The following is a 114,503-nucleotide window of genomic DNA, read 5'->3' on the forward strand; positions in this document are numbered from 1 at the left end:
AGGCTGAACCAGAAGGTGCGCAGCAGCGGCCAGCCCGCCACCGCGGCCAGCACCACCAGCATGGGCGCGAGAAACAGCCACGCCGCGCGGATACGCTGGCGCCTGACCCGGGTACCCCGCTCGCGATGGCCTTTTTCAGCCAGGGCGTCCTGCGACGCTTGTGTGGTCATGGTGCGCCTCTCCGAATGGATTACCAGCGGCGACGCTTGATGCGCTCGAGCTCACTCTCGAGGCGCTCGAGCCCCTGCTCGGCGGCCACATTGCCGGAGAGCACCTCATGCACGGTATTGAAAAAGGCGTTGGAGACTCGGGGATAGTTGTCACCGGTGACCGCGGCCGGACGCGGCACCGCCGAGGTGAAGGTGTCATAAAGGGTGCCGAAAAAGGGCACCGCGGCCAGCACTTCGTCATCCTGATAGAGCGCCGGCAGCGTCGGATTGTAGGACCCCTCGATGGCGCGGCGCTTTTGCTCCTCGGGTGAGGTCAGAAAGGCGACCAGATCGGCGGCCATGTCGGGGTTGTCGCTATAGCGCGATACCGCCAGATTCCAGCCGCCCAGCACGCCGGCACTGCGGCCGTTTTCGCCACCGGCCGGCAGCGGCGCCACCTCGACCCGATCGCGAATGCCGCTCTGCTCGGACTGCACCAGCTCCCAGGCATAGGGCCAGTTGCGCATGAACAGCGCATTGCCGGACTGGAAGACGCCGCGCGCCTCCTCCTCGGTATAGTTGAGCACGCCCTGTGGCGAGATCTCGTTGATCCAGCCGGCCGCCAGCGACAGCGCCTCGGCCGCCTGCGCGTTGTTGACGGTGATCTCGCCGTCATCGTCGACGATGGTGCCGCCGCCGGGGTGGCTGGCAATCCATTCGAGTGCGTTGACGGTCAGGCCCTCATAGGCGCGCCCCTGAAATACGTAGCCCCAGAAATCCTTGTGGCCCGCCTCACGCTCGCCGGCCTGCACGGTGTGCGCCGCCTCGGTCAGCTCGGACCAGGTGGTGGGCACCTCCAGATCGTACTTATCGAGCAGATCCTGGCGGTAATACAGCACGCCGGCATCGGTAAACCAGGGCATCGCCACCAGCCGACCGTCGACGGTGTTGTTGTCGACGATGGCCTCGAAAAAATCATCGGTTGCCCCGTCGGGCAGATGGTCATTCAGGTCGATCAGGTGCGGGGCCAGCATGCCGGGCCAGACCACGTCGATCTGAAACACGTCGATGTCGCTGGAGCGAGCGTTGAGGATCTGCTGATAGAGCGACAGCCGCTCGGTGGCCGAATTGGGCGTGGAGACCACCTCAACGCTGTTGCCCGTCTGCGCTTCCCAGCGCTCGACGCCGGCCTTGCACAGCTGAAGCTCGGCGCCCACGGCGCCGCAGGAGAGAGTGAGATCGGCCGCCGAGGCCTGCGATACCGCACCAGCAAGGGCCAGCAGACAGCCGGCAGGAATCAATCCGGATCTCATGGCAACGCCTCCAGGGGGCAACATACCAGATGACTGGCTTAATCGTTTAAGTCAGCCGGGGAAGGTACTTTTACCGGCGCGATCGCGACATTGGACCATGGACTGATAACCCTTTGTCATAGAGACGAATGTATGAGTGAAACCGGATTCATGACTCGGTAAGTTCTTTTTACGATCCAGCGCCCACCGCGCACACAACAAGACTGCCGAATTTTTCGAGCATCCGGATCGGAACACAATCACGAACAAGGGACTCTGCCATGCCTTCGCCTTCCCGCTTCGCACGCCGCCCGATGGCCGTTGCCATCTCGCTGGCGCTGGCGCTGCCCACCGCTGCCATTGCCGCCGACAAATCCATCGAGGAGCGCCTCGCCGAGCTGGAAGCCCGGGTCGCCGCCTCCGAGCAGCGCGCCAGCCAGGCCGAACAGCGCGCCGACCGGGCAGAAGCGGCCCTGGAGCGACAGCAGAGCTCGCCGCAGCTGGTGCAGGGCGATAACACGTCGCAGACCGTCGGCGCAGAGGAAGACCTCTCGGCCCCCGGCATACCGTCACAGGTCCGCGACGAAACGGGCGATGATGAGGAACAAGGGCTGTCGATGAGCGTCTATGCCCGGTCGGGACTTCTGATCGGCAGCGACCGCAAGAGCGCGCCTGCCGGCCCCTACCTGACGCCGGCCGGTCGCTCGGGTGGCGCCGTGGGTCGACTGGGCAACGAGCCGGACACCTACGTCGAAACGGTCTTTGACTACAACCAGCGCTACGACAACGGCTCGCATGCACTCTATCGGGTCATGCTGGCCGACAGCACCACCACCAGTAACGACTGGACCCCTGACGAATCCCAGCTCAATCTGCGCCAGGCCTTTGTGGAGTTCAGCGATCTGCCGACCTTCACCGGCGCGTTCGAAAACGCCTCGATCTGGGCGGGCAAGCGCTTTGACCGCGACAACTTCAACGTTGAGTGGATCGACAGCGATGTGGTCTTTCTGGCTGGTACCGGCGCGGGGATCTACGACATCGCCGTCACCGACGGCTGGGACACCAGCGTCTCGCTCTATGGCCGCAGCTTCAGTGATTATCCTGTCGTCACCCGTGAGCAGCCGCAGCTGGACGGCGATACCGACAACCTGATCCTGACCGCCAACAACCGCTTCGGCCCGTGGCAGTGGATGGTCAACGGCATGTCGGCCAACGATAACGACGAGCGCGACAATGATCCGCGTAACGGCATTCTAGGAGACAACGTCGCCGAAAACGGCTTTCAGACCATGCTGGCCTATCACGGCGACAGCTTCTTCGGCCTGGGTGAAGGCACCTTCAAGGCGGCGCTGCTGTACGGTCACGGCCTGGGCGCCGAGGTCAAGGACATTGGTGCGGACGGCAACCTGAACGACGACGCCCACACGGCCCGACTGGCGGTCTTTGGCACCACCTATCTGACGCCGAACTGGCGCATCGCGCCGGCGCTGCTGGCCCAGACCAGCCGCGACCGCTACGCCGACGGCGACAGCTACGACTGGGTAACTCTCAGCGCGCGGCTGGCCAACGAGCTGAGCGACAACTTCGAGATGCAGTACGAGGCCAGCTACCAGTGGATGGATCTCGATCCTGCCGGGTATGGATATACAGTTCTTGATGCGAATGACAATCAGGTCCCCCAAACTTTCGAGAGTATCAACGGGGGCTACACGCGCCTGACCATCGCGCCTACCTTCAAGCCACAGGTCGGCGGCTTCTGGCAGCGTCCGGAGATTCGCGTCTTCGCCACCTGGAGCGACTGGGACAAGGATCTCAATAGCTTCTCGAATGACGACGCCCTGGGCAGCGACAACTTTACCGGCAGCGAGTGGACCTTCGGCACCCAGATGGAGGTGTGGTTCTAGAAAACGCCGGGTAGCCCAAAAAAGAAAGCGGGACGTGGCCGGGCCGCGTCCCGCTTCCTTGGTTGATGCGTGCCCCTTCTGCCTTACTCGCCCCGCAGCTTGCCGCCCATCTCCTGGGCCAGATCGACGGCGAAGTTGTCGGTCATGCCGCCGATGAAATCGAGCATGCGGCGGTAGCTGTCATACAGCGGCCACCGGGTCTGCGGGGTGTTCTCGCCGATCAGCGCCAGCACGCGCTGATGCTTGAAGCTGGACTGGCCGGTGAAGTGCAGCTCGTGGGCCGCGCCGATAAAGGCTTCGAGCAGAATGCCTAGGGTGGTGTAGGCGCCGATCTCGAGCTTGGCCTTGCGGGCATTGCGGAAGATGCGATCGCGGGCGATCTGTTTCGCCTCGCTCACGCCCCAGCCCAGATCCGGATGACACAGATCGAGCAGGTCATCCTCCAGGCTGCCATCGAGCAGCGCCTGCTCATGGGTGACAAAGGTCGACGCCACCTCATTGACCGCCCGCTCCATGGCCGCCCCGCGCAGGGCCGCCACGCGCCGGCGCTGGGAGACGTTGTCCCGCGCCATGCGGGCATACTCCTCGGGCTCGCCGCCGGCGATATGGATCAGCACGCCGGCGACTTCCTCGAAACGCAGAATGCCCATCTCGAGGCCATCCTCGAGATCGAGCAGGGCATAGCAGATGTCATCGGCGGCCTCGACCAGCCAGGCAAACGGATGGCGACACCAGGCGTGATCACTCAGCCGCTTGAGGCCGAGCAGGCCGGCGACACGCTCGAGCTGGTCGCTCTCCGACTGATAGGCGCCGAACTTGCCGGCAATGCCGGCACGCTCCACGGTCCAGGGGTACTTGAGCATCGCCCCCAGCGTCGGGGCGGTCAGGCGCATGCCGCCGCGGAACTGGTTGTACTCGATCTGGGTGACGATCCGGAACCCCTGGGCGTTGCCTTCATAGGTGAGCAGATCGTCCCGCTGGGTCGGGGTCAGCGCCTCGAGAAAGCCGGTGCCGTCGGCCTCGGCACGCTTGAACCAGTCGCGGATGGCGTACTCGCCGGCATGGCCGAAGGGCGGGTTGCCGATATCGTGGCTCAGACACGCCGCCTGCACGATCACCCCCATGTCGGCCGGCGTAATCCAGCCCGGCAGACGATCGCTCAGTCGCTCGCCAACGATCATCCCCAGACTGCGCCCCACGCAGCCCACTTCCAGCGAGTGGGTCAACCGGGTGTGGATATGATCGTTTTCGGTCAGCGGGTGAACCTGCGTCTTGCGCCCCAGACGGCGAAAGGAGCCGGAAAAGACGATGCGGTCAAAGTCCTTGTGGAAAGGACTGCGGCCGATTTCGCGCTCGCGCTCGGTGGTCTTGTCATCCAGACGCACCGGAGCCAGCAACTGCTCCCACTGCATTTGACTCATCTCGCCTCGTCCCTTCCGGCCTGCTTATTCGTTGACGTCCATGTAGCGTCGCGCCCACTCGCGGTTCTCTTCCAGCGTCGAGTAGCGGGTAGAGAGCTCGGAGGCGTTGAGGTTGCCCTCGGCGATCTCGCGCTGTTCGCGCAGGCAGTCGTAGGTGGCCTTGATGGCGGCAAAGTAGGCGCCGTGGCCGTTGACCACCACGCGTACGCCGGCGCGGGCCAGCCGCTCGCGATCGCGCAGTTCGGGGTTGTCGTAGGTGACCAGCATCAGCGGGATGGTCAGATGCTCGGCGATGCTTTCGAGATGCTCAAAGTCACGGATGCCGACCATGCAGATGCCGTCGGCGCCGGCGCGCTCGTAGGCCATGGCGCGCGTGGTGGCGTCCTCGGTACTCAGCACACCGGCATTGGTGCGGGCAAAAATGGCCATGGCGGGATCGATGCGAGCCTCGAGCGCGGCGCGAATCTTGCCCACACCTTCTTCCAGCGGCACCAGATCGGTGGACTTGCGGCCGTACTTGGCCGGCAGCAGCGTGTCCTCGATGGTCAGTGCGGCCACCCCGGCGCGCTCGAGCTCGGTGATGGTGCGCATGACGTTGAGCGCGTTGCCGTAGCCGTGGTCGGCATCGGCAATGATCGGCAGACGCGCCACGCGGCCGATGCGGGTGGCCTGCTCGACGAACTCGCTGAGGGTGATCAAAGCAAAATCGGGCGCTGCCAGCACCTGCAGCGAGGCGACCGAACCGCCCAGAATGCCGACCTCGAATCCCAGATCAGCGGCAATGCGGGCAGACATGGGATCAAAGGTCGAGGCGGTATAAAAGCACTCCTCGCGGGCAAGCAGGTCGCGGAACTGGTAGCGCAGATCGTGCTGGGAAGGGGTAGCCATGACAACTCCTGGACATCAGAAAGCGGCGATGGGCCCGAAGACCCATCCTTGATGGCGCTCTACTTTATACGTTTGTCCCATAACGCACCAATCCGGTGCCCCCGGATCTCCCTCGAGACACTGGATCAGTCGGCGCTGTCGGCCAGCGCCGGCAAAAGCACCTTGAGCTTGCGGGTCAGGGTATTGCGACCCCAGCCCAGCAGCTCGGCGGCCTCGCCCTTGCGCCCGCCGGTGTGCTTGAGCGCGGTCTCGATCAGGATGCGCTCGAAATCCGGCACCGCCTCTTCCAGCAGGTGGGTATGGCCGGCCGCCAAGGCCCGGTCGGCCCACTCGCGAAAGGCGCTGCGCCAGTCATTGCTCCCCTCGCCGGGGCGCTCGAGATCGCGCAGCTCCGGCGGCAGGTCATCGACGAGCACCTCGCGGCTGGACGCCATGACGGTCAGCCAGCGACAGGTGTTCTCCAGCTGGCGCACGTTGCCCGGCCAAGGCAGATGGGCCAGATGCTGCTCGGCGGCTTCGGTGAGCACCTTGGGCTCGGCAGAGAGTTCCTTTGCCGCCTCGGCCAGAAAGTGCCGGGCCAGCCGCGGGATGTCCTCGCGGCGCTCGGAGAGCCTGGGCAGGTGCACGCGGATCACGTTGAGCCGGTGGAACAGGTCCTCGCGAAAGCGCCCCTCCTCGACCAGCTGCTCCAGGTGCTGGTGGGTGGCGGCGATAATGCGCACGTCCACCCGTACCGGGACGTGGCCGCCGACCCGGTAGAACTCGCCATCGGCCAGCACGCGCAGCAGCCGCGTCTGGGTTTCGGCCGGCATGTCACCGATCTCGTCGAGAAAGAGCGTGCCGCCGTCGGCCTGCTCGAAGCGGCCGCGGCGCTGGGCAGTGGCGCCGGTAAAGGCGCCCTTTTCATGACCGAACAGCTCCGATTCCATCAGATCGCGTGGAATGGCGGCCATGTTGAGCGCGATAAAGGGCTGATGGCCACGCGGGCTGTGCTGGTGCAGGGCGCGGGCGACCCGCTCCTTGCCGGTCCCCGACTCGCCGTTGATCATCACGGTGATGTGGGAGTGGGAGAGCCGACCGATGGCGCGAAACACCTCCTGCATGGCCGGCGCCTCGCCGATGATCTCGGCCTGGATGCCCTCCGGCGCTCGGGCTGGAATCTGGCGCTCGCGGGCATGAGCCACGGCGCGGCGGACCAGCGACAGCGCATCATCGACGTCAAAGGGCTTGGGCAGGTATTCGAACGCGCCGCCCTGATAGGAGGCCACGGCGCTGTCGAGATCGGAGTGTGCGGTCATGATGATCACCGGCATGTCGGCATGACGCTCGCGCACTCGCGCCATCAGATCCAGGCCATCGACGCCCGGCATGCGAATGTCGGTAAGCAGGACATCGGGAGGCTGGCGATTGATCGCCTCCTCGGCCTGGTCGGCCCGTTCGAAGCTCGAAACCTCGATATCAGGCTGGGCCAGCGTACGCTCGAGTACCCAGCGGATGGCGCGATCATCATCCACGATATAGACGCGGGCCGTATCACTCATGGGTGCCTCCGTTGGCAGGTCGGTCGTGCTCGGTATCGCTGAAGCCTTCCAGCGGAATCAAAAGACGAAATTCGGTATGACCGGGGCGGCTGTCACACTCGATCAGCCCCTGGTGCTGGTGCAGGATCGACTGGGCGATCGACAGCCCCAGCCCGCTGCCCTCGGCGCGCCCGGAGATCATCGGATAAAACAGCGACTCCGCCAGCGTCTCGGGGACGCCGGGGCCGTTGTCGATCACGCAGACCTCGCAGACCAGCCGGTGGCGCTCGGCGCCCAGCGTGAACTGCCGCCGTGCCCGGGTGCGCAGGGTGACCGTAGGCTGCTCGGTGGCGTTTTCCTTGAGCGCCTGGACGGCGTTGCGGGTGACGTTCAATACCGCCTGAATGAGCTGGTCGGCATCGCCCATGATGGCGGGCAGACTGGGGTCATAGTCCCGCACCAGCGCGATGGTGTCGGTCTCGGCCTGTAAAAGCGCTCGCACCCGCTCGACCACTTCATGCACGTTGATGGGCTGCTGCTCGACCGGCCGGTTGGGCCCCAGCATGCGATCGACCAGATCGCGCAGGCGATCGGCCTCCTCGATGATGATGCGGGTAAATTCGGTGAGGCTGTCGTCGGGCAGGTCGCGCTCGAGCAGCTGCGCCGCCCCGCGGATGCCGCCCAGCGGATTCTTGACCTCGTGCGCCAGCCCACGGGTGAGCACCTTGACCATCTCCTGGCGCGCAATCAGCGACTCCTCGCGAGAGATGCGCATCAGGCGGTCGCGCGGTTCAAACTCCAGCAACAGCTCGGTTTTCGACAGGGGCGTGGCGGTGTAGTCCACCGTGATGCGCTCGCCGCTGGTCAGCGCCAGCGGCGTTTCGCGCTGGGTATAAGGATGTTGCAGGCGCAGGGCATCGGCCAGCATGGTGGCAATCCGCCCTTCCTCGCCGTCCAGACACTCAAGCCGCGTGCCCTCGACCCGCGACAGGCTCAGGCCCATCAGGGCTTCTGCCGCCGGGTTGAGCCAGCGAACGCGTAACTGCTCATCCAGCAGCACCACGGCCGTGGTGAGATGTTCCAGCAGGCGTTGATGCATGAGCACCTCGTTAACGTCATTTCCCCTGAATAGTGCAAAAAGCGCGCCACATGTGACAGGTAGCGCACCACATGGGGAAGCAATGCCATCAGGCGAGCGCGACAGTGGTCCATCGACGACGTTGCGCGATCCATGATGCACCTTTTTAGTGCACAAGGACCAGCATCTTGCCGATTACGGTGGCGACGCCGGTGCAGGGTCAGGTGACGACACGACCTCAAGCGTCATGACCGGTGAACGCTGGCGCACGGTGCCGCTGCGATCGAGCACCTCGGCGATCAGCTCATGGCGACCGGCCTCGAGCCCAATGGCCATCAGCACACGACTGGCCAGCGGTGACTGGTGCCGCTTGCCATCGACGCGCAGCTGCACCCGATCGCCCTCGCGCAGCCGCGGCACGATCTCGAGGCGCAGAGGAATGCCGCGACGCGCCCGCTCGACACTCACGGGTGCTGACCGGGGCTTGAGGCGCACGTATTGATAGGGCGTAAAGGCCGCCGGCGCGGACGGTGTGATCGGGCGCTCGCTGGAGGCGCCGGCCGGTGACAGCACACGCGGCGCGCGCACCTCGGCACGGGTGCCGCCGGGGCGATCGCTCCAGACGACATGGCCGTGCGCGTCCGTGTGGCGATAGACCGCCGCCCGGACATCCGGCATCACTGCCGCCGGCAGCAGCCAGACAACGACGGTCCATAGCATCAGGTAACAGGGGCGACCCGGCACGGCAGCAGTTCCACGGGGACAGGGGAGCCCCATTATGGCGCGCCTGACCCGGCCCCCGGACGATAAAAAGCCCCGCCGAAGCGGGGCTTTTCCCTGGACAGGCCCGCGGACAGGCGCCTGGCGTCAGGTTTAGAGGCTGTAGTACAGATCGTACTCGACGGGGCTCGGCGCCATGCGAACGGCCGTGACGTCTTCCATCTTGAGCTCGATGTAGGCCTCGATCATCGATTCGGTGAACACGCCACCCTCGGTCAAAAAGGCATGGTCTTCCTTCAGCGCATTGAGGGCTTCCTCGAGGCTCGAGGCGACCGTGGGCACGTTGAGCGCTTCCTCGGCCGGCAGATCGTACAGGTTCTTGTCCAGTGCCTCACCCGGATGGATCTTGTTGCGGATGCCATCGATACCGGCCATCAAAAGCGCTGCGAAGGCCAGGTACGGGTTGGCCATCGGGTCGGGGAAACGGGTCTCGACACGCTTGGCCTTGGGGCTGGAGGTATAGGGAATGCGGATCGAGGCGCTGCGGTTGCGGGCGCTGTAGGCCAGCATGACCGGCGCTTCAAAGCCCGGGACCAGACGCTTGTAGGAGTTGGTCGACGGGTTGGTGAAGGCGTTCAGGGCACGCGCATGCTTGATGACACCGCCAATGTAGTACAGCGCGGTTTCGGACAGCCCGGCGTACTCGTCGCCGGCAAACATGTTTTCGCCGTCCTTCCAGAAGGACTGGTGAATGTGCATGCCGCTGCCGTTATCACCGGCCATCGGCTTGGGCATGAAGGTTGCGGTCTTGCCATAGGCATGTGCCACGTTGTGGATCACATACTTCATGGTCTGCACTTCGTCGCACTTCTGCACCAGGGTGTTGAACTTCACGCCGATTTCGTTCTGACCGGCGTTGGCCACCTCGTGGTGATGCACCTCGACGCTCTGGCCCACGGCTTCCAGCGTGGCGCACATGGCGCTGCGGATGTCGTGGAAGGAGTCGACCGGCGGGACCGGGAAGTAGCCGCCCTTGACGCGCGGACGGTGGCCCATGTTGCCGCCTTCGAACTGGCCGTCGGTCGCCCAGGCGCCCTCTTCCGAGGAGATACGGAAGAACGAATGGTTCATGTCGTTCTTGAAGTGCACCTCATCAAAGATGAAGAACTCGGGCTCGGGACCGAAAAAGGCCGTGTCACCCAGGCCGGTGCTGCCCAGATAGGCTTCGGCGCGCTTGGCGATCGAGCGCGGATCACGCTCGTAGCCCTGCATGGTGGCCGGCTCGATGATGTCACAGCGCAGGACGATGGTGGGGTCTTCGGTGAACGGGTCGAGATAGCCGGTGCCGTCCTGCGGCAGCAGGATCATGTCGGACTCGTTGATACCCTTCCAGCCGCCAATCGAGGAGCCATCAAACATCTGACCGTTTTCAAAGAACTCGTCATCCACGGCGCGTGCCGGAATGGTGACGTGCTGTTCCTTGCCCTTGGTATCGGTAAAGCGCAGATCGGCCCACTTGATATCGTTTTCTTCGATCAGGGCAAGCGTTTTCTCTGACATGTGACTCCTCCAATAAAAAGGATACTGCTTTAAAACCGTTAACAGGACGCCATCACTTCGCAACCGTTGTATCACGCGCAAGCACAGTGCATGCAAGTCCCGCCGTGTACCCAAATAATGCATACAGCGTGCCAAAATGGCGCAAGCCCGCTGCCCGGAATTGAAAAGTAGCGCCGATACAGCAGGTTAAATGCACGAGCGATCACACCGCCAGCCGTTCACGACACGGCGCCTCCCGCGGGAAAGGGGTGTCGGGGGGTGACACTGCACCACAAGCGTTCAAAAATCGTCTTTTATGCACCAAAAATGCGCATTACCCGACCACGCTCTGTCGTCACAGTGTCACGCGCTCTCCGTTTCATGATCTTCAGGCGGCTGCGCCACGATTTCCAGCTATTCGACCGCCGACTTAGCCTATACAATGCGGGGCCAAATTTATTGCACGCTGCTGGCGTGACCGCTCCCACAACGCACGGTCACGCTCCTACCCAGAACAGGCGCGTGTACACAAAGGTGAAAACGCGTTATGTCCGATACGCTTACTTCCGGCAATATCGAGAAGCTGAGAAATATTGCCATCATTGCCCACGTTGACCACGGCAAGACCACGCTGGTCGACAAGCTGCTGCAACAGTCCGGCACCCTGGACCGCAAGGCGGAGAACCAGGAGCGCATCATGGACTCCAACGACCAGGAAAAGGAACGCGGCATCACCATCCTGGCCAAGAACACCGCCATCAGCTGGCACGACTACCACATCAACATCGTCGACACCCCCGGGCACGCCGACTTCGGGGGTGAGGTCGAGCGTGTCATGTCGATGGTCGACTCCGTGCTGCTGATGGTTGATGCCGTTGACGGTCCGATGCCGCAGACCCGCTTTGTGACCCAGAAAGCGTTTGCCCAGGGCCTCAAGCCGATCGTGGTGGTCAACAAGATCGACCGGCCGGGCGCGCGCCCCGACTGGGTCATCGATCAGATCTTCGATCTCTTCGACAACCTGGGCGCCACCGACGAGCAGCTCGACTTCCCGATCATCTACTGCTCGGCGCTCAACGGCATTGCCGGCATGGACCCGGACGATCTCGCCGAGAACATGGACCCGATGTTCCAGTCGATCGTCGACATTGTCGAACCGCCCACCGTCGAGCTCGACGGCCCCTTCCAGATGCAGATTTCGGCGCTGGACTACAACAGCTACGTCGGTGTCATCGGTCTGGGCCGCGTCAAGCGCGGCCGCGTGCGCCCCAACCAGCAGGTCAGCATCATCTCCCGTCACGGGGACACCCGTCGGGGCAAGATCGGGCAGGTCATGACGCACCTGGGGCTGGAGCGCGTTCAGGCCGATGAGGTCAGCGCCGGCGACATCGTCTGTATTACCGGCATCGACGATCTGGCCATTTCCGATACGCTGTGTGATCCCGCCAACGTCGAGGCACTGCCGGCGCTGACGGTCGATGAGCCGACCGTATCGATGACCTTCCAGGTCAACGATTCGCCCTTCGCCGGCCGTGAAGGCAAGTACGTCACCAGCCGCAACATCAAGGACCGCCTGGATCAGGAGCTGATTCACAACGTGGCCCTGCGCGTCGAGCAGGAAGAGTCCGCCGAGAAGTTCAAGGTCTCCGGTCGTGGCGAGCTGCACCTGTCGGTACTGATCGAATCCATGCGCCGTGAGGGCTACGAGCTGGCGGTAGGTCGCCCCGAGGTCATCATCCGCGAGATTGATGGCGTGAAGCAGGAGCCCTACGAAGAGGTCATCATCGACTGTGAAGAGCACCACCAGGGTGCCGTCATGGAAGAGCTGGGCTATCGCAAGGGCGAGATGACCAACATGAACCCGGATGGCAAGGGTCGTGTACGTCTGGACTTCATCATCCCCTCGCGCGGTCTGATCGGCTTCCGGTCGCAGTTTCTGACCCTGACCTCGGGTACCGGCATCCTGACCAGCCGCTTTGACCATTACGGCCCGCTCAAGGAAGGCGCCAGCGTCGAGCGCCGCAATGGCGTGCTGGTCTCCATGGTTGACGGCAAGGCGCTGGCCTACGCCCTTTATGCCCTGCAGGACCGTGGCAAGCTGATCATCGAGCACGGCACCGAGGTTTATGAAGGCATGCTGATCGGCATCAACAATCGTGCCGACGACATGGTGGTCAACCCCACCAAGGGCAAGAAGCTCGACAACATGCGCGCCTCGGGCAACGATGAAAACATCGTGCTGACGCCGCCGGTTCGCTTCACCCTGGAGCAGGCCATCGAGTTTCTGGACAGCGACGAGCTGGTGGAGGTCACGCCAAGCCACATTCGCATCCGCAAGAAGCACCTCAAGGAAAACGACCGCAAGCGCGCCAAAAAGTAACGACGCGCTGAGCGCTCCCCTTGAGTACCGGAACGGCCTGCAGTGATGCAGGCCGTTTTTTCATGCGCGTCGCGTTGACGTAATACCGGGCGCAAGACATTGCCTGCCGGACGATAGACACAAAAGGGCCGCTGCCCTTACAGGCAGCGGCCCTTTCTCGCCTCGAGTGCTCCGTCGGGTCAGGCAGCGTCGCGCCCGGCCATGGAAGAGAACCCTGGTGCCGCTTCGCTCTCGCGCGCCGCGGGTTTGACAGTGCTGGCCTGTACCGGCTGCAGCCGACGTGTTTCGCGATCCGAGGCGCGTCCGGAAAGCATCATCGCCCCCAGCATGAACATGATCAGCAGGGCATAACTCATACCGCCAATGATTAACAGTGCCATGGTCCTATCTCCTCTCAACGCGGCTTGTTGCGGCGCGCTTTTACAATGGAAGCCACTTTGCACAGCCATGTCCTGATGGTGGTCGCCTGCTCTGGGGCGCTGTGCTCCAACAACTGCTGATTCCGCCTGCCGACCGGTATCCCTGTTGTCCGTGATGCGGGACTTACATCGGTTTGACCGCTGAACCAGTAACTCCTTGGTACTCAATGTATCAGAAGGTAACGCAAAGTATACTGCGCAATTAGTCTCATGGAAATTGAAAAGAACTATTACGCTACTACTTTTCAACAATCCGGACGGTGAAAAACCCCATCCTCACAAGGTTTCGGCATCATCCTGCTGTGCCGGAGTCTCCTGTCCTGCCGCCCACTCATCCACCAGCGCCTGCATTGTTGCGTTCTGCCAGAAAGCGGCCAGCGTGGCGGCATCCGCCCTGCTCAAACCTGTTACATTCTGCCAGTCGGTATTTTTCAATGAGCGCCTCAGCACAATGTGATTCAAACTATCGGCTGACCGAAAGACGACTTTAGGCTGAGAGGCATAAAAACGGCCATGGGCCGGCTCAAGGGCGACAAGAAAGCGCTTCAGCGGCTGTCGTCCGGCTGCATCGAACGCCTTGAGCCACTGCCCGGCGCGGGCCTCGCCGACGCCGCTCAACGAACGCAATGCCTCGCGCTTCAGATCACGCCAGTCGAGCAGGGACGTCACCATGCCGGCGTCCATCAACCGCTGCCACGTCCCCTCACCGATACCGCGCATATCGAGGCCGTCACGGCTGCTCAGATACGTCAGGCGTGCCAGAAACTGCGAGCGACACCCGGGCGTCAGCTCGAGACAGCTCAGGGCGTCGAACGCCGCCGGATCCGGGACGTCCAGTGCCACGCGCTGTTCATTGCGGATCACGACCTCATCAAGGCGCGGAATGGTCAGCCCGGCCAGCGAGATCATGACCTGATCGCCCGGACGGATGTCCGCCTTTTGCCAGCGCGCCAGCGAACCGGCGCTGACGCGGCGGATCGTGCGGTCATCCAGCGTGACCGGCGAGAGCTCAAGCACCGGCGTAATGCGCCCGGTCCGGCCGATGCTGAAATCGACATCGCGCACCTCGGCAAGCGTGGCCGCTGCAGGATATTTCCACGCCACGCTGTCCGCAGGCGGCGTATCACGCCAGGCATGGCCCGGCGGCTGATCATCGCGCTTGAGCACCACGCCATCGCTGGCGAAGGGCAGTTCGTGGCGATGCCAGTGCTGGCGCCAGTGCGCCACGTCCTCGATGCCGCTGACCTTTCGGGTCCAGCGCTGCGGGGCCATGAAGCCCCAGTCGGCCAGCTGCCGGTGGCGCTCGGGCAGCGTCGCGGGGCCATCGGGCAGTGCCCAGGCAAAAAAGCCGATCTGCGCGCGCGTCTCCGGGCCCGGGTCATGGCGCTGCATCAGCCCGGCGATCGCCGCACGCGCCCCGGCGCTACCGTCGCGCCGCTGCACGTGGCCGGAACGCTTGAGATAAAGCTCGCCCTGGACCACCACGCGCCCGGGCGCCTCGCCGGCCAGACGGTCGGGGATGGCGTCGATGCCGGCGACGCGAGCCAGCCAGTCCTGACCGGTCAGGCCATCGCCGCGGCTGGTGGCCGCCACCAGCCGATTCGCGTCATACACCAGGGTCAGCGCCACGCCATCCACCTTGGGCTGAACCCACAGCGGGCCCGGCGACAGGGTCTCCAGCCAGCGCTTGACCGCCGCGCGATCCGACAATTTGTTCAGCCCTCGCTGGGCCACGGCGTGGGCCTGCTCACCGCCGCGCAGAACAGTCCCGGGCGCCGGTCGCCCCAGACAGCGGCGCCAGAGCGACAGCCGGGCCTGCGCCCGGTCATGCACGCCGTCCGGCACCAGCCGCTCGCCGCGCTGGTAATAGGCCTCATCCCAGCGCGCCACCTGCTCGGCCAGGCGCTCAACGCGGCCCTCGATGTCGTCAGGCGCCGGACACTCGCCGGCCTGCGTCGTCCCCGGCAGGGCCAGCGACACCAGTATTGCGGTCGCCACGACCCCGCCATATCGTCTCAACCGCCACCCCATGCGATCCCTCAAGCCTCAATATTCGATGTCCCTTATATGTCATCGACAAGCGCATCGGATTCTGAAGGCGAGGGGGTGCGGCGAGACAGGCGCAAACTGCTAGACTTTGATGAGTCAACAAGGAGAGAGAGCATGAGTAACGCACGCGCCGTCACATGGGATCAGGAAGGCGTCGACCATGTCGCCGAGCACGACGAGCTGACCCAGTTTCTGCACAAAACGCCCAAAGCCGGCGACATCATCACGGCCCGCTATATGCAGGCCAATGTGCGCATGAAGGTACTGGAGCGCGAGGGTGAGGACACCTCGATTGCCGAGGTGCTGGGCATCAGCCTCGAAGACGAAAAGCGTGTCGAAGAACACGAAGGCCTGCACAAGGGCGAGACGGTGCGTGTTCCCGACAGCGACCGGGCCTTTATCCGTTATAGCGATTGATGCTTTGAAGTCTGCTTTTTATACTATTAAGGCATTTATTCAGGACAATTTGTTGTTTGGTTTTGCGGCCTGAAACCGTCATTATCTGACAAGGATTCATGGCGGACGGCCCTCGATCACGGGCGCCGCTGCCGACACCCGCTTCCATTGATGGCCAAAGGAGTGACAAATGGCGCTGCAACTTGGCGATACCGCACCGGATTTTTCTCAGGAAAGCACTGAAGGCACCATCAATTTCCACGAGTGGCTGGGCGACAGCTGGGCGATTCTCTTTTCTCACCCCAAGGACTTTACCCCGGTGTGCACCACCGAGCTGGGTGAAGTGGCCCGCCTCAAGCCGGAATTCGACAAGCGCAACACGAAGGCCATCGGCCTGTCCGTTGATCCGCTGGACGACCACCACGCCTGGAAGGGTGACATCGAGGAAACCCAGGGCTGCGGTCTCAACTTCCCGCTGCTGGCCGACGCCGATCGCAGCGTCAGCGAGAAGTACGGCATGATTCATCCCAATGCCAACGACACCCTGACGGTGCGCTCGGTCTTTGTCATCGACCCCAACAAGAAGGTCCGACTGACCCTGACCTATCCGGCCAGCGCCGGGCGCAACTTCCAGGAGATCCTGCGCGCCCTGGACAGCCTGCAGCTGACCGACAACGAAAAGGTCGCCACACCGGTCAACTGGCGCCACGGCGATGACGTCATCATCGTGCCGTCGCTGAGCAACGAGGAAGCGGCCAAACTCTTCCCGCAGGGCTGGGACGAGAAAAAGCCCTACCTGCGCATGACGAAGCTCAACAAGTAAGGCGCCGATGACGCGGGCACAAGACGACCCGCATCACGCCATGAAAACGCCCGGCTGGATGGCCGGGCGTTTTTTTTGATGGCCGGTCGGGCCGGGTGCAGTGGCGCGCTACAGCTGCGGCGCGGTCAGCTTTTTGGCAAAGCCTGCCACGTACTCGCCCTGGAAGCGGGCGATCTTCAGCTCCCGCTCGGTGGGCTGGCGCGAGCCATCGCCGCCGGCCAGTGTCGAGGCGCCGTAGGGGGTGCCGCCGCTGACTTCGGAGATATCAAACTGCTCCTCGACCCCGTAGCCGATCGGCACGATCACCATCCCGTGGTGGGCCAGCGTCGTCCAGCTCGAGGTAATGGTCATCTCTTCGCCGCCGCCGGTGCCGGTGGAGGTAAAGACGCTGGCCAGCTTGCCGCGCAGCTTGCCATTGGCCCATAGCCCACCGGTCTGATCGAGAAAGGTGCGCATCTGCCCGGCCATGTTGCCGTAACGGGTCGGCGTGCCCAGGATGATCGCGTCATAATCGGCAAGCTCGCCGGGCTCGGCGATCGGTGCCGACTGATCCACCTTGCCGCCGGCCTGCTTGAAGGCCTCTTCATCCATGGTTTCCGGCACGCGCTTGATGGTGACCTCGGCGCCGGAGACCGAGCGGGCGCCCTCGGCCACGGCTTGCGCCATCGTTTCGATATGGCCATACATCGAGTAATACAGCACCAGTATCCGCGACATCGTCTCTATCTCCCTGGTCCATTGTCCGCAATTAACACGGGGTAGTATGTAACACGCTGTCAGCCTGGTGCATCCATGCGGTTGTTGCCCGTTTTTCCCGTCACCGATTCGATGACCCGCCCCGGACGCCCCTGTCTTAAGCACGCTTGAACGAATGACATTGCGGCGCGCCCGTAACCTCGTATGCTGTCACAAGGCGGTGCCCGCCTGCTGTCCTGAACGCTTCCTGTCCGCGGAAACCTGCCCATGCCTGATGTTCACGATGCCCGCCGTCCACTGACCTGGCTGGCAGCCCTGATCCTCGTGGCGCTGGCCCTTGTCTTCTGGTGGTGGCTGTCGCTCGAGCGTGAACCGACGACGTCCGGACCTGCCTCGCCCGTGGCCGTGGGCCTTGCCGAGGTGATCGAACGGGATCTGGCGCCCGGGCTCGATGCCGTGGGGGATGTCGAGGCCACCGACTCGGTCGGGATCGCCTCGCTGGTCACCGAGCGCATCACCGAACTGCATTTCGACAGCGGCGAGCGGGTCCAGCAGGGCGACCTGCTGATCCAGCTCGATGATCGCGCCGAACAGCAGGGTCTGCGCGCCGCCCGGGTCATCGTCGAGCAGGAGCAGCGCGAATATGACCGCCTGCAGCCGCTGGTGCGCCAGGGCTCGATCGCCACCCAGCAGGTAGATGAGCAGCGCAACCGGCTGGAGAGCGCCCGGATCGAGGTCGCCCGACTCACCGCCGCGCTGGAGGATCGCACCATCACGGCCCCGGTGACCGGCATCATGGGGCTGAACGATTTAAGCGTCGGGGAGCAGATCAGCGCCGATACGCCGCTGGTGACGCTGGACAGCATCGACCGGGTGCAGGTCGACTTCGCCCTGCCCGAACGCGATCTGCGTCGCGTCACCGAAGGCATGGCGGTCACGGCGCACTCGGTGGCCTGGCCCGATCGCACCTTTCACGGCGAGGTCACCAGCATCGACCCGCGCCTGGACCGGGACACCCGCACCGTCATGGTCCGCGCCCGATTCGACAATGAGGATCTGGCCCTGCGCCCGGGCATGCTGCTCGACATCACCCTCGAGCTGCCGGCGCAGCGTCGCCTGATCGTGCCGGAAAGCGCCATTCTGGGCGAGCGCGACCGCCAGTGGGTCTATGTCGTGACCCCGGCGCAGGATCACCATCAGGCCCGCCGTATCGATATCCGCGTGGTCGAGCGCGCCCCCGGCTGGGCCGCCATCGAGGCGGCAAACGACGATACCACGCTCTCCCCCGGCGCCTCGGTGGCCGTCAGCGGCCTGCGCGATATCGGTGAGGATCGCGATCTCGTGATCGACGAGCACGCCGCCCGTGATACCGCCGCCCTGTTCGACACATCGAGCGATGAGCGCCTCATGACCCGGGAGACCGTCACCCCATGACCCTGACCGATCTGGCCGTAACGCGCCCGGTCGGCACCCTGGTGGCCGCCATGCTGCTGGTGCTGTTCGGGGTGCTGGGCTTTCTGGATCTGCCCATCCGGGAGTATCCCTCCATCGAGGAGCCGGAAGTCTCGGTCGAGATCGCCTGGCCCGGCGCCTCGGCGGCGGTGGTGGAGTCGCGCGTGACCCAGACGATCGAAAACGTCATCGCCGGCATCGAGGGCGTGGTCAGCGTTGAATCGGAAAGCAACGACGGTGAGTCCGAGGTCACGCTGACCTTTTCCAGCGAAACCGACCTGGACACCGCCGCCAACGACGTGCGCGACCAGGTCTCGCGTGTGGTTGATGCCCTGCCGGTGGGCGCCGAAGCCCCCGAGATCAGCAAGGACCAGGGCGGCAGCGACACCCTGATGATCCTGTCGGTCAAGACCGATCGCCTGAGCGCCATGGCGCTGTCGGACTACGCCGACCGGCAACTGCTGGACCGCTTCTCGACCATCAACGGCGTCTCGCGGGTGCGGCTGTGGGGCTCGCAGCTGCCCGCCATGCGCGTGGATCTCGACCGCCACGCCATGACCGCCCATGACATCACCGTCGAGGACATCACCGGCGCGCTGGCCAGCGAAAACGTGGAGTACCCCGGCGGGCGGATCGAATCCACCACCCGGGAGTTCACCGTGCGCCTGCTGCCGGGCTATGAAACGCCCGAGTCCTTCCGGCGCCTGCCGCTGCGCCAGGGCAAGGGCACGCGTACTGTCACCCTGGGCGATGTGGCCGGCGTCACGCTGGGCCCCGAGACGCGTCGCGAGGCGTTTCAGGTCGACGGCGAACCCACCGTCTCGATCGCCATCAGTCGCCAGAGCACGGCCAATACGCTGTCCATCTCCCGCGATGTGCGCGCCACGCTCGAGGACCTGCGCGATGAGCTGCCCGAAGGCATGCGCATCGACATCGTCTCCGACGACACCCGCTACATCTCGGCGGCACTCAAGGAGGTGCTGATCACGCTGGCCATTGCGGTGGCCATGGTGGTCGCCGTGATCATCGTGTTTCTGGGGTCCTGGCGGGCGGCGCTGGTGGCGGCCACGGTCATTCCCGTCTCGCTTTTGGCCTGCGGCATGCTTTTGCTGGGGCTGGGCTTCAGCCTCAACATGCTGACCCTGCTGGCGCTGGTGCTGTCGGTGGGGCTGGTGGTGGATGATGCCATCGTCATGATCGAGAACATCCAGCGCCACCTGGAAAACGGCGACACGGCGCTGCTGGCCGCCTTTCGCGGCGCCCGTCAGGTCGCCTTTGCCATCCTGGCCACCAGCCTGGTGCTGATGGCGGTGTTTCTGCCCATCACGCTGATGAGCGGCCAGACCGGGCGACTCTTCACCGAATTTGCCGTCACCATCGCTGCCACCATTGCCTTCTCCACCCTGATCTCCCTGACGCTGACCCCGGTGATGGCCTCGTGGCTACTGGCCGCCGGCCACGGCCGCCAACACTCACCGGTCGGCCGGCTCATGGCAGGGCTGGCGTCGCGCTATCAGCGTCATCTGGCGCAGATGCTGCACCGTCCGGTGCTGGTCGGCGGCGGCTTCGTGGCGATGGTGATCGTCACCGCCACGATCATCACCACGCTGCCCACCGAATACGAGCCCTATGACGACCGCGGCGCCCTGCGCATCGGGGTACAGGCCGAGGAAGGGGTCAATTTCGAGGAGATGTACCGGCGCATGAAGGCCATGGAACAGCGCCTGGCGCCGATTCTTGATGACGACGCCCTGATCGATAACGCCTCGCTGCGCGTGCCCTCCCCCGGCAACAGCGACGGGCCGGTCAACAACGGCCGCTGGATTCTCAGCTTCACGCCGTGGCAGACCCGCGATGAGAGCACCCGCGAGGTGGCCGCGCGCATCAACGAGACGCTCGAGGGCTTCTCCGAACTCAGCGCCACCACCATGCTGCCGCGCGGGCTGAGTTCGGGCAACGAAACCCCGGTACAGTTCGTGGTCGGCGGGCCGGACTACGCCACCCTGGGCGCCTGGCGCGATCAACTGATGGCCGCCTGGCAGGACTACCCGGGGCTCGAGGCGCTCGACAGCGATCTGATCGAGACCACGCCGCAGCTGCAGGTGCGCCTGGACCGCGAACGCGCCGCCCAGCTCGGCGTCAGTGCCGAGACGGTGGGCCGCACGCTGGAGTCCTTTTTCGGCGAGCGCAGCCTGACCACCTTCGAGCGCGACGGCCAGTCCTACGACGTGATCCTGCAGGGACTGCGCGAGCAGCGCCTGACGCCCGAGGCGCTCGAAGAGATTCGGGTGCGCAGCGACAGCGGCGCACTGGTGAGCCTGGCCAATCTCGTCCATCTCGAGGAGGTCGCGGTGTCGCCGACGCTCAACCGCTATAACCGGATTCGCGCCGTCACCTTTTCGGCCAACGTCGCCGACGGCTACAGCCTGTCGCAGGTGCTCGATCACATGAATGCCACGGTCGATGAGACCCTGCCCGAGCAGGCGCGCATCGACTACAAGGGCGCCACCCAGGACTTCCTGGAGGCCGGGCGCGACCTGCTGCTGGTGTTTACCGTGGCGATTGCGGTGACCTGGCTGGTGCTGGCCGCGCAGTTCGAAAACGTTATCAGCCCGTTGGTGGTGATGCTGACCGTACCGCTGGGAATGCTGGGCGCCGGCATGGCGCTGTGGCTGCTGGGCGAGAGCCTCAACCTGTACGCCCAGATCGGGCTGTTGATGCTGATCGGGTTGTCGGCCAAAAACGGCATCCTGATCGTGGAGTTCGCCAACCAGCGCCGCAATGAGGGCGTGGCGCTGCGCGATGCCATTCTGCAGGCGGCGCAGACCCGCCTGCGCCCGATTCTGATGACGTCACTGTCGACCATGGCCGGCGCCCTGCCGCTGGTCATGGCCACCGGCGCGGGTGCGGCCAGCCGCTTCGGGCTGGGGGTGACGCTGCTGGCCGGCTGCGCCAGCGCCACCCTGCTGACTCTGGGCGTGGTGCCGATCGCCTATTACTGGCTTGCCGGTTACCAGCGGCCGCCGGGCCATCGCCGCCAGCAGCTCAAGGCCTCGCTGGAACGTCACACGCCGGACGTGCCGCCGGAGACGTGATCCGGTGTCTGGCGCTTGAAGGTCAGCACCAGCAGATCGCGATGTCCGGGGCGGCCGGCATCCTCGGCCACAATCGGCGTGACGCCGTGCAACACCCGGGTGTCATCGACCAGCGCCATGTCCAGACCCTCGGCCAGCGTGAAGGAAGCAAGCTCGCGGCGGTCCGCATCCTGAATGTGTGAAACGCCCTCGCAGACGTTGTCGCGCTGGATCATCACCATCGCCACGAAATCCACGCCGTCACGGTGGACGCCCTCCGGCGTGGGCAGACCGGTGGCGATGTCGTCGCCCACCTCGATGCGAAACTGATGCATCTCGACGTGCCAGTCGGCCTCACCGGCGCAGCGACCAAAGACGCCCAGGGAGAGCTCGCAGAGAAAGGCGAAGGCACCTGTGGCCAGCGCGCCCTCGTCGACCGGCTCGAAATGGCGCGCCACGCCGCCGTTGAGCCGATTGAACTCGGTGGTCTGAAAGTGCGGCTGATGCGGCTGTCGCACCAGCGCGCGCGCACCGGGCGCGGCACTGAACACCGCATGGCGCCGGCGCCGGTAACGCCCGCCATCGTTCATGAAGCGATCCGGGGCAAGATCGTCCCAGTAGCGTGCGAATGCCGCGCGATCATCCGGGCAGTGCGCGTATGCGGCGCACCAGGCGTGAAAGGCCGGCACGACGTCATCGGCCGGGGCGAACAGATAGCCGTCACGCACCAGGCGCTCGGACAGCGACGTTAACAAGGGGCCAAGGGGGGCAACATCATCAGTCATCAGGATCACCGCCGCGGGAGAAGCAACAACAGGGCGCGGCGTCACGGGCAGGCCTGACGCGGCGCAGGGCAGAGCGCTATTATGGCACCAACGATGATCACCGCCCATGCCCGCGTGCCCGGGCACCTACCAGCCGAAGAGGCCCGTCATGTCTGTATCCTCCCGCGCGCCCATCGCCCTCACCATGGGCGACCCGGCCGGCGTCGGCCCGGAAATCATTGTCCGCCTGGCCTGTCTGCCGCGCCCCGGCGACACGCCACTGCTGGTCATCGGCGATATCGACCGTCTGCGCGCCACGGCGGATCAGCTGGGGCTGGCCCTGACGCTGTTTCCGATCGCGCACCCGGACGAGATTCGCGGTCACGCGGCCACGTCGGGTCGGCTGGCCGTGCTGCCGGCCGGTGAGCCACTGCCACCGGAGCTGCCCTGGGGCCTTGTCGATGCCCGCGCCGGGGCCGCCGCCTGCGCCTATGTGAACCGCGCCATCGATTTCGCGCTCGAGGGCTCGATCAGCGCCATCGTCACCGCCCCGCTCAACAAGGCCGCCATGGCGGCCGCCGGCATTACCTATCCGGGCCATACCGAGATTCTGGCCGACCGCGCCGGCACACAGGATTTCGGCATGATGCTGGCCAACGACGAGCTGCGCGTGATGCTGGTGTCGATCCATCTGTCGCTGCGTCAGGCGATCGACGCCGTCACCCCCGAGCGCGAACTGCGCGCCATTCGCCTCGCCGCCCGCGCCTGCCACGCCTACGGCATCGAGTCTCCCCGCATCGCGGTGGCCGGGCTCAACCCCCACGCCGGCGAAGGCGGCCTGTTCGGGGACGAGGATGACGCCATCATCGCTCCGACGATCGCCCGCGCCCGGGAGGAAGGCATCGACGCCTCCGGCCCCTGGCCGGGCGATACGGTCTTCATGAACGCCCGCCGCGGCCACTTTGATGCGGTGGTGGCGCAGTATCACGATCAGGGCCTGATCCCGGTGAAGTATCTGGGCGTCGAGAACGGCGTGAACATCACGGTGGGCCTGCCGTTTGTGCGCACCAGCGTCGATCACGGCACCGCCTTTGATATCGCCGGCCAGGGCCGCGCCGACCCCTCGAGTCTTGTGTATGCGCTCAAGCAGGCCGAGGCGATGGTGCGCGCCGGCACATGAGACCGACCTGCCGGGTGCAACCCTGTTGACGAGTAGTACACTGAAGGAATGACCATGCCGCCACGGGGCCTCCCATCGCGGCGCGCCATTTCCTCGATACGCGGAGCAGGGCGATGCAACTCAGACAGAGCAACATCGAAAGACTCGCCGACGGCGAGGTGTACGACACGCTGATTATCGGCGGCGGCATCAACGGCGCCGTCTCGGCGGCGGCGCTGGCCGGGCGCGGTGTGAAGGTGGGCCTGGTGGAACAGGGCGATTTTGCCGGCATGACCAGCATGTGGTCGTCCAACCTCATCTGGGGCGGCATCAAGTACATGGAGTCGCGGGACTTCAAGCTGGTGCGTGAACTCTGCGTCTCGCGCAATCACCTGATCAGGCACTACCCCTCGACCGTGCAGGAGATCCGCTTTCTCACCACCATTACCAAGGGCTTTCGCTGGCATCCGCTGGCCCTGTGGGCGGGCACCTGGATCTACTGGCTGTTCGGCAACGGCTTTACCCGCGTGCCGCGCCTGCCGAGCCTTTCGACCATCAACCGCGAGGAGCCGGTGATCAACACCGACCCGGCCATCGGCTGTTTCGAATACTCCGACGCCTTTTTGCACGACAACGACGCCCGCTTTGTGTGGAACTTCGTGCGCACCGCCATCAACAGCGGCTGCGTGGCGGCCAACTACGTCGAGGCCACCGGCTTTGAGCGCCAGGGGGATCTCTGGCATGTGGGGCTCAGGGATGTCATGAGCGGCCGCGAATGGACGCTCAAAACGAAGACCCTGGTCAACGCCTGCGGCCCGCTGGCCGACCGCACCAACGCGCTGGCCCACAAACAGACCGAGCACAGTCACGTGCTCTCCAAGGGCATCCACCTGATCGTCGACCAGGTGACGCCCAACAAGCGCGTGCTGGCGTTTTTCGATGAGGACGGGCGGCTTTTCTTCGCCATCCCCATGGGGACGCGCACCTGCATTGGCACCACCGACACCCGCACCGAAGACCCGCACGCGGCCATCACCGACGACGACATCAAGTTCGTGCTCGACAACATCAACGCACGGCTGTCGCTCGACAAGCCGCTGGATCGTGACGACATCATCGCCACCCGCTGCGGTGTGCGGCCGCTGGCGGTGCAGAACACCAGCGGCGGCGACCGCGACTTCCTGCAGCTCTCGCGCAAGCACGAGATCGACTCCGACATCGATCAGGGCTTTATCAGCATCTTCGGCGGCAAGCTTACCGACTGCATCAATGTCGGCGAGGAGATCGTGGAGCTGGTCAAAAAAATGGGCATCGACATCCGCTTCCCGGACTATCGCTGGTATGGCGAGCCGGTGGACGCGGTGCGCGACGAGTTCTTCCACCAGGCGCGTCTGATGAAGCTCGACGACTACACCGACGCCAGCGCCTCCGAGCCGCTGTCGACCCGGCTGTGGCGGCGCTACGCGGGCCATGCCATCGGCATTCTGGAATACATTCGCGAGGACCCGCGCCAGGCGGAGATTCTCATCGAGGGCACCGAATACATCCGCGCCGAGGTACGTCAGGCCGCGCGGCGCGAGATGATCACCAGACTCGAGGACTTTCTGCGCCGGCGTTCCAAGATCAGCCTCGTCTCGCGCCAGGAGACCATCCGCCAGTCGGCCGGCTTGATGGAGGCCTGCGAAATCCTGTTCGGCGACGAGGCGCAGATGCGCTTTGATGAGTACTTCCGCGACCATCCCGTCACCAACGGCATCGCCCGCGACCCCGGCGCCGGCCCGCTGCCGGCCGATGGCGCCACCAATGACCCCGCCACCGAGCAGTCGGCGACGCCGGAGCATCGCAGGGAGGGGGATTTCGAAACGCTGAACTGGTGATCCGCATCATTGGTGGGTCGGCGGTATGCGGCTCGCGGCCAGCGACAGCGCCATCGTGAGCCGGCGCTACCGACAACTGACCGCATTGCACCCGCCATTTCACGTCATGAGCGAGCGCGCCGCCGTGGTATAAGCCATCGGTGTCGCGCCGCTGCCGGGGAACACAATCTCTCCTGCAGAGTCGATGAACAGTGCGCAGCCCCACCGGGGCTGTCCCGATGTTCCTTTCGAAGGCAGGATCGCCATCGTGTTACGGTCATTTTTTCCCAACCCGCCCCTTTTTTTCACAAGCGTTGTGGTCTGGGCGCTGATCTGCATCACGCTCTGGCAGATGGGCGTCAGCGACTGGGGCGCCGCTGTCGGGTTGCCGCCGCTGGCCGAGGGCGACGACCTGCCCGTTAACGTGTCGCGCTTCTGGGCGCCTTCAATGCTGTGGTTCTATCTCTACTACGCGCTGTGCGTGGCGGTGTTTGCCGCGGCGTGGGCCCTGATCAGACCCCACCGCTGGCAGCGCTGGTCGATTCTCGGCAGTGCGCTGATCATTTTCATGACCTGGTTTTCAGTGCAGACCAGTGTGGCGATCAACGCCTGGTACGGGCCGTTCTGGGACATGATCCAGCAGGCACTGGGCGGCGACAGCGATGTGACGGTGAGTGATATCTACACCGGCATGCTCAGCTTTGCCGGCATCGCGTTCGTGGCCGTGACGGTGGGCGTGCTCAACTACTTCGTGGTCAGCCACTACATCTTTCGCTGGCGCTGGGCGATGAACAACTTCTACATGCGTCACTGGTCGCAGCTGCGCCACATCGAGGGCGCCGCCCAGCGCGTGCAGGAAGACACCATGCGCTTTTCCACCACGCTCGAGGGGCTGGGCGTCAATCTGCTCAAGGCAGTGATGACCCTGATCGCCTTCATGCCGCTTCTGGTGACGATGTCGCAGAACATCACCGAGCTGCCGCTCGTGGGCCATATTCCCAATGCGCTGGTGTGGTCGGCGATCGCCTGGTCGCTGTTTGGCACCGTGCTGCTGGCGGTGGTGGGTATTCGCCTGCCGGGGCTCGAGTTTCGCAATCAGCGCGTCGAGGCGGCCTACCGCAAGGAGCTGGTCTACGGTGAGGATGACCCGATACGCGCGGACCCGGTCACCGTCGCCACGCTGTTCAACCGGGTGCGGCGCAACTACTTTCGCCTCTACTGGCACTACGCCTATTTCAACATTGCCCGCATTCTCTACCTGCAGGCCGACGTGGTCTTTGGCCTGATCGTGCTGGCCCCCTCGATCGTCGCCGGCCAGCTGACGCTGGGCCTTCTGCAGCAGATCCTCAACGTCTTCGGGCAGGTGCGCGAATCCTTTCAGTATCTGGTCAACTCCTGGTCGACCATCATCGAGCTGCTCTCGATCATCAAGCGCCTGCGTGCCTTTGAATCCGTGATCGATGACCCATCAAATGACGACACGGCGCCATCGAGCGACGCCGTGTCGTGATACTGACAGGTTCCGGGCTTACCGCCGAACGGGATCAGAGAGCGGCGGCCTCATCCAGACCGGGGTCGGGCACGTGCAGGGTGATCACCGTACAGTGGGCGACATGGGAGACCTTGTGCGACACGCTGCCCACGACCAGTCCCCTCATGTCGCTCAGGCCGCGGCTGCCCATCACGATGGTATCCACGTCCAGCTCCCGGGCCAGCGCCACGATGGTCTGATCCGGCCGACCCGGCGGATTGTCTTCAACATGGAAGTGGACCTCGGTCGAGGGGGCACCCACGGCCGACCAGATATTTTCCAGCAGCGCCACGCCTTCGTCATGACCCTTGGTCGGGGTGTAATCCACCGGTGTCGACCCCGTCTGCGCGCCCAGATGATCGGTGGCCGGGGGCGGTTCCACGATGTGAAGAAGATGCAGGGTACCGCCCTCTGCCTGCTGTATCAGACAGGCGTGCTCGAGCGCCCGCCGCGCGCTGCGGGAACCATCCAGGGGTACCAGAATGCTTGTTGTCATGATCCACCTCCTTCCTTCGGCTGTTGGGGCCCTGTCTGCAAAAGGACAGCCATCAGACAGTACTACCAGCGATGATGTGGCAGTACCCATCGCCTGACCTGGCCAACTCATGCCCTATTACATTAGCACTCCATCAGGGACGCTACGCGTCAATGGTCGTAAGCACCTGTTTCTCCCCGGGGCGGTCAGCGCTTCGGGGCGCTACCCAGAACACGACCCGACGCGATAAGGTAGCGACAAACGATACCATCCTGATCCCGGGAGACCGCCCGCCATGCCGATTCATCTGCTGGTCGTGACCCGTCTGTCACGCCATCACCAGGCCCGCATCGACGCCGCCGGCTTTCATCTTCACATGGCCGAGGATGCCGAGGCCCGCCGCGATGTGGTGCACCGTCACCGTGACGATATCCGCGCGGTCATGACCATCGGCACCATCGGCTTCACAGCGGAGGAGATGGACGAGCTGCCGAATCTGGGGTTGATCTGCGCCCAGGGCGTGGGCTTTGAAGGCATCGACGTGCCGGCTGCCCGCGAACGCGGCATCGCCGTGGTGCATGGCCCCGGCACCAATGCCGAGACGGTCGCCGACCACACCCTCGGCCTGATGCTGGCCTGCCTGCGCCGCATTCCCCGGGGCGATGCCGGCCTGCGGCAGGGGCAATGGAAGGAGATTCGCCGCGGCGCCCCGGTGCTGCACGGCAAAACCCTGGGACTGCTGGGCATGGGCAACGTGGCGCGCGCCATCGCCCGACGCGCCCACTACGGCTTTGACATGCCGATCATCTACTTCAGCCGCCAGCCAAAACCCGATCTCGACTGGCAGCACGAATCGGACGCCCAGCGCGTCGCCGAACAGGCCGACGTGCTGGTGAGCACCCTGCCCGGCGGTGACGACACCCACCACCTGATCGATGACGCCTTGCTGAGCGTCATGAAGATTGAGAGCATCGTGATCAACGTCGGCCGCGGCAGCGTGGTGGACAGCGACGCCCTGGCCCGCGCGGTGACGGAGAAGCGCCTCGCTGGTGCCGCACTGGATGTCTTCGAGCACGAACCCGAGGTGCCCCAGGCGCTGAAGGACGAGCCGCGCATCATCATGACGCCCCATACCGCCGGCCTGTCGCCCGAGGCGCTGGACGCCACCATCGACCTGGTGATCCAGAACCTTGAGGCCTTTCGCGACGGCCGGGCGCTGGTCACGCCGGTGCCGGAGGCCTGAATCCTTCACCATGCGGACCGACAGGAGGGCACCATGAGCCACGATCACCCGGCAGATACGCGGTCACAGAAAGAGAAGATGCTCGCCGGCGAGCTCTACACCGCCGACGACCCTGAACTGGCCCATGATGCCGCCGTCGCCAAAGCGGCCATGCATGAGTTCGCCAGATGCTACGAGCACGATGTCGACGCGGCGCATGCCGTGCTGAAGGGTCTGTTCAAAGAGCTGGGCGACACCGCCCACATCCGCGCGCCGCTGTACGTCGACTACGGCTTCAACATCCGCTTGGGCGAGGGCTCGTTTGCCAACTTCGGCCTGATAGCACTTGACGTGGCCCCCATTGCCATCGGCCGGGACGTGCAGATCGGCCCCAACGTGCAGCTTTTGACGCCAACCCACCCGCTGGACCCACAGGCGCGCAGGGACAAGCTCGAAGCCGGCGCCTCGATCGTCATCGAGGACAACGTGTGGCTGGGCGGCGGCGCGATCGTGCTGGCCGGCGTCACCATCGGCGAGAACAGCGTCATCGGCGCCGGCGCCGTGGTGACCCGCGACGTTCCCGCCAATGTCGTGGCGGTGGGCAACCCGGCCCGGGTGATCCGTGAGTTGACGTGAGGTGGCCTGGTTCAGTCCGGCTACCATGAGAAGCGGGACCCAATGGCATCGATCAACATGTCCGCGCTAAACTTGGCCCAGTGGACCAGGAGAGACAGCCATGGATATCAACATTCATGATGCCAAGACCCAGTTCTCGGCACTACTCAAAAGAGTCGAGAAAGGGGAAGAGGTGATCATCAGCAATCGCGGGAAGCGGGTGGCACGACTGGTGAGTTATGAGCCGCCCCAAAGGCCCAGTGTCATGAGCCTCATGGGGTGCATGAAGGACGAGATCAAGCTTCATGAAGGCTGGGATGCAGGACTGTCCGACGCGGACATGATCGAGTTTGAAAAGGGCAATCTCGGATGAGGCTACTGCTCGACACCAACATCCTGATCTGGATTCTGACAGGCGATGACGAGCGGCTGAAACCAGCCACGCGCGTTCTTATCGACCAGGCCGACGAAGTCTATTTCAGCCCGGCCTCAATATGGGAAATCGCCATCAAGGCCGGCACTGGCAAGCTGGAAATGAATGCCGCCCGGGCAGCCTCTCTCCTTGCTTCCATCCTTGGCGAGCTGGACATTACCTCGCAACATACCGCTCATGTTCAAGGACTGCCGGACAAGCACAAGGACCCGTTTGACCGCCTGCTGCTGTCACAGGCCATGTGTGAAGGCATGACCCTGCTCTCCAGTGATCATGTATTCAGCCAGTATGATCCTGCAGGCAAATACAGCCTCATTATTTGAGACCTGCCATGCCCTCCATGGCCTGACAAGCGCTGGTCAGGCCTGCCGGCCCTCATGACACGCCATCTGACATCGCTTTACACCGGCGGCATCAGCTCGTTGAGCTCTCGGTAGGTGCACGCGCTCAACTTCTGCGTCGACAGCCGGCCCGTCTGCATGAAGGTGCTCGCCATGTCAGCCCCGGCGCCGTAGAGAAATTCGGCAATCGCCGAGCCGGCACTCAGGCGCCTGACGCCAAGCTCGCGCAGCGTCTCGATCTCCGGCAGGTCGGGCCGATAGAGCAGGTTGACCGGCAGCGCGGTCGAGCGACACAGCTCGCCGATTTCCCCGGCATCGGCCAGGCCCGCGACAAACAGGCCATCGGCCCCGGCACTGCTATAGAAGCCGGCTCTTGTCAGGATCTCGGCAAGGCGCTGCTCGGGCGGCACCAGCCCCTTGAGGTAGACGTCGGTGCGCGCGTTGATAAACAGATCCACGCCATGACGCGCTGCCACGCGCCTTGCCGCCTCGATTTTACGACACAGGATTTCCGGGCTGGCATGACCGTCTTCCAGATTGATGCCGACCGCACCAGCGGCCACCACCGTCTCGATCACCCTGGCCACTGCCTCCGGGTCATCCGAGTAACCGCCCTCGATATCCACGCTCAGCGGCACGGTCAGCACCCGCGCCATGGCTTCAACGCTTGCCTTCAAAAGCTTGAGCGGCAGCTGGTTGCCATCCCGGTAGCCCCACGACCAGGCCAGTGCCGCGCTGCTGGTCGCGACCGCCCTGCCGCCCCGGGCCTCCACGATGCGGGCACTGCCGGCATCGGTGGCGTTGGCCAGTAGTAACAGGCCCTCATCATGCAGACTTCGAAATTCCTGATCGGCTCGTGTCACGCTGCCTCCCCATCATCCTGTTGCCGTGTTGACCCCGATACCCTGCGTCTACGGTAATACCGCCGCCTGCTTATCCACCAGTATTTCCCGGAAGCCCTCGGCCCTGACTCGCGCGGCAAACGCGCCACTGTCCAGGGGCTGACCGGTCACATGAAAGCACCCGCCGGCGCTTTCCCCCTGCTTTAGCGACGGGTTACCCAGCACCGCCTCCAGCCGCCGGGCGATGGCGTCACCGGAATCCACCAGCCGGACACGACCGCCCAGCTGCGCGGCGATCGCCTCGCGCAGCAGCGGATAATGGGTGCAGCCCAGCACCAGCTGATCAAGTGAGCGCCACTCGGGCTCGCGCAGCGGGGCAAGCTCATCGGCCAGGGCGTCTTCATCGAGCGTTTCCGTCAGCCAGTAACGCTCAGCCAGCGCGGCAAGGTTCGAAGCGCCGATCTTCAACACCCGGCAGCGGCCGGCAAAGCGTTCGATCAGGGTCGCCACATGGGCGCTTTTCACCGTACCCGGCGTGGCCAGCACGCCGATCACACCGCTGGCGCTTGCCACGGCCGCCGGACGAATCGCCGGCACCACGCCGACCACCGGTATCGACAGTCGCGCCCTGAGCGCCGGCAGCACCACGGTCGAGGCGGTATTGCAGGCGATCACCACCGCATCGACCGGACGGGCTGCAACGGCACGGGCCATCAGATCACACACCCGGCTAATCAGCGCCTCGGCGTCGAGCGCGCCATAGGGAAAGGCGGCGTGATCGGCGATGTAGTGCTGCTTGAGGCCCGGCAGGCGACGGCGGATGGCACGGGCGATGGTCAGCCCGCCGATGCCGGAATCCAGCAGCCATATGGCCCGTCTCTGCTGCATCACGCTCCTGCTCGTTGCCGGTTAACGCTGTCCGGTCGTCATTCGGACGTCAAAAACCCCCGTCATGATGAAAACATTGTTATCAGAGAGGAAGGGCTCATGCCCTTTTAGACGCCCGGAGCCCCGCCATGCTGATCGCTCAGATCACCGACCTGCACGTTCGCTGCCCGGGAGAGAAAGCCCATGGCGTGGTCGAGACCCATCGCCTCCTGCCCCCGGTGGTCGCGGCACTCAACGCCCTCGACCCGCGCCCCGATGTGGTACTGGTCACCGGTGACGCCACCGACCTCGGCCGCCCGGAGGCGTACGCCGTACTGGCCGAGCTGCTGGCGCCGCTGGAGATCCCCCGGGTTCTGATCCCGGGCAATCATGATGATCGACAGGCCATGCGTGCGGCCTTTCCGGGCCATGGCTATCTGGGGCGCGAGGGCTTTATCCAGTACACCCTGGACGCGTACCCGGTGCGCCTGATCGGGCTGGACACGCTGGTGCCCGGTGAAGGCCACGGCGAGCTGTGCGCCGAGCGGCTGGCGTGGCTGGCCGCGCGCCTGGCAGAGCAGCCGACACGCCCGACGGTCTTGTTCATGCACCACCCGCCCTTCGCCACCGGCATCGACCACATGGACGCCAAAGGCCTGACGGGCGCCCATGAGCTGGAAGCGCTGGTTCGCGACTACCCCAACATCGAGCGCCTCCTCTGCGGCCACGTGCACCGCCCCATCTTCCGCCGCTTCGGCGGCACGATTGCCAGCTGCTGCCCCAGCACCGTACACCAGGCCGAACTCAACCTCACCGAACATGCCCCCGCCGCCTTCGTGATGGAGCCACCGGGTTACCAGCTGCACCTCTGGCGGGGTGGCAGCCTCATCACTCATACCGGCGTGATCGGCAACTACGACGGGCCGTATTCGTTTCGTACTGCGGAGTGACAGGGAAATCCACATCCCTCGATCAGCGCTTCAAACAGGACATTAATGCTGGCGGTCCGGCGGATATCCGGATGGGTCAGCAGCCACACGCCGGTCCCCAGCTCGGCAATGGGGTCGCCGACACGCACAAGCCCTTTCATCCTGTCGGCGAGATAGCAGGGCAAGATGCCCTGCCCCAGTCCTGCCTGTACGGCATGGGCCATGCCGAGGGTCGAGTCCGCGCGAAAGCCGATCCGTTGATCAACTCCCTGAACTGTCATCCACCGCTCGAGTGAGCGGTAGCCCATCGCTGCATCCGGCCCCACCCAGGGGGTCGATTCATCCGCGACCGTATCGGCCGAAACGTAAATCGCCTGGTGCAGCCGTCCCAGCTGTCGGCCTGTCAGCGTTTCCGGCGGATGATCGGTCGGGCGTAGCGCCACGTCAGCATCGCGGCGGGTCAGACTGTGAAGTTCGGCGGAGGTAGTCGTTTCGATAACCAGCCCGGGGTGAGTGATTCGAAACTCGGCCAGTACCGGCATCAGCACATGGGCCAACAACGCGTCCGTGGTGGTCATACGCAGCGTGCCCGTCAGCGTGGTATCGCCATCCATCAGCGCACGTTCGGCATCCGCCACGGCAAGCTGCATTTTTCGGGCCGTGGTCGCGATGGTTTCCCCGGCGGTCGTTGCGACATACCTACCGTCATGGCGCTCGAAGCATCGCGTTCCGGCACGCCTCTCAAGCGCCTTCAGACGCCGAAAGATCGTGGCGTGATTCACGCCCAGCCGACGGGCGGCTCCGGAAAGCGACCCTGATTCCACAATGGCAAGCACGAGACGGTAATCGTCCCATCCAGGTGTCGAGCTCATGAAGCTCCTGTGCGTTTTTGCAAATCAGAATTGCAGATACAGGGAATGTTTTTTCATCTCCGCACAGCCTAGCGTAACGACTCCTGTCACATTACGGAGGCTATCCATGAAAGTACTGATTGTTCACTGCCATCCCGAGCCGCAATCGTTCAACGCTGCCCTGACCAATACAGCTCGGGAAACGCTCGAGAACGACGGCCATGAGGTCATCATCAGCGATCTCTACGCCGAGAATTTCGATCCCGTCGAAGGCCCCGGGCGTTACTCAAGCCGCCGCAATCCGTCATATTTTCAGGCACTCGACGAGCAGCGATGGCACTACGAGCGCGAGATGCTCGCACCTGATGTCAGTCGTGAGATCGAGCGTCTTGAATGGGCGCAAACCATCATCCTTCAGTGTCCACTCTGGTGGCACGGCGCGCCGGCAATGCTCAAGGGCTGGTTCGACAGGGTCTTCGTCTATGGCGGCCTCTACACCGGCCGCCAGCGGTTTGATTGCGGGCCTCTCAGAGGGAGACGAGCGCTGTTCTCCGTCACCACCGGCGCGCCGGAAGAAACCTTCACGCCACTGGGCCGCAGCGGCGATATAGCCGCTCTCATATGGCCGCTGCACTGCTCGCTTTACTATGTCGGTCTGTCAGTATTGCCCCCTCATATAGCTTATGGCGTTCAGGGCGGCGGATTGAGCTATCAACAGGAAGAGAGCTTTCGTGCCCATCTGGAAAAAGAAAAGGCGCGCTGGGCCGAGCGGCTCGCCACGCTGGCGCAGGACACGCCGATTCCCATGAGCGGCTGGGAGGATTGGGATGAGACAGGCATTCTGAAAGAGGATCACCCGCTGAGATGGCGGATATAGATCATGACTTGATGAGGCAGGCGCGCCCTGTGTGATTGCCTTATGTGCTATTCCCGACAACCAGCCAGGACATTCAGCCACCGTGGAACTCGAAGGCAGCCGGGTGGAGATTCGCGTCGAGCGGGTTGGGGCTGGAGAGACGGCGGGCGTTATGCTGGATGGGGAGCGGCTGGAGGGTGCCGAGGAGGCACGGGTGGTACTGGATGGGCAGGGGCATGAGGTGGTGGTGTGGTTGGGGGGAAAGGCAGAGTAATGGCACTGCCCTGGTATTATGGGTGACAGCCAATGACATCGGGGCAATAAAAACAACGCCACAGTAATGCATTTCGTATGTGCGGATTCCGGCCGGCAACCTGCCATTTCCTGTTATCTTCCATCACGGCGACACATCGCTGCCCTTCCTTAAGTCTTACAGGTCGTTGATACTGTAAACCTCGTGAAGACCACGAGCCCCATACAATAGGCACCGGCCGGTCATGACCTGCCGCAGACCAGACAACACAATGGGAACATTGCCATGACATCCGTCACCCGAGCGTCCCCGCTCGATCTGCTGCGCCTGCACGGGCTGGTCGTTATTCTCTCGCTGATTGCAGAGTGGATCGGCATCATCAGGATTCCTCTGGGAATCGGTACGCTACTGCTGCTGCCGCTGTTCTATGCCTTTCTACTGGCCATTGCCCTTAATCCGCATCTTTCCAGCCGGTTTCATGCGCTGGTACCGCCACGCCTGAGCGATGCAGCCTCGCCGCTTATCCTGATCGCGATCATGCCGTTTATCGCCCGCTTCGGCTCCACCATCGGGCCGTCGATCGATCAGATCATCAGTGCCGGGCCGGCGCTGATTCTTCAGGAACTGGGCAATCTGGGCACGATGCTGATCGCGCTACCCTTCGCCGTGCTGGTGCTGAAAATGGGGCGGGAGGCGATCGGGGCGACCTATTCGATTGCACGCGAACCCAATATCGCGATCATTTCGGATCGCTACGGCCTCAAGGGACCGGAGGGCATCGGCGTGATGGGGGTCTACGTGGTGGGCACCATGTTCGGCACCCTCTGGTTTGCGCTAATGGCCGGTTTTCTGGGCTCGGCGGGCTGGTTTGACCCGCGCGCACTGGCGATGGCCTGCGGAGTGGGCAGCGGCAGCATGGTGGCGGCCTGTTCAGGTGCGCTGGCCGAGGCGGTACCCGCCGTGCGCGAGGAACTGCTCGCCTTTGCCGGGGCCAGTAATCTGCTGACCTATGCCACCGGGCTTTATGTGTCGCTCTTTATCGCCCTGCCGGTCGCGGAGTGGCTCTACAAGCGTCTAAGCGTCAAAAAAGGAGCCGGGGCCGATGTGGATGCGGACACACCCGATGCCGCAAGCGTCGCTGATACCGCAACCGAGCCACGTCCCGAACAGCAGCCGGGACGCACCGCCGCGATGCTTGCCGCCGTTTGCGCCGTGGGGTGGATCACCAATGTAGTCAGCGCCGGCACGCTGTGGGGCGCCCTGCCCGGCATGATCATTCTTTACATCATGAGCCTGATCGGACTGATCATTACCCGGGTCGTGCCCTTCTATCTGCCAGCGATCGCCTGGATTTCGCTGGTCAGCATCCTCATGACCCTGCCGTTTTTTCCCGGTAATGCCTGGCTGGTAGAGCAGCTTTCGCAGGTCAACTTTCTGGCCATTGTCACGCCCGTACTTGCCTATGCCGGCTTCGCCCTGTCGAAACAGGAGTTCAGCATGTTTCGCCGCACCGGCTGGAAGCTGGTACTGGTCTCGCTGCTGGTGTTTACCGGTACCTATCTCGGCTCGGCAGTGGTCGCCCAGATCCTGCTGTAACCCGATACGGTGTGGCGCCGCCCTCCCCGGGGCGTCACACCGACGTTGATACCTTTCGTATTACGGAGAAACGCATGTCCATGAAGATCGTAGTCATCGGCCTGGGGCAGATGGGGGGCAACATGGCGATGACCCTCAAAACTGCCGGCTTTGACGTCACAGGAATCGATCCTAGCGAGCAGACCCGTCAGCGTATGAGCGATCAGGGGCTGGCTGTGGCCGGCGAAAGCGCATTGCCCGTAGCCGAGGTCTATCTACTGTCGCTACCCACGGCCGACCATGTGCGCACGGTCATCGAATCAAGCCCCGGCCTTTTGGAGCATGCCGCCGAAAACAGTGTGGTGATGGACACCTCGACCAGCGATCCGGTCATCAGCCGCGAGCTGGCCGCCCGCGTGGTGGATGCCGGCCTCGAGTGGCTGGATGCCCCGGTCAGCGGTGGCCCGAAGGGCGCCGCCGAGGGCCGAATGGGGATGCTTCTGGGCGGCGAAACCGCCACCATCGAGCGTGTCACACCCGTGCTCGAGGCCCTGTCGGCACGCTACACCCACGTCGGCCCGGCCGGTAGCGGCCATGTGGTAAAGCTGGCCAATAACTACCTGTGTGCGACCAACCTGATCGCCACCGGCGAAGCCGTTGCCATGGCGGCCCGTGCCGGCGTTGACCCGGCGGCCTGTCTGGCCGGGCTCAACAGTGGATCAGGCCGTAGCGCCGTCAGCGAGGTCAACTTTCCCGAATGGATTCTCTCGGAACGTTTTGACTCGGGATTCACCACCGGATTGATGCGCAAGGATCTGCGACTGGCTCGTGATGCCGCCGAGCAGCTGGAGACGCCGATGGCTCTGCTGAACCACGTGGTCGAGCGCTGGCATGAAGCGCACGACATCGAGGATCAGGAAGATTTCAACCGCATCGCCGATGCCCTTCTCGCTACCGCTCGCAAGTAACAGGAATTCTGTCATGTCGACCTCTTCTGCACTGGACGAACGCGCCCTGAAACATCTTGGGACCCTGCTGGATCACTTTGGGCTGGGCAACAGCGGCGCCCCAGCGAGCAACTGGATCGACGGCGAGGCTGTCGTCGGTCAGGGTGAACCGATCACGCTGCGCAATCCGGTCACCGGCCAGTTACTGATGAACTATTACGATGCCGGCCAGACCCTGGTGGCCCGTGCGGTCAGTGCCGGCACCCGGGCACAGATGGAATGGATGACTCTGACCGCCAGCGCCCGCGGTCGATGCATGAACGGTGCCATAAGAGCGATGGAAGGTGAGGAAGAGTCACTGGCGCAGCTCGAGAGCGTCGTGGCCGGCAAACCGATCAGCGACTGCCGCGGTGAAGTCGGCAAAGTGCGCGAGATGTTCGAGTACTACGCCGGCTGGTGTGACAAGCAGCACGGTGAGGTAATTCCGGTACCCACCTCGCATCTCAACTACGTGCGCCACGTGCCCTACGGCGTGGTAGGTCAAATCACGCCCTGGAATGCACCGATGTTTACCTGTGCCTGGCAGCTGGCACCCGCCATTGCCGCCGGTAACGCCGCCGTGCTCAAACCCTCGGAACTGACGCCCTTCACCTCGGTCGTGATCGCAAGGCTTTTGGAAAGCGGCGGACTGCCGAAGGGGCTGATCAACATTGTTAACGGTGTGGGCCCGACCACCGGTGCAGCCCTGACCGAGCATGATGGCATTTCGAAACTGGTCTTTGTCGGTTCTCCGGAAAGTGGCCGCCTGATCGCTCAGGCGGGGGCCCGGCGTCTGGTCCCCAGCGTACTGGAACTTGGCGGCAAGTCCGCCAACATCATCTTCAATGATGCCCGTCTGGATGACGCCGTGGCCGGCGCGCAGGCTGCCATCTTCGCAGCCGCCGGGCAGAGCTGCGTGGCAGGGTCGCGACTTCTGATTCAGCGCGACATCTTTGATGAGGTCATCGAGCGACTGGGACGCGCCGCGGCGCAGATTCCGGTAGGCCTGCCGGAAGAAGATGCCACCCGCATGGGGCCGCTGCAGAACGCGCAGCAGTTCGAGCGGGTCACGACCATGATCAACGCGGCGGCCGAGTCCGGCGCCCGGATCGTAACCGGTGGCCATCGTCCGCACGGACTGCCCGAGGGCGCCGGCGGCTATTATCTGGCCCCTACCGTACTCGCCGATGTGACGCCCGACATGGCGATCGCCTGCGAGGAGGTCTTCGGCCCGGTGCTCGTTGCCATGCCCTTCGATGATGAAGCAGACGCCGTACAACTGGCCAACGCCACCCGCTTTGGCCTGGCCGGCGCCGTCTGGACGCAGGATGTCGCCCGCGCCCATCGCGTGGCAGGACGTTTGCGCGCCGGAACGATCTGGATCAACAGCTACAAGGCGATCAATGTCATGTCACCGTTTGGCGGTTTCGGCGATAGCGGCTTTGGTCGTTCGAGCGGGCTGGATGGACTCAAGGAGTACACCCTGCCCCAGAGCGTCTGGGTGGAAACCGGCGAACAGGCAAGCGTTGCCATGGGGTATGGCAACGGCGTGGGATGAGCCTGCTTTCCAGAAAGCTGTATCACTCAAAAGCCCACCGTCTGGTGGGCTTTTTCATGCAAAGATACCCGGTGATGACACCACTCTGACCGCTATTGATCGTGCCTCTCATGCATCAACCACCATCCCCTACTGCGTCACCACCACCAGGCCCATCAGCAATATGATGCCGCCCGCCAGAAAGTTGATCGTCAGCGGTTCACCAAGCAGCAGTGCGCCAAAAAGCACACCGAATATCGGCGACAGAAACGAGAAGATACCCAGCTGGGAGGCGAGATAGCGGCGCAGCAGTGAAAACCACAAAAGCAGCGCGGCGAAGGAGATGATTAGCGTCTGGAAGCCGAGACTGGCAATCGCCATGCCCGTTGCCTGAATGCGGCCGAGATCACCCAGAAGCGCCGCCGCGGGCAACAGCAGCAGACCGGCAACGATGAGCTGGTAGCACAGCGTCTGCACCGGTGGCGCCTCGGAAAGCGACGAGCGGCGAATTACCAGTGTGGTGGCGGCCCAGGCAAGGCCCGCCAGCAGCCCCAGCAGATCACCCAGCAGGATATCGCCGGCATTGTCGATATCGGTATCCGGCGCCATGGCCAGCACCATGCCACCGAAGGCCAGCGCGACACCGAGCCACTGACGCCTTGTGAGCTGCTCTCCCGGTACCAGATAGTGCAGCCCGAGGGCGGCAAAGATTGGGGCCGTGTAGAGAAACACCGACATGTGCGAGGCCAGCGTATAATTGAGCTCCCAGGCAACAAACAAAAACTCCGCGGCGAACCCAAGCCCCACCAGAACACCCGGCCCGAGATGCGCCCGCATATCCGCAAGGCGCATGCCCTCCCGGTACACCAGTACGGCCACCAAAAGCGCCGCCAGGGATGATCGCAATGCAACCTGAGCGAGTGGCGAAATGTCCGCTGCCACCATCTTGATGGCCACCTGCTGCGCGCCCAGCACGATGCAAAACAGCACCATCAGGGCACTGCCCTGTAGATCCAGTCGTCGGCGCGCCGGGCCATCATCTGTCGATATTGTGGGATTTTTTTGTCTGGTGTTCCGCATATCGCCTCCTGTCGGCCACAGGGGCTCAGTGGAGCATTTGCCGCCATCGCCGCCAAACGATTAATCTGGAGGCCAGGACTCAGGAAAACTCATGCCATGAAGATCGAACGCCTGCCCCTGAATGCGTTGCGCGCCTTTGCCGAGGCCGCCCGCGCGGAAAGCTTCAAACTGGCCGCCATTCGACTGGGCGTTATCCCCGGAGCGGTCAGCCGGCAGGTCAAACAGCTCGAGGATCGACTGGGCCTGTCGCTGTTTACTCGCCATGCCAGTGGCGTACAGCTCAACGAGATCGGGCGGCAGCTGGCCCGGGATATCGACAGCGGCCTTGAGCGCATCGCCAGTGGTGTCCTGACGGCCAGAGAACGGGCACGCGAAAGCGCCCGGAACACGCCGCTACTGACACTCAGCGCCCCGCCCTCCTTCCTGCAACTGTGGCTGCTGCCGCGTCTGGCAGACTTTGAGGCAAGCATTGGTGGGCTCGAGATTTCGCTGGAAGCCAGCCAGTCATTGACGTTACCCGCCTGGCAGGGGGATGGCGCACGGCTGGCGATCCGCTATGGGCGCGGCCCATGGTCGAACGTAGAGAGTCACCGTCTGTTTGATGACGTACTGTTTCCCGTCTGTTCACCAGCGCTGCTGGCGCAGCACGACCATCCGCTGACGCCGGCCGATCTGGTTCATCACACCCTGCTGGAAGTGGGCTGGGATTCGCCGCAGAGCGCTACCGTTCCGGGTTGGCAGACCTGGCTCGAGATGGCCGGCGTCGCCGATCGCGTGTCGCCACCGCAACGTCGCTACTCGCTGTCAGGACTGGCCATGGATCAGGCCATCGCCGGACGGGGCATCATGCTGGCCAGCCGCCCCGTGGTCATGGACCGACTGGAAAGCGGCGTACTGGTTCGCCCCTTCGGTGAACACCATATGCTCGCTTCGCCCATGACTTATGACCTGCTGCCCCCCGCTACCGACAAGGCACCGTCGGCCGTGGCGCGCTTTATCGACTGGCTGCTGAAAGAAGCATCAGGGCCCGGCGGAGCATCGATCGACCAGACCGCCGACTCTTGAGTAGATTGCAGTTCGGAGACACGCTATCCGCTCACTAAAAAAGCCCACCGCACGGTGGGCTTTAAAGAGAAAATCGATGTGCACTTCAATTTTTACAGCCATTCTTGTCACAGGTAATTCTACTTCCTGAAGACACCCAATGATCTGAATGGTCTTTCGTATCAAAGCCACAGCCGGTTTTTCCGCCTTTATTACCTTTGTGAATGACACCAGTAGGTATGTGTTTGACAGCCATAAGCCCTCCTTTCATTAGATAAATAAACAATGGACTACTAACAAAAACTAACAATGCTACTTTTGCTTAACCAGTCATACGCTATAAGCAGAGCATCAGCCTTGATAGATGGATAGAACAGACAGCCCACCGAACAGTGGGCTTTTCATCATGTGTCCGGCAGGCTTTTAAAGGGCCGCACGGTGAAGACGGGCGTGACCATCAGCCGACGTGCTCCATCTCCACCACGCGCCCTAATGTTCCATCCAGCACGCCGCCGCGAATCGTGCAAAGCACTAGACAGGCGTCATTGCTTTCAGCGCCGATGACGCGTTCGCCGCGGGCGTTCCATCCGCCGCTTTTGCCGCAGGTCTGCCAGCCGCCGGTGTAAGACATATGGTTGGAGAGCAGCACCGGCCACTGATGACGCCGGGCGATGCCGGCAAGCAGCTCGGCATCAACGTCATAGCCGGCTTCGGAAATCAGCGCGCTAATCAGGTATACCTCCGCACTTTGGGCCGCGGCGGCTTCCGCGTGGGCGGGGTGGGCAAAATCGGCGCAGACCGCCAGCGCGAGGCGCACGCCGTTGACGGTAAAAAGACAGTCCGCATGCCCGGGTGCGCAGTACTCAGCCTCTCCATCATGCAGGTGCTGCTTGGCATACAGCGTGCGCTGACCGTCGGGAAAGCAGATGAGCGCCCCGATGTACGGCCTGCTGCCGTCGTTGCTCAGCGGACAACCCGCGATCACGACCAGGTTGTGGGCCGTGGCGGCATCCGACAGCATCTCGAACACCTCGGCATCAGAAGCCATGGCCAGCGCTTCGAGAAGATCCGGTTCATAGCCGATCAGCGACAGCTCGGGAAACATCAACACGTCGGCGCCGTGCCGGGCAGCCTGCTCGATGTAACGCAGGTGGGTAGCGATATTCTCCATTACGGCGCCCCGGGTAATCGGGAGTTGCGCAAGGGCGACAACGACGTTGCCTGCATTTTCAGAGGGCATATTCATTCACATTTTGTTTTGAGGGCACGATGATTGATGAACGCATGTTTAGAAAAGCGGTGAGCGAAGCGAACCAATTGAAGCATTGTTATACTGTTTCTCGTACTGTCTTCGAGATTTTAGAAAAAATGCTTGCATGAATTCCAAAATCGTTCTCTGCTAACTCGGAGCGAATTTCAGAAATATCATAAGCTTCATATTTTTTGGCTAATGGGCTGGATAACTCACCGATGACGGGAAGCTCAACTTCTGCAAATTGGTCAGCAGTGATGTCGTAAATTTCTTTACCTGATTTAAGCCAGAAATGCCGCCCATGCCCAACACGTTCAGCTTTAACCATGAATATTTCATTCTCAGGATATGCGTCGATTAAGACCTGACCTAGTACAAGCGAGGCGATTTCACAGCAATTGTGTGGAAACATGCTTAGGAATGGAAGATCCAAGCTCGCATGATTAGCCTCCAAAAAACATCTTGTTTTATGGGCAAGAGTTTTCATGAAACAATCCTTTATAACGCCGCCAACACGAACAGCTTTGTAGTGAAGATGAAACCACAACGAAAAGCTGTCGCTTGGCATTGTATACGGTTCAGTCTATTTATTCTTCCAGGATAGTAAAACCACGAGACTCTTAGTTATAAATAGCAGCACTCCCTTCAATGACGATACGATTCTAGCGAGATCATCTGTTAACACTTGCATCTTTGATACTATATATATGCAGAACAAAAAGTAGCAATATCTTTTCGGCGACAGCCAATAATATATCAACGCTACACCGTTTATATTTACATTATATACTAATCGATTCAGATCACTTACTGATCCACCGCTGATCAATATTCGTCCCGACTTCTTGGCAGCGGAAACACCACCCCGGTCGCCGCCCGGCAGGCGATCACCAGTAGCCGCCAGCCGTAAAAGGCGTTCTTTCTGCGCGGCATCGGTTCATCAGTAGCAGTCGACGGTGTGGTCAGCCGATGCGCCCGGTAATCGATGAGCACCTCGCAGGCGGTCTCGAGATCCGCCGGGGCCACCCTGACCTTCACACCATCCAGCGCGATTTCCCACATCCGCTGCAGGGTGATCAGGTGCTCATCCATGAGAAAGGCCGTCACGCCGCGCGATTCAAGCAGCCCCCTGAACACATGGGCTCAAACGGATAGGTAAAGCGGGCAAGGGTCACAAGCGGACCGTTGGACATTACAGGGCGCCACGAATGTGGCGGTGGCCCGCAGTGTAGCGCGCCCTTTTCAGACAATACGGATATACAATTTTCTTTGTTAACCAACCGCAAATTTGAAGTTAACCAGCGACACTGGCAGAGTCTCCGTTATCTTTTACTCCTGACAAGGTTAACAAGGTTATGCCTGCCGCCGGATTCAACGCCGCCACCGCCGAGTCCTGTCGTCACGACTGGCAGCGCCACGAGATCGAGGCGCTGCTGGCCCTGCCCTTCAACGAGCTGCTGTTTCGGGCGCAGGGCGTGCATCAACAGCACTTCGATCCCAACGCGGTACAGATCTCCACGCTGCTATCGATCAAGACCGGCGCCTGCCCGGAGGACTGCAAGTACTGCCCGCAGTCGGGCCACTACAACACCGGCCTTGAGCGCGAAAAGCTGATGCAGGTCGAGGCGGTGCTGGAGGAGGCGCGTCGGGCGAAGGAAGTCGGCGCCAGCCGCTTCTGCATGGGCGCGGCGTGGAAAAATCCGCGGGCGAAGGATATGCCCTACGTGCTGGAGATGGTGCGCGGCGTGCGCGCCATGGGACTCGAGACCTGCATGACGCTGGGCATGCTGACCCGGGATCAGGCCGAGGCGCTGGAAGACGCCGGACTTGATTATTACAACCACAACCTGGACACCTCGCCGGAGTACTACGGCGAGATCATCACCACCCGCACCTACGCCGACCGGCTGGAGACGCTCGATCACGTCCGTCAGGCCGGCATGAAGATCTGCTCCGGCGGCATTCTGGGCATGGGCGAGAGCGTCAGCGACCGCGCGGGGCTGTTGCAGCAGCTCGCCAATCTGCCCACCCACCCGGAAAGCGTGCCGATCAACATGCTGATCCGCATCGAGGGCACGCCGCTGGAACATGTTGAAGACCTCGACCCGATCGAGTTCATTCGCACCATCGCGGTCGCCCGCATCCTGATGCCCGCCTCTCACGTGCGCCTGGCCGCCGGGCGCGAGCTGATGAGCGATGAAACCCAGGCACTGGCCTTTTTCGCCGGCGCCAACTCGATCTTCTACGGCGAGCGGCTGTTGACCGCCCAGAACCCGCAGGCGGCTCACGACCAGCGGCTGTTCGAGCGTCTGGGGCTTTACCCGGAACAGCGACACGATGTCGATGATGCCGCCCATGAGTCGATGCTGGAGGAGCAGCTCTATCGCGCGCGGGTGGCCGGGATGACCACCGATGCCACCGCCCATTGAGATCGAGGCCTGAATGAGCGCCTTCGATACCGCCCTGCGTCATCGCCTCGAGCAGCAGACCCATGCCGGCCGTTACCGGACGCGCCGCCATCAGCGCGATGCCGGGGTCCATACCCGGATCGACGGCCGGGACGTGCTGACCTTTTGCAGCAACGACTATCTGGGACTGGCGACCCATCCGCCCGTGGTCGAGGCCCTGTGTGACGGCGCGCGCCGATATGGCGTCGGTGGCGGCGCCTCGCATCTGGTCAACGGCCATCAGGACATCCACGACCGCCTGGAAGCGCGTCTGGCGCAGTGGACCGGCCGCGAGCGGGCGCTTTTGTTCTCCAGCGGCTACAAGGCCAACCTGGGGGTCATCTCGGCACTGATGCCCCGCGGCAGCCACGTCGTTCATGACCGGCTCAACCACGCCTCGCTGCTCGATGGCACCCGCCTTTCAGGCGCGCGTCTGCATCGCTTTGCTCACGGTGACGTCGCCGCGGCGGAGCAGACGCTCGCCGGGCTTCCACCGAACGCCGATCGGCTGCTGGTCAGCGATGGGGTGTTCAGCATGGATGGCGACTGCGCTGATGTCGCCGCGCTGGCGACCCTGGCCGAGCGTTGTGATACGCCGCTGATGATCGATGATGCCCATGGTCTGGGCGTGCTGGGCGAAAACGGTGCCGGCACGCTGGCGGTGCAGGGCGTGACGGCTGATCAGGTGCCCATTCTGGTCGGGACGCTGGGCAAGGCGCTGGGCACCCAGGGCGCCTTCGTGGCCGGCAGTCACACCCTGATCGAGAGTCTGATCCAGTTTGCCCGGCCGTTGATCTATACCACCAGCCTCTCACCGGCGCTGGCCGCGGCCACGCTGGCCTCACTCGAGATCGTGCAGAGCGAGCCCGAACGGCGCGCCCATCTGCACCGCCTGATCCAGCGCTTTCGACGGGAACTGACCACGCTGGCGCTGCCCGGCATCACCCTGATGCCCTCCGAGACGCCCATCCAGCCCCTGCTGGTCGGCAGCGAGCAGGCGGCGATGGCGCTGTCCGAGCGTCTTTATGACAACGGCATTCTGTGTACCGCCATCCGCCCGCCCACGGTGCCGCCAAGGCAATCGCGGCTGCGCGTCACGCTGTCGGCCGCGCACAGCGACGCCGATCTGGATCGCCTGCTCGCCACCCTTGAACGCTGCTGTCGGCAGGTCATTTCATGATGTCGCTTCCCTCGACCCTGGTGCTGCTGCCCGGTTGGGGCATGGCGCCCTCATCCCTGGCGGCCCTGACGGATGCCCTCCGGGTGCCGTTGTCCGGCTGGACGATCGAGTGCGCCGCCCTGCCCGCCACCAATAATGACGCGCTCGAGGTCTGGCTCGATGATCTTGACGCCCGCCTGCCCGAACACGCCTGGCTGGCCGGCTGGTCGCTGGGCGGCATGCTCGCCGTGGCGCTGGCCGCCCGGCGCGGCGCGCGCTGCCCCGGCGTCATGACGCTGGGCAGCAACGCCAGTTTCATCACCCGCCGCGACTGGAGCTGTGCCCTGCCCCCGGCCACGCTGGCGGCGTTTCAGAGCCGCTGGCAGGACGCCCCGGAGAAGACCCGCTCACGCTTTATCGCACTGATCGCCCGCGGCAGTGCGCCGCTGGCGCCGATGATCCGACAGCTGGAGTCCCACGCCGCGCCCATGAGCGTCGAACAGGCGCAGGCCGGGCTTGCCCTGCTTGAGCACATCGACCTGCGCGACCGGCTCGCCTCGCTCCCATGCCCCGGGCTGCACCTGCTGGCCGAATCCGATGCCCTGGTGCCCCGGCAGGCCTGCGATGCCATCAGCGAGCTCCTGCCCGCTGACAGTGCGGCTCAGCAGATTGCCAATACCGGTCACGCTGTCGTGCTGGAACACCCCGACGCGTGCGCGCGTCATATGGCGGCCTTCGTCCGGCAGCACCGGTCGGGAGACGTCCATGACTGAGGCGACACCGGCCCTGAAACAGCGCATCGCCATGAGCTTTTCCAACGCGGCGCCCTTTTATGACGCCCACGCCGGACTGCAGCGTGACGTGGCCGATGCCCTGCTGCGCGCCCTGCCGCCCGAGGCCTCACCAGGGCAGCTGGCGGACGTCGGCTGCGGCACCGGCCAGGTCACCCGGGGGCTGCGCGAGCGCTACCCCGGCGCCACGATCACCGGCATCGACCCGGCCCCCGGCATGCTCGCCGAAGCAGAACGCCGCCACGGCCGTGATCGACTCTACTGGCAGCCGGGTGATGCCGAGCAGCTGCCGTTCGAGAGCGGCACGCTGGACATGGTGACCTCGAGTCTGGCCATCCAGTGGTGTACCACACCAGGCGGCTTTCTCGAGGAGGCCGACCGCGTGCTGCGGCCGGGTGGCTGGCTCGCCTTTACCACCCTGCTCGATGGCAGTCTGATCGAACTGAAACGTGCTTTCGCCGCACTCGACAACCGCCCTCGCGTCAATACGTTCCTCACGCCGGCTGCGCTTGTCGAGCATCTGCATCACAGCCGGCTGACCCCACACACCCATTACTGCGCGGCGTTTCAGATCTTTCATGACAGCGCCGCGGCAAGCCTGCGGGCGCTGAAGGCCGTGGGCGCCGCCACCCTCGACAGGCCGGCCCGCAGCGGCCTGATGAGTCGCCGCCACTGGGCGCGTGTCACGCAGTCGCTGGAGCGCGGTCGCACGCCCGAGGGCCTGCCCACCACCTATCAGGTGGCGCTGGTGGTAATGCAAAAGTCTGAAGATTTCCCCCATGACCGACCGAACGCCTGACATGACCCCTGCTGCCTTTTTCGTGACCGGCACCGATACCGATGCCGGCAAGACCCTGATCGCCTCAGGGCTGCTGCACGCCGCACGCGCGCGCGGCCTGACCACCGCCGCCGGCAAGCCCGTCGCCTCCGGCAGCGAACCCACATTGGGGGGGCTTCGCAATGCCGATGCGCTATCGCTTCAGGCGCAGTGCACGCCGCCGCTGCCCTATGACGCGATCAACCCCAGGGCGTTCGAACCCGCCATCGCCCCGCATATCGCCGCGAGTGAGGCCGGCACGGCGCTGTCGGTGGCCTCCCTGCTGGCGCCCATGCAGGCCCTGCTGGCCCGGCAGGCCGATCTCACCCTGATCGAGGGCGCCGGCGGCTGGCGCGTGCCCCTCGGTGATGACGCCTGTCTTTCCGATCTGGCCGTGGCGCTGAACCTGCCGGTGGTTCTGGTGGTGGGCGTGCGCCTGGGCGCCATCAATCACGCGCGCCTGAGCCTGGAGGCCATCGAGCGTGACGGGCTGAAGGTCGCCGGCTGGGTCGCTAACGTCATCGATGAGCACACCGCCCGGCTGGACGCCAACCTGGCCACGCTCAAGCACTGGCTGGGCGACCGGGGCAGCATCCCCTGTCTGGGTGTAGTGCCCCATCTCGAGGCGCCAACGGCTGAGCGGGTCGGCGCCTGTCTTGATCTCACTTCCCTGCTGGAGCCTCATGAACGATAACGCCACATGGATGCAGCGCGACCTCGCCAGTCTCTGGCATCCCTGCACACAGATGAAGGATCACGAGACCCTGCCGGTCACCCCCGTTCGCTCGGGCAAGGGGGTCTGGCTCGAGGATTTCGAGGGCAGGCACTACCTGGACGCCATCAGCTCCTGGTGGGTCAACATCCTTGGCCACGCCAACGAGCGCATTAACGACCGGATCAAGCGTCAACTCGACACGCTCGAGCACGTCATCCTGTCGGGCTTTACCCATCAGCCGGTCATCGAACTCTCCGAGCGGCTGGGTCGACTGGCACCCGACGGGCTGGGGCACTGCTTCTACGCCGACAATGGCTCCTCGGCGATCGAGATCGCGCTCAAGATGAGCTATCACTACTGGCACAACCAGGGGCGCCCGGAGAAGCGGCGCTTTCTGACCATTACCAACGGCTATCACGGCGAGACGCTGGGCGCGCTGTCGGTGGGCGATGTGGCGATTTTCACCGATACCTACCGCTCGCTGCTGCTGGATGTGATCAAGGTGCCGGCCCCGGACGGCTTTGGCCTGCCGCGCGATCAGTGGGTCGATCAGGCCCGGGTGGCCTTCGCCCACATGGAAGCCGCGCTCGAGCGCCATAATGAGGAACTGGCCGCGGTGATCGTCGAGCCGCTGATCCAGTGTGCCGGCGGCATGCGCATGTACCCGCCGGAATATCTGACCTGGCTGCGCGAGGCGTGCGATCGTCACAACGTGCAGCTGATTTTTGATGAAATTGCCGTCGGCTTCGGGCGTACCGGCACGATGTTCGCCTGCGAGCAGGCCGGCGTGCGCCCGGACTACCTGTGTCTGTCCAAGGCGATCACCGGCGGCTATCTGCCGCTGTCGGTGGTGATGACCACCGACGAGATCTACGCCGCTTTCTACGACGACTACTCGACGCTGCGGGCCTTTCTGCACTCGCACAGCTATACCGGCAACCCGCTGGCCTGTGCCGCGGCGCTGGCGACCCTCGATATTCTGGAAGACGATGACGTGATCGCGACCAATCGCGACAAGTCGACGCGCATCGAGCAGGTCACCGCGCCGCTGCGCGAGCACCCGCACGTCGGCGATGTGCGCCAGACCGGCATGGTGGTCGCCATCGAAATGGTGAAGGACAAGTCGACGCTCGAACCCTATGACTTTCGCGAACGCCGCGGCTTGCGCGTCTTCCAGCACGCCATGTCCCGCGGCGCGATGCTGCGCCCGCTGGGCAACGTCATCTACTGGATGCCGCCTTATGTGATCACCCCGGAGGAGATCGATTTTCTTGGCGAGGTGACCCGCGAAGGGCTGGAGGTGGCGACCGGGTAGTCGCACCGCACGTTCGGATCGTGGCCCTTCTGTCCGTTGCGCCGGTTATATTGGTGAAGACCCTGTCGGGGAGAAACGACATGTCACGACTTCTACTGCTGAGCAGCGCCATGGCGGGCAACACCGGCTATCTGGAATACGCCCGCCCTCTGATCAGGGATTTTCTGAGCGCGCACCCCACGCCGATCACGCGGGCGCTGTTTATCCCCTATGCCAGCGTCAGCCGATCCTTTGACGTCTATCTCGACAACGTGCGCCGGGCGCTCGAACCCGCGGGCATTACCCTTGAAGGCCTTCACGACAATGATGATCCCGAGGCGGCAATACGCCGCGCCGAGGCGATCATCGTCGGCGGTGGCAACACCTTCGCGCTGATCAGCCGGCTTCATGAGGCGGGCCTGATGGAGGTCATTCGCGAGCGCGTGCGCGAAGGGCTGCCCTGGATCGGCTGGAGCGCCGGGGCCAACATCGCCGGCCCGACCCTGTGCACCACCAACGACATGCCGATCATCGAGCCGCCGAGCTTTCGCACCCTTGCGCTGGTGCCCTTCCAGATCAACCCGCATTTCATGGCCGGCAGGAGTGCCGGCCATCACGGCGAGAGCCGGGAAGAGCGTCTGAGCGAATATCTGGCGCTCAACCCACAGGCCCGGGTGGTGGCCCTGCCGGAAGGCACGGCCCTGAGGCGTGAAAGTGACAGACTGGAACTACTTGGTGAGCAGGATGCCTGGCTATTGACCTGCGAGAGCACTCAAGCACTGCCGGCGGGACAGCCCTGCGATGGACTGTTGGTTTCAGATGTCACCGAAGGCTGAACAATAATAATCGGTCCCGCTTATAAAGGCCGGCCCCTGACATTAGGGGATGACCTATTCTCCCGGCTCACCTTCCCAGTAAGCCGGCATATCATCATGTCGACCCAGCAGCCGGACATGTCGCCTGTCAGCACCATCGGCTCGCGCCATGAACTTGCCTGAATCGGGATATTCAATGATATCTGCTGATGCCATGCTGGAAATGGCCAGATATTGAAGCGGCCTGTCGCCGGTATTGATCAACTGATGGGCAGTTTCCCTACCCCCGGCTGGCGCGCCAAGCACATCACCGGCCGTGACAGGGTGGTGTTCCTGTCCGAAGCGATACTCCCCCTGCCCCTCCAGAATGACAAAAAGCTCGTCCTCTACATGATGGCAATGAAATGGGCAACCCGACCTGCCCGGGGGTACTTCACTATAGGTAATGCCCAATGCTTTCAAACCAAGCAGCGCTCCCAGGCTGACATCCGATCCCCCGAAAAACTCTCCCTGTTGCCAGGGTTGCGTTATCAACCGTGACAGGCTCATTACTGGTGTCATGACAGATACCTCCAAAAGGTGCAGTGGCCCAACATGCGCCAGCATGCCTGATAATCTTGCCCACAGGCCTGCAAGGTGCCATCGTCATGCCATGAGCGGGCGCACGGTGCGCCCGGTGCTGACGGATAACAGGAGCGTGCCCGGTGTTTATTGCCATGAACCGGTTTCGGGTCAATCCCGAGCGTGTCGAGGAGTTCGAAAAGCTCTGGCTGGAGCGTGAAACCCACCTGCAGGGCCTGCCCGGCTTCGTCGAGTTCCATATGCTGCGTGGCCCCCATGAGGAGGATCACGTACTTTACGCCTCCCACACGATCTGGCGCTCGCGCGAGGATTTCGAGGCCTGGACGCACTCCGAGGCCTTTCGCGCCGCCCATGCCAATGCCGGCCAGAGCCGCCGCGAGGGGCTGTATCTGGGGCCGCCGAAGTTCGAGGGCTTTGAGGTTATTCAGACCATCAGCGAGACGGATCACACCTGATCGCCCGCCTGTCCACTGCGGAGCATTGTCATGACTGAACGCGCTGATAAACGGCGGCTGGCCGTGGTGACCGGCGCCAATACGGGGCTGGGGTTTGAAACCGCGCGCACCCTGATGCACCAGAACTACCGGGTCATCGTGGCCGCGCGCAATCCGGACAAGGGCCGGGCCGCCGTCGAGGCGCTGTGCAACGAATCGCCCAAGGCCGATGTACGCTTCGAGCCGCTCGAGCTCGATCGGCTGGCCTCGGTGCGCGAATTTGCCGACCGCATCCGCACGAGCGAAGCGTCACTGGATCTGTTGATCAACAATGCCGGCGTCATGGCCCTGCCCGAGCGTGAAACGACCGAGGAGGGCTTCGAGCGTCAGTTCGGGGTCAACTATCTGGGTCACTTCCTGCTGACCAGCCTGCTGCTGCCGCAGCTGATGCACGCCGCGGCGCCGCGGGTGGTGCAGCTGTCGAGCCTGGCCCACCGCGGCGGGCGCATCGATTTTGACGACCTGCAGGCCAGCCGTGACTACGACCCGTGGCGCGCCTATCGCCAGTCCAAGCTCGCCATGCTGATGTTCAGCCAGACCCTGCAACGCCACAGCAACCGGGAGCTGTGGGGGCTGGACAGCCTGGCGGCCCATCCGGGGCTGTCGCGCACGGCGCTGTTTGATCACGGCGTGAAAAGCCGCCTGCTGGTGGGCACCCTGTTTCGCCTGGCGATGCCGCTTTTGAGCCAGAACGCCACCGAGGGCGCCCGCCCCACGATCCATGCCGCCACCGCCAGCGACATTCGTCCGGGGGATTATTTCGGCCCCGACGGCCCGGGCGAGACGCGCGGCGCGCCCAGACGCGCCCGGATGTCGGAAGCCGCCCGCGACCCGGTGCAGGGCGAGCGGCTCTGGGACGTTTCCTGTGAGCTGACCGGCGCCGAGTGGCACGCCGAATAGCCCCTGCCATCGACTCGGCGCCGCCCCTGCGACACGACGCCCCGGGCGTTGAGCTGGCACAGGGGCCGGGCAACTGCTTTATTGAGGCCCTTTGAGGCGTCATGGACATGATGCCACCTGCCAATCAGAGGGAGTCGATCATGGGCAGAATCGATCAACGCATTGCCGTGGTGACCGGTGCCGCTACCGGGATTGGCGCCGCCACGGCGAAAGCCTTTGCCGAGGAAGGCGCTACCGTCATCTGCGCTGACGTCAACGAAGAAGAAATCGAGCGCACGGTCAGCGCCATTGTTGACGCCGGCTACCGCGCCGAAGGCCACCGGCTGGATGTCGCCAGCGAGGCGGATGTCCAGCGCTTTGCCGAGCAGGTGAAGGCCGATCACGGCCGGCTGGATATCCTGTTCAACAATGCCGGCATCGATCAGGAAGGTGGCAAGCTGCACGAATACCCCACCGAGCTTTTTGATCGCATCATCGCCACCGACCTGCGCGGCACCTTTCTGGTCAGCAAGTATCTGATTCCGCTGATGCTGGACAGCGGCGGCTCGATCATCAACACCACCTCGATGTCGGCCTCCGCCGGTGATCTGGACCGTTCAGGCTACAACGCGGCCAAGGGCGGGGTAGCCAACATGACCAAAACGATGGCGATCGACTACGGCCGCAGCGGCATTCGCGTCAACGCTCTCGCTCCCGGCACCATCGAGACACCGCTGGTCAGCAATCTCGCCGGCAGTCCGGAAGACGACAGCGGCCAGCAGTTCCGCGAGGCGCAGAAGTGGGTGACGCCGATGGGCCGGCTCGGTAAACCGGAAGAGATGGCGAAGGTAGCGCTGTTTCTGGCCAGCGACGACAGCTCGTTTGTCACCGGCGAAACGATTCTCGCCGACGGCGGCGTGATGGCCTACACATGGCCCGGCAAGATGCTGTTTGAAAAGGGCTGGAAAACCGACTGATCGTGACCCGGGGCGCCCACCCGGGCGCCCTGCATGACCGTGACGCCACCATGGCGGCGTCACGGCCCTTCTTGCGGTGTCAGGACGGTCCTGGCCTTAAAGAGGGTTTTCCGGTGCTCTCGGGGATGCGTAGTATAAGGATTCCATCGCCACGAGAGCCGCCATGCGCCACGTTTTGATGCTTGCCGCCTGTCTTGCGGTCGGCCTGAGCGCCGCCCCCCTTCATGCCGCGGACACCACCCAGCGCGCCATCGCACAGCAAAAGGCGCAGGTGCTGGAACAGAGCGCCTCCAACGAGGGCGGCGTACAGCCCCCGCCGGATGACATTCGTCTCACTCGGGATGGCACCCGCGCCATCGACCCGAAAGGCCAGGCACCACTCGATGACGCCGTGACCTGTCTGGCCCGCTCCATCTACTGGGAGGCCAAGGGCACCAACGCCCGGGAGATGGAAGCCGTGGCCAATGTGATCATGAATCGCCTCGGCAGTGGCCGCTACCCCACCACGCTGTGTGATGTGGTGCAGGAGGGCTCCGAGACCGGCAGCTGTCAGTTCTCCTGGTGGTGCGACGGCCGCCCGGACGAGGCCAACGAGCTCGAGGAGTACGCCGCCGCCCGTGAAATCGCCCGGCGCGCCCTCAACGGCAGTCTGATCGATCGCACCCACGGGGCACTTTTTTTCCATCATCACAGCATTACCCCGAGCTGGGCATCGAGCTTTGTGCAGACCGCGCAGACCGGCGAGTTCCGGTTCTACCGCCCGCCGGGCTGATCGCCGTGGCGCCCGACTGGCGCCGACGCTGCCAGCCGCTACGCTAAAGGGCCCGGCATGATTTCGGCACCAGCCTGGAGCGGCATCGATGGCCAAGAATCTCGTGGTGTGCTGCGATGGCACCAATCAGCAGTTCAGCCGCGTCAATACCAACGTGGTGCATCTGTTTCGATCGATCCAACATCACGGCGATCAGCAAAAGGCCTTCTACAGTCCGGGCGTGGGCACCTTTGCGGCGTCCTTTTTCGGCTTCGGTGTGGGGCAGATACTGGGGCGCGCCCTGGGGTCGGCCTTTGGCTACGGCATCCAGCAGAACATGGAGGATGCCTACCGCTTTTTGATGAACGAATACGAGCCCGGCGACCGGGTCTTTCTGTTCGGTTTCAGCCGCGGCGCGTTCATGGCCCGCTCGCTGGCCTCGATGATCGACCGCTGCGGGATTCTCTATCCGCATCACGACAACATGGTGCAGGAAATTACCCGGCGCTATCTGCGCGGCGACGACGCCACCAGCTTCAGGACCTTCCGCGACACCTTTGCCCGCCCCTGCAAGCCCTGGCTGGTCGGCGTGTGGGACACCGTCGGCGCGCTGGGGTGTCTGATCTCGCTGCGCAAGTTCCATAACCGCCGCCTGAGCCCGGGCGTACGCTACGCCTACCACGCCCTGGCGCTGGATGAAAAGCGCCGGCCCTTTTCCCCCACCCCCTGGGACGAGAGCAAAATCGGTGCCGAACAGCATATCGAGCAGCGCTGGTTTGCCGGCGGCCACAGCGACGTGGGCGGCGGGAATCCAGAACATGGGCTTTCCGACATCACCCTGCGCTGGATGCTGGAGCGCGCGCTCGAGCATGGATTGCAGCTGGAAGGCGATCCGCTGTCCCGGATTCATGGTGACCCAACAGGCACGCTGCACCAGAAGAGCTCGGGCATATGGCGGCTGCTGGGCACCCGGGTACGCCACTATCCGTCGGATGCCCTGATCGATGAGAGCGTGCAGAGGCGCATCGAGCAGGTCGAAGGCTATCAACCGGCAGCGCAGGAAACATCCCGGGACTGAGACCGGTTTCATCCTTTTGATCAGCAAACGTTGATCAATGAGACCCGCCCTTCCTGGCCCCCGCAATGACCTGGGTGCCAGGCTGCGACCGCTAACACTCTTTTGATCCCTCCCTGTCAGCCGCCCCATACCGGGGCGCGTCAAAGGATTCATCAAACCCGCTTCAAGCTGAAGTTCCCCGCTTTCTGCCGGCCATGCGCACTTCTGCCAGGGCCGCGGCGATGCGTTGACGTCTAGCGTTCGGGGGCTGCCGGTGTGTCATCGATGCCCGGTAGCGCCCACTGCTACACCCATCACAACCCTCGGGAGCTGTCCCCTGCATGCGTGTCATCGGTCGCCTGTTCACTCACATTGCCGTGCGCTATCTCCCCGACGCCTTTGTCTTTCTGTTTTTTCTTACACTGGTGGTCCTGGGGCTGGGCATCGTATGGGGCGACGGACACGCGCCCCGTCAGGTACTGGACTACTGGGGCAACGGCTTTTTCAGCATCTATGAATTTACCTGTCAGATCATTCTGGTGCTGGTCAGCGGCTACGCCCTGGCCCATACCCGACCGGTCCAGAGGGCGCTGATCGCCTTTACCCGCCTGCCGCGTACCGAGGTGCAGGTGATCGTCGCCACCACGCTGGTGGCGATGCTGTGCAGCTGGATCTCCTGGGGCTTCGGCCTGGTGGCCGGCGGACTGGTGGCGCGCGAGATGGGCATCGCCCACCGCGGCCGGGTGCACTATCCGCTGGTGGTGGCGGCGGCCTACTCGGGCTTTATCGTCTGGCACGGCGGCTACGGCGGCTCGATCCCCACCGTGATTGCCAACCCGGGCCACTTTCTGGAGGCCGAGATGGGCATCATTCCGGTGTCGCAGACGGTCTTTTCGATCGGCAATCTGGCCATCCTGGCGGCCATGGTGCTGGTGGTGCCGGCAGTGCTGGTGTCGATGCGCCCACGCGGCAATGAACCCCGCGTGAGCCTGCCGGACAGCGCGCAAAGCGATGACGCCCCCGTCGCCCCGATGCCCGACAGGGCGCGCATGACGCCGGCCCAGCGCCTGGAGTATTCACGCCTTATCCCGCTGACGCTGGGCGCGATCGCCCTGCTGTGGCTGCTGGATCACTTCGTGACCGGCGGCGGGGTCAACATCAACACCGTCATTCTGGGCTTTTTCGCCCTGGGACTTTTGTTCTCCCGCCACGCCCGCGAATACATCGTCTTTTGCACCGGGGGCTCGCGCACGGCCTACGGCATCATCATGCAGTTCCCCTTCTACGCCGCCATGATGGGGGTGATCGACGGCACCGGCATGGCCGCCGATATCGGCAGCGCGCTGGTGTCGATCGCCTCCAGCGAGACGCTGCCGTTCTACTCGTTTCTGAGCGCCGGACTGATCAACTTCTTTATTCCCGCCGGCGGTGGCCAGTGGATCATGCAGGGACCGATCGTGATCGATGCGGCTCAGCAGCTCGATGCCGATACGGCCAGCGTGGCCATGGCAGTGGCCTGGGGCGATGCCTGGACCAATATGGTTCAGCCCTTCTGGACGCTGCCGCTGCTGGCGATTGCCGGGCTGCAGATTCGCGACATCATGGGCTATACCTCGGTCATCATGCTGGTGACCGGGGTGGTACTGGGCATCGCCATGTTCCTGATCTGACGCCCGCCCCCCCTCCCGCCGAACGAGTACGCGCGTTTGGAGTCAGACCCGGGGAGAGTCGCCGGAGGCGACAGAGCGGTCGACAGGGAGAGGACATGCGGGCAGTGGCAGGCAGACGGGGCGTCACGTGGTGGGCGTGGGCGATATTGAGCCTGTCGACAGGTATCACCCTGGCCGACGCGCTGGCGGCGCCCGAACCGCCGGATGAGGCTATTGCCCTTGAAGTGGCCGGCGCCATCGCGCCCGCAGCGGCCCCGGTCGATGAATCGATGGCCCTTGAAATGGCCGGTCTCATTCGGGCCGCAGCGGACAACGCCCCGGTGGCGCGCGTCGACAACGGCCTGCTGCGCGGCGAGCGCGACCAGGGGTACTCGGTCTATCGCGGCATCCCCTTTGCGGCGCCGCCGGTGGGCAACAACCGCTGGCGGCCGCCGCAGCCGGCCGAGCCCTGGCAGGGCGTGCGACACGCCACGCGCTTTGGCCGCGACTGCATGCAGAAACCGCTGTCCAGCAGCGCCTCGCCCGGCGATGAGCGCCCCGATGAGGACTGTCTCTACCTCAACGTCTGGCAGCCCGATGACGCCCGCCAGGCCAGCGACGGCTCGGACGATGAGGGCCGGGCGGTGGTGGTCTGGCTCTACGGCGGGGCGTACGTCAACGGCGGCGCCTCCTCACCGGCCTATGATGGCGAGAGCTTCGCCCGCGACGGCGTGGTCTATGTCAGCTTCAACTACCGGCTGGGGCGCTTCGGCTTTTTCTCGCACCCGGCGCTGACCGGTGATGACGGCGATGACACCCCGCAGGGCAACTACGCCGTCATGGATCAGATCAAGGCGCTTGAGTGGATCAGGGGCAACATCGATCGTTTTGGCGGCGACCCGGACAACATCACCCTGGTGGGTGAGTCCGCCGGCGGCAATTCGATCCTCAATCTGATGGCCAGCCCCGCCACCGAAGGGCTCTTTCAGCGCGCCGTGGTGATGTCCGGCGGCGGGCGCGACCTGCGCGCCGTACGTCATGATCTGCATGACGACCGGCCCGACAACCCTTCCGCCGACACCTTCGGCCAGCGCTTTGCCCGGCGCCACGGCATCGACGGCGAGAATGACGCGGCGCGTGAGGCGCTGCGGGCGCTGCCGGCCGAGGCGGTCACCGGCGATCTCAACATGAGCATGATGTATACCCACAATCGCGAGCGCGAGACCTATGTCGGCGGCCCGATTCGCGACGGCCAGCTGCTCCTTGATGAAACCCAGCATCGCTTTCAACAGCAAAGGCAGCGACAGATACCGCTGCTGATCGGCTCAACCAGCATGGATCTTGGTCGCGCCGATGCCACCTCGAAAACCGAGCTGTTCGATACGTTCGGCGACAACGCCGATCGCATGCGCGCGCTCTACGACCCGGGCGGCAGCGTCAATCTGAAAACGCTTTCCAAGGAGATCGGCCGCGATCGCACCATGACCGAGCCGGCCCGCTTTATTGCCGACGAGATGCAAGCGGCCGGCCAGCCGGTGTGGCGCTACCGCTTCGCCCATGTGGCGGCCCCGAAACGCGGCGACTGGTCGGGGGCGCCACACGCCACCGACATCCCCTATCTCTTTGATCGCCTCGAGGCCGCCTACGGCAGCGGCATCGACGACACTGATCGCACCACGGCCATTGCCTTTCATCGCTATGTGGTCAATTTTGCCCTGGCCGGCGATCCCAACGGCGAGGGCCTGCCGCAGTGGCCCCGGCACGACCCGCAGCAGGAGCGGCTGCTGGCGTTCACCCAGGATGACGGGCCGCAGGTGATGCGCGACCCCTGGTGGGCGCGTCTGGACATGATCGAGGGCCGCTGGGTAAATGCACCTGACACCGAGCAGGATGATCGCACCTGACAGGCTCACCGCCCGGGCGTGGTCTATCCTGAGCGCACGCTCAAAAGGAAACGGAAACGCCGCATGCAACGCTGGTTGAAAGGACTGCTGACACTGGGACTGCTGACTGCCCCGCTGTGGGCCGCGGCACAGAACGCCTCCGCCGATTCATCCATCACCCGGGTGGATATCGACAGTGGCGCACTGCGGGGCAGCGGTGCGCCGGGCGTGACCGCCTTCAAGGGCATCCCCTACGCCGCCCCACCCACGGGAGACAACCGCTGGCGACCGCCGCAGCCGGTGGCGCCGTGGCAGGGCGTGCGGGAGGCTACCGCCTTCGCCCCGGACTGCATGCAGCGCCCCGACCCGAGCGATGCCGCGCCGCTGGGCGTCACACCGTCCGAGAACTGTCTCTATCTCAACGTCTGGGCGCCATCTGACGCCATCCCCGAACCGCAGGCGGATCGTGCGCCAACCAACCACCCGGTGCTGGTATGGATTCACGGCGGCGGCTATGTCAATGGCGGTACCTCCACGCCGATTTATGACGGCAGCGCCTTTGCCCGCAATGGCGTGATTCTGGTCAGCCTCAACTATCGACTGGGCCGCTTCGGCTTTTTCGCCCATCCGGCCCTGAGCCGGGAGCAGCAGGGGCAGGCGCCTTTGGGCAACTACGCCATCATGGATCAGATCAAAGCGCTTGAGTGGGTACAGCGCAACATCGGCGCCTTCGGCGGCGATGCCGACAACGTCACCATCATGGGCGAATCCGCCGGCGGCGCCTCGGTGCTGGATCTGACCGGTTCACCGGCCGCCCGCGGGCTGTTTGAGCGCGCCGTGGTGATGTCCGGCGGCGGTCGAGCGCTGATGGGCCCCATGCCGGCCCTCGCCGACGACCGGCCCGACCATCCTTCGGCCGAGACCATCGGTGAGAATTTCGCCCGTCGTCACGGCATCGAGGGCAAGGGGCAGGCGGCGCTGGCCGCCCTCAGGGACCTGCCGCCCGAGCAGATCGTCGATGGCCTCAACATGAGCACGCTCATGGCGTCATCCAATGCCCCGCGCACCTGGGCCGGTGGCCCCATCCGCGACGGCGAGCTTATCTCCGGCGAGCCCGAGCGCATCTATCAGGCCGGCCTTGCGCAGCAGGTGCCGATGCTGATCGGTACCACCGATGCCGATCTGGGCTTCAGTACCGCTGACAGCATGGACGCCCTGTTCGCGCCCTTCGGCGAGGACGCCGACCGTGCCCGCGCACTGTATGCCCCGGAAGGCAGCGACAGCGTGCAGCAGGTGGGTCAGCGCGTGGGCATGGATCGCATGATGACCGAGCCGGCGCGCTTCATTGCCGATCGGGTGGCCGCCAGCGGCGAGCCGGCGTGGCGCTATCGCTTTGCGCACGTCGCCCTTGAAGCGCGCGACAAGTGGTCGGGTGCCATACACGCCAGCGAGCTGCCCTATCTCTTTCGCACACTCGACTCGCGCTACGATCGGCTGGACGACAGCGACCGCGCCATGGCCTGGCAGCTGCACCGCTACGTGGTCAACTTCGCCGGCAGCGGCAACCCGAACGGCGGCGGCGCCCCCACCTGGCCGCTGCACACACCGCTGTCGAATCTGATGATGGACTTCACCCAGGATCAGGGGCCGGTCGCGCGCCAGGACCCGTGGCAGGCACGGCTGGATCTGGTCGAGCGCCACCTGATGCCTGTTCTTGATCGCTGACTGCTACTGCGCCGCCACTGCTGAGGCAGTGGCGGACTACTACTTTGGTAAAGTTGTGTAACCAAATGTTTAGTATTATAACACTCTGGTCGATATCAAGCAGTGAACGTCTTCTGGAGACTCATCGCCATGAAACTGGAACGCTTTTACGCACAGGCCAATCAGCAGGACCCCATGCTGCAGGATGAAGAGACGCATGACGCGCTGATGAGTGCCCTGTCGCCCTGCCAGCAAATGGAGCAGGACTACACCAGCCTGATCCGGCGCGAGGAGCAACTGCGCCGGGCCTGGCAGGAAGTGCCCGATGCCCTGCGTCTTCTTGTGAGAGGCACATCGCTTGGCCGACTGCTGGAAGGCCTTTGAGGTTAATTGACGGATTCGACATTTCTGCCCTGCCCTGTTGTTGTGCTCGCTACATGCTGAGACGTCGCACAACTCTGCACACACGATTACCCTTTCTGGTGGCATGATCGGCCTCCCTTGCCGATCGGCCACTCCTCGGCGTCTCACCTTCGAAAAAGCAGCTTCATGAACAAGGCACTCATCAATACCGCCTGGATAATGGGCGAAAAGGTCATGTTTGCGCTGGCCGGCATTTTTATCACGGTCTATGTCGCCCGCTATCTGGGACCGAACGAGTTCGGCCTGATCAGTCTGGCGCTGGCCGTTGTAGCCCTGATCACCCCCATGGTGAAAATGGGCGGCGATAACGTGGTCTTTAACCGCCTGGCTCGCAACCGCCAGAGCGGACTGCTCCTGATGGCGGCCTCGACCCGGGTGCGAGCGATCAATTTCGTCATCATCTGTACGCTCCTGACCATAGGAGCCTGGTTTTATTTCGATACCTCCAAACAGATGCTGGTGTTTTCCATTATCATCTGGGGCAGCTTCTTTACCACCAACGAAATCTACAGCATCTTTTTCAACTCGTCGCTGGACTCCAAGTTCAACACCGTGGCGCAGAACACTGCCCTGGCGATAGGCGTGGCGCTGAAGTTTGCCTTTATCAAGCTGGGCGCCACGGTCGGCTTTTTTGCCGCGGCCAACATCACCCAGTGGGCCGTGTCGTATTTCATCAAGCAGTATCTGTTTCGCAAAAAGACCCGCGACGATGCCCATACCTTCAAGACCCGCAGCCGACGCCATTCGCGACATATCGTGAGGGTCGGCATCCCGCTGGCCATTTCAAGCCTGTCCATTGCCCTGTATACCCGTACCGATCAGCTCATGCTGGGCAGCATGCTCGATGAAACCCACGTGGGCTGGTACAGCGCCGCTCTGACCCTGTCGCAGGGCTGGATGATGTTTCCCATGGCGCTGATGACCTCCTGGATGGTGGGCATCAACCAGGCCAATCGTGGCAATGATGCCGCCCTGTTCGAACACCGCATTCGCCGGCTGTTTCTGGGGGTCTTCATGGTCGCGGTGATTCCGGCCATTCTTATGGGCATTTTCCGGGAACCGCTGATCGAGCTGCTCTATGGTGATGAATACACGCCGGCCGCTACCGTACTGGGTATCACGGTCATTTCGTCGGTGTTCTCGGTGCTGGGTACCTCGGCGTTCAGCGTGATTACCGTGATGGGCGGTTACAGCTTCCTGCTCAAGAAAATGCTGTTCGTCAGCGCGCTCAATATCGTTTTGAACTACCTGCTGATCCCCCAGTACGGGCTGGTGGGCGCGGCCCTGTCGACGCTGATTGCCGAAATCCTGTCGGCCGTGGTGCTTAATCTCTTCTACCGTCGTGGCCGGGTGCTGAAGCTTCAGTTGACCGCCTTCATGGGCGCCAGATCCCATACTGCACAGCCCGCGAGCTAACGGACAGGCCCTTTACCTCGGAAACCGATACCATGATTGAAATGTTTGTCTGTGGCGATGTGGTCAACCGCCAGTACGGTGGTGGCCCTGTCTGCGATGACGCCCTGAGCGCAACCATTGCCGCCTGCGATTACGCCGTATGCAATTTCGAGGCGCCGGTTCGCGGCTTTGGTCGCGAGCAACCCAAGGACGGCCCGCACATCAACCAGCAGGCCGATATCCTGCCAGTGCTCAAGGGACACGGCTTTGACATGCTGCTGCTGGCCAACAACCACATCATGGACTTCGGGAACGAGGCGCTCGAGGCCACGCTGCGCGAAGGCGAGCGGCATGACTTCGACATGCTCGGCGCCGGCATGAACGCCGAGCGGGCCTACATGCCGCTGATTCGCGAGATTCAGGGCGTGCGCATCGGCATGATCAACGCCTGTGAAGCTCAGTTCGGCGTGCTCGATCACAACGCCGATTCCGATCAGGCCGGCTATGCCTGGCTCAACCACCCTGCCATCGACCGGATGGTGGTCGAGCTCAAGCGCGAGTGCGATTTTGTCGTCGTTTTCGCCCACGCCGGGCTCGAGTTCCACGATATTCCACAAAAGGAGTGGCGTCTGCGCTACCAGCATCTATGCGATCTGGGGGCCGATGTCATCGTCGGCGCGCACCCGCATGTGCCCCAGGGCCATGAGGCCTATAACAACTCGCTGATCTTCTACAGTCTGGGCAACTTCTACTTCAGCAACCGGCCCAATCCGGCGGCAAGAAAGAACTATTCCTTTGCCGTGAAGCTGGGCTTCGAAAAGGGCAGCCCAGTGCAGTTCACGCCGGTCTTTCACCACACTGAAAATGACGTGGTATGCCTCTCTCCGGAGAATGACCGCACCGATCTGGCACGGCTGGACGCCCTGCTGCATGAGGGCTATCAGCAGCGCTACGACGAGATGAGTACCGCCATCTATCAACAGTACATCCAGCCCAGCCTGACCCGCAGCCTCATGGGCGTCCCCTGTGACGGCACGCTCAAGGGCAGCCTCAAGGAAATGGCGGCCACGCTGCTGGGCAAGCGCCGCCATCTCGACAAGCCGGTGCTGGGCATGCATTTGATGAGAAACGAGACCTACTACTACGCGGCCCGACGCGCCACCGAGTTGAAGGCAAGGCGCTGACGTCGCCCGGTCTCATGTAAAGGCCAGGGGCCCCTGACAGCACGCTGTCAGGGGCCTTTTTGACATCGAACGCTCTCACCGAGCCCGCGGGCCCGAGGAGAGGACCGGGCGCATCGACACCCGGTCCTGATCGGCATAAGGTTTTCGTCATGGCGTGCCGCCCGTTTATCCGGCATCGCCGACGACGCCATTCACCGATTTCGATCAGGAACGCTCCATGACCGCGCTTGAGTCCTATCCCGATGCCGAACAGCTGCGCCAGTGGCGCCGTGACTTTCATCGCCATCCCGAGATCGCCTTTGAAGAGCACCGTACCAGCGCGCGCGTGGCCGAGCTGCTGCGCGAGGTCGGTCTTGAGGTCCATACGGGGCTGGCCGGTACCGGCGTGATCGCCACGCTCGAGGGTGCCCGCGGCCCGGGGCGCACCATCGGGCTGCGCGCCGACATCGACGCGCTCGCCATCGAGGAAGCCACCAATCTGGAGTGGGCATCACAGACTCCCGGTCGCATGCACGCCTGCGGCCACGACGGCCACACCACCATGCTGCTGGGCGCGGCCCATGCACTGGCGCAAGATCCTGACTTCGCCGGAAAGGTGCACTTTATTTTCCAGCCGGCGGAGGAGAACGAGGGCGGCGCCCGGGTGATGATCGAGGAGGGACTGTTTGATCTGTTCCCGATGGACGCCGTCTACGGCCTGCACAACTGGCCGGGCATGGCGGTGGGCGAAGCCGCAGTGCACAGCGGCCCCTCGATGGCGGCCTTTGATGTCTTCACGCTGCGTTTGTCCGGCCGCGGCTGTCACGCCGCCATGCCGCACATGGGCGATGACGTCATCCTGGCGGGCTGCGAGCTGGTCAGCCGACTGCAGGGGCTTATCAGCCGCGAGCGCCCGGCGCACCAGCCGGCGGTGCTGAGCGTCACGCAGTTTCACGGCGGTGATGCCTTCAACGTCATGCCCGCCACGGTCGAGCTGCGTGGCACCCTGCGCTGCTTCGACCCGGCGCTTCGTGAACACCTTGAAGCGCGCTTTCGCGAGGCGGTCCAGGCCGACGCCGACTTCCATGGCCTTGATGTCGAACTCGACTATCAGTCGCGCTATCCGGCCACCATCAACGACGCCGAGCAGGCGACACGCTGCGCCGAAGTGCTGGAACGCATGCCGGAGATCCAGAAGGTGCATTACGATCTGCCGCCCTGCATGGCCTCGGAAGACTTCGCCTTCATGCTGGAGCAGTGTCCGGGCGCCTATATCTGGATGGGCAACGGCGACAGCGCCGCCCTGCACAACCCCGCCTACGACTTCAACGACGACCTTGCCCCGCTGGGCGTGACCTGGTGGCAGGCCCTGGTCCGACAGCTTTTGAGCTGAAAGCCTTTAGATCGCATCTCATTTCCACCCATCGCCGCAGTTGAGGCTCAAAAAAGGCCTTGATTGCGGCTTTGATCAGGTTTTCCTGTTTCACAATCAGGTTTTGACAATGTCTGCGCACTCTGTCGTGACGGCGGCAGACGTTTTTTCTGACTCCTTTCATCGATGATCGCCATGGCCGAATCACAGGCATTCACCGGCACCAGTCTGACCGACAGCGACGACCTTTATCGTCAGCTGGTGCAGAAAATTACCGACTATGCCATCTACATGCTCGACCCCGATGGCGTGATTATGAGCTGGAACGAGGGCGCCCGGCTCTTCAAGGGCTATGATCGCGATGAAATCGTGGGGCAGCACTTCAGCCGGTTCTACACGCCCGAGGAGCGGGACGCGGATCTGCCCATGCAGGGGCTGGCCGCCGCGCGCCGCAACGGGCGTCACGAGGCAGAGGGCTGGCGCCTGCGCAAGGATGGCAGCGCCTTCTGGGCCAGCGTGGTGATCGACCCCATTTTCGAGCAGGGCCGGCTGATCGGCTTTGCCAAGATCACCCGTGACATCACGCAGAAGCGGGCCCAGCAGCAGGAGATCATCGAGGCCCGTGACGCCGCTGAACGCCACTCCTGCGAGCTGAGCGGGCTCTACGCCTTTTTGCACACCGTCATTCACAACATCCCCACCCGGGTGCTGGTCGAGGACGAGACCGACGGCCGTTTGTTGCTGTGCAACCATGATAGCCAAAGGCCGCGGGAAAGCCCCCGAACGCTGATGGCCCATCTGGCCACCGAGGCGCTGCTGGCGCGGATCAAGTCCGAGCTGACGCAGCGCCGCACCGGCTCTTCCAGCGAGCTCCAGCTCACGCTGGAAACACCGGACGGCACCTGTCGCCTCAAGTGCCTGACGCTGGCCATCACGGACAACGGCCGGACCACCGGCCAGCGTCTTTACCTGATCGATGACATCACCGAGGAGCACACCGCTCAGGCCACCATTCGCCACATGGCCCATCACGATGCCCTGACCAACCTGCCCAACCGGCTGCTGTTCGGCGAGCGCACCCAGCGCCTGCTGGAGACACTTGAACCGCACATCGATCAGGTCGGCATGCTGCTGCTGGACATGGACAACTTCAAGAACATCAATGATGTGCTGGGCCACCATGTCGGCGACGAGCTGCTGTGCCAGATGGCCGCACGACTGCGCCAGCACCTGCATCACGGCGAAACCCTGGCGCGCATCGGCGGCGACGAATTCGCCCTGCTGGTGCCCGAGGTACACAACGATGTCGCCCTGTCGCGTCTGGCGGAGACGCTGGCCGCCAGCGCCCGGACGCCCTTTCAGCTCAGCGAGCATCGGGTCCAGACCGGCATCAGTCTGGGCGGGGTGCGCGCCAGCCGCGATATCGACAGCTTCGAGCAGCTGATGCGCTGCGCCGATCTCGCCCTCTATGAAGCCAAGCGCCAGGGCAAGGGCCGCTATGGCGCCTTTCGTGCCGAGCTGGCACAGCTGGCCCGCGAGCGCCTCGACCTGGAAAACGACCTGCGCGGTGCCCTCGCCGGCGAGGCGCTCTTTCTGCTCTATCAGCCCATCTACGACATTACCGGCGAACATACCACCGGCTTCGAGGCCCTGATGCGCTGGCGCCATCCGACCAGGGGGGTCGTATCACCGCTGGAGTTCATTCCGATTGCCGAAAACAGCGGCATCATTCTGGAAATCGGCGCCTGGGCGCTGGTCGAGGCCTGCTGCGAGGCGAGCCGCTGGCCGGTGACGCAGCGGGTGTCGGTCAATCTGTCGCCGGCCCAGTTCGGCCGCCAGGCGCTGGTCGATGAGGTGGCCCACGCCCTGGAAACGTCCGGGCTGGCGCCCTCCCGGCTGGAGCTCGAGATCACCGAATCGATCCTGCTCGATGCCAGCCAGCGCAATGTCGATATCCTGCATCAGCTCAAGCGGCTGGGCGTGCGCGTTGTGCTGGATGACTTCGGCACCGGCTACTCGTCGCTGCACTATCTGCGCGCCTTTCCGTTCGACCGGCTCAAGATCGATCAGAGCTTTATTCGCGACATGTGCGACAGCCGCGAGGCGCTGGCCATCGTGCGCGCCGTCACCGGCATGGGCAAGAGCCTCGACATGGAGGTCACCGCCGAAGGCGTCGAGCGCCCCGAGCAGATGAGCCTGCTTCAGCAGGAGGGCTGCTCCCACCTGCAGGGCTTTCTGCTCGGCCGCCCGGGCTGTGCCCACGACATTCCCGGTCTCACGTCGGTGACGTCGCCCTCGCTGCCCTGAAGGGCCCGCGATGGCGCCCCTGCTGATCCACCAGCCGACCGGCCACCTCGGCCAGCGGCGCCATCTGCTGACAGATCATGGTCAGCTGGGTGTACACCAGCCGCCGGGCATCCTCCATCTCCTCGAACGACTGATCGAGCTGCTCGATCAGCTCATGGGGCGGCGGCGACAGCGGCGCGGGCGCCTGGCGCCGCGACAGCGCCTGCGCGATGGCCGAGAGATAACCGCTGATCGCCTCGAATACGGTGTCCAGCTCCTGCATGTCGAGACGCTCGCTGACGCTGCGCCGATGCGCGCCCAGCGCCGACAGATGCCCCAGAATGCTGTGGGTGATCACCAGCAGGCGATAGCCCTCATCGGCGTCGTGGCGATACTGCCCCGGCTCCTGCATGACGCCGGCCAGGCGGGTCGACAGCGCCGCATCGGCGTTGTGGGCGTTGCGCCGCGCCAGCCGATAGGCCAGATCATCGCGCTTGCCGCTGCGATACTGGCGCACGATCTCGCGAAAATAGGCCTCGCTTGCCGTGACAACCGTCGCAGCCTCCCGATTGAGCCGTCGGCCCTGCCAGTCCGGCAGGATCAACAGGACCGCCAGCGCCGCCAGCCCCGCCCCCAGCAACGTATCAAACAGCCGCGGCCAGATCAGATCAAACCCGTCACCGACCTGATTGAAGCAGGCCAGCACCATCAGCGTGATGGCGGCCGTGGCCACCATGTAGTGACGAATGCGGGCGGCAAAGAAAAGCACCCCGGCCAGCACCGCAATCAGGGCCTGCGCCGCATCCCAGGGAAAGAGCGTGATCAGCGCCCAGCCGGCCACCAGCCCCACCACCGTGCCGATGATGCGCTGGCGCAAAAAGCGGTGGGTGGCGCCAAAGCTGGGCCGGCACACGAACAGCGTGGTCAGAAGGATCCAGTAGCCCTGGGTGGGGTGAATCAGGCGCAGCAGCACATAGCCGGCCACCAGTGCCGAGGAGAGGCGCAGGGCGTGACGCAGGATCGGTGAGGAGAGGCGCAGATGCCCGCGCACCCGCTGCCAGCCGTCGTTCAGGCTGCTGGGCGAGCGGTCGAACAGATTGCGGTCATGCTCATCCAGCGTCGTGTCCGGATTGTCGGCCCGCGAAAGCTGGCGCTCCAGCTCGCCCAGATTGATGACCAGCGAGGTCAGCGAGCGCAGCAGCCGGTGGTTCTGACGGCTGTCTGCCCCGGGCGGATAGCGCTTGAGATACTCCAGCGAGGCGCGCAGATCATTGAGCGCCTGCTCGCTCGCGCCGTGGTCGAACGACTGACGCAGCAGCAGCGCCCGTCCCAGCGCCCGGCAGGACTGCCCCTGCTGATGCAGCAGCCGCTGGCAGCGAAACAGCACGTCACTATGGAAAAAGTGCTCGGCCAGCGCGTCGTAGTCGTAGTGGGTGGAGCTGGCGCGCTCGTGAATGTCCTGGGCGATCAGATACAGGCGCAGGTAGCGGTCGATGCGCGCGCTGTTGTGCTGGCCCTGCAGGCGCGACAGGATCATCTCCTTGGCCTCGTTGAGCGCATTGACCACGCGGCCGTTCTGCCGCGCCAGCGCCAGCCGGCGAGTGCTGCGATCCACCCCGCGCAGCGGCTCGAACAGTGACGCCTTGATGGCGAGATACTCGCCCAGCTCGGTCATCAGTGCCGCCAGGCTCTGGCGCACCGGCTGATGGGTAAACAGCGCCTGCCAGACGATTGACAGCACGCCGTACCAGGCGGCGCCGGTGATCAGCAGCAGCGGTCCGTACCAGAGATTTTCCGGCATGGCACCACCGCGCTGCTCGATGTTGATCATGGTATAGACCGACAGGATCAGCGTCGCCGTGGTGATGGTGGCGTAGCGCTGGCCGATGGCGCCGAGCATGATCATGGTGAAGGTGGCAAGCCCCAGCCCGATGCCAAACAGCCACGGATGGCCAAAGGTCAGCTCCACGGCCAGCGAGGCGATGGCAAAGCAGACCAGCGTCACCACCAGCGCCCGCAGCCGACCCTGCCAGCTGTCATCGGTCTCGGCCAGGGCGCTGGCGATCACGCCCAGAAACAGCGGAATCATCTGCTCGATATGACCGGCAAGCCCGCTCCACAGCATGACGCCGGTCAGCGCGATAAACACGCGCAGACTGTAGGCAAAGGCATCCAGCGCCCAGAGACGGCGCAGTGAATGGGTCAGGCGATCGAGCATGGGCGCTGGCATCCACGGGTGGCAGGAAAGCGGAGCACACCGGGCGCTCCGTGACAGCGCGAACATAACAGAAAGGCGATAGTGACGACATTGTCACCCGGCTCGGGCCGCCCGGTCCGGGACGCGCTCAAGCGCCCCGGGAGCGACCATGGCCATCGACGTCAGGACATGAAAACGCCGGCCTCGAGAGACCGGCGAAAGGCAGACACCGCTACCCGACCGATCAGGTCTCCATGGTCTGCGGCTTTTGACCGGCGGTCTGATCCTCTGCCGACGTGCGGTTGACCATGTCACGGGCGCGGCGCGTGGCGTCATGAATCTCGTTGGCCAGCTTGCGCACCTCGCCGGCCACCACGGCAAAGCCGCGTCCGCTCTCGCCGGCCCGTGCGGCCTCGATGGTGGCGTTGAGCGACAGGATGTTGGTCTGATCGGCGATGCGCTGGATGGTCGACACGATCTCGTCGACCCCGGCCAGGGTGCGCTCCAGCTGCGCCTGCTGAGTCTGTTGCACGTCTTCCAGCAGTCGCTGCTCGTGCTGTATCTGGACATCTACCAGCGCCCCCACGACCCGCAGGGGACGCCCCTGGTCATCGCGTCGGGTCTGGCCGCGACCGCGAAACCAGCGATACTCGCCATTTTTGTGTCTGAGTCGAAAGGTGCTGTCGTAGGGGGTGCGACCGCTGTAGTCGTTGGCATGCTTGATGAGTGCCCCGACCGCCTCCTGCTTGTCGTCGGGGTGCAGCCGGCTCGTCCAGCTCTCCAGCACATCGGGAAACTCCTCGATGGTCTCAAAGCCGAGCAGACGACGCACCTGGGGGGCCCACCAGACGGGATTGGCAGGGTTGGCCGGATCGCCGTTGATGACCTCGATATCCCACAGGCCATCGTTAAGCATTTCCTGGGTGAGCTCAAAGCGGGTGACCACCTTGTCGAGTTCGGCTTCGCGCAGCACGCTGTCATGAATGTCGCGCAGCGAGCCGGCCACGATCAGCGGGGTGCCATCCTCATCACGCAGGGTATCTCCCTGAGCATTGAACCAGCGATATTCACCACTGCGGGTCGCTATTCGATATTGAATGTCAAAGGGAGTGCGCCCGCTCGTATCCCTCAGGTGTGCCCCGAAGGCCTCGAGCACGCGCTCCTTGTCCTCGGGATGCAGCCGGTCCGACCAGCTGCCCAGCACGTTGGGAAAGTCCTGGGTATCACGAAAGCCCAGCAGCCGACGCAGCTGCTGTGAAAACTGTAATTCGTTATCCGGGTTCGACGTATCGCCGTCGTAGACCCGCATGTCCCACACGCCATCACGGGTGACGTCGCTGATCAGATCAAAGCGCTGCTGCAGCTGCACCAGCGCCTTTTCGGTCTGCCCATCGCTCGCAGGGTCCGACTGCTCCAGCAGCGCTTCAAGCCGCCGGACAATCGGCCGCAGTCGGCGCGCCTGGCGCTCGCTGTCAAAGGTGATCGTCTCTCCGTGCTCGAGCTGGGTCAGCATCCGAGGCACGGCCTCCTGATCCCTGGAAGATGTCAGCCACTTCATCCTCTACTCCTGCCCATTTCAGACCCGGGTTAATGTAAGTAATGAATTATCGGCAGGCGCGGTGCAACTTACAGTTCGCGACAATTAATTATCACTATCAGTAATGACTGTATGTCGCGCGCCGTCGGCCAATGAAGGCGTCAGGCCCTCGGCGGGGGCAAGGGAAGCCCCCCCCGACATGACAACGCCGGCCACAAAGGACCGGCGGATGGCGTGAGACAGCCGTACGTGAAGGCTTAAAAATCCAGTGTGGCGGAGAGCTTGAAGGTGCGTGGCTCACCCTGCCAGAGGGTTGGCGAGCCGGTAGTGCTTGCTGACGCCCAGTATTCTTCGTCGGTGACATTCTCGATATTGGCGCGCCAGATCATACTGCCGTCATTGAAGGGCATGGTGTAGCGAAGACCCAGATCCAGCCGCGTCCACGGGTCCACCTTCAGGTTGTTGGCATCATCAACGTATTGAGAGCCGGTGCGGATCACGCGCCCGGTAGCAGTCAGGTTCTGCACGTTCGGCAGATCCCACTCACCGCCCAGCACATATCGATAGCCGGCCACTCCGGGGGCATCGTTGCCATCGTTGGTGCCGCCCGTGGTATCGCGCAGCTCAGGGTCCATCCAGGTGGCACTGCCCAGCAGACGCACACCCTCTAAAGGCTCACCGTAGACGCTGGCCTCGAGGCCACGATTACGCTGCTCGCCGTCATAGCCTGCGGTATTGGTGCTGTCGATGGCGACCTGAGGCTGCTCGATCTGAAACAGCGCGATACCGCCGCCGATCGAGCCGTAATCAAACTTGGCGCCGACCTCGTCCTGTCTGGAGCGCACAATGCCCAGCACGTCACCGGCATTGGTGACGTTGGCAGTGCCATTGGTAAAGGGTGCCGACTTACCGGCCTGGAGTGCTTCGATATGATTGGCGTAGAGCGAAATATTATCGGTGGCCTTGTAGACCAGTCCATAGATCGGCGTGACGCGGGATTCGCTGAATCGGCTGCTGCGTGATCCATCCAGAGCGCTGTAGTTGTTGACCTCGATTTCCTGATAGCGTGCGCCCAGCGTCAGCAGCAGGCGATCGTCGATAAAGCCCAGCGTGTCGGAAAGGGACATGCCGTTGTTATAGGTTCGACCGGTGGTATCGGGATCGCCGACATCGCCAAAGGCCACGTTTTCCGGGCGCTGATCGACGGCAATCGGATCATATAGATTGGTGGCGGGATCGGGAGAGAGCCCGGTGTCGGGGTATTCATAGGCGACATCCTGACGCGAATAGACGCTGGAATAGCCCAGATTGAGCTGATGTGAGACCGGACCGGTTTCCAGCTCGCCGCGCAGTCCAATCTGACTGGCCAGCGACTCGGACTGATAGGCCGTATCCAGCTGGCCTACAGTGCCGTTGCCGTCCTCATCGGCCAGCGTCACCGTCCCTGCCAGGCTGCGCTCATGGGTCCGATTGCCACCCAGCGCCGCGTAGCCGGTCCAGGCGTCGTTGAAATCATGCTCGCCGCGCGCCATGGCGAAGGTGGTTTCGAGACTGGAGTGGTTCCAGCCCGGCACATAGTTGGCATCACTATCAGGTACATCGGGCACTGAACCATCATTGTCACCGAGACTCAGATTGAGGCGATCGCTATCGATCACGGTTTTCTGATGGCCCAGATCGAATGAGAGCCGGTCGTCACCGCCGTCATAATCGAGCCCCAGCAGCGCCAGAGTGTTGTCACGCTCGCCGTCGTCGATGGCCGTATCACCGCGCCCGCGCTTGAGCGTCAGCCGAGCGCCGAACTCGTTGGCCTCGCCAAAGCGGCGCCCGACATCCACACCGGATTCGATATAGCCATCGCTGGTGTAGCCGGTCGACAGCCGGTTAATGGGCTCATCGGTGGCGCGTTTGGGCTCGATATTGACCGAGCCGCCCACGCCGGTGCCACCGGCCGGCACGCCGTTGGCAAAGGCGCTGGCCCCCTTGAAAAGCTCCACGCGCCCGGCAATGTCACTGGCGATAATCTGGCGCGGCAGCACACCATAGAGACCGCCAAACGAGATATCGTCGTTATAGAGATCAAACCCGCGAATCTTGAACGACTCCGAGTAGTTGCCAAAACCGGTGCCGACCGTGACCGAAGCATCGTTTTGCAGCACATCGCCGACCGTATCGGCCTGCTGATTCTCGATCAGTTCATCGGTATAGCCGATGACGCTGAACGGCACGTTCATCGCATCCTGTTCCCCCAGAATGCCGAGTCGCCCGCCCTGAGCCACCTGGCCTCCGGCATAGGCCGGCGGCGGCATGTTACCGGCGGTCTCGATCGCTGTGCTGGTCACCGTGATGGTATCGAGACGCTCATTCTGTTCAGCCGCGTATGCCACGCCGGTGACGACCACGCTTCCCGTCACGACACTGCCGGCAACACGCTGCATCAGTCGGTGCCCGAAAACCCGTTCCCTTGTCATTGCCCTGAACCCTGTCATTGTTCATGCCCGACGCCGTGCGGCGCCGGGATCCCGTGCTGTTTGTGTCCTGCCGCCAACGGCCGTTGGGGCCGGTGAGGACACGGCGTTACCACTTAACGTCAATACCATGCATTTGATAACTATTCGCATGTGAGGCGCAACAGGCATTGACTTAAACAGACATAAAAAAACCATCCCGAAGGATGGTTTTCATGACAAGCCGGCGACTCAACAGGATTAGTCGGTGTTGAACAGATCGCGGGTGTAGATCTTGTCCTTGACGTCCTCGAGCTCGGGCAGCATGCGGTTGGCGACGATGACATCGGATTCCGCCTTGAACGCCTCGAAGTCCTTGATGACGCGGGAGTTGAAAAACTCCTCCTCCGCCAGGTTCGGCTCATAGACAATGACCTCGATGCCCTTGGCCTTGATGCGCTTCATCACACCCTGCATGGCACTGGCGCGGAAGTTGTCGGAGCCGCTTTTCATCACCAGCCGATAGACACCGACCACCTTCGGCTGGCGACGCAGGATCGCCTCGGCCACGAAGTCCTTGCGGGTGCGGTTGGCATCCACGATCGCCTGGATCAGATTGTTGGGCACGTTCTGATAGTTGGCCAGCAGCTGCCGGGTGTCCTTGGGCAGGCAGTAGCCGCCGTAGCCGAAGCTCGGGTTGTTGTAGTGATCGCCGATGCGCGGATCGAGGCCCACGCCATCGATGATCTGCCGGGCGTTGAGGCCGTGGGTCTCGGCGTAGGTATCAAGCTCGTTGAAATACGCCACGCGCATGGCCAGGTACGTGTTGGAAAAGAGCTTGATCGCCTCGGCTTCGGTGCTGTCGACCAGCAGGGTGGGGATGTCCTGCTTGACCGCGCCCGCCTTGAGCATGTCGGCAAACTGCTCGGCGCGCTCGGAGCGCTCGCCGACGATGATGCGCGAGGGGTGCAGATTGTCATACAGCGCCTTGCCCTCGCGCAGAAACTCCGGCGAGAACATCAGGTTCTGCGTGCCGAAGCGCTCGACCGCATCGCGGGTATACCCTACCGGGACGGTGGACTTGATCACCATCACGGCGTCAGGATTGATCGCCATGACGTCATCGATGACCGACTCGACGCTTTTGGTGTTGAAGTAGTTGGTCTGGGGATCGTAATCGGTGGGCGTGGCGATGATGACATACGCCGCGTCGCGATAGGCCGCTTCCTTGTCCAGTGTGGCAGTGAAATTCAGCGCACGGTGGGCCAGAAAATCCGAGATCTCCGCATCCTCGATGGGCGACTCGCCCTGATTGAGGCGTTCGACCTTCTCGGGCACGATATCGACCGCGACCACTTCATGATGCTGCGCCAGCAGCATGGCGTTGGAAAGGCCCACATAGCCTGTGCCTGCAACTGCAATTTTCACTAGAACCGTCCTTTCGTCAAAAATGTGCTTTACCGACCGCCACCGCAGCATCCTGGCGCGGTGACAACGCCCCTCCGGGGCCATGGTCGTGCCTGATACCGCCCATCATACCCGAGCCATCCCGTGATGCGCTTGGCACAAACGCTACTCCGCCCCCGGCCCTGACGATGGTTCAGCGCGGCCGGCCCCCCGGACCGACAAACGGCCTACCACTCGGCAAAGCTGCCGTCGGCGTGGCGCCAGATCGGGTTGCGCCAGCGATGGCCGATTTCAGCGCGCTCGCGCACGTACTCTTCGTTGACCTCGACGCCCAGCCCCGGGCCCTGCGGGATCTTCACGTAGCCCTCCTCGTAGGCGAACACTTCCGGGTTTTTGACGTAGTCGAGCAGGTCGTTGCCCTGATTGTAGTGAATGCCCAGGCTCTGCTCCTGGATAAAGGCGTTGTAGCAGTTGGCATCGAGCTGCAGATTGGCGGCGAGTGCAATCGGCCCCAGCGGGCAGTGCAGGGCAAGCGCCACATCATAGGCCTCGGCCATGTTGGCGATCTTGCGCGTCTCGGTAATGCCGCCGGAGTGAGACGGGTCGGGCTGGATGATGTCGACGTAGCCGCCGGCCAGAATCTGCTTGAAGTCCCAGCGCGAGAAGAGCCGCTCACCGAGGGCAATCGGGATGTTGGACAGCGGCGCGATCTCCTTCAACGCCTCGGCGTGTTCGCTGAGCACCGGCTCCTCGACGAACATCAGTCGATAGGGCTCGAGTTCCTTCATCAGCACCTTCGCCATCGGCTTGTGCACGCGGCCGTGGAAGTCCACCCCGATGCCGAAGTGCGGACCCACCGCGTCGCGAATCGCTGCCACGTTGGCAATGACGCTGTCGACCTTGTCGAAGGTATCGATGAACTGCATCTCTTCACTGGCGTTCATCTTGATGGCGGTGAAGCCGCCGTCCATGCGTTCTTTCGCCATGCGCGCGGTATCGCCCGGACGGTCGCCGCCGATCCAGGAGTAGACGCGGATGCGATCACGCACCGCCCCGCCCAGCAGCTCGTGGACCGGCACGCCCAGCACCTTGCCCTTGATGTCCCACAGTGCCTGGTCGATGCCGGCCAGCGCGCTCATGTGGATGGCGCCGCCGCGATAGAACCCGCCGCGATACATCACCGTCCAGTGGTCCTCGATGTGCCGCGGGTCCTTGCCAATCAGATAGTCGGCCAGCTCATCCACCGCCGCCGCCACGGTATGGGCACGCCCCTCGACGACCGGCTCGCCCCAGCCGACCACGCCCTCGTCGGTCTCGATTTTCAGAAAGCACCAGCGCGGCGGCACGATGAAGGTTTCCAGTCGGGTAATTTTCATGACAGTACTCGGCAGTTCATGGTCAAAAGAGGATCAAACAGGAGGCGGTTCAGCGCTTGAGCGCCTGCCAGGCATCACGAAAGGCGCGGGCGTTGCGGCCCACTTCTTCGGCGCTCATGCCGGGCTTGTAGAGCGCCGAGCCCAGCCCGAAACCGCCGGCGCCGGCATCGACAAAGTCCTGCATGTTGTCCGGCGTAATGCCGCCCACCGGCAGCAGCGCCACCTCGGGCGGCAGCACGGCGCGCCAGGCCTTGATCACCTTCGGCCCCAGCTGCTCGGCGGGGAACATCTTGAGCGCATCGGCGCCGGCGTTGAGCGCGGCGAAGGCCTCGGTCGGCGTGGCCACGCCCGGCGCGCTGACCAGCCCCGCGGCTTTGGTGGATTGAACGATGCGGGTATCGCCGTGCGGCGAGACCACGAGTCTGCCGCCGGCATGGGCCACGTCACGGACCTGCTGCACGCGGGTGACCGTACCGGCGCCGATCAGGCACTGCTCCCCCAGCGCCCGGTCCAGCCGCACGATGCTCTCCAGCGGCTCGGGCGAGTTGAGCGGAATCTCCATGATGCGAAAGCCGGCGTCATACAGGGCCTGGCCGACGGGCTCGATCTCCTCCTGGGTGATACCGCGCAGGATCGCGATCAGCGGCAGGGTCTCCAGATACTGATTCAGCATGGTGTGCTCCTTGTCAGGTCATCAGGGCCATCAGGCCGGGGCCATCAGACCGGCCTGACGGGCAATGCCCATCAGCCCGCTGATGCTGGCGTCATTAATGGTCTCGACATCGTGGCATTCAAAATGTGACAGCGCCCGGACGTAGCGCCGGCACAGGGCGTCATCACCGATCAGCGCCAGCGTCGGACGGGACGTTTTGCCCAGCGCGGCCGTCGCGCTGCGCACCTCTTCGCCGATCAGAAGCCCCGAAAGATAGGCCAGACTTGCCGCGGGCGAGAGCTCATCGGCCAGCACGCGGCTGCGCACGCTGAAAAGCTGCCCCGACAGCCCGGCGCTGCCGGCACCCCGGGCATTGGCAAGCCCTTCATCGAAGGCCTGCTGGCTGGCCGCGTCAGTAACATCTTCCTGACATTCCAGCGCCGGCCGCCCCAGGATCGAGTGTTCGCGCAGCACGGCATAGAGCTCGCCGGTCATGTGGGTGGTGAACGCCTCGAGGCGCTCATCCTCGATCCGCGCCCACTTGCTGTGAGTGCCCGGCATGATCAAAAGCGACTCCCGCGCAAGCGCCGGATAGCGGGCCATGACGCCCAGCAGCTGGGTCTCCTCGCCGCGCATGACATTGGGCAGCGCGCCGGTGCCCGCATCGCTGTGCTGCATGACGCCGGGCACCAGCGAGAGCCGGTCGATGCCGGTATCGATGATGACCAGCCCATTGGCAATGGCCTCGGCGTCGGCCGGGGCCGTCACGTAGGGCACTTCATGCCAGCCGCCGCGGCTGCCGATCATGCCGCAGGCCAGCGCCGGCAGGTCGGGGTAGGCATCACGCCATTCACCCACCACCGCCTGATAGGCCCGGGCAAAGTCATTGTCGGGCGTATGCAGAATGCCCCAGGGCTCGTGGCGACTGTCGAGCACCCGGCCCTGGTCATCGAGCAGCCAGGCGCGCAGTGAGGAGGTGCCCCAGTCGAGCGCGATCAGTCGCGCAGAGGTGTCAGTCATGAAAGGCTCCCGCAGGTGAAGAAAGGGCAGGGTCGGAGTGAAGCTCGGATCGAGCGATCCGGTCCGAGAGCTGTGCGGCGGCGTCGCGAACCATGGGGGCCAGCTCGGTGAGGCGGGCATCCGACATCCAGGGCGTGGCGCTGGCGATACTGATGGCCGCCGCAATCCTGCCCTGCTCATCGCGTACCGGCGCGGCCACGCAGCGAATGCCGCGCTCGTTGTCCTCGAGATCCAGTACGACGCCCGTCCTTTGATAATCGAGCAGCCGCGTTCGATACTCGGACCAGTCCGGCGGCACCAGCGGCGCCAGCCCCGCCACCGGCGCCTCGCTCTGGCGCGCGTGATGATCAACGGCCCGGGTGTAGAGCCGCTGCCACTGTGGCTCATCGAGATCGAGCATCAGCGCCCGCCCCACGCCGGTCAGCGCCAGCGGCAGGCGCAGCCCGGGGCGCGAGCGCATCTCCAGCCCGCGCGAGCCGTCGATCTTGTCGAGATAGACCACGTCGTCACCCTCACGAACGCCCAGATGCACGCTGTCCCCGCAGGCGCGCGCCAGCGCCTCGATGACCGGGCGGGCCAGCGTGGCCAGCGGCATCTGTTCATGGGCGCGCACGCCCAGCGTGGCCAGCTTCAGACCGAGCCGATAGCCCTGAGGGCTCTGGCGCAGATAGCCCGCATGAACCAGCGCCGACACCAGCCGGTGGGTGGTGCTGCGCGTGCACCGGATACGCTCGCCGATGGCGGCCAGGTCGTGATGGCCATCGGCCACGGCGTCGATGACGGCGAGACCGCGCATCAGGGTCTGGGCACCGGCCGGCTGCGCGGCGGAAGAGGATGTCATGACATCAGTCTACGCCTAAATCGACCATATCCCAACATGCAAACACCAATCCCACATTATGGGAATGCAATAATGCTACGAAGGTCGCGATCCTGTATCAGGATCAAGACAATACCGATGCCGGATGACGACAGAAGAGGTGCATGCCGGACACACCGATTCCCCGGGGACTCACCTGTCCCGCTGGCCCTTGGCCGTGGCGGCGATGGCTGCAGCCGTGATCCTGCACGGTCGTCTGAAATATCTGCACCTGCGCCTGCGCGGACGCCTTCCCGCGCAGGCGCGTGACGATGCCGGATCGCAACAGCCTGCACGGCGAGCAGGCGCAAAATAATCACGACGTCCCTTCTGATGAAACGACGCTGACCCGGACGCCAAAGGACGCCCCTGTGGAGCAGGGAACGCCCAACGGCCCGACCCCCGGCTGATCCCCGGGGCCCGACGGTGTCCAAAATCCGATCGGCGTCGGGCGTTACTGCCCGGCGCCGGCCATCAGGTCGGCCTGGATCACCTCGATCCAGTAGCCGTCCGGGTCCTTCACGAAGACCACGTTTTTCATCCTGCCGTCATTGGCACGCTTGATGAACTCGACCCCCATGTCCTCGAACCAGGTCTCGGCGCTTTCCAGATTGGGCACATTGAAGCAGATATGGCCGTAGCCCTGCGGGTCCGAGTTGCCGTTGTGATAGGCAAACTCCGGGTCGTCCTCGGTGCCCCAGTTATGGGTCAGCTCCAGCAGCCCGCGCTGGCTGAAGGTCCACACCGTGCGCTCATCCGGGTCTTCCGGCACGTTATCTTCCGGCGAGAGCTGGGTCAGGAAATAGAGCGTGAACTGCAGCTCGGGAAAGTCGAGCTTGCGCAACAGGCGCATGCCGAACACGTGGGTGTAAAAATGCAGGGCCCGCTCCGGGTCCTTGATACGCACCATCGAATGGTTGAGCGTAAAGCCCGCCGCGGCCGTGGGGATTTCCTCGGCCACGCCCGGGGCCTTCTCGGTAAAGGTGGTCATGATGACTCCCGAAAGTGATATCCGTACTGACACACAGGGGCATCATGTCACTGATGCCCCGTGAAGCGCTCACTCAAAGTAGCTGAACGTCTCGCCGGCCTGGATGTTCAACAGCGTGTCGTGGATCAGGCGGATGACGTTTTCGACGTCCTCGCGCTGCACCATTTCGACCGTGGTGTGCATGTAGCGCAGCGGCAGCGAGATCAGCGCCGAGGCCACCCCGGTGTGGCTGTAGGCGAACGAATCGGTGTCGGTGCCGGTGGCGCGTGACTTGGCAACGCGCTGGAAGGGAATGTCGCCCTTCTCGGCCACTTCGAGAATGCGCTCGCGCAGACGGTTCTGCACCGCCGGGGCCCAGGCAATCACCGGGCCGGCGCCCATCTTGTTGCTGCCTTCCTTCTTGGGATCGATCATCGGCGTGTGGGTGTCGTGGGTCACGTCCGTGACGATCGCCACGTCCGGGCGGATGCGCTCGGCGATCATCTGCGCGCCACGCAGGCCCACCTCTTCCTGCACCGAGTTGACGATGTAGAGGCCGAAGTCCAGCGTCTTGCCGCTCTCTTTCAGCAGGCGCGCCACCTCGGCAATCATGAAGCCGCCCATGCGGTTGTCCAGCGCGCGGCAGACGTATTTGTTGCCGTTGAGGATGCTGAAGGTGTCCGGATAGGTGATCACGCAGCCGACGTGCACGCCGAGATTTTCGACCTCTTCCTTGTTGTCACAGCCCACGTCGATAAAGATGTTGTCGGGCTTGGGCGCCTGCTCCTCACTGCCCGGGCTGCGGCGGGTATGGATCGCCGGCCAGCCGAACACGCCCTCGACGATGCCATTTTTCGTATGAATATTGACCCGCTTGGAGGGCGCGATCTGATGGTCGCTGCCGCCGTTGCGGATCACATAGAGCAGCCCTTCGTCGGAGATGTAGTTCACATACCAGCTGATCTCGTCGGCGTGCCCTTCGATGACCACCTTGTAGTCGGCGTCGGGATTGATCACGCCGACCGCGGTGCCGTAGGTGTCGGTGAAGAACTCATCGACCCACGGACGCAGATAGTCCATCCACAGTTTCTGGCCTTCCCACTCATAGCCGGTGGGCGAGGCGTTGTTGAGGTAGCGTTCGAGAAACTCGAGCGACTGGTCGTTCAGAAGGGGGGTGTCGTTGCTCATGGGGTGTCCTGTTCCTGCGATGTTCAGGGATCGATCGATCCGTACGCCCTGACCATGGCGCGAATGGGCGCGCGCGTCCAGCGTACCGAAACAATCCGTCACACCTCTTTTGACATGCGTCAATAAACAAACAGCGTTCGCCGGCACAATGGTTTCACACCATTCAACGGGATCGGGTCAGGTGCTGGCTGCCTGAGGGGAACCCGAATCACACCGAAAAAATCCGTTCAGGGGAACCATGCACATGCGCGCGCTGCCGCTTATTTCCATCGCCGCTCTGGCACTCGGAGCTACCGTGGGCACGGCCCAGGCCGCCGAATCCACCTATGGCCAGGGCGATTTCTTTACCCGCGCCGGTCTTGCCAAGGTGTCACCAAAGGATGACAACGGTGATTACGATTCACTGGGCGTGGACAAGGTCGACGTCAAGGACGGCCGCGGCTTTGCGATCACCTTCGGCTATCGCTTCCTCGACCAGTGGGGCGTGGAGCTTCTGGCCGCGCAGCGCTTCAAGCATGACTTCAACCTGGACAGTGACAACGGCGGCTCGGTCAAGCATCTGCCGCCGACGCTGACGCTGCAGTACTACCCGCTGGGCGGCACCGATGCCCGCGTACAGCCCTACGTCGGCGCCGGCGTCAACTACACGCGCTTTTCGTCGGAAGACGTCAATATTGATGGCGCCAGCATGGACATGGACAGCTCCTGGGGCTGGGCCGGTCAGGTCGGCGTCGATCTGCTGATCAGTGACCACTGGGCCATCAACGCCGCCGCCTGGTATCTCGACATCGACTCCAATGTCACCGCCCGCGCCGGCGGCGAAAGCTACAAGACGCACCTGGATATCGACCCGGTCGTCATCATGAGCGGCATCAGCTACCGCTTCTAACCGGTATGACCCTTTTCGCGTCATCTTCTCGAGTGGCGCAGACCCGACGGTTTCGGCCTGCCGTCGGGTTTTTTTTGCCTGTCACCAGCCCCCTCATCCCGCCATCCCCCGTCCCGAACATGGCGCTGCACGATTTTATGCCGGGTGACTCGAAACGCGGCACCGCTCGCGGTTACTATCGAGACATTTGCTGCCTACCGGAATCCGCCCATGCTCCTGTCCGCCGCCCTTCCCCGCCCCCGAGTGCCGACCAGGTGCCTGCGTGATGCGTCCGTTCTGATCACGCTTTTATGGCTGGCCGGCTGTGCCGGCACCCCTGACATGCAGACCAGTGACATGGCGGGGCCGATCTCCGAGCAGCAGGATCTCTCCATCGAGCGGGTATTGGTGATGAATCACGCCCGTGACGCGCTGGGTACGCCCTACAAGTACGGCGGCACCACACCGGCCGGCATGGACTGCAGTGGCCTGACCCAGGCAAGCCTCATGGCCGCCGGCATCGAGATTCCGCGCACCTCGCAGCAGCAGTTTGACGCGCTCGAGCACATCGACCGCGCCCGCCCGGGGGATCTGATGTTTTTCGGCTCCGGAGGCAGCGTCAGCCACGTCGGCATCTACATGGGCAACAACCGGATGATCCACGCCCCGGGCAGCGGGCGCCAGGTCAGCATGGCCACCCTTGATAACCGCTACTGGCGCAGCCACTATCGCGGCGCAGCGGCGCCGGCGCCCTGAACGACCGTTTTTTCACTCTTCCGTCACGAAAGGGATGTCCCATGATGACCTCGATACGCTATCGCTGGCTGGCCGTACCGGCCCTGTTAATGACGCTTGCCGCCTGCGATCAGACCGCTGACGACCAGAGCGTGGATGACCAGGACAGTGCCCGAAACAACGTCTCCACCACTGCCGACTCAACCGACACGGAGCATCGGCAGGAGGGCCTCTCGCCCACGCTCGTCAACCGCACCATCACGGCACCGGACTGCGAGGGCGACGACTGTGCCAGCGTCGAGATCCGGATGATCGAGTTCGACAGCGCCCCATCGCTCTCCCGCGAGATTGAGCAACGTCTGGTCCGCATGGGCCATCCGGTCAGCGATTCGGGCGTGGATGAAGACGCGCTACCGACCACGGTGGATGCCTACGCCGAGAGCTTTTTCGATCAGAGCGCCCGGGCCAGCGAGGAGACGGACAACCCGAGCCGCTACCATGCCAGCCTCGAGGCACAGGAGGTCAGCCGTCACGACGATCTGCTGATTCTCGAGCTGCAGAGCTACGTCATGACCGGCGGCGCCCACGGCCTGCCGGGGACCGATTACATGGTCATCGATGAAAATACCCGTCAGGTCGTGACGCTGGACGACATGCTGCAGGAAGGCGAGAAGCCGGCGTTCGAGGCAGCGCTGAAAAATTCGTGGCAGGACTGGCAGAAAAACAGCGAGGCGGGGCAGACGCTTGATCCCATCAACTGGCCGTTCTCGCCCAGCGACAATGCCGCCCCGCTGAACGACGCCATGGCCGTCACCTACGGCGTCCATACCCTGGGGCCCCAGGCCATTGGCCAGCCGACGCTGACCATTCCCTACAGTGAGCTCGACGGCGTTCTGAAGCCGCGCTTTATGCCCGAGGCAGACGCTCGGCAGCACTGATCCGGCAATCGATTCAAGCGTCAGGAGGCGTCATGTCACGCGAGCTGTTACAGCACCCCTTCATGAGCCGGGCGGCGCTTGAGCACTTTGATACCCCGGCGCTGGTCAAGGCCATGCTGGCCTTTGAGCTGGCGCTGGCCGACAGCGAAGAGCACCACGACATCGTTCCGGCCGGGACGCACCGGGAGATGGCGCAGCGTCTGACGCCGGCGGTATTCGATACCGCCGCGCTTGAGGCCGATACAGTGCTGGGCGGCAACGCCGCAATACCGTTTGTGCAGCAGGCGAAGGCCGCGCTGCCCGGGACGCTGCGACAGTGGTGCCATTACGGCGCCACCAGCCAGGACGTGCTCGATACGGCCCTGATGCAGCTCAGCGCGCAGCGGCTGCCGGTACTGCTGGCGCTGGTCGAGCGCAGTCTGGACGCGCTGGCGGCATTGATGCGCGCCCACGCTGACACCCTCATGATCGGTCGCACCCTGATGCAGCAGGCGCTGCCCACCACCCTTGGCGTACGCGCCGCGCAGTGGGCCGTGCAGCTGGAGGAGGCGCGCGGCCGACTGGCCGACATCAATGCGGCCGGTCTGCCGGTCCAGTTCGGCGGCCCTGTGGGCGTGCACGGCGGCCTGCCTGACGGTCTGACAGTCATGGCGACGCTGGCCCAGCGGCTGGGCCTTCGCGCGCCCCTGCTGCCCTGGCACACCAACCGCCAGCCGATTCATGCCCTGATCACGGCCCTTGACGGCCTGGCCGTCGCCGCCGACAAGATTGCCGGCGACATCATCCTGCTGGCCCAGAGCGAGCTTCAGGAACTTTCCGAGCCTGCCGGTGAGGGTGTGGGTGGCTCCTCCTCCATGGCCCACAAGCGCAATCCCGTGCGCTGCACCCTGATCCGCACCGCCCGCCGGCGCATTCACGGTCATGTCACCACGGTTCTCCATGCCGCCAGCCAGCCGCTGGAGCGCGCCGCCGGCGAATGGCACAGCGAATGGGCGGCGCTGATCGAGACCCAGCAGCTTCTTGAAGGCGCGCTCGAGCAGCTTGTCGTGACGCTGGAAGGGCTGGAGGTCCACGGTGAGGCCATGGCGCGCAACCTTGCCATGACTGTGCCGGCGGATAGCGAGACGGATACCGGCAGCAGTCATGCGCAGATCCAGCGAGTGCTTGGCCACCTGTCCCGATAGCGCTGCGCCGGCCACCATACTCCGGCCGGCCACTTCTACCGTCTTTCCGGCGCCTGTCTGAGGGGTCGTAAGACTTTCCGACCTTCCCCCGGGCAACAATCGTCTAACGGGCGTGTATTTGCGGCTGACAGGCGCACATCGGCACACCTGTTGCTGACCGCCCCCACCAGAATGCAGAAGTCCCCTGATCGCGGGCGGGCATTGCTGGTTGCCATCGCCGCCTTTATCTGCGAGATCTTCATGCGTTTTCTCTCACGACATCAGCGCCGGATTGCCTGGCGCCTGACCGGCCCCGAGGCCGCACCGCTTTTGATGCTGGCGCATCCGCTGGGCATGCATCAGGGCATCTGGGATGAGCTCATCTCTTGGTTGACGCCCCATTTTCGGGTATTGAGCTGGGATCTGCCCGGTCACGGCGCCAGCGCTGGCATCACGGCGCCCGTGACCCTTGAAGATCTGGCCGATGACGCCCTGGCGCTGGCCGGAGCGGTCGGCGCCGAGCGCTTTCACTTCGTGGGCATCTCGATCGGTGCCGCCATCGGTCAGACCCTGCTGCGCCATGCACCCCAGCGTTTGAACCGGCTGGTGCTGACCAGCACCGGTGCCACCCTCGCCACGCCGCAGGCCTGGCATGACCGCGCCGGGCGCGTTCGATGCGACGGCCTGCCCGCCATGGCCGCCGGCATTGCCGAACGCTGGTTCTCCCCGGCCACACATTCGGCTTCCATCGACCTGGTCGAGGGCTGGACGGACCAGCTCGCCCGAAGCGACGGCGAAAGCTACGCCCGGCTCTGCGAGGCGCTGGCAGGCTTTGCCATCTCGCGCGACGACCTGGCAGCGGTACTGCCGCCGCTGACCCTGCTGGGCGGTCGGGACGATCCGGCCACCCCGCCGGCGGGTCTGATGGCGCTGGGCCAGCTGCTCGATGAAGCGCCCGTGATCCTGCTGGACGACGTCGGCCACGTGCCCGCCGTCGAGGCGCCCGAGGCCATGGCGGATCATCTGCACACGGCACTGCGCGAGCCGCTGACGCCGCGTCAGGAGGGGGTCAGCTTCGAGGCGGGTCTGGAAGTGCGCCGCCGGGTGCTGGGTCCTGACCACGTGGCGCGCTCGCTGGCCGGTGCCACCGAACTGGACATGCCCTTTCAGTCCCTGATCACCCGCACCGCCTGGGGCGAGCTGTGGGGCGATGAGACGCTGTCGGTCACCCAGCGCAGCATGATCACGCTGGCGATTCTGGCCGCGCTGGGCCGTGACGGCGAGCTGACCCTGCACCTGAAAGCGGCCCATCGCACCGGCGTCACACAGGCGGAGCTGCGTCAGGTCCTGACGCATGTGGCGACCTATGCCGGCGTCCCGGCCGCCAACCACGCGTTTTCACTGGCCCGCCAGCACGGCTGGGGCGATCAATAACAAGGATGACGTCACCATGCCCGTCGATTCCGATGACGGTTTCAATCCGGAACTCAATGGCCCGGTAGAACAGCACCAGCCCCCGCAGGTCTTTGACGCCTACCAGTCCACGCGCCTGCGCGGGCCCCGCAACAACCTCATCATTACCCGCGGCGGGCTGGCCGAGCGCACCGCGCCGGTCTACGGCCATCACAACCTCGGGCGCGAGGATAGCGACCTGACCGTCCAGCATGACGGCGCCCCGCTGGGCCAGAAGATCGTGATTGCCGGGCAGGTACGCACTACCGACGGCCGGCCGGTGCCCCACGCGCTCATCGAGCTGTGGCAGGCCAACGCCTCGGGGCGCTATACCCACAAAAAGGATCAGCATCCGGCGCCGCTGGACCCCAACTTTTCCGGCGCCGGTCGCACCCTCACCGATGCACGGGGGTATTACCGCTTTATTACCATCGCGCCCGGCGCCTATCCGTGGGGCAATCACTTCAACGGCTGGCGCCCGGCGCATGTGCATTTCTCGGTGCTGGGCGCTGCTTTCTCCCAGCGCCTGATCACGCAGATGTATTTCCCCGGCGACCCGCTTCTGGCCATCGACCCGATCTTCATGGCCAACCCCGACCGGCGCGTGCGCGAGCTGATGGTTGCCCGCTATGACCGGCGCTTCGATATTCCCGGCGAGGCCCTGGGTTATCGCTTTGACATGTTTCTGGGCCCCCACGGCACTCCGCTGGAGTAATCCCATGACCCACCGCAAGCCCCCTGAGCACACCCCGACGCCGCAGGAGATCATGCAGGCCGAGCATGAAATGCATGCCCGGACGGTGCATCTACCCACCGGCACGCAGACCGTCGGTCCCTTTTTCCACGAGGCGCTGCTGCCCGAGGGCGATATTGCCCTGATCCGGGGTGACGATCTGCCCCCGGGCCGGCGCATTCGAATTGAAGGACGGCTGCTCGACGGCGCCGGCGCGCCGGTCAACGATGCCATGCTGGAGCTCTGGCAGCCCGACGGCACAGGGCACTTTCATACCGACGCCGCCCGGGCCGATTTTGACGGCTTCGGCCGTATCGCCACCCGGGAGGACGGCAGCTTCTCGGTGGCCACGCTCAAGCCCGGCGGCCAGGGCGAAGAGGCCCCGCACATCGCGGTGCACCTGATGGCCCGCGGTCTGCTGCATACGCTGGCCACCCGGCTCTATTTCGAGGATGAAGACAACGATACTGACCCGGTGCTGGCCGGTGTACCCGCCGAGCGCCGTGCGACCCTATTGGCCCGGTGCGAGGCAGATGGGGTCTATCGCTTCGACATTCATCTGCAGGGCGCCCGCGAGACGGTGTTTTTCGAGCATTGATCACAGGCGGCATCCCTCTTTCGTTTCGATACAGTTCGTGGAGTAGTCAGGATGCGAGCAATTGCGACCGTCTCTCTCAGCGGTGACCTGGGCGCCAAGTTCGAGGCCGTGGCCCGGGCCGGCTACGACGGCATTGAAATCTTTGAAAATGATCTGCTCTCCTGGGGCGGTACCCCGGAGGCTGTGCGGGCACTGGCCGCCTCGCTGGGGCTGACCATCATCGCCCTGCAGCCCTTTCGCGATTTCGAGGCCATGCCCGAGCCGCAGCGCAGCCGCAACTTCGCCCGCGCCGAGCGCAAGTTCGCCCTGATGAAGGCGCTGGGCACCGATTTCATGCTGATCTGCAGCAACACCTCGGCGCCTTGTGTGGATGACGATGCCCGCGCCGCCGAGGATCTGCGCGAACTCGCCGAGCGGGCCGCCGCCCATGGTCTGCGCATCGGCTTCGAGGCGCTGGCCTGGGGCCGCCATATCAACGACTACCGTCACGCCTGGGCTATCATCGAGCGCGCCGATCATCCCTCACTGGGGCTGGTGCTGGACAGCTTTCACGTCCTGGCGCCCGGCCTGCCCACGGCCCCGATCGCCGATATTCCGGGCGAGCGCATCTCGCTGGTGCATCTGGCCGATGCGCCCATCAAGCAGATGGACCTGCTCGACTGGAGTCGCCATTATCGCTGCTTTCCCGGCCAGGGCGGACTGGATATGGCGGGGTTCATGCGCGCCCTGGGGCGTACCGGCTATACCGGGCCGCTGTCGCACGAGATCTTCAATACCGATTTTCGCATGGCCTGCGCCCACGACACCGCGCTCGATGGCATGCGCGCGATGATTCTGGCCGAGTACCTGCGTGATGAAGCGACCGCTTCCGACGCGCTGGCCACATCGCCGACCTTCCAGGGCATTCACTTTCTGGAGTTCACCCTCGATGCGTCGCAGGCCAGCGCGCTGGGCCGGATGCTGACCCTGCTCGGCTTTTGTCATATCGGCCATCACCGCTCCAAGAACATCGAGCTCTGGCGCCAGGGGGCGGTGCATCTGGTGCTCAACCTGGAAATGCATACCTTTGCCCATACCTACCGGCTCATGCACGGCATCTCGGTGTGTGCCGTCGGCTTTCGCGCCGACAACCCGGGCCTGACCATGGCGCGTGCCCGCGCTTTCGGGGCCCGATCCCATGAGGGGCCCGTGGGCCCCGGCGAGATGCGCCTGCCCGCCGTACGCGGCATCAACGACAGCCTGATCTATCTGGTCGATCCCGAGACCGCTCGCGACCGGCAGTGGCGGACCGATTTCAATCTGTTCGAGGCGCCTGCGCGCATCGAGGCCGGCATCACCGGTATCGATCACCTCTCAACGGCAGTGGCGCCAACGCAGATGCTGCGCTGGCAGCTGTTCTTTCGTACCGTCTTCGACTTTGACGCCGACCCCGAAAACGAGCTGGTCGACCCCAACGGCCTGATCTTCAGCCAGGCCCTGATCAGCCATGACAGCACCGTTCGCATGGCGCTGAACGCTTCCCCCGCCGGCGAGACAATGCCCGCTCGTTTCATGAACGAGGGCCACGGCGGCATCCAGCAGATTGCCCTGGCCACCGACGATATTTTCACAACGCTTGATCACTTGATCATTAACGGCGTGACGCTGCTGCCCATCCCGGAGAATTATTACGACGACCTGGCGGCCCGGGTCGAGCTCGATGACGCCCTTCTGGACGCCATGCGTGAGCGCAACATCCTGTACGACCGTAGCGACAACGGTGAATTCTTTCATGCCTATACCGACGTATTTGCCGGTCGCTTTCATTTTGAAATCGTCGAGCGCCGCGGAGACTATGGGCAGTTCGGCGCGGTCAATGCACCGATTCGACTGGCGGCCCAATCGCGACTGCACGCAGCATCCGCGCCGGCCGCCCGCTAACCCCGGCCCTGGCAGGCGTGATGCAACCACGCCCGCTCCGTGGCAGGATATCGGCTCCAGTCCGGCAGTCGCCGCATTACGCCTACCCGCCCCGGAGTCACGATGAACGTTTTGATCCTCAACGGTCCCAACCTGAACCTGCTGGGCCAGCGCGAACCCGACATTTACGGCCATGAGACGCTGGCCGACATCGACAATGCCATCCGCCACCGCGCCTTCGACCACGGGATCAGCACCGACTTTCTGCAGACCAATCACGAAGGCGTGATGCTTGATCGCATCCACGAGGCCCGCGAGCGCTTCGATGCCATCATCATCAATCCGGCGGCCTGGTCGCACACCTCGGTGGCGCTGCTGGATGCGCTCAAGGCGTTCGAGGGGCGCGTGATCGAGGTGCACCTCTCCAACGTGCATACCCGCGAGGCGTTTCGCCATCACTCTTACGTGTCGGCGCGGGCCGAGGCGGTCATCGCGGGGATGGGCAGCTTCGGCTATCTGGCGGCCATCGATTTTCTGGCGCGCTAGCGCCCTCCAGGGATGCCCCCATGAGCAGCATCGTCGAGGCACTGGCTCCGCTGTTTGCCCTTATTGCGCTGGGGGCGGGGCTGGGCTGGGCGCGTTTTCCCGGCGGTGACTTCTGGTCGCGGCTGGAACGCGTCATCTATTACCTGCTGTTTCCGGCCATGCTGGTGGCCACGCTGGCCACCGCCGATGTCGGCCGGGTGTCGGTGCTGGCGCTGGCTGCCACCCTGGTCGGCACCATGGTCGTGCTGGGCGCGGCGCTGTGGCTGGCGCGCGCCCGACTGGCGCTGTCACCGGCCGTATTCACTTCGGCCTTTCAGGGCACGGTGCGTTTTAACACCTATGTCGGCGTGGCGGGTGCGGCCGCCCTGTACGGCGAGGCCGGCCTGACCGTGGCGGCGGTGGCGATTGCGCTGATGGTCCCCACGGCCAACATCCTGTGCGTGCTGGCCTTTGTCGTTTCCGGCACGCAGGGCCAGGCCAGTTCTGGTAAAAGCGTACTGGCACTGGCGCGCAATCCGCTGATTCTGGCCTGCCTGGCGGGCGTGGCCCTCAACTGGACCGGCATCGGCCTGCCCGGCGTCAGCGAACCGGCCCTTGAGCTGCTGGGCCAGGCCGCCCTGCCGCTGGGGCTGGTGGCGGTGGGCGTGGCGCTGCGGCTGCAGGCGCTGTGGCACGGCGGGCGAGCGTTCTGGCTCTCGAGCGGACTCAAGCTGGTCGTCACGCCCCTATGCGTGCTGCTGCTGTCATGGCTGGTCGGCCTGCAGGGCGTGGAGCGCGACGTGGCGCTGCTCTTTGCCGCGCTGCCCACAGCGACGTCGGCCTATATCCTGGCGCGCCAGCTCGGCGGCGATGCCGAATTGATGGCGGCGATCATTACCGGGCAGACGCTGGTGGCGATGCTGGTCATGCCGCTGGTGCTTCGGCTGGCCGGCGTCGGCTGAGCGCCTGCGGTCCGAAGGCAGGCGACAGTGCCTACAGGGTAATGAGCAGCCCGCCGGCGGCCATCACAATCACCACCGCCCAGGCGGGCCATTTCCACACGCCCAGCAGCAAAACGCCCGTTAGTGCCAGCACGAATTCCTGCGCCCCGACAATGGCACTGGTCCAGACCGGCTGGTAGAGCGCCGCGCCCAGAATGCCGACCACCGCGGCATTGGCACCGCGCATCACCCCCTGGGCGCTCTCCAGCTGCCGGAAGCCGTGCCACCAGGGCAACACGGCCACCAGCAGCAACATGCCGGGCAGAAAGATCATCAAGAGCGCGAGCACAGCTCCCATCAGGCCGACCGTGTCCGGGGTCATCACGGCGCCCAGATAGGCGGCAAAGGTAAACAGCGGTCCCGGCACGGCCTGGGCGGCCCCGTAGCCGGTCAGAAAATCATCCTCGGAGACCCAGCCGGGCTGAACAACCCCCGACTCCAGCAGCGGCAGCACCACATGGCCCCCGCCGAAGACCAGCGCGCCGGCCCGGTAGAAGGCGTCCATCATGGCCACCATCAGCGAAGGCGTGGCCCAGGCCAGCAGGGGAAGCCCCGCCAGCAGGACGGCGAAACACACCGCCGCCAACCGGCCGATCCGACGCGACACGGCAAAAGGCAGGTCGTGGCCGGCCGGCGCGCCCTGGTCGCGGCACCAGAGCAGACCGGCCAGGGCACCGATCACGATCGCCCCGACCTGCCCCGTCGCGCCGCCCACCAGCAGCGCCATCAGCACGGCCACCAATGCAATGGCGACACGACACTTGTCCGGACAGAGATTTTGCGCCATGCCCCGGACGGCGTGGGCCACAATGGCGACCGCGGCCACCTTGAGCCCGTGAATGAGGCCCTGACTGACCGGCCCTTCCAGTAGCGCCGTACCGAGGGCAAACAGCACCAGCACCCCGGCGGAGGGCAGGGTAAAGGCCGTCCAGGCCGCGGCGGCACCCCGGCCCCCGGCGCGCATCAGCCCCAGCGCAAAGCCCACCTGACTGCTGGCCGGCCCCGGCAGGAACTGACACAGCGCCACCAGATCGGCGTAGTCCTGCTCCGACAGCCAGCGACGCCGCTTGACGAACTCGTTGTGGAAATAGCTCAGATGCGCAATCGGACCACCAAAGGAGGTCAGTCCCAGCATCAAAAAAGCCAGGAAAACCTCCTTGACGCGGCCATCATCACGAGACATTTCAGGCATGACTCCCCCGGTGCCGATCGGACGGGAAATCTCCCGATCCAAAGGGGAAAGTGTCTAACATGAAGACAATGTCAGTTCCGTGACCCGGGACGACGATGCGGCCCTCATGACCGGAATATGTCCTGCGACCGCCCATCATCGGCTATGGTGTTACCAACGCAACCCTGAACAGCCGGAGTGTCCATGACCGAACTGACGCTTTTCTATGACGGCACCTGCCCGCTGTGCGTCAACGAAATCAACCACCTCAAGCGCCTCGACCGCGATCAGCGCATCGCCTTCGAAGACATTCACGCCGAGAACTTCACGAGCCGCTACCCCGACGTGGATCGCGAGGAAGCCAGCGCCATTTTGCTGGGTGACGTCAATGGTCGGCGCATTCGCGGGCTGGACGTGACCCATCGCGCCTGGTCGCTGGTGGGTCGCGGCTGGCTCACCGCGCCGCTGCGCTGGCCGCTGATTCGTCCTGTCGCCGATCGCGTCTATCTGTGGTTTGCGCCCAGGCGCTATCGCATCTCGGGCTGGCTGACCGGGCGTCAGCGCTGCCAGAGCTGCGACTCGGGACAGTGCGATATCACAAGCAAAAAATCCTGACCCGGGGCCGCGCCCGCGACACCCGTGAATACGACAGCGCCCTGCGAAGGACATCGCAGGGCGCTGTTGTATGGCATGACGGCAGGATCAGTCTTCGGTCGTAAAGCGATAGACCGTGCGGCTCTCCAGTGCCTCACCGGGCTGGAGAATGGTCGAGGGGAAGTCCGCCTGGTTGGGCGAGTCGGGGAAGTGCTGGGTCTCCAGCGCCAGCCCGGAGTGCTGACCGTAGGCGCGCCCGCTCTTGCCGGTCACGCTGCCATCCAGGAAGTTGCCCGAGTAGAACTGCAGCCCCGGTTCGGTCGTTTCGACCGCCATTACCCGGCCGCTGTCCGGTGACATTACCCGGGCGGCACGCTCGGGCGTCGAGGACGGCGCGCGCTTGAGCACGACGTTGTGGTCATAGCCGCCGGCGCGATCGAGCTGCTCGTTGTCGGCCTCGATGCGCGCACCGATCGGGGTGGGCGTGGTGAAATCAAACGGCGTGCCGGCCACCGGGGCGATCTCGCCGGTGGGAATCAGCGTGTCGTTGACCGGCGTGTAGGCATCGGCCTCAAGCGTCAGGACGTGGTCGAGAATGCTGTCGCTGCCCTCGCCGTTCAGGTTGAAGTAGCTGTGCTGGGTCAGGTTGACCGGGGTAGCCTTCGTGGTGCGCGCGCGGTAGTCGATGGCCAGGGTGTCGTCGTGGGTCAGGGTGTATTTGACCTCGACCGCCAGCTCGCCCGGATAGCCCTCTTCGCCGTCGGCGCTGGTATAGCGCATCACCACGCCGCTGCCCTCGCTCGAGGAGAACGGCGTGGCCTGCCAGAGTTTTTGATTGAAGCCTTCATCGCCGCCGTGCAGGTGATTGGGGCCATCGTTGGTGGCCAGTTGATACGTCCGACCGTCCAGCGAGAATTGCCCGCCGGCGATGCGGTTGCCGTAGCGCCCGATCAGCGCGCCGAAGTAGGGATTGAGCTTCTGATAGGCCGGTGACCGATAGCCGTCCAGCGAATCGAACCCCAGCACGATATCGGCCATTCGGCCGTCACGATCCGGCGTTTCAAGCGAGGTGATGATGCCGCCGTACTCGATCACCTCCAGACTCAGCTGCTGATCATTGGTGATGCGATAGCCGTGCACGGTGCGCCCGTCGGGCAGCGTGCCGAACACGAACTGCTCGACGTTGGGCGGCATCGGCGCCGACGCCGCCATCGACTGGCCGGTGCCGGCACAGAGCAGACCGGCACTCAACCCCAGACAAAACCGCAGGGACTGTCCTTTCATGGCATCCTCCTTGTCGTTGAAATCGCGATGAGCATCCGGTCAGCTCCGCTGGCGCCGCTGCTGCTTCCAGCGGTCAAACAGCACGGCCAGCAGCAAAATGGCGCCGCGCACCAGGTACTGATAGAAGGTCGGCACGTTCAAAAGCCCCATGGCGTTCTGCACGCAGCCCATGATCATCACGCCCACCAGCACGCCGGTGATCGAGGCCACCCCGCCGGACAGCGCCACGCCGCCCAGCACGCAGGCGGAGATGACCGCCAGCTCCAGTCCCATCGAGGTGTTCGGGTCGCCCAGCCCCATGCGCGAGGTCAAAAGCACCCCGGCGATGCCGGCCACCAGCCCCTGCAGGCCGAAGACGATGATCTTGAGCCGGCGCACGTTGACCCCGGCCAGCGCCGCGGCTTCCGGGTTGCCGCCGGTGGCCAGCACGTTGCGCCCGAAGGCGGTGAGGTTGAGCACCAGCCCGAAGATCACAAAACACAGGATCATGGTCCACACCGGCAGGGTCAGCCCCAGAAAGGAGGCGCTGCCCAGCTCGAAAAAGCCCGGTACGGTGATCATGACCGCGTCACCGCCGGAGGTGATGTAGGCCAGCCCGCGCACGAACTCCATGGCAGCCAGCGTGGCGATCAATGAGTTGATGCCGAAATGGGCCACCACGAAGCCATTGAACACGCCCACCATCGCCCCGGCGGCAATGCCGCCCAGCGCGCCGATCAGCACGCTGCCGGAGGCACTGGTCACGACCGCGGCGCTGACGCCGGCAAAGGCGACGATCGAGGCGACCGACAGATCCACCTCACCGAGCGCCAGCACCAGCATCATGGTGGTCGCAATGGTGCCGATGATGGTCACCGACAGCAGCAGACCGACCATGTTGCGACCGGTCAGAAAGTCGGGAATGGCTACCGCCAGGGCGATAAAGAGCACGATGAAGATGGCAATCAGCCCGGAGGCGTCCAGCAGGGTACGCAGCGGCTTGACCAGCCCCTGCCGCTTGCCCGGCGGTGCGGCCGCCTGACCGCTGTCGTCAGCGTGAACGCTCTTGTCACTGCTCATGATCGGGGTTCTCCAGACATCATTTGTTGTTGTCGCTTTCGGGGATCAGGCCGGCAGGGCCAGTCCCAGCAGCCGCTCGGGCGTGGCCGCGTCACGATCGACGATGTCGACCAGCGCACCGTCACGCATCACGCCGATGCGATCACAGATCGCGCTGACCTCGGTCAGATCGCTCGAGATCACCACCACCGCCTTGCCCTGATCGGCCAGGTCGTAAAGCAGGTTGTAGATATCGCGCCGTGCGCCGACATCGATGCCGCGGGTGGGCTCGTCCATCACGAACAGTTCGATTTGCTCGGAGAGCCAGCGCGCCAGAATGACCTTTTGCTGGTTGCCGCCGGAGAGCGTACTGATGCGGGTGCGCGGCCCGGGCGTGCGGATGCTCAGCTTGTCGATGTAGTCGCGGGTGTTGGCAAGCTCGCGCTTCGGGTGGCGCCACACCCCCATGCGCTTGAAAAAGCGTCGACAGCTGATGTTGAGGTTATCGGTGACGCTGGCCACCGGGAAGATGCCCTGCGATTTGCGATCCTCCGGGCACATGGCGATACCGGCCCGGATCGCCTCGCCCGGCGAATTGAAGCGCCCGGTGCGGCCGTTGAAGTGGATCTCGCCGGCCTTCGGAGCTTCCACGCCGCACACCAGTCGCAACAGCTCGCTGCGCCCGGCGCCGACCAGACCAAAGAATCCGAACACTTCCCCGCGGCGCACCTCGAAGCTCACCGGCGCCGTCAGTCCGCGGCCCTCCAGGGCCTCGACCTTCAGGATGACGTTACCGGTCTCGCGGGCGCGATAGCCGTAAACGTCCTCGATATCGCGCCCGACCATCTCGCTGACCAGCTGGTCCTGGGTGAGCCCCGCCATGGTGTCGTGGGTGCAGATATGGCGCCCGTCGCGAAAGACCGTGACGGCGTCACACATCTCGAACACCTCCTCCATGCGGTGGGTAACGTAGAGCACCACCCGGCCCTCGTCGCGCAGGCGCTTGACGATGCGCTTGAGCTGGCGCGTCTCCTGCACCGACAGGGAGCTGGTCGGCTCGTCAAAGGCGATGATGCGGGCATCGCGCAACAGCGCCCGGCCGATCTCGATCATCTGCTGCTGGCCGATCGAGAGATCGCGCACCTTCGTGGCCGGATGAACGCTGCCCTCGCCCAGCTCCTCGAGGATGCCAAGCGCCCGCTTGCGCAGCTGCCGGCGATCGACAATGCCGTAGTGCTGGGGCAGCTGGCCCAGCAGCAGGTTTTCCGCCACCGACAGGTTGGGCGAGAGCGTCAGCTCCTGATAGATAATGGCGATGCCCTGACGCAGCGCCTCGCGGGCATTGGCAAACACATGGCGCTCGCCGCCGATCAGAAGCGCGCCGTTGGTGAGGCGGTTCACGCCGCTCAACACCTTGAGCAGGGTCGACTTGCCGGCGCCGTTTTCGCCCATCAGGGCATGCACTTCCCCGGCGCGGGCGTTAAAGCTTACCCCGTCGAGCGCCCGGACCCCGGGGAACTCGACGGTGACGTTTTCCACCGACAGCCAGGGGTCGTGTTCGGCGACCGTGGCAGACGCGCTGCTCATAGCTGCAGCTCCTCACGGACGCTTTCCCAGTTGTCACGGGTCATCAGGGTGCCGGTGGTTTCGGTATTGGCCGGCGGCTTTTCGCCCTGGGCGATCCACTGATAGAGGTTTTCGGCACTCTGGCGACCATGCATGGTCGAGCTGACGGCGACGGTACCGTAGAAGCCGGTGGGATTTTCACGCGAGAACTCGGCAAAGGCCGCACCCGAGCCGTTGATGCCCACGCCGATGACCTGATCCGGCGACAGGCCGTACTGTTCGCTGGCGCGCACGCCGCCCAGCACGCTCTCTTCGTTGAGGGCATAGATCACCCAGTGGTCGAACTTGCTGTAGCGGGCAAAGATCGGCGAGGCGGCGGCAAAGGCGCTGGTGGTATCGGTGTTCTGCTGCGGGGCATCGATCACGTTATCCTTGCTGAACCCGGCATCGAGCAGCGCCTGAGTGGCACCATCGGTGCGCTCGCGGGCGGTCGGCAGTTCGTTGTTGGAGATGCGCAGGGCGCCGGTCGTCTCCATGTCCCAGCCGCGGCGCTGCATCTCCTCGGCGATGGCATTGCCGACCTGCTGACCGATCCTGTAGCCCGACATGCCCAGATGCGGCACCTCGGTCATGGGCTCGCCGTCGCTGCCCACGAACTGATCATCCACGGTGACGACCTTCATGTCGTACTGCTTCGCCCGATTGGCGATCGCCATGCCAAGGCGCACATCCGGCGGGCAGATCACGAAGCCCTGCGCGCCCTGAGCGTTAAGGTTGTCGATGGCGCTGAGCACCTGCTGACCGTCTTCACCGGCCAGACGCACCACGGTAAAGCCCTGCTCCTGTCCCAGCTCCGTGGCCGCACGCTGCTCGTTGATGAACCAGGCCTGTTCGGGTTTTTTGACGATAAAGCCGATCTTGACGTTGTCGTCAGCACCGTGCGCCATGCCCAGCGGCACCAGGGCCATGAGCGTGGTGGCGACAACACGGGAAAGGGCGGGTAGCAGGGGCATCGTGGACTCCGGGCCCTCATGGGGGCAGTTTGTTGTTCATGGTCGGTCGGCGGCAGCCGGCACCACTGACACACACGGCCAGGATACGGGCTGCTTCAGGCGGCGACCAATGCGTCCTGTAACGCCAGGCGATATCACAACGGCTATCAATCCTGTATCGACCCAGCGGGCATGCCCTCTGCCGCCAGATCGCCTGCTGCGGGCGCTGAGACTAAAGTTACGCACGCGCTGCAGGGCATGTGGCAGGCGGCATAACCCTGTCATCCCACAACAGTTCCGGTATCAAAAAAAATCGCCCGGCACGAAGGTGCCGGGCGATGTGACGCCAGCATCACTGTTGGGGCAATATCACTCGTAGTTCATGTCCTCGAGCTCACGCCCGCGCGTCTCCCGGACCATTTTGAGGACGAAAAAGACCGACAGCAGCGCAAAGAAGGCGTAGATGCCGTAGGCCCCGCCCAGGCCGATCCCGGCCAGCATGATCGGGAAGGTCATGGTGATGCCGAAGTTGGCCAGCCACTGGAACAGTCCCGCCACGGCCAGCCCCGAACCGCGCATCTGGTTGGGGAACATCTCGCCGAGCATGACCCACATGACCGGCCCCCAGGAGCCATTGAAGAACATCACATAGGCGTTGGCCGCCAGCAGCGCCACGATCCCCATGCTGTCGGACAGACGCAGCGAACCGTCGACCAGCGACGCGGTCGAGAAGGCGTAGGTGAGAATGGCCAGCGTCACCGTCATGCCGGCCGAGCCGATCCACAGAATCGGCTTGCGTCCGATCCTGTCGATAACGGCGATGGTGACCATACAGGCCGCGATACTGACCGCGCCGCTGATGATGTTGATCAGCAGGGCATCGCTTTCGGTAAAACCTACCGACTGCCACAGTACCGCGCCGTAGTAGAACACCACGTTGATGCCGACCAGCTGCTGGAATACGGCAAGGCCGATGCCTACCCAGACGATGCGATGAACACGCCCGGTGGCGCCGTTGATCAGATCGGACAGGCCCGGCGTGCGCTCGCGGTTCACAGAGGTGCGAATGTCGCTTGCCTTCTGTTCCGCCTCGTTATCGGCCATCAGCGTCTTGAGCACCTTGAGGGCCTTTTTACCCTCGCCCTTGCTGATCAGAAAGCGCGGGCTTTCCGGAATGCCCAAAAGCGCCAGAAAGAAGATGGCGGCCGGAATCAGCTCCATCCAGAACATCCAGCGCCAGGCTTCAAAGCCACCCCAGAATTCGGCGGTCGAGGCGCCGGCCACCCGGGCAAGGATGTAGTTGCTCACAAAGGCCATGAACAGGCCGATGATGATGGCGATCTGCTGGATGGTCGCCAGCCGCCCGCGGATGGCGGCCGGGGCCACCTCACTGATATAGGCCGGGGTCATGACGCTCGCCGCGCCCACCGCGATCCCGCCGAGGATGCGGTAGATCACGAATTCAAGCGACCCTCCGGCCACACCGGAGCCCCAGGCACTGACCATGAACAACACCGCGGCGACGATCAGCAGCATGCGCCGTCCGAAGCGATCCGCCAGGCGACCGGCAAAGAAGGCCCCCCCGGCACAGCCCAGCAGCATCGAGGCCACGTTGAAGCCGGTACCGGCGGCCTCGGAGTTGAAGGCCGCCTGCAGGCCATCCACGGTGCCGTTGATGACACCGCTGTCAAAACCGAACAGAAAGCCGCCGAGGGCGGCAACACAGCAGATAACCAATACGTAGAACTGCCGTTTACGGCCGTCCTCATCCTGAACCGAAGTGTCTGACTGCATGGGACTGTCTCCTGGGATCCTGTTTTATGGGAACCGGTGCCTGCCGGGGTCGGTTGTTATGGGTGATTGATCGTGGGCCCGCGCCGCTATAGCCAGCCGGCATCGACCCAGTAATTGTGGGCAGTGCAGCCGCCGGCGGCATCGGAGGCGAGAAAGAGCACCATGCTCGCCACGTGATGCGGATACAGACGCACCCCAAGCTTTTGCTCCTCGACGATCCGCGCCTCGTCCTCGGGGCTGTGCCAGCGCGACTGGCGCGGCGTTTTGACGTTGCCGGGAATCACGCAGTTGACGCGGATGCCGTCACCGCCCAGCTCGGCGGCCAGCGCTCGCGTCAGCCCCTCGATGGCTGCCTTGGCGGTTTCATACAGCACCATGCCGGGCTCACCCAGGTGCCAGCTGATCGAGCCCATGTTGATGATCGAGCCATGTCCCTGCGCGCGCATGCCCGCCGCCACATGACGTGCCGCCAGGGCCTGGTGACGCAGGTTGATCGCCATGCGGTCATCCCAGTATTCGGGCGTGACGTCTTCAAGCGTATGGCGGTCGTCGTTGGCCGCGTTGTTGACCAGCACATCCACCGGGCCGATATCGGCCAGCACCTGCTCGAGCGCCTTTGGGTCGGTGAGATCGCAGCGATGAAAATGAACGTGCTCGCCCAGCGATGCGGCAAGCTGTTCGGCCTCATCGATGATGTCGAGAAAGTGCACCTCGGCACCCTGCTCGGCGAAGGCGTACACAATGCCTTCGCCGATACCGGAACCGCCACCGGTCACGACCACGCGGCGCGCTTTCAGATCGGGATAAATCGGGCGTGTCATGACGTCATTTCCGTGAGGATCGATTTAATTAAGAGTTCTTACCAATAGTGTCGCCCTGCACTCGTCATGCAGCCATTGGACATAGGTCGACGCTCGACCATGGTCCAGGACTGGCTTGTCAGGCCTCGGGTCGCGTTCAATGATAGAAATGATGGCAGGGGCTCAATAGCGCCGTGCCAGTGGCCGGCATCCGCTCGCCTGTTCGCTATCGTCACTCGGGGCCCGCTGACATGACCCGCTCGTCCGACACACGCCCTGCCGGCGATCTCAATTCGCTGAAACAGCGCAATCGCCTGGCCATTCTGGACACCCTGCGCCGCAGCCCGGGACTGACCCGCACCGAACTGGCCCACCGAACGGGATTGACCAAGGTGACCGTAGGCAGCGCCGTCATGAGCCTGCTGGAGAGCGGCTGGCTCGAGGAGGGTGCGGCACCCCGGCAGCGCCGCGGCGGCCGCCCGGGGCGGGCGCTGTCGCTGAGCGAGCATCATCATCTGCTGGTGGGGGTGGAAGTAGGCGTTCATGAGCTGCGGCTTCTGGGGTGTACGCTCTCCGGCGTGTTGCTGGCGCAGCGCTGTCTGCCGCGCGCCGGCACCACGCCCGACGACGCCGCTCGCCAGCTCGCCCATGAACTCACCGACATGCTTGAAAGCGACGATCTCGGCGCACGCCGGCTGCTGGGCGTGGGCGTGGCGCTGCCGGGGCCGGTCATGCCGGGCGAACCCCTGCTGGGGCTGGCGCCCAACCTGGGCTGGCACCGGGTGCGCTTTCTGGATCTACTGGCGGCACATTTGCCTGCTCTGCCCGGCCTTCGACTGATGGACAACGAATCCTCGCTGGCCGCCTTTGGCGAGCTCTATTTTGCCCGCGATCATGCGCCGGACTCGCTGTTGTTTGTCAGCGCCGATATCGGGATCGGCAGCGGTCTGGTGGAAAACACGACCCCGCCGCGCATCATCTGCGGCGTCCACGGCCTGGCCGGCGAAATCGGCCACACCCTGATCGACCCCGACGGCGCACTGTGCCACTGCGGCAACCGCGGCTGCGCCGAGACGCTGGTGAGCGGCTGGCGCCTGCGTCAGCAGTTCGGCATCGCCGACGACGCGGACCTGATTGGCGCCATCGCCGCCCTGCCCGAGTCGCAGACCGCCCCGGTGCTCGAGCGGGCCGGGCACGCCCTGGGCATGCTGCTGCACAACCTGCACCACACCCTCAACCCGGCCGAGATCGTGATCGGCGGCACGCTGACCGCGCTGGGCCCGGCCTTCCTGTCGCCGGCGCTGGCACGCTTTGAATGCACCCAGCGCCGGCTCCTGCCGGAGGCCGGACTGATCACCCCGCGCGTTTCGACGCAAAGTCACCTGGCACCGGCTCTGGGTGCAGCGGCGCTGGTCATGGCCGCCGCTCTGGACGACTTTGATGCCCCGGAGTAATGCCGGCGCCGGTCACCCGTCAGACATGACAAGACCGCCCGACCCTGGCGGGCCGGACGGTCGAGGGCACCACGGGTTGCTTACCTGTTGGTCAGTGACGCCGGCGCCCCGTTATCCTGGGCGGCGCCACTGTCGGACTGCTCGCCCAGCGCGATCCAGGTGTTGATGACCGTATCCGGGTTGAGCGACAGGCTGTCGATGCCCTCGCTCATCAGCCAGGCGGCAAAGTCCGGGTGATCCGACGGGCCCTGCCCGCAGATGCCCACGTACTTGTCCTGACGCTTCGCGGCGCGAATGGCCATCGACAGCAGCGCCAGCACCGCATCGTTGCGCTCGTCGAACTGCTCGGAAACCGTACCGGAGTCGCGGTCCAGCCCCAGGGTGAGCTGGGTCATGTCGTTGGAGCCGATCGAGAAGCCGTCGAAGTACTCGAGGAACTGATCCGCCAGCAGCGCGTTGGAGGGCAGCTCGCACATCATGATGACCTTGAGCCCGTTCTCGCCGCGCTTGAGCCCCTGGGCTTCCAGCGTGTCGATGACGTCGCTGGCATCCTTGAGCGTGCGCACGAACGGAATCATGATCTCGACATTTTCAAGACCCATGACGTCGCGCACCCGCTTGACCGCCTGGCACTCCAGCGCGAAGCAGTCTCGGAAGTCCGGTGAGACGTAGCGACCGGCGCCGCGAAAGCCCAGCATCGGGTTCTCTTCGTGCGGCTCGTACTGCTCGCCGCCCACCAGGTTGGCGTACTCATTGGTCTTGAAGTCCGACAGCCGCACGATGACCCGCTTGGGCCAGAACGCGGCGGCCAGCGTTGCCATGCCTTCGGCCAGACGCGCCACGTAGAACTCGACCGGGTCAGAGTAGCCGGCGATGCGGCTGTTGATCTCGGCCTGCAGCGCCGGGGTCTGGCGATCGAACTCCAGCAGGGCGCGCGGGTGGATGCCGATCATGCGGTTGATGATGAACTCCAGCCGCGCCAGACCCACGCCCTCGTTGGGCAGCGTGGCGAAGTCGAAGGCGCGATCCGGGTTGCCGACGTTCATCATCAGCTTGAGCGGCAGCTCCGGCAGGTCATCGATGGCGGCACTCTTGATCTCGAACTCCAGCTCGCCTTCGTAGATGTAGCCGGTATCGCCCTCGGCGCACGAAACGGTGACGTGCTGGTTGGAGGACAGACGCTCGGTGGCATCGCCACAGCCCACCACCGCCGGGATGCCCAGCTCGCGGGCGATGATCGCCGCGTGGCAGGTGCGGCCGCCGCGGTTGGTCACGATCGCCGCGGCGCGCTTCATGATCGGCTCCCAGTCCGGGTCGGTCATGTCGGTGACCAGCACATCGCCGGGTTCGACATCGTGCATCTGGCTGATGTCGGCGATGATCTTGACCGCCCCGGCACCGATACGCTGACCGATGGCCCGGCCCTCGGCCAGAATCGGCCCGCGCGAGCTGAGCTGATAGCGCTCCATGACCTGCTTGTGCGAGCGCACGGTTTCCGGACGCGCCTGCACGATCAAAAGCTCGCCGGTGTGCCCGTCCTTGGCCCACTCGATGTCCATCGGACGGCCGTAGTGCTTCTCGATCAGCATGGCCTGGCGGGCCAGCGCCTCGATCTCGTCATCGCTCAGGCAGAAACGGTCCTGATCGGCGGCGTCGACCGGCTCGATGCGCACCTGCTTGCCGTGGGCGCGGTCATCGGCGTAGACCATGCGCTCGGCCTTGGTGCCCATGCTGCGGCGCACCACCGAGGGACGTTCGGCGGCCAGCGTCGGCTTGTGCACGTAGTACTCGTCCGGGTTGACGGCGCCCTGCACCACCATCTCGCCCAGCCCCCAGGCAGCGGTGATGAACACGACCTGATCGAAACCGGATTCGGTGTCGATGGTAAACATCACCCCCGAGGTGGCCAGATCCGAGCGCACCATGCGCTGCACGCCGGCCGACAGCGCCACGCCCTTGTGGTCGTAGCCCTGATGGACGCGGTAGGAGATGGCACGGTCGTTGAACAGCGACGCGAACACGTGATGGATCGCCTCGCGCACGGCATCCAGGCCCTGCACGTTAAGGAAGGTTTCCTGCTGACCGGCAAAGGAGGCGTCCGGCATGTCCTCGGCCGTTGCCGAGGAGCGCACGGCGAAGGAGGCGTTGGGGTTGTCGCCGGCCAGCTTTTCGTAGGCCGTGGCAATGGCATCATCGAGCTCGGCCGTGAAGGGTGTATCGATCACCCACTGACGAATGCGTGTGCCGGCATCGGCCAGCGCCCTGGTATCGTCGATATCGGTCTCATCGAGCAGGGCGTGAATGCGATCATCCAGACCGCTCTGCTCCAGAAAACGCCGCCATGCGCCGGCGGTGGTCGCAAAGCCGTTGGGCACCTGAACCCCCAGGCTGGCCAGATGGCTGATCATCTCGCCCAGCGAGGCGTTCTTGCCCCCGACACGATTGACATCGTGCATGCCGACCTGGTCGTACCAGAGTACGTCCACATCCGCGTCATTCAGGCGATTTTCATCCGTCACCATGCGATCACTCATTTCTCGTCTCTCCCGACAAGCCTTGATGCCAATGTGCCGATCCCGTGAAGGGGCGCCGGCAGTGCCGTTTGCAAAATAAACAACATCAAAAAAACGCCGCTCGAGCCGTGTGGTTTTATCGCACGGTCGAATGAAAACGACGCTTTTAAAATTCATGTCCTGTCATCCGATGACAGTCGAGCAGAGCGTAATCATTTTCTCGGGTCTGCCATAGCCTTCATGCGAGGTTTTAAGACCAGGAAGTTTTTGAAAGACTACTACATTGCGTTAGCACAAAGTCTTATAAATGCAGGGCAAATATCTGAAAATAAAGCGATAATGTTTTAAAAAGATGGCCCCTAAAAACACTACATGGCCTGTAGTTCATGCGCAAATTTGACAAATAAGGTCGCAATGGCGTGGCAACAATTCGGCCCTTACCGTGGTTTAATGCCTGATCAATCGTGTCCTTTTATGCCGGGGAGAGAGGCTCTTATGCCAAAAACAGTGTTTTATATTTCCGATGGTACGGCCATTACCATGGAAGTCCTGGGTCACGCTGTTCTCTCCCAGTTTGATACGGAGTTCACCCAGCGCACCTGGCCCTTTGTCGACACCCGGGAGCGCGCCCTTGAAATTCGCGAACGCATCGACCGGATCTTTACCGAGACCGGCGAGCGCCCCATCGTCTTTTACTCGATTGTCTGCGACGACATCCGCCAGATCATCCTGTCGAGCCACGGCTTCTGCCATGACGTGATCGAATCGGTCATCGCCCCGCTCAGCGAAGAGCTCCAGATGGCGCCGCACCCGACGCTGCACCGGACCCACGGCCTCAATCAGCGCAACGTGGCGCGCTACGACGAGCGCATTGCGGCGATCGACTACGCGCTGGCCCACGACGACGGCCTGTCACTGCGCCATCTCGAACAGGCCCAGGTGATCCTGATCGGCGTGTCGCGCTGCGGCAAGACGCCCACCAGCCTCTACCTGGCCATGCAGTTCGGCCTGCGGGTCGCCAACTACCCCTTCATCGCCGATGACATGGATCGCCTGGCGCTGCCGCCGGCGCTTCGCGAGCAGCGCGGCAAGCTCTTCGGGCTGACCATCAACGCCGACCGGCTCGCCGCCATCCGCAACGAGCGGCGCAGCGCCAGCACCTACGCTTCGCTGCGACAGTGCCGGCTGGAGCTTTCCGAGGTCGAGGCGCTCTATCGGCGGATGCGCATCCCTTATCTGGACACCACCAACTATTCGGTCGAGGAGATCGCCACGCGGCTGATGGACACGCTCGGCATCGACCGGCGCATTTTCTAGCGCGGCGCGCCCTGTGATAGCGGGCAGTCAACGGCCCGATGACGGACCGTCGGCGGGCGGGGTCGTACGCTACGCGCCCAGCAGGGCGGCAAAGCGTGCCATGTCGACGTTGCCACCGCTGATGATGACGCCGAGGCGCTGACCCTGTAGTTCGGCTTTCATCTGCCTGGCCGCGGCGAAGCCGAGACAGCCGGTCGGCTCGACGACCATCTTCATGCGCTCGGCCAGACACGCCATGCCCTCGACGAGTTCACCGTCCGTTGCGGTCAGGATGTCGTCGACATCGCGCTGGATGATCGGAAAGGTCAGTTGCCCCAGATGCCGGGTCTGGGCGCCATCGGCGATGGTGCGGGGCGTGTCGATGTGGACGATCCGGCCCGAGCGAAACGATTGCTGCCCGTCGTTGCCCGCCTCGGGCTCGACCCCGTAAATCCGGCACGCCGGCGACAGGGCCCGGGCCGCCAGCGCGCTGCCGGAGAGCAGTCCGCCGCCGCCCAGACACACGAACAGGGCATCCAGCTCGCCGACATCTTCAAACAGCTCCTTCGCCGCCGTGCCCTGGCCACTGATCACATCAAAATGGTCATAGGGCGGAATCAGGGTCAGGCCGTGCCGCTCGGCCAGGTCACGCCCGATCTCTTCGCGGTCCTCGGTGTAGCGGTCATACGTCACCACGTGACCGCCGTAGCCCTTCGTGGCCGCCACCTTGGCCTTCGGGGCATCCTCGGGCATGACGATGGTGGCCGGGATGCCCAGCAGTCGGGCGGACAGTGCGATGGCCTGGGCGTGGTTGCCGGAGGAGAACGCCACCACACCGGCCCGTTTCTGCTCGGGGCTGAATCTTGAGAGCGCATTAAACGCACCGCGAAACTTGAAGGCGCCCATGCGCTGGAAGTTTTCGCACTTGAAAAACACCTGCGCGCCCAGCGCCTCATCGACCGTGTTTGATGTCATCACCGGGGTGCGGTGGGCGTGGCCTTCAATGCGCTGCGAGGCGGCTGCCACATCGTCGAAGGTGGGGAGGTGGGTCATGAAGCGTCTCTCTATCCAGTAGTCCGGACCACATGATGCGGCCCCCGCGGCGCTGACGACAGGCCCGGCTCAGCCGGTAAAGGCAAAATCGACAGGCACCGGCGAATTGATCGTCTGCATCGGGCCTTCCAGCTGCCCGCTTTGCGGCTGAACGCGAAAGACATTGATGGTATCGCTGTTCTGATTGCCGACATAGAGAAAGCGACCCGACGGGTCCAGGTTCATGCCGCGCGGTATCTCGCCGCCGCTGGCGACCCAGCCGATATTGCTCAAATGTCCGCTGTCAGCGTCTATTTCGAACATGGCGATGCTGTTCATGCCACGGTTGGTAGCGTAGAGAAAGCGCCCCTGCGGATGGATTCGAAGTTCGGCGGTGGTGTTGCTGCCAGTGGGCACTTCGCCGGGGTTGTCCGGATTGAATACCGGACGGCCGAATTCACTGTCCTCCGGCAGGGTCGAGCGTGATTGAACCTGGATGAAGCTGCCGCGCTCGGGGTAGAAATCAAACACATCCACCGTGGAGGAGAGCTCGTTGAGCACGTAGGCGAAGGGCTTTTGCGGGTGGAAGACCATGTGCCGACAGCCGCTGCCCGAGGCGACATTGGCATAGGGTACCGGTCCCGGCGAGAGTTTGCCGCTTGCCATGTCCAGCTCGAACGCCAGCAGCCGGTCCGCGCCCAGGTCAATGCCGAAAACGTGATGCTCATGCGGTCCCGTGAGCATCATGTGGGCATGCGCGCCTTCCTGGCGCACGCCGTCCGGCCCCAGCCCGTTGGGCGGTGATTCGATCAGATCGCTCATCTCACCGATCTCGCCATTGTCGCCGAGCGGAAAGACCGAGAAGCTGCCGGTGCCGTAGTTGGACGCCAACAGATAGCGTCCGGAGGAATGCACCGAGCAGTGACAGGTCCAGGTGCCCTGCGTTGGCCGGGTATTGAGAAAGGCAAGCTCGCCGCTGGCAGGGTCGATGCGATAGGCGCTCACTCGACCCTGCGGCTGGCCCTCGGCATCCGGTCCCAGTTCATTAACGCTGTAGAGATAGCGACGATCCGGCGACAGGGCCAGAAAGGAGGGGTTTTCCGCCGCCATGACCTGCACCTGTGTGAGAGTGCCCTGCTCAGGGTCCCTGCGAAACACGTAGATCCCCCGCGCGCTACTGGGCGTCACGCCGCCGGGCGCGGTATGGGGCCCGGTATAGGTGCCGACATAGACGTGTTGCGCCTCGCTGGCGCTGCTCTGACCGGAGGCAGCGAAGGCCTCCGACAGGGAAAGTACCGGAGACAGCGCCATCATGCCGGCCGTGGCCCCCATGACCCTGAGCAGGCGGCGCCGAATCTCATCGATCCATACACTGTCGGTTTTGTCGGGTTGCTGATCCATGTCACACCCTCATTCAAAAGAAAGAAGGCGAAAGCATTGGCTTTCCTCTTCAGGCCGACAATCCATACCTTGGTGTAACTGCACAACGTGGCCTGCCAGAATATTGGTCTCAAGCCACAGGCAATTTTGTTCAATACAGCGTCTCCGGCAGGGATCAGGCTTCGGGCATCAACCACCCCGGAGGATCTGCCGTGTCCCCTGCCCTGCTGCTCTCCATGGCCGCCTTTGCGCTGGCCGCCTCGTTCACGCCCGGCCCCGTCAACATCGTGGCGCTGAGCGCCGGGCTCAATCACGGTATCCGACAGAGCCTGCGTCACGTCACGGGGGCGAGTCTCGGCTTTACCCTGCTACTGGTGCTGATCGGTATCGGTCTTCAGTCGCTGTTTCAGCAAGCACCGCTGGCCGGCGAGCTGCTGCGCTGGGCGGGGGTGGCCTTTTTGCTCTACATGGCCGCCATGCTGCTCAGGGCTTCAGGCCGGGGCGCCAGCGCCACGCCTGCGGCGGCGCCCTCGTTCTGGCAGGGGGCACTGATGCAGTGGCTCAACCCCAAGGCGTGGGTGGCCTCTGCCGCGGCCGTGAGCGCCTACACCCGCGATGGCGTCCAGATGGCGGTGCTGGCGGCCATCTTTTTTATCCTGTGCTATGCCAGCATCACTGTCTGGGCGGTCATGGGACACTGGCTGGGGGCGCGACTGACGCAGCCGCATCACCTGCGCCGGCTCAATCGGGCGATGGCGGCTCTGCTGGTGGCCAGTGCGCTGGCGATGGGGCTGATGTCGAGCAGCGGTACTGGTGGGGCGTCGCTGCCGTGAGGCGCTTGAAGGTACGCTGAAAGTGGGCCTGATCGGCAAAGCGACACCCCAGCGCGGTCTCGGCAATGCCCTCGCCACGCCCGAGCGCGCGCTGGCCGCAGCGGATGCGGCAGTCGATCACAAAGGCGTGCGGGGTCATGCCGTAGTCGCGCCGAAAGCCGCGAATCAGGGTAGACCGGGCGCATCCAGCGGCGCGGGCCACCTGCTCGAGGTTCAGGGGGGAAAGACAGTGCTCGCGAATAAACACAGCCGCACGCGCCGTCGCCGCGCGCGCCGCCATCTCGAGGCGAGGCGCCGTGCCCAGCACCTCGAGCGCCCGGTCGAGCAGTCTCTCGGTATCGGCGACCGACGGCAGCCGGCCGGTGTCGAACAGATGGCCGGCCAGAGCCGAGAGCGACTGATAGAGCCCCGGATCGCGACTGACACGCCGGGCCAGCGGTTGAAAGTGGCCGTGACCGGTCGGCTGGCGCGCCGCCAGCCACCCGGGGTCGATATAGAGCATGAGATAGGACCAGGGCGTGTCATCCCGCGGATTGCAGGCGTGCACCTCGCCCGGGTTCATCGCCACCACGCTCCCCCGGGACACGGCGGCGACGTGCTCGCGCCCCTCGTGCCAGTATTCGTAGTGGCTCTGCCCGCCCAGCACGGCGCCCAGCGACAGGCTGTCGTGGCTGTGGCGCGCATAGCGCACCGCCCGGGCGTCACGGGTCAGGCGCGCCTCCAGCCACGGCATGTCGGGGTGGCGCCAGAACTGCATGTCATGAGCGGCATGTGCCATCAGGGTCACTCACTTGCTGATCCGGCCTTCGTTATACCCGAATATCTTCCGGCCCGCGTATTTCGGCTTCGAGGCGCACGCCGGTATCGCGCTCCTCGTTGGAGAAACCATCGACCTCGCGCAGCTCGCCGAAGTCCAGCCCGGTCAGCGCCTCGATGCGCGCCACGCTGCGCTGGTACGTGCGGTACTGGCCGAACATGACCCCGAGCTGATCGAGCCCGTCACCCTGCTCGATCATGTAGGCCGTCGCCGAGGGGCGGCCGTCCTCGCCCATGAAGGCCACCACCTTCCAGTAGGCCGCGGGGATCTGAAAGCCCCGATAGAGACGATCGTCCGGATCGAGAATCGGGCCGGTGAACACCGTGATGCGCTGGCCATCGGCGCGGGCGTTGTCCAGCAGATAGTCCTCAAGGCCCAGCCAGGTCTGCTGATTGAAGCCTGCCAGCTGCGGCGTGGCGTTGGTGAAATAAAAGGTATCGTCGTTGGCCTGTTCAGCGTCGTCGCCCCAGTTGGGCGCGGTGCGGCGTACCAGATGGCCGCGATCGAGCGGGTTGCGGCTGTAGAGGTCGGGGCCGGCCTGCAGGCCATGATCGAGGCGCGGATCAAAGCGCCAGTCGTCGCTGTCGCGGGGTACGCTGACCAGCGCGCTGCCGTCGATATTGACCGCGGTGAACAGGGCCAGCCGTCGGCTCCGGGACATCACCAGCGAAAAGTGGGTGTAATCGAGCCGGCCGTCCTCGCGCCCGGGGACCGGCGTGACATCCTCGATCAGCGCCCCGGTGGGCTCGGGCAGCGCCACCGGCATCTCCTTTAGAAAGTCGGCGTCATAACCGTCGCGAGCGGTGAGATCTTCCACCGTGGCGGCGCGGGCCGCGGGCGCGCCGACCGGCGCGGCAGTCGGGTCGATCAGACGCCGCATGTCGCGCAGGCCGGGGCGGTCACTTGTCAGGGCAGTCATGGGCATCTCCTTGAAGACAGTGTCTCAAGCCTGGCAGATGACAGGGCTCAGGCGTCGACCGTTTCCCGTCTTTGGGAGAGAAGATGCGCATGCAACTCGTGCGCGGGCATCGGCCGAGCGAACAGATAGCCCTGGCCGAAGTCACAGCCCTGCCGGGCCAGACGCTCGGCCAGGCGCGCCTCCTCGATGCCCTCGGCCACCACGGCCATGCCCAGCGATCGGCCCATGGCGATCATCAGGCGCACCAGATTGTCCTGACGAATCTCTTCGGCATCGAAAAAGGAGCGATCGATCTTGAGCTTGTCGACATCCAGCCGGGCCAGGTGATAAAGCCCCGAGTAGCCGGTGCCGAAGTCGTCCAGCGACACGCGCACGCCCATCGCATGCAGGCGATCGAGATTTTGCTGGACGACGTCGAGGCGCTCGATCAGCACGTTTTCGGTAATCTCGACCTCCAGGCGTTCGGCCGGAAAGTCATGCGCCTCGAGCAGCGCCGCGACCTGTGCCGTGAACTGCTCGTCTTCCAGATGCGAGGCGGTGATATTGATCGCCAGAAAGCATGCGCCGGGCCAGTGGCGGGCATCCTGCAGGGCGTGGTCCAGCAGACGACGGGTCATGGCCGGCATCAGCCCCAGGGTTTCGATCAGCGGGATGAATTCATTGGGCGGCACTAGACCACCCTCGGGGTGCTGCCAGCGGGCCAGAATCTCGACGCCCAGCGTTTCGCGACTCGAAAGCGCCACGATCGGCTGATAAAAGGGCACGATCTCGCCATGATCCAGCGCCCGACGCAGGCGCTGGGCGCGGCGGGCGTCCTGCTGCTGGGCCTCGGGGAGACATTCCTGCTGCAGCCGTATCGGCTCGCCTTCACGCCTGGCGTCATGCATGGCGCCGTAGGCCGCGGCGATCAATTGATCCGCCGACATGGCGTGCAGCGGTGCGATGGCGATACCGATGGTGGTCTCCAGCGTCACGCGCCGGCTGCCGCAGACCAGCGGCTGTCGCACCTGATGCTGCAGCGCCCTGGCCTGATCAAGCAAATCGCGCTGACTCAGGGCACCGGTCAGGGCGATCACGAATTCGTCGCCGCCCGGGCGCCCCAGCAGCGGATCGCCCACGGCCCGTACGTTGTTGAGCCGGCCGGCCACGCGGCGCAGGGCATAGTCGCCGGCCGTGTTGCCGTGGGTGTCATTGATGGTCTGAAAGCCCTGGAGATCGATGACCAGCAAGGCGGTCTGCTCCAGCTGCGGGCTCAGCCGGGCGTGCAGCCGGTCCATGAAGTAGTGCCGGTTCATCAGCCCGGTCAGGGCATCGTATCGGGCCAGATGATTGTTGCGCGCGCGCGCCGCCAGCAGCTGACGATAGCGATGACGCAGCCGCCAGATCAGGCGCAGGGACAAAATCCCCGGCAGTATCATGGCGATGGCGGCAAAGGCGGTGCAGGTCAGGATAAAGCGCCAGCGGTCGGCGGTCTTCAGATCCGGCGGTTCCCCCCAGTTCATGAGGTGAAAGACGGGCGCCTCCAGCCAGAACTCCCAGGCCAGGGCAATCAGAAAGAGGGTGACAAGCGTGGCAGCAAAGAGCGCAAGCCCCTGGCGCAGGAGATAACCCTTGGTTCGCATGATCAGAAGTACCAGAGCGGCAGGCGCTGAATGACAGCGCTTTTTAAGCGATAACTAATTCTGGAAAAGACGTATCGGCCGCTACTGTAATCCTCTAGACCCTGCGTTCATACCTTTGTGTAAGACAGCGCTGCGCTACCACTGTGCGGCTACCGGTACCCTCGCGCCTGCGGGGGCAGCCCTGACCGACTCGAGGCCGGGGTCAGGCCTTCGAGCGCCGATTGATCTGTCCGCGCATGCGCTCGCGCAGGGAGGGGGCGGCCAGACGATGCAGGTCGTGCGGGGTGCAGCGAATGACCCGGCCATGCATTTTGACCAGGCAGTCACTGCCTTCAACGCACACCGGATGAATGTCGCGCTGCATCAGCCTTTCCATTTCCCGTGATGTCAGACCCAGCATGAGCGTTGCTCCATAACCGTGGATGGCACCTGTCGAGCGCAGTGTGGCCGGCACAGGTGTCACGGCGATGACGCCCCGGTAACAGTGTCATGACTTCGAGCGCCGACAGCGCTCGGAGCAGTAGATGACGCTGTCCCAGTTGCGCGCCCACTTCTTGCGCCATGTGAAGGGGCGGCCGCACACCGGACAGGTTTTGGTCGGCAGGTCGGATTTCTTTTGCATCAGGGGTCACATGGCAGATCGGCAGGACAGGTCATCGCCGGGCCGCAGCATTCAGTGTCTGCCCGGCGGGTGCAGGTTTTCGCCCCAGCGCGGCATGCCGTCGATGTCGATATCGAACAGATCGAGCGCGCGCGCCACGCTGTGGTCGACCATCTCCTCGAGCGTGGCCGGCCGGGCGTAAAAGGCCGGCACCGGCGGAAACAGGATGGCGCCCATCTCGGTCAGGGTGGTCATGGTGCGCAGATGCCCCAGGTGCAGCGGCGTTTCCCGCAGCATCAGCACCAGCCGGCGGCGCTCCTTGAGCACCACATCGGCGGCACGTGACACGAGATTGGTGGTCGTGCCGGCGGCGATCTCCGACATCGTCTTCACCGAGCAGGGCGCCACCAGCATGCCCAGCGTTTTAAAGGAGCCGGAGGCGAGCGAGGCGCCGATATCGCCCACCGGATGGACCTCATCGGCCAGCGCGAAGAGCTGCTCGCGGGTGATGCCGGTCTCGTAGCGCCTTGTCAGCTCGGCGGATTTGGACACCACCAGATGGGTTTCGATATCCAGCGGCCGGAGCAGCTCCAGGGCGCGGGCGCCGTACACAAAGCCGGTCGCACCGGTAATGGCAATGATCAGACGGCGGCGGGTCATCAGGGCTCCCGGAAGGTCATGAAAGAAGATGGCAGCGCCCATTGTAGCCGGGCGCGGCGTCATTCACATCGACGCAGCCTGTGGTCCCGCGACAGAGCCAGTACGGCCAGATCCTCGGCCAGCACCAGCGTGCCGGAAAAGTGGCGGCGCGCTTCCCGGTCGATCTCGTCGATGCTGTGCGCGCCGCCGGGTCGACCGGCATAGCGCGGGCTGAAATGGGTGAGCACCAGCCCGGCAAGCCCGGCCCTTTCGGCGAAGGCGGCAATGCGCGCGGCGCTGCTGTGGCCATGGTCGGTGCCCTGACGCTCGATGACGGCCTCGGTATAGGTTGCCTCGTGTACCAGCACATCGGCGTCCTGACAGAACGCTGCCAGCAGATCCGGCGTATCGTTGTCGCCGGCCACCACCAGCCGCCGCGGCGTGCGTGGGCTCAGGCGGTAGTCGGTACCGCACAGCCGACGCCCGTGCTCATCGGTGACCGTCTCGCCGCGCTGGAGCTGTCCCCATAGCGGCCCGGGCGCCACGCCCTCCGCCCTGAGCCGGTCGGCGTCCAGCGCCGCCTCGACGTGACGCTCCTCGAACGCATAGGCGTAACACTCGACACCGTGGGAGAGCCTGGTGGCGCGCACGGTGACATCGGTCAGCGCCAGGCGCGTGTCGATCAGCGTGGCCGCATCGATATGGATGACGTCAAACCCGAGATGCAGCCCGGTGGTGGCCCTGACCGCCTCGAGATAGTCCCTGACCGCCCCGGGCCCGACAATGGTCAGTGCCGCCCGGCGCCCGGCCATCGACGCACTGGCCAGAAGCCCCGGCAGACCGTAGCAGTGATCGCCGTGGACATGGGTAATCAGCACGGCCTCGAGCCTTGCCGGACTCAGGGGCGTGTGCATCAGCTGATACTGGACGCCTTCACCACAGTCGATGAGCGCCCAGTGCCGCTGCCCCTCGGCCTGAAGGGCCAGAGCACTGACATGGCGGGTTCGGGTGGGCATGCCGGCCGAGGTGCCCAGAAAACGCAGCTGCATGGTGAGGCCTTATGCCATTAAGCGGGACGGGGTGATGATACCCGTGCCGGGCGCTATGCTGGAAACCATCCGCGTGACAGCTGCAAAAGGAGCAGATCATGAAACAGTGGCTCATGCCGGCCCTGCTGGCCGCCGCCCTCACCGGGGGTGGTGCGCAGGCGGGCGAGATCGACCCGGCCGCCAACCCGCTGCTGGCCGACAAATGGCAGTCGCGCCCGCTGATCCTGGTGACCCCGAGCGCCGACAACAGCGACTACGAGCGCATGCGCGGCATTGTCGAGACGCAGCGCGACGCCTTCAACGACCGTGAGATGGTGCTCTATACCGTCGAGGAGGGCACCGGCATGAAGGAGGACCAGGCGCTGACCGAGGCCGAAACCGGGGCGCTGCTCCACGCGCTGGGTCTATCGGCGCAGGGGCCGCTGACCACGGTGCTGGTCGGCAAGGACGGCGGCAAAAAGGTCGAGCAGCAGGGCTTTGTCGATCCGCGCCAGCTCTTTGACACCATCGACAACATGCCGATGCGCCGCGCTCGTCAGTAGACAACGCCCGCTTCCGGGCCGGCCCGGCTGCCGGCCCGGAGCGGGAGGCTACCCCTCACGCGGTACGAGGTCGCTGTCCAC

103 protein-coding genes and 2 pseudogenes (2 of these 105 only partly in view) are annotated in these 114,503 nt (G+C 64.2%); 55 read left to right on the forward strand and 50 right to left on the reverse strand.

What is annotated here, in order from left to right; genetic code table 11:
- Together M1D97_RS15045 and M1D97_RS15050 are read right to left on the reverse strand one after the other, a co-directional pair.
- Nucleotides 1-170, reverse strand: partial view of a carbohydrate ABC transporter permease gene (locus M1D97_RS15045; protein ID WP_456268512.1) — the 5' end (the start) only. 793 nt of this gene lie to the left of the window's left edge; only the first 170 of its 963 coding nucleotides appear in the window; its start codon is at nt 168-170; its stop codon lies beyond the left edge, outside the window.
- A gap of 20 nt (nt 171-190) precedes the next feature.
- Nucleotides 191-1,462 (reverse strand): ABC transporter substrate-binding protein, encoded by a 1,272-nt coding sequence (locus tag M1D97_RS15050; protein WP_456268513.1) that lies wholly within the window; start codon nt 1,460-1,462, stop codon nt 191-193.
- Nucleotides 1,463-1,722: 260 nt separating this feature from the next.
- Here M1D97_RS15050 and M1D97_RS15055 point away from each other — a divergent pair, with 260 nt between their 5' ends.
- Complete coding sequence (locus M1D97_RS15055; protein ID WP_456268514.1) at nt 1,723-3,345, forward strand: carbohydrate porin; 1,623 nt, start codon at nt 1,723-1,725, stop codon at nt 3,343-3,345.
- A gap of 83 nt (nt 3,346-3,428) precedes the next feature.
- Here M1D97_RS15055 and M1D97_RS15060 read toward each other — a convergent pair whose 3' ends face one another.
- From M1D97_RS15060 to glnA, 6 genes are all read right to left on the reverse strand, one after another.
- The gene (locus tag M1D97_RS15060; RefSeq protein WP_456268515.1) at nt 3,429-4,766 is read right to left on the reverse strand and encodes a deoxyguanosinetriphosphate triphosphohydrolase; all 1,338 of its coding nucleotides are present in this window, start codon (nt 4,764-4,766) and stop codon (nt 3,429-3,431) included.
- Nucleotides 4,767-4,790: 24 nt separating this feature from the next.
- Nucleotides 4,791-5,654, reverse strand: a complete 864-nt coding sequence (locus M1D97_RS15065) for an isocitrate lyase/PEP mutase family protein (protein ID WP_456268516.1) — start codon at nt 5,652-5,654, stop codon at nt 4,791-4,793.
- A gap of 125 nt (nt 5,655-5,779) precedes the next feature.
- On the reverse strand, nt 5,780-7,195 hold the full coding sequence (gene ntrC, locus M1D97_RS15070) for a nitrogen regulation protein NR(I) (RefSeq protein WP_456268517.1): 1,416 nt from the start codon (nt 7,193-7,195) through the stop codon (nt 5,780-5,782).
- The gene (gene glnL / locus M1D97_RS15075) at nt 7,188-8,273 is read right to left on the reverse strand and encodes a nitrogen regulation protein NR(II) (protein WP_456268518.1); all 1,086 of its coding nucleotides are present in this window, start codon (nt 8,271-8,273) and stop codon (nt 7,188-7,190) included. Before glnL ends, ntrC begins: the two co-directional genes overlap by 8 nt.
- A 174-nt stretch (nt 8,274-8,447) precedes the next feature.
- Nucleotides 8,448-8,996, reverse strand: coding sequence for a hypothetical protein (locus M1D97_RS15080; RefSeq protein WP_456268519.1), 549 nt, complete (start codon nt 8,994-8,996; stop codon nt 8,448-8,450).
- Nucleotides 8,997-9,125: 129 nt separating this feature from the next.
- A complete protein-coding gene (glnA, locus tag M1D97_RS15085) occupies nt 9,126-10,532 on the reverse strand; it encodes a glutamate--ammonia ligase (protein WP_456268520.1) in 1,407 nt (468 codons plus the stop codon).
- Between the two features lie 526 nt (nt 10,533-11,058).
- On the opposite strand from glnA, the gene typA reads away from it, so the two are divergent.
- A complete protein-coding gene (gene typA / locus M1D97_RS15090; protein ID WP_456268521.1) occupies nt 11,059-12,891 on the forward strand; it encodes a translational GTPase TypA in 1,833 nt (610 codons plus the stop codon).
- A 179-nt stretch (nt 12,892-13,070) separates the two neighbouring features.
- Here the strand turns inward: typA and M1D97_RS15095 are convergent, their stop codons facing one another.
- Both M1D97_RS15095 and ligB read right to left on the reverse strand, forming a co-directional pair.
- Nucleotides 13,071-13,271, reverse strand: a complete 201-nt coding sequence (locus M1D97_RS15095) for a hypothetical protein (RefSeq protein ID WP_456268522.1) — start codon at nt 13,269-13,271, stop codon at nt 13,071-13,073.
- Between the two features lie 315 nt (nt 13,272-13,586).
- A complete protein-coding gene (gene ligB, locus M1D97_RS15100) occupies nt 13,587-15,308 on the reverse strand; it encodes an NAD-dependent DNA ligase LigB (protein ID WP_456268523.1) in 1,722 nt (573 codons plus the stop codon).
- 165 nt (nt 15,309-15,473) lie between these two features.
- On the opposite strand from ligB, the gene M1D97_RS15105 reads away from it, so the two are divergent.
- Complete coding sequence (locus M1D97_RS15105) at nt 15,474-15,776, forward strand: hypothetical protein (RefSeq protein WP_456268524.1); 303 nt, start codon at nt 15,474-15,476, stop codon at nt 15,774-15,776.
- 169 nt (nt 15,777-15,945) lie between these two features.
- A complete protein-coding gene (locus tag M1D97_RS15110; protein WP_456268525.1) occupies nt 15,946-16,578 on the forward strand; it encodes a peroxiredoxin in 633 nt (210 codons plus the stop codon).
- Nucleotides 16,579-16,686: 108 nt separating this feature from the next.
- Here M1D97_RS15110 and wrbA read toward each other — a convergent pair whose 3' ends face one another.
- Nucleotides 16,687-17,295: an NAD(P)H:quinone oxidoreductase gene (gene wrbA, locus M1D97_RS15115; protein ID WP_456268526.1), complete on the reverse strand. Its 609-nt coding sequence runs from the start codon at nt 17,293-17,295 to the stop codon at nt 16,687-16,689.
- Between the two features lie 246 nt (nt 17,296-17,541).
- On the opposite strand from wrbA, the gene M1D97_RS15120 reads away from it, so the two are divergent.
- Together M1D97_RS15120 and M1D97_RS15125 are read left to right on the forward strand one after the other, a co-directional pair.
- Nucleotides 17,542-18,708: an efflux RND transporter periplasmic adaptor subunit gene (locus tag M1D97_RS15120; protein WP_456268527.1), complete on the forward strand. Its 1,167-nt coding sequence runs from the start codon at nt 17,542-17,544 to the stop codon at nt 18,706-18,708.
- Entirely contained in the window at nt 18,705-21,821 is a 3,117-nt protein-coding gene (locus M1D97_RS15125; RefSeq protein WP_456268528.1) for an efflux RND transporter permease subunit, read from the forward strand. Before M1D97_RS15120 ends, M1D97_RS15125 begins: the two co-directional genes overlap by 4 nt.
- Here the strand turns inward: M1D97_RS15125 and M1D97_RS15130 are convergent.
- A complete protein-coding gene (locus M1D97_RS15130) occupies nt 21,791-22,585 on the reverse strand; it encodes a 2OG-Fe dioxygenase family protein (protein ID WP_456268529.1) in 795 nt (264 codons plus the stop codon). The two genes, M1D97_RS15125 and M1D97_RS15130, sit on opposite strands and share 31 nt — an antisense overlap.
- A 148-nt stretch (nt 22,586-22,733) precedes the next feature.
- Here M1D97_RS15130 and pdxA point away from each other — a divergent pair, with 148 nt between their 5' ends.
- The 3 genes from pdxA to sbmA all read left to right on the forward strand — a co-directional run bounded on the left by pdxA (nt 22,734) and on the right by sbmA (nt 27,089).
- Nucleotides 22,734-23,744 (forward strand): 4-hydroxythreonine-4-phosphate dehydrogenase PdxA, encoded by a 1,011-nt coding sequence (gene pdxA / locus M1D97_RS15135; RefSeq protein WP_456268530.1) that lies wholly within the window; start codon nt 22,734-22,736, stop codon nt 23,742-23,744.
- A gap of 113 nt (nt 23,745-23,857) precedes the next feature.
- Entirely contained in the window at nt 23,858-25,600 is a 1,743-nt protein-coding gene (locus M1D97_RS15140) for an FAD-dependent oxidoreductase (RefSeq protein WP_456268531.1), read from the forward strand.
- A 247-nt stretch (nt 25,601-25,847) separates the two neighbouring features.
- Nucleotides 25,848-27,089 carry a peptide antibiotic transporter SbmA gene (gene sbmA / locus M1D97_RS15145; protein ID WP_456268532.1) on the forward strand — a complete coding sequence of 414 codons (1,242 nt, stop codon included), beginning with the start codon at nt 25,848-25,850 and terminating at the stop codon, nt 27,087-27,089.
- 34 nt (nt 27,090-27,123) lie between these two features.
- Here sbmA and M1D97_RS15150 read toward each other — a convergent pair whose 3' ends face one another.
- The gene (locus M1D97_RS15150; protein ID WP_456268533.1) at nt 27,124-27,606 is read right to left on the reverse strand and encodes a universal stress protein; all 483 of its coding nucleotides are present in this window, start codon (nt 27,604-27,606) and stop codon (nt 27,124-27,126) included.
- Nucleotides 27,607-27,880: 274 nt separating this feature from the next.
- On the opposite strand from M1D97_RS15150, the gene M1D97_RS15155 reads away from it, so the two are divergent.
- The 4 genes from M1D97_RS15155 (at nt 27,881) to M1D97_RS15170 (ending at nt 30,178) form a co-directional block, all read left to right on the forward strand.
- Complete coding sequence (locus M1D97_RS15155) at nt 27,881-28,828, forward strand: NAD(P)-dependent oxidoreductase (RefSeq protein WP_456268534.1); 948 nt, start codon at nt 27,881-27,883, stop codon at nt 28,826-28,828.
- A 33-nt stretch (nt 28,829-28,861) separates the two neighbouring features.
- Complete coding sequence (locus tag M1D97_RS15160) at nt 28,862-29,443, forward strand: sugar O-acetyltransferase (protein ID WP_456268535.1); 582 nt, start codon at nt 28,862-28,864, stop codon at nt 29,441-29,443.
- 100 nt (nt 29,444-29,543) lie between these two features.
- Complete coding sequence (locus M1D97_RS15165) at nt 29,544-29,795, forward strand: type II toxin-antitoxin system Phd/YefM family antitoxin (protein ID WP_456268536.1); 252 nt, start codon at nt 29,544-29,546, stop codon at nt 29,793-29,795.
- Nucleotides 29,792-30,178, forward strand: coding sequence for a type II toxin-antitoxin system VapC family toxin (locus tag M1D97_RS15170; protein ID WP_456268537.1), 387 nt, complete (start codon nt 29,792-29,794; stop codon nt 30,176-30,178). The genes M1D97_RS15165 and M1D97_RS15170 overlap by 4 nt, the downstream gene beginning before the upstream one ends.
- A gap of 77 nt (nt 30,179-30,255) precedes the next feature.
- Here M1D97_RS15170 and M1D97_RS15175 read toward each other — a convergent pair whose 3' ends face one another.
- Together M1D97_RS15175 and murI are read right to left on the reverse strand one after the other, a co-directional pair.
- Complete coding sequence (locus M1D97_RS15175) at nt 30,256-31,059, reverse strand: isocitrate lyase/PEP mutase family protein (protein WP_456268538.1); 804 nt, start codon at nt 31,057-31,059, stop codon at nt 30,256-30,258.
- 48 nt (nt 31,060-31,107) lie between these two features.
- Nucleotides 31,108-31,926, reverse strand: coding sequence for a glutamate racemase (gene murI / locus M1D97_RS15180; protein ID WP_456270236.1), 819 nt, complete (start codon nt 31,924-31,926; stop codon nt 31,108-31,110).
- A 128-nt stretch (nt 31,927-32,054) separates the two neighbouring features.
- Between murI and M1D97_RS15185 the strand changes: the two genes are divergently transcribed.
- Entirely contained in the window at nt 32,055-32,855 is an 801-nt protein-coding gene (locus M1D97_RS15185; protein WP_456268539.1) for a phosphodiesterase, read from the forward strand.
- Here M1D97_RS15185 and M1D97_RS15190 read toward each other — a convergent pair.
- A complete protein-coding gene (locus M1D97_RS15190; RefSeq protein ID WP_456268540.1) occupies nt 32,819-33,706 on the reverse strand; it encodes a LysR family transcriptional regulator in 888 nt (295 codons plus the stop codon). The genes M1D97_RS15185 and M1D97_RS15190 overlap by 37 nt on opposite strands.
- Before the next feature lie 106 nt (nt 33,707-33,812).
- Between M1D97_RS15190 and M1D97_RS15195 the strand changes: the two genes are divergently transcribed.
- From M1D97_RS15195 to M1D97_RS15210, 4 genes are all read left to right on the forward strand, one after another.
- Nucleotides 33,813-34,562, forward strand: coding sequence for an NAD(P)H-dependent oxidoreductase (locus M1D97_RS15195; protein WP_456268541.1), 750 nt, complete (start codon nt 33,813-33,815; stop codon nt 34,560-34,562).
- 517 nt (nt 34,563-35,079) lie between these two features.
- Nucleotides 35,080-36,390, forward strand: coding sequence for a DUF3100 domain-containing protein (locus M1D97_RS15200; RefSeq protein ID WP_456268542.1), 1,311 nt, complete (start codon nt 35,080-35,082; stop codon nt 36,388-36,390).
- Between the two features lie 74 nt (nt 36,391-36,464).
- Nucleotides 36,465-37,337: an NAD(P)-dependent oxidoreductase gene (locus M1D97_RS15205; protein WP_456268543.1), complete on the forward strand. Its 873-nt coding sequence runs from the start codon at nt 36,465-36,467 to the stop codon at nt 37,335-37,337.
- Nucleotides 37,338-37,350: 13 nt separating this feature from the next.
- Nucleotides 37,351-38,913 carry an aldehyde dehydrogenase family protein gene (locus tag M1D97_RS15210; RefSeq protein ID WP_456268544.1) on the forward strand — a complete coding sequence of 521 codons (1,563 nt, stop codon included), beginning with the start codon at nt 37,351-37,353 and terminating at the stop codon, nt 38,911-38,913.
- A 129-nt stretch (nt 38,914-39,042) separates the two neighbouring features.
- On the opposite strand, the gene M1D97_RS15215 is transcribed toward M1D97_RS15210, so the two are convergent.
- On the reverse strand, nt 39,043-39,972 hold the full coding sequence (locus M1D97_RS15215; protein WP_456268545.1) for a DMT family transporter: 930 nt from the start codon (nt 39,970-39,972) through the stop codon (nt 39,043-39,045).
- A gap of 96 nt (nt 39,973-40,068) precedes the next feature.
- Here M1D97_RS15215 and M1D97_RS15220 point away from each other — a divergent pair, with 96 nt between their 5' ends.
- Nucleotides 40,069-41,037, forward strand: a complete 969-nt coding sequence (locus M1D97_RS15220; RefSeq protein ID WP_456268546.1) for a LysR substrate-binding domain-containing protein — start codon at nt 40,069-40,071, stop codon at nt 41,035-41,037.
- A gap of 436 nt (nt 41,038-41,473) precedes the next feature.
- Here the strand turns inward: M1D97_RS15220 and M1D97_RS15225 are convergent, their stop codons facing one another.
- From M1D97_RS15225 to M1D97_RS15235, 3 genes are all read right to left on the reverse strand, one after another.
- Nucleotides 41,474-42,187 (reverse strand): carbon-nitrogen hydrolase family protein, encoded by a 714-nt coding sequence (locus M1D97_RS15225; RefSeq protein WP_456268547.1) that lies wholly within the window; start codon nt 42,185-42,187, stop codon nt 41,474-41,476.
- 157 nt (nt 42,188-42,344) lie between these two features.
- Complete coding sequence (locus tag M1D97_RS15230) at nt 42,345-42,755, reverse strand: hypothetical protein (protein ID WP_456268548.1); 411 nt, start codon at nt 42,753-42,755, stop codon at nt 42,345-42,347.
- Nucleotides 42,756-43,093: 338 nt separating this feature from the next.
- Complete coding sequence (locus M1D97_RS15235) at nt 43,094-43,375, reverse strand: hypothetical protein (RefSeq protein ID WP_456268549.1); 282 nt, start codon at nt 43,373-43,375, stop codon at nt 43,094-43,096.
- Nucleotides 43,376-43,623: 248 nt separating this feature from the next.
- Between M1D97_RS15235 and bioB the strand changes: the two genes are divergently transcribed.
- The 7 genes from bioB (at nt 43,624) to pepE (ending at nt 50,327) form a co-directional block, all read left to right on the forward strand.
- Nucleotides 43,624-44,697: a biotin synthase BioB gene (bioB, locus tag M1D97_RS15240; protein WP_456268550.1), complete on the forward strand. Its 1,074-nt coding sequence runs from the start codon at nt 43,624-43,626 to the stop codon at nt 44,695-44,697.
- Nucleotides 44,698-44,710: 13 nt separating this feature from the next.
- Nucleotides 44,711-45,895 carry an 8-amino-7-oxononanoate synthase gene (gene bioF / locus M1D97_RS15245; protein WP_456268551.1) on the forward strand — a complete coding sequence of 395 codons (1,185 nt, stop codon included), beginning with the start codon at nt 44,711-44,713 and terminating at the stop codon, nt 45,893-45,895.
- Nucleotides 45,892-46,647, forward strand: a complete 756-nt coding sequence (locus M1D97_RS15250; protein ID WP_456268552.1) for an alpha/beta fold hydrolase — start codon at nt 45,892-45,894, stop codon at nt 46,645-46,647. Before bioF ends, M1D97_RS15250 begins: the two co-directional genes overlap by 4 nt.
- Nucleotides 46,640-47,464, forward strand: a complete 825-nt coding sequence (locus tag M1D97_RS15255; RefSeq protein ID WP_456268553.1) for a methyltransferase domain-containing protein — start codon at nt 46,640-46,642, stop codon at nt 47,462-47,464. Before M1D97_RS15250 ends, M1D97_RS15255 begins: the two co-directional genes overlap by 8 nt.
- Entirely contained in the window at nt 47,445-48,176 is a 732-nt protein-coding gene (gene bioD / locus M1D97_RS15260) for a dethiobiotin synthase (RefSeq protein ID WP_456268554.1), read from the forward strand. Before M1D97_RS15255 ends, bioD begins: the two co-directional genes overlap by 20 nt.
- Nucleotides 48,166-49,512 (forward strand): adenosylmethionine--8-amino-7-oxononanoate transaminase, encoded by a 1,347-nt coding sequence (locus tag M1D97_RS15265; protein ID WP_456268555.1) that lies wholly within the window; start codon nt 48,166-48,168, stop codon nt 49,510-49,512. Before bioD ends, M1D97_RS15265 begins: the two co-directional genes overlap by 11 nt.
- Before the next feature lie 80 nt (nt 49,513-49,592).
- Complete coding sequence (gene pepE / locus M1D97_RS15270; RefSeq protein WP_456268556.1) at nt 49,593-50,327, forward strand: dipeptidase PepE; 735 nt, start codon at nt 49,593-49,595, stop codon at nt 50,325-50,327.
- A gap of 54 nt (nt 50,328-50,381) precedes the next feature.
- Here the strand turns inward: pepE and M1D97_RS15275 are convergent, their stop codons facing one another.
- Entirely contained in the window at nt 50,382-50,867 is a 486-nt protein-coding gene (locus M1D97_RS15275; RefSeq protein WP_456268557.1) for a cupin domain-containing protein, read from the reverse strand.
- A 143-nt stretch (nt 50,868-51,010) separates the two neighbouring features.
- Here M1D97_RS15275 and M1D97_RS15280 point away from each other — a divergent pair, with 143 nt between their 5' ends.
- From M1D97_RS15280 to M1D97_RS15340, 13 genes are all read left to right on the forward strand, one after another.
- A complete protein-coding gene (locus M1D97_RS15280; protein ID WP_456268558.1) occupies nt 51,011-51,343 on the forward strand; it encodes an antibiotic biosynthesis monooxygenase family protein in 333 nt (110 codons plus the stop codon).
- 30 nt (nt 51,344-51,373) lie between these two features.
- Nucleotides 51,374-52,282, forward strand: a complete 909-nt coding sequence (locus M1D97_RS15285) for an oxidoreductase (protein ID WP_456268559.1) — start codon at nt 51,374-51,376, stop codon at nt 52,280-52,282.
- Nucleotides 52,283-52,422: 140 nt separating this feature from the next.
- Nucleotides 52,423-53,238, forward strand: a complete 816-nt coding sequence (locus M1D97_RS15290) for an SDR family oxidoreductase (protein ID WP_456268560.1) — start codon at nt 52,423-52,425, stop codon at nt 53,236-53,238.
- A gap of 163 nt (nt 53,239-53,401) precedes the next feature.
- Nucleotides 53,402-54,010: a cell wall hydrolase gene (locus M1D97_RS15295; protein WP_456268561.1), complete on the forward strand. Its 609-nt coding sequence runs from the start codon at nt 53,402-53,404 to the stop codon at nt 54,008-54,010.
- Nucleotides 54,011-54,098: 88 nt separating this feature from the next.
- On the forward strand, nt 54,099-55,067 hold the full coding sequence (locus tag M1D97_RS15300) for a DUF2235 domain-containing protein (RefSeq protein WP_456268562.1): 969 nt from the start codon (nt 54,099-54,101) through the stop codon (nt 55,065-55,067).
- A gap of 320 nt (nt 55,068-55,387) precedes the next feature.
- Nucleotides 55,388-56,716: a short-chain fatty acid transporter gene (locus tag M1D97_RS15305; RefSeq protein WP_456268563.1), complete on the forward strand. Its 1,329-nt coding sequence runs from the start codon at nt 55,388-55,390 to the stop codon at nt 56,714-56,716.
- 95 nt (nt 56,717-56,811) lie between these two features.
- Nucleotides 56,812-58,599 (forward strand): carboxylesterase/lipase family protein, encoded by a 1,788-nt coding sequence (locus M1D97_RS15310; protein WP_456268564.1) that lies wholly within the window; start codon nt 56,812-56,814, stop codon nt 58,597-58,599.
- A 63-nt stretch (nt 58,600-58,662) separates the two neighbouring features.
- Nucleotides 58,663-60,303 (forward strand): carboxylesterase/lipase family protein, encoded by a 1,641-nt coding sequence (locus M1D97_RS15315; RefSeq protein ID WP_456268565.1) that lies wholly within the window; start codon nt 58,663-58,665, stop codon nt 60,301-60,303.
- Between the two features lie 129 nt (nt 60,304-60,432).
- A complete protein-coding gene (locus tag M1D97_RS15320) occupies nt 60,433-60,666 on the forward strand; it encodes a hypothetical protein (protein WP_456268566.1) in 234 nt (77 codons plus the stop codon).
- A gap of 165 nt (nt 60,667-60,831) precedes the next feature.
- A complete protein-coding gene (locus M1D97_RS15325; protein WP_456268567.1) occupies nt 60,832-62,121 on the forward strand; it encodes a flippase in 1,290 nt (429 codons plus the stop codon).
- 32 nt (nt 62,122-62,153) lie between these two features.
- Nucleotides 62,154-63,284, forward strand: a complete 1,131-nt coding sequence (locus M1D97_RS15330; RefSeq protein WP_456268568.1) for a CapA family protein — start codon at nt 62,154-62,156, stop codon at nt 63,282-63,284.
- A gap of 217 nt (nt 63,285-63,501) precedes the next feature.
- Nucleotides 63,502-64,656, forward strand: coding sequence for a M20 aminoacylase family protein (locus tag M1D97_RS15335; protein WP_456268569.1), 1,155 nt, complete (start codon nt 63,502-63,504; stop codon nt 64,654-64,656).
- Nucleotides 64,657-64,830: 174 nt separating this feature from the next.
- Nucleotides 64,831-66,942 (forward strand): sensor domain-containing protein, encoded by a 2,112-nt coding sequence (locus M1D97_RS15340; RefSeq protein ID WP_456268570.1) that lies wholly within the window; start codon nt 64,831-64,833, stop codon nt 66,940-66,942.
- On the opposite strand, the gene yccS is transcribed toward M1D97_RS15340, so the two are convergent.
- The 9 genes and pseudogenes from yccS to M1D97_RS15385 form a co-directional block, all read right to left on the reverse strand.
- Complete coding sequence (gene yccS / locus M1D97_RS15345) at nt 66,911-69,139, reverse strand: YccS family putative transporter (RefSeq protein ID WP_456268571.1); 2,229 nt, start codon at nt 69,137-69,139, stop codon at nt 66,911-66,913. The two genes, M1D97_RS15340 and yccS, sit on opposite strands and share 32 nt — an antisense overlap.
- Nucleotides 69,140-69,454: 315 nt before the next feature.
- Nucleotides 69,455-69,704: pseudogene (locus M1D97_RS15350) on the reverse strand (methyl-accepting chemotaxis protein); the annotation flags it as partial.
- 33 nt (nt 69,705-69,737) lie between these two features.
- Nucleotides 69,738-70,676 (reverse strand): annotated as a pseudogene (locus tag M1D97_RS15355) (PAS domain-containing protein); the annotation flags it as partial.
- Between the two features lie 236 nt (nt 70,677-70,912).
- The gene (locus tag M1D97_RS15360) at nt 70,913-73,093 is read right to left on the reverse strand and encodes a TonB-dependent receptor (protein WP_456268572.1); all 2,181 of its coding nucleotides are present in this window, start codon (nt 73,091-73,093) and stop codon (nt 70,913-70,915) included.
- A 270-nt stretch (nt 73,094-73,363) separates the two neighbouring features.
- The gene (locus M1D97_RS15365; RefSeq protein WP_456268573.1) at nt 73,364-74,530 is read right to left on the reverse strand and encodes a nucleotide sugar dehydrogenase; all 1,167 of its coding nucleotides are present in this window, start codon (nt 74,528-74,530) and stop codon (nt 73,364-73,366) included.
- Between the two features lie 206 nt (nt 74,531-74,736).
- Nucleotides 74,737-75,885: a galactonate dehydratase gene (gene dgoD, locus M1D97_RS15370; RefSeq protein WP_456268574.1), complete on the reverse strand. Its 1,149-nt coding sequence runs from the start codon at nt 75,883-75,885 to the stop codon at nt 74,737-74,739.
- A 49-nt stretch (nt 75,886-75,934) separates the two neighbouring features.
- Nucleotides 75,935-76,558, reverse strand: coding sequence for a 2-dehydro-3-deoxy-6-phosphogalactonate aldolase (locus tag M1D97_RS15375; RefSeq protein WP_456268575.1), 624 nt, complete (start codon nt 76,556-76,558; stop codon nt 75,935-75,937).
- 30 nt (nt 76,559-76,588) lie between these two features.
- A complete protein-coding gene (locus M1D97_RS15380) occupies nt 76,589-77,557 on the reverse strand; it encodes a 2-dehydro-3-deoxygalactonokinase (RefSeq protein ID WP_456268576.1) in 969 nt (322 codons plus the stop codon).
- Complete coding sequence (locus tag M1D97_RS15385) at nt 77,550-78,398, reverse strand: IclR family transcriptional regulator (RefSeq protein ID WP_456268577.1); 849 nt, start codon at nt 78,396-78,398, stop codon at nt 77,550-77,552. The genes M1D97_RS15380 and M1D97_RS15385 overlap by 8 nt, the downstream gene beginning before the upstream one ends.
- A gap of 290 nt (nt 78,399-78,688) precedes the next feature.
- Here M1D97_RS15385 and M1D97_RS15390 point away from each other — a divergent pair, with 290 nt between their 5' ends.
- Nucleotides 78,689-78,826, forward strand: coding sequence for a hypothetical protein (locus M1D97_RS15390; protein WP_456268578.1), 138 nt, complete (start codon nt 78,689-78,691; stop codon nt 78,824-78,826).
- 44 nt (nt 78,827-78,870) lie between these two features.
- Here M1D97_RS15390 and gloA read toward each other — a convergent pair whose 3' ends face one another.
- Nucleotides 78,871-79,407: a lactoylglutathione lyase gene (gloA, locus tag M1D97_RS15395; protein WP_456268579.1), complete on the reverse strand. Its 537-nt coding sequence runs from the start codon at nt 79,405-79,407 to the stop codon at nt 78,871-78,873.
- A 69-nt stretch (nt 79,408-79,476) separates the two neighbouring features.
- The gene (locus tag M1D97_RS15400; protein WP_456268580.1) at nt 79,477-80,574 is read right to left on the reverse strand and encodes a M42 family metallopeptidase; all 1,098 of its coding nucleotides are present in this window, start codon (nt 80,572-80,574) and stop codon (nt 79,477-79,479) included.
- A 244-nt stretch (nt 80,575-80,818) separates the two neighbouring features.
- Between M1D97_RS15400 and M1D97_RS15405 the strand changes: the two genes are divergently transcribed.
- The 10 genes from M1D97_RS15405 to M1D97_RS15450 all read left to right on the forward strand — a co-directional run bounded on the left by M1D97_RS15405 (nt 80,819) and on the right by M1D97_RS15450 (nt 90,447).
- On the forward strand, nt 80,819-81,463 hold the full coding sequence (locus M1D97_RS15405) for an OmpW/AlkL family protein (RefSeq protein WP_456268581.1): 645 nt from the start codon (nt 80,819-80,821) through the stop codon (nt 81,461-81,463).
- 210 nt (nt 81,464-81,673) lie between these two features.
- Entirely contained in the window at nt 81,674-82,198 is a 525-nt protein-coding gene (locus M1D97_RS15410; RefSeq protein WP_456268582.1) for a C40 family peptidase, read from the forward strand.
- Nucleotides 82,199-82,239: 41 nt separating this feature from the next.
- Nucleotides 82,240-83,115: a DUF3298 domain-containing protein gene (locus M1D97_RS15415; RefSeq protein WP_456268583.1), complete on the forward strand. Its 876-nt coding sequence runs from the start codon at nt 82,240-82,242 to the stop codon at nt 83,113-83,115.
- Nucleotides 83,116-83,147: 32 nt separating this feature from the next.
- Nucleotides 83,148-84,299, forward strand: a complete 1,152-nt coding sequence (locus tag M1D97_RS15420) for a lyase family protein (RefSeq protein WP_456268584.1) — start codon at nt 83,148-83,150, stop codon at nt 84,297-84,299.
- Nucleotides 84,300-84,470: 171 nt separating this feature from the next.
- A complete protein-coding gene (gene pcaDC, locus M1D97_RS15425; protein ID WP_456268585.1) occupies nt 84,471-85,712 on the forward strand; it encodes a bifunctional 3-oxoadipate enol-lactonase/4-carboxymuconolactone decarboxylase PcaDC in 1,242 nt (413 codons plus the stop codon).
- Nucleotides 85,713-85,728: 16 nt separating this feature from the next.
- The gene (gene pcaH, locus M1D97_RS15430; RefSeq protein WP_456268586.1) at nt 85,729-86,445 is read left to right on the forward strand and encodes a protocatechuate 3,4-dioxygenase subunit beta; all 717 of its coding nucleotides are present in this window, start codon (nt 85,729-85,731) and stop codon (nt 86,443-86,445) included.
- A 4-nt stretch (nt 86,446-86,449) separates the two neighbouring features.
- Nucleotides 86,450-87,061 (forward strand): protocatechuate 3,4-dioxygenase subunit alpha, encoded by a 612-nt coding sequence (gene pcaG / locus M1D97_RS15435; RefSeq protein ID WP_456268587.1) that lies wholly within the window; start codon nt 86,450-86,452, stop codon nt 87,059-87,061.
- Between the two features lie 51 nt (nt 87,062-87,112).
- Entirely contained in the window at nt 87,113-88,981 is a 1,869-nt protein-coding gene (locus tag M1D97_RS15440) for a bifunctional sugar phosphate isomerase/epimerase/4-hydroxyphenylpyruvate dioxygenase family protein (protein ID WP_456268588.1), read from the forward strand.
- A 102-nt stretch (nt 88,982-89,083) separates the two neighbouring features.
- A complete protein-coding gene (gene aroQ / locus M1D97_RS15445) occupies nt 89,084-89,506 on the forward strand; it encodes a type II 3-dehydroquinate dehydratase (protein WP_456268589.1) in 423 nt (140 codons plus the stop codon).
- Between the two features lie 20 nt (nt 89,507-89,526).
- Nucleotides 89,527-90,447: an AEC family transporter gene (locus tag M1D97_RS15450; protein ID WP_456268590.1), complete on the forward strand. Its 921-nt coding sequence runs from the start codon at nt 89,527-89,529 to the stop codon at nt 90,445-90,447.
- 31 nt (nt 90,448-90,478) lie between these two features.
- Here the strand turns inward: M1D97_RS15450 and chrA are convergent, their stop codons facing one another.
- Complete coding sequence (gene chrA, locus M1D97_RS15455; RefSeq protein WP_456268591.1) at nt 90,479-91,678, reverse strand: chromate efflux transporter; 1,200 nt, start codon at nt 91,676-91,678, stop codon at nt 90,479-90,481.
- Between the two features lie 183 nt (nt 91,679-91,861).
- Here chrA and M1D97_RS15460 point away from each other — a divergent pair, with 183 nt between their 5' ends.
- A complete protein-coding gene (locus M1D97_RS15460) occupies nt 91,862-92,272 on the forward strand; it encodes a thiol-disulfide oxidoreductase DCC family protein (protein WP_456268592.1) in 411 nt (136 codons plus the stop codon).
- An 87-nt stretch (nt 92,273-92,359) separates the two neighbouring features.
- Here the strand turns inward: M1D97_RS15460 and M1D97_RS15465 are convergent, their stop codons facing one another.
- The 6 genes from M1D97_RS15465 to M1D97_RS15490 form a co-directional block, all read right to left on the reverse strand.
- Nucleotides 92,360-93,535: an aldose epimerase family protein gene (locus tag M1D97_RS15465; protein ID WP_456268593.1), complete on the reverse strand. Its 1,176-nt coding sequence runs from the start codon at nt 93,533-93,535 to the stop codon at nt 92,360-92,362.
- Nucleotides 93,536-93,574: 39 nt separating this feature from the next.
- Nucleotides 93,575-94,594 (reverse strand): L-arabinose ABC transporter permease AraH, encoded by a 1,020-nt coding sequence (araH, locus tag M1D97_RS15470; protein WP_456268594.1) that lies wholly within the window; start codon nt 94,592-94,594, stop codon nt 93,575-93,577.
- Between the two features lie 45 nt (nt 94,595-94,639).
- Nucleotides 94,640-96,160: an L-arabinose ABC transporter ATP-binding protein AraG gene (araG, locus tag M1D97_RS15475; protein WP_456268595.1), complete on the reverse strand. Its 1,521-nt coding sequence runs from the start codon at nt 96,158-96,160 to the stop codon at nt 94,640-94,642.
- Nucleotides 96,157-97,107: an arabinose ABC transporter substrate-binding protein gene (locus M1D97_RS15480; protein ID WP_456270237.1), complete on the reverse strand. Its 951-nt coding sequence runs from the start codon at nt 97,105-97,107 to the stop codon at nt 96,157-96,159. Before M1D97_RS15480 ends, araG begins: the two co-directional genes overlap by 4 nt.
- 393 nt (nt 97,108-97,500) lie before the next feature.
- The gene (locus M1D97_RS15485) at nt 97,501-98,925 is read right to left on the reverse strand and encodes a sugar porter family MFS transporter (protein WP_456268596.1); all 1,425 of its coding nucleotides are present in this window, start codon (nt 98,923-98,925) and stop codon (nt 97,501-97,503) included.
- 86 nt (nt 98,926-99,011) lie between these two features.
- Complete coding sequence (locus M1D97_RS15490) at nt 99,012-99,746, reverse strand: SDR family NAD(P)-dependent oxidoreductase (RefSeq protein ID WP_456268597.1); 735 nt, start codon at nt 99,744-99,746, stop codon at nt 99,012-99,014.
- A gap of 230 nt (nt 99,747-99,976) precedes the next feature.
- Here M1D97_RS15490 and M1D97_RS15495 point away from each other — a divergent pair, with 230 nt between their 5' ends.
- Nucleotides 99,977-101,179: an ROK family transcriptional regulator gene (locus M1D97_RS15495; protein ID WP_456268598.1), complete on the forward strand. Its 1,203-nt coding sequence runs from the start codon at nt 99,977-99,979 to the stop codon at nt 101,177-101,179.
- Between the two features lie 80 nt (nt 101,180-101,259).
- Here M1D97_RS15495 and ppsA read toward each other — a convergent pair whose 3' ends face one another.
- Nucleotides 101,260-103,713, reverse strand: coding sequence for a phosphoenolpyruvate synthase (gene ppsA, locus M1D97_RS15500; RefSeq protein ID WP_456268599.1), 2,454 nt, complete (start codon nt 103,711-103,713; stop codon nt 101,260-101,262).
- Between the two features lie 474 nt (nt 103,714-104,187).
- On the opposite strand from ppsA, the gene ppsR reads away from it, so the two are divergent.
- Nucleotides 104,188-105,009, forward strand: coding sequence for a posphoenolpyruvate synthetase regulatory kinase/phosphorylase PpsR (gene ppsR, locus M1D97_RS15505; protein WP_456268600.1), 822 nt, complete (start codon nt 104,188-104,190; stop codon nt 105,007-105,009).
- Between the two features lie 69 nt (nt 105,010-105,078).
- Here the strand turns inward: ppsR and M1D97_RS15510 are convergent, their stop codons facing one another.
- The gene (locus tag M1D97_RS15510) at nt 105,079-106,041 is read right to left on the reverse strand and encodes a threo-3-hydroxy-L-aspartate ammonia-lyase (protein WP_456268601.1); all 963 of its coding nucleotides are present in this window, start codon (nt 106,039-106,041) and stop codon (nt 105,079-105,081) included.
- A gap of 69 nt (nt 106,042-106,110) precedes the next feature.
- A complete protein-coding gene (locus tag M1D97_RS15515) occupies nt 106,111-107,421 on the reverse strand; it encodes a lactonase family protein (RefSeq protein WP_456268602.1) in 1,311 nt (436 codons plus the stop codon).
- A 191-nt stretch (nt 107,422-107,612) separates the two neighbouring features.
- Here M1D97_RS15515 and M1D97_RS15520 point away from each other — a divergent pair, with 191 nt between their 5' ends.
- Nucleotides 107,613-108,233, forward strand: coding sequence for a LysE family translocator (locus M1D97_RS15520; protein WP_456268603.1), 621 nt, complete (start codon nt 107,613-107,615; stop codon nt 108,231-108,233).
- Here M1D97_RS15520 and M1D97_RS15525 read toward each other — a convergent pair.
- From M1D97_RS15525 to M1D97_RS15555, 7 genes are all read right to left on the reverse strand, one after another.
- Nucleotides 108,142-109,011 (reverse strand): AraC family transcriptional regulator, encoded by an 870-nt coding sequence (locus M1D97_RS15525; RefSeq protein ID WP_456268604.1) that lies wholly within the window; start codon nt 109,009-109,011, stop codon nt 108,142-108,144. The genes M1D97_RS15520 and M1D97_RS15525 overlap by 92 nt on opposite strands.
- A 31-nt stretch (nt 109,012-109,042) precedes the next feature.
- Nucleotides 109,043-109,969, reverse strand: a complete 927-nt coding sequence (locus M1D97_RS15530; RefSeq protein ID WP_456268605.1) for a DNA/RNA non-specific endonuclease — start codon at nt 109,967-109,969, stop codon at nt 109,043-109,045.
- 47 nt (nt 109,970-110,016) lie between these two features.
- Complete coding sequence (locus M1D97_RS15535) at nt 110,017-111,591, reverse strand: putative bifunctional diguanylate cyclase/phosphodiesterase (protein ID WP_456268606.1); 1,575 nt, start codon at nt 111,589-111,591, stop codon at nt 110,017-110,019.
- 202 nt (nt 111,592-111,793) lie between these two features.
- The gene (locus M1D97_RS15540; protein ID WP_456268607.1) at nt 111,794-111,991 is read right to left on the reverse strand and encodes a hypothetical protein; all 198 of its coding nucleotides are present in this window, start codon (nt 111,989-111,991) and stop codon (nt 111,794-111,796) included.
- Between the two features lie 87 nt (nt 111,992-112,078).
- Entirely contained in the window at nt 112,079-112,213 is a 135-nt protein-coding gene (locus M1D97_RS15545; RefSeq protein WP_108841129.1) for a DUF2256 domain-containing protein, read from the reverse strand.
- Between the two features lie 51 nt (nt 112,214-112,264).
- Nucleotides 112,265-112,852 (reverse strand): UbiX family flavin prenyltransferase, encoded by a 588-nt coding sequence (locus tag M1D97_RS15550; protein ID WP_456268608.1) that lies wholly within the window; start codon nt 112,850-112,852, stop codon nt 112,265-112,267.
- Nucleotides 112,853-112,911: 59 nt separating this feature from the next.
- Nucleotides 112,912-113,880: a ribonuclease Z gene (locus M1D97_RS15555; RefSeq protein WP_456268609.1), complete on the reverse strand. Its 969-nt coding sequence runs from the start codon at nt 113,878-113,880 to the stop codon at nt 112,912-112,914.
- Between the two features lie 98 nt (nt 113,881-113,978).
- Between M1D97_RS15555 and M1D97_RS15560 the strand changes: the two genes are divergently transcribed.
- On the forward strand, nt 113,979-114,422 hold the full coding sequence (locus tag M1D97_RS15560; RefSeq protein ID WP_456268610.1) for a DUF4174 domain-containing protein: 444 nt from the start codon (nt 113,979-113,981) through the stop codon (nt 114,420-114,422).
- 48 nt (nt 114,423-114,470) lie between these two features.
- Here the strand turns inward: M1D97_RS15560 and M1D97_RS15565 are convergent, their stop codons facing one another.
- Nucleotides 114,471-114,503 carry the 3' portion of a GFA family protein gene (locus M1D97_RS15565; RefSeq protein WP_456268611.1) on the reverse strand. It continues 390 nt past the right edge of the window, so 33 of the gene's 423 nt are visible here — the last part of the coding sequence; the start codon falls outside the window, past its right edge; it ends in the stop codon at nt 114,471-114,473.

It is taken from the genome of Kushneria sp. AK178 (assembly GCF_053903105.1).

Excerpts from the sequence above, each read along its gene's own strand:
- M1D97_RS15400 (WP_456268580.1), bottom strand. The coding sequence starts at position 80,574 with ATGAGCAACGACACCCCCCTTCTGAACGACCAGTCGCTCGAGTTTCTC.
- M1D97_RS15525 (WP_456268604.1), bottom strand. The coding sequence starts at position 109,011 with ATGGCACATGCCGCTCATGACATGCAGTTCTGGCGCCACCCCGACATG.
- M1D97_RS15095 (WP_456268522.1), bottom strand. The coding sequence starts at position 13,271 with ATGGCACTGTTAATCATTGGCGGTATGAGTTATGCCCTGCTGATCATG.
- M1D97_RS15195 (WP_456268541.1), top strand. The coding sequence starts at position 33,813 with ATGAAAGTACTGATTGTTCACTGCCATCCCGAGCCGCAATCGTTCAAC.
- M1D97_RS15545 (WP_108841129.1), bottom strand. The coding sequence starts at position 112,213 with ATGCAAAAGAAATCCGACCTGCCGACCAAAACCTGTCCGGTGTGCGGC.
- M1D97_RS15535 (WP_456268606.1), bottom strand. The coding sequence starts at position 111,591 with ATGCGAACCAAGGGTTATCTCCTGCGCCAGGGGCTTGCGCTCTTTGCT.
- M1D97_RS15465 (WP_456268593.1), bottom strand. The coding sequence starts at position 93,535 with ATGAAAGGACAGTCCCTGCGGTTTTGTCTGGGGTTGAGTGCCGGTCTG.
- M1D97_RS15325 (WP_456268567.1), top strand. The coding sequence starts at position 60,832 with ATGAACAAGGCACTCATCAATACCGCCTGGATAATGGGCGAAAAGGTC.
- ntrC (WP_456268517.1), bottom strand. The coding sequence starts at position 7,195 with ATGAGTGATACGGCCCGCGTCTATATCGTGGATGATGATCGCGCCATC.
- bioF (WP_456268551.1), top strand. The coding sequence starts at position 44,711 with ATGAGCGCCTTCGATACCGCCCTGCGTCATCGCCTCGAGCAGCAGACC.
- M1D97_RS15480 (WP_456270237.1), bottom strand. The coding sequence starts at position 97,107 with ATGGCCCTGGTGCCGCTGGGCATGGCGCACGGTGCTGACGACAACGTC.
- pdxA (WP_456268530.1), top strand. The coding sequence starts at position 22,734 with ATGTCTGTATCCTCCCGCGCGCCCATCGCCCTCACCATGGGCGACCCG.
- M1D97_RS15415 (WP_456268583.1), top strand. The coding sequence starts at position 82,240 with ATGATGACCTCGATACGCTATCGCTGGCTGGCCGTACCGGCCCTGTTA.
- M1D97_RS15220 (WP_456268546.1), top strand. The coding sequence starts at position 40,069 with ATGAAGATCGAACGCCTGCCCCTGAATGCGTTGCGCGCCTTTGCCGAG.
- M1D97_RS15165 (WP_456268536.1), top strand. The coding sequence starts at position 29,544 with ATGGATATCAACATTCATGATGCCAAGACCCAGTTCTCGGCACTACTC.
- M1D97_RS15265 (WP_456268555.1), top strand. The coding sequence starts at position 48,166 with ATGAACGATAACGCCACATGGATGCAGCGCGACCTCGCCAGTCTCTGG.
- M1D97_RS15390 (WP_456268578.1), top strand. The coding sequence starts at position 78,689 with ATGCCGGATCGCAACAGCCTGCACGGCGAGCAGGCGCAAAATAATCAC.
- M1D97_RS15385 (WP_456268577.1), bottom strand. The coding sequence starts at position 78,398 with ATGACATCCTCTTCCGCCGCGCAGCCGGCCGGTGCCCAGACCCTGATG.
- typA (WP_456268521.1), top strand. The coding sequence starts at position 11,059 with ATGTCCGATACGCTTACTTCCGGCAATATCGAGAAGCTGAGAAATATT.
- murI (WP_456270236.1), bottom strand. The coding sequence starts at position 31,926 with ATGCAGCAGAGACGGGCCATATGGCTGCTGGATTCCGGCATCGGCGGG.
- chrA (WP_456268591.1), bottom strand. The coding sequence starts at position 91,678 with ATGCCTGAAATGTCTCGTGATGATGGCCGCGTCAAGGAGGTTTTCCTG.
- glnL (WP_456268518.1), bottom strand. The coding sequence starts at position 8,273 with ATGCATCAACGCCTGCTGGAACATCTCACCACGGCCGTGGTGCTGCTG.
- M1D97_RS15285 (WP_456268559.1), top strand. The coding sequence starts at position 51,374 with ATGACTGAACGCGCTGATAAACGGCGGCTGGCCGTGGTGACCGGCGCC.
- M1D97_RS15050 (WP_456268513.1), bottom strand. The coding sequence starts at position 1,462 with ATGAGATCCGGATTGATTCCTGCCGGCTGTCTGCTGGCCCTTGCTGGT.
- M1D97_RS15330 (WP_456268568.1), top strand. The coding sequence starts at position 62,154 with ATGATTGAAATGTTTGTCTGTGGCGATGTGGTCAACCGCCAGTACGGT.
- M1D97_RS15140 (WP_456268531.1), top strand. The coding sequence starts at position 23,858 with ATGCAACTCAGACAGAGCAACATCGAAAGACTCGCCGACGGCGAGGTG.
- M1D97_RS15110 (WP_456268525.1), top strand. The coding sequence starts at position 15,946 with ATGGCGCTGCAACTTGGCGATACCGCACCGGATTTTTCTCAGGAAAGC.
- M1D97_RS15200 (WP_456268542.1), top strand. The coding sequence starts at position 35,080 with ATGACATCCGTCACCCGAGCGTCCCCGCTCGATCTGCTGCGCCTGCAC.
- M1D97_RS15405 (WP_456268581.1), top strand. The coding sequence starts at position 80,819 with ATGCGCGCGCTGCCGCTTATTTCCATCGCCGCTCTGGCACTCGGAGCT.
- yccS (WP_456268571.1), bottom strand. The coding sequence starts at position 69,139 with ATGCTCGATCGCCTGACCCATTCACTGCGCCGTCTCTGGGCGCTGGAT.
- M1D97_RS15515 (WP_456268602.1), bottom strand. The coding sequence starts at position 107,421 with ATGGATCAGCAACCCGACAAAACCGACAGTGTATGGATCGATGAGATT.
- M1D97_RS15230 (WP_456268548.1), bottom strand. The coding sequence starts at position 42,755 with ATGAAAACTCTTGCCCATAAAACAAGATGTTTTTTGGAGGCTAATCAT.
- pcaDC (WP_456268585.1), top strand. The coding sequence starts at position 84,471 with ATGCAGAAGTCCCCTGATCGCGGGCGGGCATTGCTGGTTGCCATCGCC.
- M1D97_RS15105 (WP_456268524.1), top strand. The coding sequence starts at position 15,474 with ATGAGTAACGCACGCGCCGTCACATGGGATCAGGAAGGCGTCGACCAT.
- M1D97_RS15275 (WP_456268557.1), bottom strand. The coding sequence starts at position 50,867 with ATGACACCAGTAATGAGCCTGTCACGGTTGATAACGCAACCCTGGCAA.
- bioD (WP_456268554.1), top strand. The coding sequence starts at position 47,445 with ATGACCGACCGAACGCCTGACATGACCCCTGCTGCCTTTTTCGTGACC.
- M1D97_RS15290 (WP_456268560.1), top strand. The coding sequence starts at position 52,423 with ATGGGCAGAATCGATCAACGCATTGCCGTGGTGACCGGTGCCGCTACC.
- M1D97_RS15125 (WP_456268528.1), top strand. The coding sequence starts at position 18,705 with ATGACCCTGACCGATCTGGCCGTAACGCGCCCGGTCGGCACCCTGGTG.
- glnA (WP_456268520.1), bottom strand. The coding sequence starts at position 10,532 with ATGTCAGAGAAAACGCTTGCCCTGATCGAAGAAAACGATATCAAGTGG.
- M1D97_RS15550 (WP_456268608.1), bottom strand. The coding sequence starts at position 112,852 with ATGACCCGCCGCCGTCTGATCATTGCCATTACCGGTGCGACCGGCTTT.
- M1D97_RS15540 (WP_456268607.1), bottom strand. The coding sequence starts at position 111,991 with ATGCTGGGTCTGACATCACGGGAAATGGAAAGGCTGATGCAGCGCGAC.
- araG (WP_456268595.1), bottom strand. The coding sequence starts at position 96,160 with ATGAGCAGCGCGTCTGCCACGGTCGCCGAACACGACCCCTGGCTGTCG.
- M1D97_RS15340 (WP_456268570.1), top strand. The coding sequence starts at position 64,831 with ATGGCCGAATCACAGGCATTCACCGGCACCAGTCTGACCGACAGCGAC.
- M1D97_RS15185 (WP_456268539.1), top strand. The coding sequence starts at position 32,055 with ATGCTGATCGCTCAGATCACCGACCTGCACGTTCGCTGCCCGGGAGAG.
- M1D97_RS15320 (WP_456268566.1), top strand. The coding sequence starts at position 60,433 with ATGAAACTGGAACGCTTTTACGCACAGGCCAATCAGCAGGACCCCATG.
- M1D97_RS15440 (WP_456268588.1), top strand. The coding sequence starts at position 87,113 with ATGCGAGCAATTGCGACCGTCTCTCTCAGCGGTGACCTGGGCGCCAAG.
- M1D97_RS15130 (WP_456268529.1), bottom strand. The coding sequence starts at position 22,585 with ATGACTGATGATGTTGCCCCCCTTGGCCCCTTGTTAACGTCGCTGTCC.
- M1D97_RS15450 (WP_456268590.1), top strand. The coding sequence starts at position 89,527 with ATGAGCAGCATCGTCGAGGCACTGGCTCCGCTGTTTGCCCTTATTGCG.
- M1D97_RS15190 (WP_456268540.1), bottom strand. The coding sequence starts at position 33,706 with ATGAGCTCGACACCTGGATGGGACGATTACCGTCTCGTGCTTGCCATT.
- M1D97_RS15300 (WP_456268562.1), top strand. The coding sequence starts at position 54,099 with ATGGCCAAGAATCTCGTGGTGTGCTGCGATGGCACCAATCAGCAGTTC.
- bioB (WP_456268550.1), top strand. The coding sequence starts at position 43,624 with ATGCCTGCCGCCGGATTCAACGCCGCCACCGCCGAGTCCTGTCGTCAC.
- M1D97_RS15380 (WP_456268576.1), bottom strand. The coding sequence starts at position 77,557 with ATGACTGACACCTCTGCGCGACTGATCGCGCTCGACTGGGGCACCTCC.
- M1D97_RS15420 (WP_456268584.1), top strand. The coding sequence starts at position 83,148 with ATGTCACGCGAGCTGTTACAGCACCCCTTCATGAGCCGGGCGGCGCTT.
- M1D97_RS15560 (WP_456268610.1), top strand. The coding sequence starts at position 113,979 with ATGAAACAGTGGCTCATGCCGGCCCTGCTGGCCGCCGCCCTCACCGGG.
- M1D97_RS15485 (WP_456268596.1), bottom strand. The coding sequence starts at position 98,925 with ATGCAGTCAGACACTTCGGTTCAGGATGAGGACGGCCGTAAACGGCAG.
- pcaH (WP_456268586.1), top strand. The coding sequence starts at position 85,729 with ATGCCCGTCGATTCCGATGACGGTTTCAATCCGGAACTCAATGGCCCG.
- M1D97_RS15160 (WP_456268535.1), top strand. The coding sequence starts at position 28,862 with ATGAGCCACGATCACCCGGCAGATACGCGGTCACAGAAAGAGAAGATG.
- wrbA (WP_456268526.1), bottom strand. The coding sequence starts at position 17,295 with ATGTCGCGGATACTGGTGCTGTATTACTCGATGTATGGCCATATCGAA.
- M1D97_RS15150 (WP_456268533.1), bottom strand. The coding sequence starts at position 27,606 with ATGACAACAAGCATTCTGGTACCCCTGGATGGTTCCCGCAGCGCGCGG.
- M1D97_RS15225 (WP_456268547.1), bottom strand. The coding sequence starts at position 42,187 with ATGGAGAATATCGCTACCCACCTGCGTTACATCGAGCAGGCTGCCCGG.
- M1D97_RS15205 (WP_456268543.1), top strand. The coding sequence starts at position 36,465 with ATGTCCATGAAGATCGTAGTCATCGGCCTGGGGCAGATGGGGGGCAAC.
- M1D97_RS15120 (WP_456268527.1), top strand. The coding sequence starts at position 17,542 with ATGCCTGATGTTCACGATGCCCGCCGTCCACTGACCTGGCTGGCAGCC.
- M1D97_RS15170 (WP_456268537.1), top strand. The coding sequence starts at position 29,792 with ATGAGGCTACTGCTCGACACCAACATCCTGATCTGGATTCTGACAGGC.
- M1D97_RS15490 (WP_456268597.1), bottom strand. The coding sequence starts at position 99,746 with ATGACACGCCCGATTTATCCCGATCTGAAAGCGCGCCGCGTGGTCGTG.
- aroQ (WP_456268589.1), top strand. The coding sequence starts at position 89,084 with ATGAACGTTTTGATCCTCAACGGTCCCAACCTGAACCTGCTGGGCCAG.
- pcaG (WP_456268587.1), top strand. The coding sequence starts at position 86,450 with ATGACCCACCGCAAGCCCCCTGAGCACACCCCGACGCCGCAGGAGATC.
- M1D97_RS15210 (WP_456268544.1), top strand. The coding sequence starts at position 37,351 with ATGTCGACCTCTTCTGCACTGGACGAACGCGCCCTGAAACATCTTGGG.
- M1D97_RS15335 (WP_456268569.1), top strand. The coding sequence starts at position 63,502 with ATGACCGCGCTTGAGTCCTATCCCGATGCCGAACAGCTGCGCCAGTGG.
- M1D97_RS15295 (WP_456268561.1), top strand. The coding sequence starts at position 53,402 with ATGCGCCACGTTTTGATGCTTGCCGCCTGTCTTGCGGTCGGCCTGAGC.
- M1D97_RS15530 (WP_456268605.1), bottom strand. The coding sequence starts at position 109,969 with ATGACTGCCCTGACAAGTGACCGCCCCGGCCTGCGCGACATGCGGCGT.
- M1D97_RS15055 (WP_456268514.1), top strand. The coding sequence starts at position 1,723 with ATGCCTTCGCCTTCCCGCTTCGCACGCCGCCCGATGGCCGTTGCCATC.
- M1D97_RS15410 (WP_456268582.1), top strand. The coding sequence starts at position 81,674 with ATGCTCCTGTCCGCCGCCCTTCCCCGCCCCCGAGTGCCGACCAGGTGC.
- M1D97_RS15155 (WP_456268534.1), top strand. The coding sequence starts at position 27,881 with ATGCCGATTCATCTGCTGGTCGTGACCCGTCTGTCACGCCATCACCAG.
- M1D97_RS15215 (WP_456268545.1), bottom strand. The coding sequence starts at position 39,972 with ATGCGGAACACCAGACAAAAAAATCCCACAATATCGACAGATGATGGC.
- M1D97_RS15060 (WP_456268515.1), bottom strand. The coding sequence starts at position 4,766 with ATGAGTCAAATGCAGTGGGAGCAGTTGCTGGCTCCGGTGCGTCTGGAT.
- M1D97_RS15555 (WP_456268609.1), bottom strand. The coding sequence starts at position 113,880 with ATGCAGCTGCGTTTTCTGGGCACCTCGGCCGGCATGCCCACCCGAACC.
- M1D97_RS15310 (WP_456268564.1), top strand. The coding sequence starts at position 56,812 with ATGCGGGCAGTGGCAGGCAGACGGGGCGTCACGTGGTGGGCGTGGGCG.
- araH (WP_456268594.1), bottom strand. The coding sequence starts at position 94,594 with ATGAGCAGTGACAAGAGCGTTCACGCTGACGACAGCGGTCAGGCGGCC.
- M1D97_RS15375 (WP_456268575.1), bottom strand. The coding sequence starts at position 76,558 with ATGCTGAATCAGTATCTGGAGACCCTGCCGCTGATCGCGATCCTGCGC.
- M1D97_RS15460 (WP_456268592.1), top strand. The coding sequence starts at position 91,862 with ATGACCGAACTGACGCTTTTCTATGACGGCACCTGCCCGCTGTGCGTC.
- dgoD (WP_456268574.1), bottom strand. The coding sequence starts at position 75,885 with ATGAAAATTACCCGACTGGAAACCTTCATCGTGCCGCCGCGCTGGTGC.
- M1D97_RS15495 (WP_456268598.1), top strand. The coding sequence starts at position 99,977 with ATGACCCGCTCGTCCGACACACGCCCTGCCGGCGATCTCAATTCGCTG.
- M1D97_RS15315 (WP_456268565.1), top strand. The coding sequence starts at position 58,663 with ATGCAACGCTGGTTGAAAGGACTGCTGACACTGGGACTGCTGACTGCC.
- M1D97_RS15250 (WP_456268552.1), top strand. The coding sequence starts at position 45,892 with ATGATGTCGCTTCCCTCGACCCTGGTGCTGCTGCCCGGTTGGGGCATG.
- M1D97_RS15065 (WP_456268516.1), bottom strand. The coding sequence starts at position 5,654 with ATGGCTACCCCTTCCCAGCACGATCTGCGCTACCAGTTCCGCGACCTG.
- M1D97_RS15510 (WP_456268601.1), bottom strand. The coding sequence starts at position 106,041 with ATGACCCACCTCCCCACCTTCGACGATGTGGCAGCCGCCTCGCAGCGC.
- M1D97_RS15305 (WP_456268563.1), top strand. The coding sequence starts at position 55,388 with ATGCGTGTCATCGGTCGCCTGTTCACTCACATTGCCGTGCGCTATCTC.
- ppsA (WP_456268599.1), bottom strand. The coding sequence starts at position 103,713 with ATGAGTGATCGCATGGTGACGGATGAAAATCGCCTGAATGACGCGGAT.
- pepE (WP_456268556.1), top strand. The coding sequence starts at position 49,593 with ATGTCACGACTTCTACTGCTGAGCAGCGCCATGGCGGGCAACACCGGC.
- M1D97_RS15360 (WP_456268572.1), bottom strand. The coding sequence starts at position 73,093 with ATGCAGCGTGTTGCCGGCAGTGTCGTGACGGGAAGCGTGGTCGTCACC.
- ppsR (WP_456268600.1), top strand. The coding sequence starts at position 104,188 with ATGCCAAAAACAGTGTTTTATATTTCCGATGGTACGGCCATTACCATG.
- gloA (WP_456268579.1), bottom strand. The coding sequence starts at position 79,407 with ATGACCACCTTTACCGAGAAGGCCCCGGGCGTGGCCGAGGAAATCCCC.
- M1D97_RS15255 (WP_456268553.1), top strand. The coding sequence starts at position 46,640 with ATGACTGAGGCGACACCGGCCCTGAAACAGCGCATCGCCATGAGCTTT.